The organism is Pseudomonas fluorescens (genome assembly GCF_902497785.1).
Taxonomy (GTDB): Bacteria; Pseudomonadota; Gammaproteobacteria; order Pseudomonadales; family Pseudomonadaceae; genus Aquipseudomonas; species Aquipseudomonas fluorescens_BO.
In genome coordinates, this window is sequence record NZ_CABVHK010000024.1 from 1 (window position 1) to 101,041 (window position 101,041).

The following is a 101,041-nucleotide window of genomic DNA, read 5'->3' on the forward strand; positions in this document are numbered from 1 at the left end:
AACCTGTGGGAGCGGGCTTGCCCGCGAAGCGGCCTATAGGAACACCGCAGAGCTAAAGCCTGGGCAAAAAAAAACGCCAACCCGAAGGCTGGCGTTTTTTATGTGCCGCTTACCGATTACTCAGGTTTGCGACGACCGAAACCCGGACGCTGGCCCGAACCGGCTGGCGCGCCACGGCGCTTGCCCGATGGCTTGTCACCCTCCACCAGCTTGATCCCCGGACGTTTTGGCGCCGGCTTGGCCGGGCGTTTGGTGTCCGAAGGACGATCCGCCACTGGCGTACCGCGACCGGCTGGAGCGCCACGATCGCTGCGACCAGCGCTCGGTGCACCGCGGCCTTCGCCACGCTCGGTGCGACCGTTGGCCGGACGCGGTGTGCGTGGACCACGCTCACCATCGGCACGCGGGGCAACCGGCTTGCGCGACGGACGCTCGCCTTCGAGGTGCGGCTCACGCGCTGGACGCGGGCCGGCGGCCGGAGCGCCTGCCGCTGGACGCAGCGTACGCACGCGCTCGGTCTTGCCGACCGGACGCGACGATTTGCGCTGCATACGCTCAAGCTTGTCTTTGCTCTTGGCGTTCATTTGCGGCATGGCCACCGGCGTCAGGCCCACTTCAGCACTCAGAATGTCGACTTCGTACTGGCTCATTTCGCGCCAGCGGCCCATCGGCAAATCGGAGTTGAGGAACACCGGACCGAAACGCACGCGCTTCAGACGGCTGACAACCAGACCCTGGGATTCCCACAGACGACGGACCTCGCGGTTGCGACCTTCCATCACCACGCAGTGATACCAGTGGTTGAAACCTTCGCCGCCGGGCGCTTGCTTGATGTCGGTGAACTTGGCCGGGCCGTCTTCAAGGACAACGCCGGCTTTCAGACGCTCGATCATCTCGTCATCGACTTCGCCACGCACACGGACTGCGTATTCACGGTCCATTTCGTAGGAAGGGTGCATCAGGCGGTTGGCCAGCTCACCGTCGGTGGTGAACATCAGCAGACCGGTGGTGTTGATGTCCAGACGACCGATGTTGATCCAGCGACCTTCTTTCGGGCGCGGCATCTTGTCGAACACGGTCGGACGGCCTTCAGGGTCGTCACGGGTGCAGATTTCACCGTCGGGTTTGTTGTACATGATCACGCGGCGTACCGACTCGGCGGCTTCTTCGCGCTTGATCACCTTGCCATCGATGGTGATGGCGTCATGCAGGTCGACGCGCAGGCCAAGGGTGGCGTCTTTGCCATTGACCTTGATCCGGCCGTGACTGATCCAGGCTTCTACGTCACGGCGCGAGCCGACGCCGATACGGGCGAGGACTTTCTGCAGTTTTTCACCTGCTGGGCCGATTTCCTGGTCGTCTTTCTGGTCTTTGATACTCATCTGGGCACCTCCCGGTGTGGTCTGTTCAGGCTGCCCTCAATTGAGCGTCCTGAAGCGATGTCAATCTGTGCACTTGGCGAAGGGATCGCCGAAGGGTCGCAAATCATACGCTCATGTCAGTCTTTGCGCATCAGAGACTAGCTGAACATTGGATAACTACTTGTGTTTCCGCCGACCGGTGGCGCCGAGTTTGATCAGGCGCAACGCCGCTTCGGCCAGAACCGTGCGTTTGTCAGCCTTGTCGAGCTTCTTCCAGGACTTGATCTCGCGCTTGCTGCGACCGCAGCCGACGCAGATGTCGTCGGTGAATTTGCAGACACTGATGCAGGGGTCTTTGATTGAGCTCATCAAACTCTCCTGGGTCAAAAGATCGCAGCCTTCGGCAGCTCCTACAGGTCAGCGATCATCTGTAGGAGCTGCCGAAGGCTGCGATCTTTTGGAAAACTTCAGTCGTCGAATTCGCGGCGTTCCGCTTCGATGGCTTCGGCGAGGGCCAGGGCTTCGGCTTCTTCGTCGGTCAGCTCGGGGGCGGGTTTGTGCGGTTCTAAAGCGGCGACGGCGGCCAGGAGTTTTTCGCGAGCTTCGGCGACGCCGAGCACGTCGTCTTCCTGCTCTTGTTCGATTTCGGCTTCGGGCTCTGCCTGAAGTTCAACTTCGATATCGGCCTCGGTCGCCGATGGCTCGACATCGCGCAGGATGTCATCAAAGTCGGTCTTGAGCCCCTCCTCCATGGTGTCCAGCTCCAGCAACAACGTGTGAAAACTGGTTTCTTCCTTGGGCTCTTCCGGCTCGGCACTGGCATCCGCCAGTTCCTGCAAACCGGCCGGCACCGGCGCGTCGTCGAAGTCGAGCACCGGATCGGGCTCCAGCTCGCGCAGGTCGGCCAGTGGCGGCAAGTCGTCGAGGTTTTTCAGGTTGAAGTGATCGAGAAACGCCTTGGTGGTGGCGAACATCGCCGGTTTGCCGGGCACGTCGCGGTAGCCGACGACGCGAATCCACTCGCGCTCCAGCAAAGTTTTGACGATGTTGCTGTTGACCGCCACACCACGCACGTCTTCGATTTCGCCACGCGTGATCGGCTGCCGATAGGCAATCAGCGCAATGGTTTCGAGCATCGCGCGGGAATACCGCTGCGGCCGCTCTTCCCACAAGCGTCCAACCCACGGCGAGAACTTTTCGCGGATTTGCAGGCGATAACCGGAGGCCACTTCTGTCAGCTCAAAGGCACGACCGTCGCAGGACTTGGCCAGAATCGTCAGCGCTTTCTTGAAGACCGGCGGTTCCGGGCGTTCGCCCTCTTCGAAGAGTTCGAACAGGCGTTCAAGCGATTGCGGTTTTCCCGAGGCCAACAGAAAGGCTTCAAGCAATGGCGCCAGCTCGCGGGGTTCAGTCAGGTTCATGATTCAACTCGTTATTCGGCTCGGGCTCGCACGTGGATCGCCGCGAACGGCTCATTCTGCACCAGCTCGACCAAAGATTCCTTGACCAGTTCGAGGATCGCCATAAAGGTCACCACCACGCCCAGGCGTCCTTCTTCGGCCTTGAACAGCTCGACAAACGGGACGAAACCGCCGCCCTTGAGCCGGTCCAGCACATCGCTCATGCGTTCGCGGGTGGACAGCGCCTCGCGGCTGACCTGATGGCTTTCGAACATGTCGCCACGGCGCAAGACCTCGGCCATCGACAGCAGCAATTCTGACAGGCGAACGTCCGGCAACAGCTTGCGTGCCCGGGCTTCCGGGGCGTCGAGCTTGGGCACCACCACATCACGGCCGACGCGACTGAGACCATCGATGCCTTCGGCAGCCGCCTTGAAGCGCTCGTATTCCTGCAAGCGGCGGATCAGTTCGGCGCGCGGATCGTCTTCTTCGTCTTCGATGGTTTCGGCGCGGGGCAGCAGCATCCGCGACTTGATCTCGGCCAGCATTGCGGCCATCACCAGGTACTCGGCGGCCAGTTCCAGGCGCACCGACTGCATCAATTCGACATAACCCATGTACTGGCGGGTAATTTCCGCCACCGGGATGTCGAGGATATTGATGTTCTGTTTGCGGATCAGGTACAGCAAAAGGTCGAGCGGCCCTTCGAAGGCTTCAAGAAATACCTCAAGCGCGTCCGGTGGAATGTACAGGTCCAGCGGCATTTCCAGCACGGCCTGGCCATAGACCATGGCGAACGGCAGCTCTTGCTGGGCGCCGGCCTGACTGTCGACAACGGGTTCCACTGCCGACATCTAGGCCTCGGCCATGAACGGCGTGGGGTCGCCGCACCCGACGCGGATCACTTCCGGCTCACCGTCGGCGAGATTGATCACCGTGGAAGCGTTCAGACCGCCAAAACCGCCATCGATGATCAGATCAACCTGATGCTCAAGCAGCTGGCGCATTTCGTAGGGATCGGTCAGCGGGTCGGTGTCGCCGGGCATGATCAGCGTCACGCTCATCAGCGGCTCGCCCAGCTCTTCCAGCAACGCCAACGCAATCGGATGGCTCGGGACTCGCAGGCCGATGGTGCGTTTTTTCGGGTGCAACAGCAGCCGCGGGACTTCGCGGGTGGCGTTGAGAATGAAGGTGTAAGGCCCTGGCAGGTGCGCCTTGAGCAGGCGGAAGGTGCCGGTGTCGATCTTGGCGAACAGCCCGAGTTGCGAGAGGTCGCTGCAAATCAGCGCGAAGTTGTGCTTTTCATCCAGCTGACGCAATCGGCGCACACGTTCCACGGCGTTCTTGTCACCGATCTGGCAACCAATGGCGTAGGAAGAGTCTGTGGGATAAATCACCACCCCGCCGTTGCGGATGATCTCGACAGCCTGTTTGATCAGGCGCGCTTGCGGGTTTTCCGGATGAATCTGGAAAAATTGACTCACATTCTCTACCTGTTCAGACGGCGGCAATAATTGGGTCATGTTTGAATCGACACCACAGTGGTGGCAGATCCTCCGGAAGCGGGCGATATTCACCGATCTCGGACCAGCCTCCAGGGCCATGAAAATCACTGCCGGCGCTGACCAGCAGACCGAACTCGCGGGCGAGAATGGCCAGGCTGCCCACTTGCTCGGCGGGCTGATAACCATTGACCACTTCGATAGCGTGGCCCCCTGCTTGAATATAGTCAGAAATCAGGCGGCGACGCTTGCTGCGAGTGAAATCGTAATGCCAGGGATGGGCCAGGCTGACCCAGGCCTTGGCCGCGCGCAGGGTTTCGACCGTTTCTTCGAGCGTCGGCCAGTGTTGCTTGACGTCTCCCAGCTTGCCGGCCCCCAGCCATTTGCGGAACGCTTCGGCGCGATCCTTGACGAACCCTTCGCGGACCATCCAGTCGGCGAAGTGCGGACGGGCCGGCGCGTTGCCGCTGTCGCCCAGTTCCTGCTGAATCGCCCGGGCGCCCTCCAGCGCACCCGGCATGCCTTTCAACGCCAGCTTGCGGCTTATTTCTTCGGACCGTAGCCAGCGACCATCGTGCAGTCTGGCGATCGCCTCGACCAACGGTGCCGCTGTAACGTCAAATCCGTAACCCAATACGTGAATGGTCGCACCGCCCCAGGTGCAGGACAATTCGACGCCGTTGACCAGTTGCATCCCCAGTGCCGTGGCCGCCGTGCGGGCCTCGTCGAGGCCTTCGAGGGTGTCGTGATCGGTCAGGGCCAGGACTCGCACGCCTTTCTCGTACGCACGCGCCACCAGGACAGCAGGCGCGAGAGCGCCATCGGAGGCGGTGCTGTGGCAGTGCAAATCAACATTCACGGGGATGTGTAACCTCAAATCAGCTGGCGCTATCGCGCGCCCATATGTTTGTTATTATGCCGCCACATCCTGCTTCTGGCTGCCACTGTGAAACAATTCATCGATTTCATCCCGCTTCTGCTGTTTTTCATCGTGTTCAAGATTGATCCACGGGTCGTTGATATCGCCGGTTTCCCGGTGACGGTCGGCGGTATCTACAGCGCCACCGCGATGCTGATCATCAGCTCCCTGGTGGTCTACGGCACGCTCTTCATCAAGCAGCGCAAGCTGGAAAAAAGCCAGTGGTTGACGCTGGTTGCCTGCCTGGTCTTCGGCAGCCTGACGCTGGCGTTCCACAGCGAAACGTTCCTGAAATGGAAGGCCCCGGTGGTCAACTGGCTGTTTGCGCTGGCGTTCATCGGCAGCCATTTCATCGGTGAGCAATTGCTGATCAAGCGCATCATGGGCCACGCGCTGACCCTGCCGGACCCGGTCTGGACGCGCTTGAACATCGCCTGGATCGGCTTTTTCCTGTTCTGCGGGGCCGCCAACCTGTTCGTTGCGTTCACCTTCCAGAGCTACTGGGTCGACTTCAAAGTCTTCGGCAGCCTGGGCATGACGCTGTTGTTCCTGGTCGCACAGGGCATTTACCTGTCCCGCCACCTGCACGACGCCGATACCACCACGCCAAAAACCGAGGACTGACATGCTTTACGCAATCATTGCCACAGACGTCGCCAACTCCCTGGAAGCCCGCCTGGCCGCACGGCCTGCACACCTCGAGCGCCTGCAAGCGCTCAAGGGCGAAGGTCGCATCGTATTGGCCGGCCCTCATCCGGCGGTCGACAGCAATGATCCGGGCGCTGCGGGTTTCACCGGCAGCCTGATCGTCGCCGAATTCGATTCCCTGAGCGCCGCCCAGGCCTGGGCCGACGCCGATCCGTACATCGCCGCAGGCGTCTACGCCAACGTTTCGGTCAAGCCGTTCAAGCAAGTCCTGCCCTAGTCTGCTATCCCCGCGATGAACCTTCCTGGTTCATCGCGCTCTCAATCGCTCATTATTCTCGTTTGCCTGCCGACAACCTGCCCAATAATCGATTGGAATCAGGAGCTCCGATGCGCAAAGGTCCGTTGTGTCTGATGTTGGTCACGTTGTCGATCATGGCGCCCGCCCACGGTGAAGAAAGCGCGACGCCGCTTTCTCTGAGTGCCGGCAGCCAAATCACCGAGTTGCAGCAACGCTTGAAGACAAGCGAGCAGCAGCGGGAAGAATTGAGCAAACAACTGCAAAATGCCGATGCCGAACGCGAGAGCGCTCAGTTGAGCCGGTTGCGTCAGGAGAACCAGCGCCTGAAGCTGCAACTCAAGGAAGCCCAGGCCAGCAGTCCGCTGCCACGCTTGCTGACAGATCAACAGCAATGGTTCGTGATCGGCGCCGGAGTAGCGCTATTGGCCCTGCTCTGCGGTATCTTCGCCAGTGGTGCAAGTCGAAAACGTCGACAATGGCTAAATTGAGTGAGTCATGAGCGAGCTGTTATTAATTGATGACGATCAGGAGCTGTGTGAGCTGCTGGTCAGTTGGCTGAGCCAGGAAGGTTTTCAGGTTCGCGCCTGCCATGACGGCCAGAGCGCCCGCCGCGCGCTGGCCGAAAACGCTCCGGCGGCCGTGGTGCTGGACGTGATGTTGCCGGACGGCAGCGGTCTGGAACTGCTCAAGCAATTGCGCAACGATCATCCGGAGTTGCCGGTGCTGATGTTGTCGGCGCGTGGCGAGCCACTGGACCGCATCCTCGGCCTGGAACTGGGTGCCGATGACTACCTGGCCAAACCCTGCGACCCACGGGAACTCACCGCCCGCCTGCGTGCGGTGTTGCGCCGCAGTCACCCGCCGGCAGTGTCCAGCCAGCTCGAACTGGGCGACCTGTGTTTCAGCCCGGTGCGCGGCGTAGTCAGTATCGATGAACAGGAATTCACCCTCACCGTGTCCGAAAGCCGCTTGCTCGAAGCTTTGCTCAAGCAGCCTGGCGAACCCCTGGACAAGCAGGAGCTGGCGCAAATCGCCCTCGGTCGCAAGCTGACCCTGTATGACCGCAGCCTGGACATGCATGTCAGCAACCTGCGCAAAAAGATCGGCCCGCACCCCGACGGTCGCCCGCGCATCGTTGCCCTGCGCAGCCGCGGTTATTACTACAGCCTCTGACAGGCTCCTGTGGGAGCGAGCTTGCTCGCGATGGACGTTAACGATTACGCATTTTGTCTGGGAAAACGCGCTGACTGTGGGTTCATCGCGAGCAAGCTCGCTCCTACAGGGAACGTGGTGTTTGTCAGGAAGGTACAAACCCGTCTTTACCGAAGCTTTACGCTCCGCTGACCGCCGCTGACCTTGATCTGCGTAATCTGAACTCATCCGGAACGTACCGGGAACGAGACAAGGAGATTCACCATGCGCAAGACTCTTATCGCTCTGATGTTCGCTGCCGCCCTGCCGACCGTTGCCATGGCCATGCCTGAAGGTGCCGGCCCGATGGACGGCCAGCGCCACGGCGGTCAGATGCACGGCATGCACGGTAAAGGCCCGTACAGCCAACTGGACCTGAGCCGCGAACAGCGCGAGCAGATCCGCAAGATCATGGGCGAGCAGATGCACGAGCGTAAGCAAGTGGTCGACAAGTACCTGGAAAAACTCTCGCCCGCCGACCAGAAAGCCATGAAAGATGAAATGGCCGCCAACCACAAAAAAGCCGAGGCCGATGTACGCGCCTTGCTGAAACCGGATCAACAGAAGCAATTCGACGAGATCCAGAAGAAAAAGGCCGAGCGCCGCGCCGAATGGGCCGAGTTCAAGGCGTGGAAAGCGCAACAACCGCAAAAAGCGCAATAATGCGCTGACCCCGGACCCAGCGGCTAAACCCCGCTGGGTCTGTTTCCATGAGTTCGATGTGGGAGCGAGCCTGTGGCGAGGGGATTTATCCCCGTTCGGCTGCGAAGCAGTCGTAGATCCTGACAACTCGGTTTGGCTGAAGAATGACGGGGGGCCGCTCCGCAGCCCAACGGGGATAAATCCCCTCACCACACAGCCCATTCCCACATTGATCTGTGTTTGATTGAGGATATTCTGTGCGTTCATTGTTCTGGCGTATCCTGGCCAGCTTCTGGCTGGCCATCGCTCTGGTTGCCGGCCTGTCCATTCTGCTCGGGCATATGCTCAATCAGGACGCATGGATCCTCAGCCGCCATCCGGGCCTCAACACCTTGGCCGAACAGTGGACGCAAACCTACGAAGCCCAGGGCGAAGAAGCCGCCCAGGATATTCTCGAACAGCGCAAACGCCAGTATCACATCGACGTTCAGGTGCTCAACGAGAGCGGCGACCCGGTGGTTCGCGGCACCTTCCCACGCCGTGCGGCGGCCTTCGAAGCGCGGCAGAACAACGAAGACCGACGCCTGCCCTGGCGGCGTCTGACAGACGAATACACCAGCGCAAAAACCGGCGACACCTACCTGCTGATCTACCGCATTCCGCACCCGGAACTCGACTCATGGCATCGCGAAAGTCTGCTCTGGCCATTGAGTGCGCTGGGCATTGCGCTGGTGGTGCTGACCCTGTTCAGCCTGTTCGTCACCTTGTCGATTACCCGACCACTGAGCCGCCTGCGCGGTGCTGTGCATGACCTGGGGCAAACCACTTATCAGCAGAACAGTCTGGTGAAACTGGCCAACCGTCGCGATGAGTTCGGTGTGTTGGCCAATGACTTCAACCGGATGGGCGCACGCCTGCAAAGCTTGATTGGCAGTCAGCGCCAACTGCTGCGCGACGTGTCCCACGAACTGCGCTCACCCCTGGCACGGCTGCGGATTGCGCTGGCACTGGCCGAGCGGGCCAATCCCGAGGAACGGGAAAAGCTCTGGCCGCGCCTGACCCGCGAGTGCGATCGGCTCGAAGCACTGATCAGCGAAATCCTCGTGCTCGCGCGCGTCGATGCCGACAACGCCAGCGCTGAAGAGGTTGATCTGAATGCGCTGCTCGGCACGCTGCAAAAGGATGCGCAACTCAGTTCGCCAGAGCAGTCCGTGCACCTCGACACAGAACCGCAACTGAACCTCAAAGGCTGGCCGACCATGATCGAGCGCGCCGTGGACAACTTGCTGCGCAATGCCCAGCGCTTCAACCCGGTGGGGCAATCGATCGAAATGCACGCGGTGCGTCAGGGCGAGCGAATTGTGGTGAGCGTGCGCGACCATGGGCCGGGAGTTGATGCCGAGCATTTGAGTCAGTTGGGTGAGCCGTTTTATCGCGCACCGGGGCAGACGGCGCCGGGGCATGGCCTTGGATTGGCCATTGCCCGCCGAGCGGCGGAGCGCCATGGCGGCAATCTGGTGTTGGCGAATCATCCGCAGGGCGGGTTCGTCGCCAGCCTGGAATTGCCGCTGGTGCCTGGGGCCGTCGTCCAACCTTAAAGGCATTGGTGGTGTTGAAAGATCGCAGCCTCGTTTTACTCGACAGCTCCTACAAGATATCGGTAAGCCTGTAGGAGCTGTCGAGTAAAACGAGGCTGCGATCTGTTGATCTTCAACCTTTACCGGGCCAGGCGCCGACGAATTCGGCGAGGTCGGCTTTCTCCGCCACCCGCGGTTCTTTCTGCGGCGTACCGAGGTAAAGAAACGCGATCACCTCCTCCCCTTCCGCCAACCCCAGCCCTTTGGCCACATGCGCCGAATATGCCAGCTCACCGGTGCGCCACACCGCGCCAATCCCTTGTGCATACGCCGCCAGCAAAATCCCGTGCGCCGCGCAGCCCGCCGCCAGCAGTTGCTCAGACTTCGGATACTTGACGTGATCCTGCAACTTCGCGATCACTACGACCACCAGCGGTGCACGCAGCGGGCCGTTGCGTGCCTTGTCCAGCGCCGCTTCCGAGACTTCGCCGTCCTGCAACTTCGCAGCCTCGGCCAGCAACTCGCCCATCTGCTCACGCGCTGCACCTTCGACTGTCAGGAAGCGCCAAGGCTGCAAATGGCCGTGGTCCGGCGCACGCATGGCGGCGGCAAACAGCACTTCGCGCTGCTCTGCGGTGGGGGCCGGGTCGATCAGTCGTGGAACGGAAACACGGTTGAGCAAAGCGTCGAGAGCCTGCATCGGCCACCTCCTGTAAAAAATGTTTGGCTATTCTAGCTGCAAGTGCCGCAGCGGTGCCGGTTTACATGGCCTGCCCCACGCGTAGAATGGCGCCCTTCCCACTTTCAGCCCGAGCGGACTTCATGGCGTTGCCGACCTTACGGACGATTGGTTTCATCATCGGCCTCTTCCTGATCACGCTGGCTATTGCCATGGTCGTACCCATGGCCACTCTGGTGATTTTCGAGCGCACCGGCGACCTGCCGTCATTTCTCTGGGCGAGCATGATCACCTTCGTTGCGGGCCTGGCGCTGGTGATCCCCGGCCGCCCCGAACACGTGCACCTGCGCCCGCGGGACATGTACCTGCTGACCGTCAGCAGCTGGCTGGTGGTGTGCATTTTCGCGGCGCTGCCGTTCCTGCTCACCCAGCACATCAGCTACACCGACTCGTTCTTCGAAAGCATGTCCGGCATCACCGCCACCGGGGCGACGGTGCTTAACGGCCTGGACAACATGTCCCCCGGTATCCTCATGTGGCGCTCGTTGCTGCACTGGATCGGCGGCATCGGCTTCATCGGCATGGCGGTCGCGATTCTGCCGCTGCTGCGCATTGGTGGCATGCGGCTGTTTCAGACCGAGTCGTCGGACCGCTCCGAAAAAGTCATGCCGCGTTCGCACATGGTGGCGCGCCTGATCGTCGCGGCCTACGTCGGCATCACCATTTTCGGCAGCCTGGCATTTTGGTGGGCCGGGATGAGCCCGTTCGATGCAATCAACCACGCGATGTCGGCGATTTCCACTGGCGGGTTTTCCACCTCGGACCAGTCCCTGGCCAAGTGGACGCAACCGGCAGTGCACTGGGTGGCGATCGTCATCATGATTCTCGGCAGCCTGCCGTTCACCCTCTATGTGGCGACCTTGCGCGGCAACCGTCGCGCGCTGATCAAGGATCAGCAGGTGCAAGGCTTGCTCGGCATGCTGCTGGTGACCTGGCTGGTGCTCGGCACCTGGTACTGGTGGACCACGCAATTGCATTGGCTGGAGGCTTTGCGCCATGTGGCGCTGAACGTAACGTCAGTCGTGACGACCACGGGGTTTGCACTGGGGGACTACAGCCTGTGGGGCAATTTCTCGCTGATGCTGTTCTTTTATCTGGGATTTGTCGGCGGCTGCTCCGGGTCGACGGCGGGCGGGATCAAGATTTTCCGCTTCCAGGTCGCCTATATCCTGCTCAAGGCCAACCTTAATCAGCTGATCCACCCGCGTGCAGTGATCAAGCAGAAGTACAACGGCCACCGCCTCGACGAAGAGATCGTGCGTTCTATCCTGACCTTTTCGTTCTTCTTCGCCATCACCATCTGCGTGATCGCCCTGCTGCTGTCGCTGCTCGGTGTCGACTGGATGACGGCGCTGACCGGCGCGGCCAGCACGGTCTCCGGTGTCGGGCCGGGACTCGGCGAGACGATTGGCCCGGCGGGCAACTTCGCCACCTTGCCGGATGCCGCCAAGTGGATTCTCTCGTTCGGCATGCTGCTCGGCCGACTGGAGATCATCACGGTGTTTGTGCTGTGTATTCCGGCGTTCTGGCGTCACTGACCGGATTCGTCGCTTCGATCAGCCGCGCCCGGTATTCGCCGGGGGTGGCGTCGAACCAGCGGCGGAAAGCGCGGAAGAAGTTGCTCGGATCGGCAAACCCCAGCAGGTAGGCAATTTCCAGCAAGGTCATGCTGGGTTGCGCCAGGTATTGCTCGGCCAATTCGCGCCGGGTGTCATCGAGCAACGTCTGAAAACTCGTACCTTCTTCCTGCAAGCGTCGCTGTAATGTCCGTTGCGACAAATGCAGCGTCTGCGCCACGGTATCGCGCTTGGGCTCGCCTTGGGGCAGTAATCGACACAACACCTGGCGCGCCTTGTGCGTCACGCGACTTTCGGAAAACCGCGCCAGGTACTCCCCGGCAAACCGGTCATGCAGCAGCGCCATGGCTTCATTGGCGGTTGGCAACGGCGCCTCCATGTCGGCGCGCTCAAAAATCAGCGCGTCGTAGGGCGCGTTGAACACCAGCGGCGCATGGAAGGCTTGTTTATAAGGTTCCAGATCCACCGGCTGTTCGCCCTGCACCAGCACCTTGCGCGGTTGCAGCGTGCGCCCGGTCAACCAGCCGCACAGCGCCAGCGCGCAGGCCAGCGAGGCCTCGGCACTTTGTCGGGTGGGCGGCAGGTGGTCGCCGTGAACCGTCAGGATCAGCGCATACCCCTCATCCAGCAGGCGAAAACTCAGGTCGGCACTTTCAGCGATGATCCGCTGATAACGCACCAGCCGCTTGAAACCTTCAGCCAGGGTCTGGCTCGACATCAGCGCGTAGCCGGTCACATGAAACTGCGCGGGCCGCACCACCTTGCCCATGTTCAGGCCGATCGCCGGATTACCGGACAGCTCGACCGCACGCTGCCAAAGTCGCGTCATTGAATCTTGCGGGAAGCGTGCATCCGGATCGTCCAGTGCCGCGTAGTCGAGCCCCAGCTGTTTGAACAGAACCCGGCAATCCAGGCCGTCCATCTCCAGTGCTTTGACAATCCCCATCGCCCAGCTTGCAGAAGTCGTTCGTTCGCTCATGGCGTTTACTTACATGGTGAGCCGCATGTGGCGGCCAATTTCCGAAGGATACTAAAGTGGCGCCCAATGTCACTGGCTGACGCCACTGATCACTCTAGACTCAAATAAGCTACCCGCAGAACAACTTGCAGCCAGAACAATAACCACAGAGATAGCAGTCGTGGAAAACATCAGACGTTTCAATAGCTTCGCTGAGTTTTACCCGTATTACCTCAGTGAACACAGCAACAGCACTTGCCGACGATTGCACTTCATTGGCACGACGCTGGTGATTTTCATTCTGGCCCTGACCATCGGCAAAGGCGCGTGGCTATGGCTGCTGGCCCTTCCGCTGGCCGGTTACACCTTCGCCTGGGTCGGGCATTTCTTCTTTGAAAAGAATCGTCCTGCGACCTTTCAACACCCGTTCTACAGCCTGCTCGGCGACTTCGTCATGTACCGCGACATGATTCTGGGTCGCGTGCCGTTCTAGGCAGCCCGATAAAAAAGAGAGATCAGCCTATGAATGCCAACGCCCGTTTCACCCACATGCAGGACGGCACACAGGAAGACTGGGCGATCATCGCCGCCGATTTCAGTGCCTATGCGCGGCAATTGCCGACACGGATTGTGGCGCACCTGAAACTGCTGGAGGGTGATTTTGGCGGCTTCCCGGTGGATCGCCTGACCCACTCCTTGCAAACCGCCAGCCGTGCCTGGCGCGATGGTCGCGACGAAGAATACGTGGTGTGCGCCTTGCTGCACGACATCGGTGACACCTTGGGTTCCTACAACCACCCGGACATTGCTGCGGCGATCCTCAAGCCGTTTGTCAGCGCCGAGAACTTGTGGATGGTGGAGAAACACGGGATTTTCCAAGGCTATTACTTTTTCCATCACCTGGGCATGGACCGGCATCTGCGGGAGCAATTCAGTGAGCATCCGCAGTATCAGGCGACGATCGAGTTTTGCGCCAAATATGATGCAGCGGCGTTTGATCCGGCTTACGAGACATTACCACTGAGTTTTTTTGAGCCGATGATGGAGCGGTTATTTGCTCATCCAAAAAACTCGATTTACAAGGCGGCGATGGAAGAACATTTGCCCGCCTGACAGCAAAAGATCGCAGCCTTCGGCAGCTCCTACGGGATCGCATTTCCATGTAGGAGTTGCCGAAGGCTGCGATCTTTTGATCTTTCTAAGCAGGCTCTGCGATTTTGATGGCCTTCAACTCCTCCTCCCGCGCCTGCGCATCCGCCAACCGGTACAACTCGATCGAGCCATCCCAGTGCTCGATCAGCGCCGTGCATGACTCCACCCAATCGCCGCAATTGAGATAATCCACCCCGCCGACCTTGCGGATCTCGGCGTGGTGAATGTGCCCGCACACCACCCCGTGCAGCTCACGTTTGACGCATTCGTGGGCGATGGCTTCTTCGAAGTCGCTGATGAAGCTGACCGCGGTTTTTACCTTGTGCTTGAGGTACGCCGACAGCGACCAGTAGCCGTAGCCATACCGGGCGCGCCAATGATTGAGCCAGCGGTTGAGGGTCAGGGTGATTTCGTAGGCCGAGTCGCCGAGAAACGCCAGCCAGCGGTGATAACGCGTGATCACGTCGAACTGGTCGCCGTGGATTACCAGTAAATGGCGGCCATCGGCGGTGACGTGCACGGCTTCATCCACCAACTGGATGTTGCCCAGAATCAGTTTCGAATAGCGGCGCAGGAATTCGTCGTGGTTGCCGGTGACGTAGATCACCTCGGTGCCGCGCTTGCTCATGGTCAACAGGCGCCGGATCACATTGGTGTGCGCCTGCGGCCAGTACATGCCGCCGCGCAGTTTCCAACCGTCAATGATGTCGCCGACCAGATAGATCTTGTCCGCGTGATAACCCTTGAGGAACTGCGACAGGTGCTCGGCCTGGCAATCCCGGGTACCCAAGTGCACATCGGAGATCCACAAGGTGCGCACACGCTGTTTGCGGCTGGGTTTGGCGAGCTCGGCGCTGGTCATGGGCAACCCTCTGCGATTGTTTGCGCCACTGTGCGCCGGTCGGGTTAATCGCCTGTGACAGTGGCAAGTCAGTCCTGTGACAACGCGCTCGATTCACCTCGGTGTAGACTGGCGGCCTTAATCGGGAGACCTGCGATGAGACCGATCCTCACGCTCCGCCACTACACCCAGGACTTGATCGTCCACAGCCACGACCACGCGCAGTTGGTGTTCGGGCTGTCCGGGGCGCTGGATTTCGAGGTGGACGGGCGTGGCAGTCAGGTGGTCCAGCAGAGTTTCGTAGTGGTCCCGTCCGGTTTCCATCATGCCTGTGGCAGCGCGAATGGCAGCCGCTGCCTGGTGCTGGATGTGCCGAGCGATCAATGGGTGGCTCAGTCGCTGGGGGATCACGCCGATGCCAGCCGCCGCTTGCTCGACAGCGCCGGACGCCTGCCGCTGGATGCCGGGCAAAGCCAACTGGTGAACTGGCTGGCGGGCAGTCAGGTCAGCGACCCGCTGATCGCCCAACAAGGCGCTGTGCTGTTACTGGCCAGCCTCAACCACGCTAAACCCGAGGTCGGGGGTGGTCGGCGCTTACCCTATGCCGCGCTGAATTTACACATTGATCAGCATGCGGCGCATCCACTGCAAGTCGCCGACCTGGCGCGCATCGCCGGTCTGTCCAGCGCTCGCTTGCATGCGCGGTTTATCGCCGAATGCGGGCAGACGCCGATGGACTACGTCCGCAGCCGTCGCCTGCACATGGCAGTGACGATGTTGCGCGATTCGGCACTGCCCATTGGCGAGATTGCCAGCCGGGTCGGTTACAGCTCCCAAAGCGCGTTCGCCGCTGCGGTGCTGCGTGAGTTCGATGCCACGCCTGGCCAGTTGCGGCGCGGGGCTGGCAACAAATGACAATAGTCTGGCGACAGACATAACCGGCCTGACACGATTCAATGTAGGAGCTGCCGAAGGCTGCGATCTTTTGATTTTAGAGATTAAAAGATCGCAGCCTTCGGCAGCTCCTACATGGACTGTGTACATCATCGCCCGTTGATCAAGGATTGCAATGACTCCCCGTACCGCGCTTGGCGCCCTGCATATCGGCGCACTGATGTTTGGCCTGACCGGGGTGTTCGGCAAGCTTGCCGCCGCGTCCCCCGCCGTGATCGTCTTCGGTCGTGCTGCCTTTGCGGTGCTCGCCCTGGCCGTGTTTGCGCGGTTCGCCAGCAACACGCGCTGGCAGACACTGCAGGCCGTGGACTGGCGTCGGCTGCTGCTCAGCGGTTTTCTGCTGGCCGGGCACTGGGTGAGTTTTTTCATCGCAGTGAAGGTCGCGGGCGTGGCGATTGCGACCTTGGGGTTTGCCAGTTTCCCGGCGTTTACCGTGATCCTCGAAGGTCTGATTTTCCGCGAGCGGATTCGCGCCAATGAAATCCTGCTGGTGGTGCTGGTGAGTATCGGACTGGTGCTGGTCACCCCGGATTTCGATCTGGCCAGCGGCGCGACCGTCGGCCTGCTGTGGGCGGTGGGCTCCGGTCTGTTGTTTGCGCTGCTGTCCCTGACCAACCGCGCCAGCTCCGCAAGAATTCCTCCGGTCCAGGCGGCGTTGTGCCAGAACGTCGTGGTCGCGCTATGCCTGCTGCCGGTGGCGGCGCCGCAGTTGAGCGAAGTACGTGCCATCGACTGGCTGTGGATCAGCTTGCTCGGGGTGTTCTGCACCGCGGTCGCGCACAGCCTGTTTGTCGCCAGCCTCGCGGTGATCAAGGCACGCACCGCTGCGGTGGTGTTCGCTATGGAGCCGGTCTACGGCATCACCATGGCCTGGCTGCTGTTCAATGAAGACCCGACGTTGCGCATGCTGCTCGGCGGTGCGTTGATCATCGTCGCGATTGTGGTGTCCAGCCGGTCAGCCAGCGGCTCCAGCAAAAAAGCCGTGGCAGCCGAAGCGGCGTCTCACTGAGTGCGGTCGTTGTGGCCGAGGTCGCGATCAGGATCGATCTGATCGCGAACCCTCTGCTTGAGCACCTTGGCCTCCGGAAAACCGCCGTCCGCCTTGCGCTCCCAGAGCTGCACCTCGTCACAGAAAATGTGAAACACGCCACCGGTGCCGGGCACTAGCGATACCTTGCCCAAATCGTCGCCAAAGGTACTGAGCAACTCTTGCGCCAGCCAGGCCGCACGCAACAGCCATTGGCATTGCGTGCAGTAGGTGATGACGACTTCCGGTTTTTGCGGGGTCATGACAGGTGGAACTCCTGAGCCAGGGGGGCGCCACCATGATAAGGCGTCAGCGGATACCGGCCAACAAGGTCCGGGCCGTTTGCTTGAGCGGCTCGTCAGCGTCCTTGAGCAACTCGTTGAGCAACTCGATGGCGCTGTCGAGATCGCCATCATCTATGCAGTTCTGGGCCTGTTCCAGTTTGCCGGCGGTGATCGGCGCCCCAGGGTCTGGACTCAGCGGATCGAGGCTCAGCGGCTCCAGCTCGAATGACTGGCCTGGATCGCTGAATCCGTCGAGAAAATCGTCATCCAGTGACTGAGAATCGGGCTCGGCTATCCATTCCAGCTCGGGCTCGTCGAGCGTCGGTTCGTCGGGCATCTCGAACACATCGGGCAACACGTGCAAGTTGGAGGTAAACACCGGCTCCTCGACCGTCGGCGGTTTTTCCGAGGGTTTGGTGTTTTCAAACGGACTCACCAGATCCCAACTCGAATCCATCGACAGATCATCGAGGTTCAACTGGAACTCGTCGGCCGCCGCCTCTTCGGACTTCAGCGGCGCTGCGATCACCGCCGCCGCAGCCACGGGCACCGAAACCGGCACCGCACTGCTCAATTTCGGATAGCGGGCACGGATGTCCTGCAGTTGCCGGGCATCGAACCCGGCGTCACGCAGGCTGTTTTCCTGCGCGTCATAGGCCGAACCGTCGCCCTGTTTACCGAGGATTTCAAGCAGCTGAACGGCCAGATCCGTGCGTTGCGGATCCTTGGCCAAGGCATCGCGCAACAGCCCCGCCGCTTCGTTGAAGCGTCCGTATGCCAGATAGATGCCCACCCCTTCAAGCACGTCGCCCGAGGGTGTTTCGTCATGATGCTCGGGCGCAGGTTCCAGCGGCGCGGCCTCGGTCTGGTCAAGCACCGGCTCATGCCGCGAAGGCAAAACGGCAGGGTCTTCGAGCAAGGTCTGTACCTGCTGCCGCCGACGGCGAACAAACAGTCCCAGCAACAGTAGCGCCACCAACGCCAGCAACCCGAGGATCAGCGGCCAATCGAACGACTCGGGCTCTTGTGCAGCGACAGCAACCGGGGCTGGGGCTGGGGCCGGCGCTTGCGCTTGCGCTTGCGGCACAGCAGGGGCTGGCTGGGTGACCTCGGCCAATCGGGTTTGCAATTCGGTGATTTGCTTTTTCTGGCCCGCCATCTGTTCGTCCTGGGCCTGAAGTTTCGCGTTCAGCTCATCGACGGTTTTTTGCAATTGCTGGTTTTGCAGAACGCTGGCGGCCAATTGTTCAGTGGCAGGATCAATGACCGGTGCGTCAGCTTGTTCAACTTTGGGCGGGGCCGGTTTTTTCGCCGGGGGCGGCGGCGCGGCGGCGGGCTGCACGCTCGGGAATGGCGAGCTCGCGAGACTGGCGACCGGCTCATCGGCCACCGGCACAATCCCCGGTGACCCAGGCGGATCGATCAGCACGGTGTATTCGCGCAGCAGCCGGCCATTGGGCTGATTGAGCTGCACGAGAAAATTCAGGAAGGGTTCGTTGACGGCCTTGCTGGAGCTCACGCGGATCAGGCTGCGGTTACCCCTCAGGATCGGCGTGAACTTCAGGTCATTGAGAAAGAACACCCGCTCGACGCCGGCACGGCTGAACTCATCCGCTGTCGCCAGGCTGACGGACAGTTCGCCCTCCTCCAGACCGGCTGCATCCACCAGGGCGATATCGGCACGCAGCGGTTGATTCAGCGCCGAATGCAGAGTGATTTCACCCAGGCCCAGCGCGGCCGCCAATGTCGAAAAAGTGCAAGCTCCACCCACCAGGACCAGCCTGGCGCACCACCGCAATACAACGTGCCAACTTTCGAGCATGAGCATCCCTTAGATAACCAATACCAGGCGGTGCGTGTTTGCACATCCGGTACGAACACGATATTGCCTGGTAGTTCTTTATAGTCCGCCCAACGGGTTATCTCAAAAAGCCGCTCCCCCGGTTATGCCTCAAGATTTTTCCAGGTTGGCCAGAATGTGCCCATGCACCCGCATGCAAATCTTCAAGTCCGCCTCGTCAACGCCATCGAACAATTCCTGGCGCAATTGATTGGCAATGGTTTCAATTTGTTCGATCAAGGGGCGGGCCGGAGCACAGAGGGTGATTTTTTTTGCCCGACGGTCTTCCAGCACAGCCTGGCGCTGGACGAGGCCCTGAGTCTCCAGACTGTCGAGCAGTCGCGCCAGGGTCGGCCCTTCGACGCCGACGCTTTGCGCCAGTTCGCGCTGGGTCGGCGCTGATTCGAAACGCGCCAGGTGCAGCAGCACCAGCCAGCGCGCTTGAGACAAACCCAGGCCCGCCAGACGGCGGTCGAGTTCGGCACGCCAGCCGCGAGACATCTGGGCCAGTTGCATGCCAAATCGGTGTTGATCGGTTAACGGCATAAAACACTCATGATTAGACTGAAATAGAGAAAAACTAATTATTAGTCAGCTAAGCATGGCCTCTCGCAGGAGGCAAGGTTTGCTCTGTACTGAATCGTTACATCAATCCAGCCGGTTCAATATTTGCGCATCACATCTCGAATTCGGATTGCAGCGCGGCGCGTACGCAGTACAAAACCCCTTCCGGCACACGCCCGGCGAACAGCGCGGCGATCTCCGCCACCGGCGGCAACTCGCCCTCGCCGTCGAGGAAGGCATCCTGGACTTCACCCATCAAGTCTTCGGGCAAGTCCAGCGCCTGGTCCAGCGACAACTGCTGTTTGCCAATCGCCTCGGCCAGCATCGTGTACACATTCTTTTCCGAGCATTGCAACTGTCCGGCGATTTGCAGCGGCGTCATGCCGGCGCGAGCGAGGGTGATCAGCTCGTGACGTACATCGGCCACCACTTTCGGCGCTTCGACCTGGCCACCGAGCACTTCGAGGAAAGCCTCGCCGTAGCGTTCCAGTTTGCGTGCGCCGACGCCGCTGACCGTGGCCATTTCCGCCAGCGAGGTCGGCTGGCTGCGGAGCATTTCCAGCAATGTCGAGTCGGGGAAGATGACGTAAGGCGGCACACCGTGCTCTTCGGCGAGCTTGCGACGCAGGGCGCGCAGGGCTTCCCATTGTTCGCGCTCCTCGCCACGCACCAGCTGGCTCGCCTGGCTCTTGCTGCTTTTCGCGGTGGTTTGCGGCTTGAGGTCCCGGCGCAGTTCCAGGGTCACTTCGCCCTTGAGCAAGGGCCGGCAGGTGGCACTCAGGCGCAGGCCGCCGTAGCCCTCGAGGTCGATGTCAGCCAGTCCACGAGCAACGAGTTGGCGGTACAGCGAGCGCCACTCGCTCTCACCCATCGACTTGCCGACACCGTAGACCGACAGATGCTGATGGCCGAAGCTGCGGATTTTTTCGTTGTCCTTGCCCAGCAACACATCCACCAGATGGCCAACGCCATAGCGCTGACCCGTGCGGAAGATCGCCGACAGTGCCTGACGGGCCGGTTCGGTGGCGTCCCAGGTCTGCACGCCATCGACACAGTTGTCACAATGGCCGCACGGTTCGGGCATGTCTTCGTCGAAATAAGCCAGCAGGGTTTGACGACGGCAGCGGGTTTCTTCGCAGAGCGAGAGCATGGCGTCGAGCTTGTGCTGTTCCAGACGCTTGTGGCGCTCGTCGCCTTCGGAGTTCTGCAGCATCTGCTTGAGCATCACCACGTCTTGCAGGCCGTAAGCCATCCAGGCATCAGCCGGCAGACCGTCACGGCCACCGCGACCGGTTTCCTGGTAGTAAGCCTCAAGGGATTTCGGCAGGTCGAGGTGAGCGACGAAGCGCACGTTGGGCTTGTCGATACCCATGCCGAACGCCACCGTGGCGACCATGATCAGGCCTTCCTCGTTGAGGAAGCGCTTCTGATGGTGCGCTCGGGTTTCGTTGGGCAGGCCGGCGTGGTACGGCAGCGCCGGGAAGCCTTGCTCGCTGAGAAACACCGCGACCTCGTCGACTTTCTTGCGCGACAGGCAATAGACGATGCCGGCATCGCTGCGCCGCTCGGCGAGGAACGCCAGCAACTGCTTGCGCGGCTGCTCCTTGGGCACGATGCGGTAGAAAATGTTCGGGCGGTCGAAGCTCGAGAGGAAACGCTCGGCGTCCTGCAGGTGCAGGCGATCGACGATTTCTTCCCGGGTGCGCTTGTCGGCGGTGGCGGTCAGGGCAATGCGTGGAACGTTGGGAAACAGCTCCGCCAATTGACCCAGTTGCAGGTATTCGCGGCGGAAGTCGTGGCCCCATTGCGATACGCAGTGCGCTTCGTCGATGGCGAACAGGGCGATTTCAAGGCTTTGCAGGAACGCCAGCATGCGCGGCTGGACCAGGCGTTCGGGCGCGAGATAAAGCATCTTCACTTCGCCGCGCTTGATCCGCGCAGCGAGGTCGCGTTGCTGCTCGGCGCTCAGCGTGGAGTTCAATGCGGCGGCGGCAACGCCTAGTTCTTCAAGGGTCGCGACCTGGTCGTCCATCAGCGCGATCAGCGGCGACACCACGACCGCCAAGCCTTCGCGCAACAGCGCCGGCACCTGGAAGCACAAGGATTTACCGCCACCGGTAGGCATCAGCACCAGGGCGTCGCCGCCACTGGCCACGCGCTCAATGATTGCACCCTGACGGCCACGAAAACTGTCGTAGCCGAAGATGTCCTTGAGGACGCGTTGAGCCTGTTCGAGCATAAAAACTCCAAAAATCACCGAAACATCCCTGCAAGGCTGGTTCAGGATCCGCAAGGCTGCACCGACAAATCGTAAGTGCGCATTGCATGACGCTTCACATTCCAGCCGCGACACCAGCAGGGCATCACAAAACGCGGGAGTATACCCGAGGGCTGTCCGGCAAAGGGCGCCGCTGAGAAGAGACACGCGGCCAAATGCTGATCTCCTGTAGGAGCTGCCGAAGGCTGCGATCTTTTGATCTTGTTTTAAAACGCAACATCAAAAGATCGCAGCCTTCGGCAGCTCCTACGGGAGGAGGTGGTGTATTAGGGTGCAAATATCCCGCGCGGCTGGCCTGAGTGCTCAAGAAGGCCTAGAATTCCCGCATCTGTTTAAATCCCAAGGTAGCTTTTAATGTCCTTCGCTGAGCAACTAACCCGCCTGCAAGTCTTCCTCGACGCCGATGAACTGCATGACGAGGCGCTGGACTACGTGGCCGCCCACGGCTACCTCACTGCGCTGTCGATCTGTTCCGAAAGCGTTCCCGAGCGTGAATGGATCGATGCCCTCTTCGCCGAAGAGCCGCATTACGCCGATGACACCGAGCGTGAAGCGATCGAATCCACCCTGCTCGCCCTCAAGGCGCACATCGCCCGCCAACTGGCGTCCGACGAAGAGTTCGAGTTGCCGTGCGAGCTGGACCTGGGCGAAGATCCGGACGATTCCGACCTGCGCGGCTGGTGCATCGGTTTCATGGAAGGCGTGTTCCTGCGCGAAGCGGCGTGGTTCGAAACTGCCGAAGACGAAGTCAGCGAAATGCTCCTGCCGATCATGGTCGGCTCCGGTCTGTTCGACGAGCAGCCCGAGTTCTCCGACATCGCCGCTGATGCCAACCTGATGGACGACATGATCGTGCAGATCCCGGAAGCCCTGACCGCGCTGTACCTGCTGTGCAACGCGCCAGACGAAAAACCGGCGATTCTCAAGCCACGTCACCACTAAGGTTCTGCCTATGGACAACCCCATAGGCCACCGCTCCCTGATGTTGCGCTACGTGTTGCTGGCCATCGGCTGGCTGAGCGTAGCGTTGGGGGTGATCGGGATTTTCCTGCCGGTGTTGCCCACCACGCCGTTCCTGCTGCTGGCGGCCGCCTGCTTCGCCCGTAGTTCGCCGCGTTTTTATAAATGGCTGGTGAATCATCCTCGGCTGGGGCCGTGGATTCGCGACTACCTCGATGGCAATGGCATCCCGCTCAAGGGCAAGGTCTGCGCCATCGGGCTGATGTGGGTCAGTATTCTGTTGTCCTGCTACCTGGTGCCGCTGCCATGGGCGCGCGGTTTCATGCTCACCAGTGCGGTGTTGGTGACGATCTACATCCTCAGACAGAAAACCCTGCATCGATCCTGAGCGTTCGGTTACGTCGATCCAGACAAAAAAACCCGCCACCCCTTACACAGGGAGGGCGGGTTTTGTCGTTTCAGACGTCAGATCACACGGTATCGACCTTCAACGAATGGTCATTCAACATGCCGTTGATGATCGTCGCCGTGTCCGCCCCGCCGGCAATTACCCCGCCCGCCCCCGGTGTCACGCCGTAATGGCTGGCCAGGTTGACCCCCGCGAGGTCGATGGTCTGGTTCGGCGCCGCGCCGGCCATGCCGCTGACGTCGATGCTGGTGACCAGGGATTCGCCGCTGCCGGTGACTTTGAAGTGCAGGTAGTCATCCAGCGACGCCGCGGTGCCGTTCTCGCCTTGTAGCAGTTGCGACAGGTCGAGTTTGTCGGTGCCCGGGGTGAAGTCGGTGACCACGTCGTGGCCGCTGTTACCTTTGAGCCACTGGAAGGTGTCCGCGCCGGCGCCACCGCTGAGGGTGTTGTTGCCGAGACCGCCGATGAGGAAGTCGTCGCCACCACCGCCGTTGAGCACATCGTTGCCGAGGCCGCCGGTGATGATGTTGCTGTTGTTGTCACCGGTTAGGTTGTCGTTGAAGTCGGAGCCGACCAGGTTTTCTATGGCGGTCAGGGTGTCGGTGCCGGCGCCCTGGGTGTTTTGCCCGCCGAGCAGGCTCAAGTCAACTTTGACCCCGGCAGTGGCGTGGGCGTAGCTCGCCGTGTCGCTGCCCGTGCCGCCGTCGAGCAGGTCGTTGCCCGCACCGCTGAAGAGCAGATCGTTGCCGGCACCGCCGTGCAGTTCGTTGTTGCCGGCACCGGCGGTCAGCACATCATTGCCGTCGCCGGCATTGATCACGTTGTTGCCCGCGCCCGCCACCAACACGTCATCGCCGGCCGTGCCAGTGAGGGTGTGACCGTCCTGATAGCTGATGCCCACCGCCGCGCTGTCGCTGCCGCCATGGTGGTCATTGGCGGTGTAAGTCCCGTGGGCGTCCGGGGTGGTGTTGTGGGCGCCGGAGTAATCCACAGTCAGGGTCAGTTTGTAGGTTTCCGAGCCAGTGCCACCGTTTGCGTAATTGTCCGCAGTATTGATGACGCGGATCTGGTAGGTACCGTCCGCGTTCGCCTTGATGGTCTCGCCGTCAGCAATGCTGACGAAGGCGCCACCATTGAGCGAGTACTGCATGGCGATATTGCCCGCCCCGAGGTTGTGGTCGAGGTTGAGCGTTTCGCCCTGTTTGAGGTTGACGGTGATGCGGTCTTCATCGTTGGCATTCGCGGTGGTGACAGCCCCGAGGTAGCCGGTGATCGCCAGGACTGCGGTCATGGTCGCCGCATTCGCCGCAAAGGCACTGCGCACGTTGGCCAAGGCCTGGTTCGCCGCGGTATTGCCGGTGCCGGCGAAGGTGCTGATCACGCCCGTCCCGGTGAAATCTGCGCCCTTGGCAATCCAGCCAGTGTTGAACGTCGTTGTCGATGGGGTCAGCGGGTCGCCGTTGGCGTCAGTGTCGTTGGCCAACAGCACATCGCCCGGCACAGTGACGCTGCCCGACAGAATGTTGGTGATGACGTGGTCATCGACGGCCACCGGTGCCGAGTTCGGAACGACCTTGACCACCAGCGTGGAGCTGGACAGGTCGCCGTCGTTGTCGCTGACCGTGTAGCCGATGTTTTCGGTGATCACCGTCGAGGTGGCTTTCTGCGAGGTGTAGGTGTATTCGCCGGTATCGAGGTTGACCACCAGGGTGCCTTTGCCGTCGGTGGCAATACTCAAGGTGTTGTTGGCGGTGTTGAACGTGCCGTGGTTGGCGCCGCCGCTGGCATTCAGCGAACCCTGGTTAGTGTTGCCTTTCGGGTCATAGGTGTACGTGGTGCCGTCGACCGTGATGGCCTTGATGAAACCGCCATCGGCGCCGAACGTGCCGCCCTCGCCCAGCAGCGACCCGGTGACCGGCGCGCCGACCACGGTGCCGGTCAGCACCGAGTTCAGCTGATTGAGGTCGGTCACTATCACGGCGCTGGTGTCAGTGCCATGGCCGGTGCCGGTGCTGCCGTCATAAGCCACCGGATCGAGGTTGGCATTTTTGACGCCGCTGCCCAGGCCGATCGCGTAGTTCTTGATGTGATTTTCTTCGAGGAACGCTTTCCAGCCGGCCTCTTCGGTTTTATCGAGATTGCCTACGGTAGGTTTGCCGTCGGAGAAGAAGTAGCCAACGTTCTGCGCACCGGTCAGTTTGCCGTCGGTGTCGAACGCCTTTTGCGCCACCTTTACGGCTGCGTCGTAGTTGGTGTCCCCGTTCGCCGTCAAGCCGGAGATGATCGACTTGGCCGTGGCCACATCGACCCAGACCGAAGTCTTGTCGGTGGCACCGCTGCTAAAGGTGACGATCTGCACTTTGACGTCGCCGAGGTCGTCGTATTTGTCGAGCAAGGCGCTGATCGCCTGTTTGGCCAGGCCCAGTCGCGACAGGCCGTCCACGCCGGAAGGGTCCTTCATGCTGCCGGACACGTCGATCACCAGCAGCAGGTTGGAATCGATCTCCGCCGCGGACACCGAACGCTCGGCGGCGACGGCTTTTGGCACGTCATCGACAATGTTGACCTTGATCGTGCTGATGCTGGAGTTGCCCATGGCATCGGTGGCTTTGTAGGTGAAGTTTTCGCTCAGCGTGTTCGCGCCATTGTTCGCGTTCGGCGTGGTGCTGGCGGGCGAAGTCAGGGTGTAGGTGTAGGTACCGTTGGGGTTGAGCAGGATCTGCCCATAAGCGCCAGTGGCGTTGCCGACCAAGGTGTAAGTCACCGTGCCGACCGCGCCGGTGACCGAACCGACCAACGACCCCGAGGCGGTTTCGCCGGTGTGGCCTGGCTCGCTGCCAATGACCGTGCCGGCAGCCAGGTCCTGGCCATCCTTGCTCAGGTCGAGGGCTTTTTCGTAGACGGTGACGTCGCTGTCGCTGACGGCGGTGATGCAGCTGTTGTGCACGTCGATGGTGATGGTGGTGGTGCTTTCGTCACCGTCCTTGTCGCGCAAGGTGTAGGTGAAGGTGTCAGTCGCACCGGCGCCGCTCACGGCGTTCGGGTTGCTGTGGTACTCGGCATTGCCCTGGGCATCGAGGGTCAGGTAGCCGTAGGTGCCGTTGATCTGGGTGTTGAGGTTGCCATGCACCGGGGTCGACGTGTCGGACCCGGCGCGCACACCGACCACACCGCCGCCTGCGGCCGGGCCATCGGCGCCGGTGACGTCGTTGACCAGCACGTTGCCGCTGATGATCCCGCCTTCGGCAACCGAGGCCAGTTCTGGGTGGGCGGTCGGCACGTCATCGACGATGTTCACCACGATGGTGCTGGTGACGGTGTTGCCCACCGCATCGGTGGCTTGATAGGTGAAGGTTTCGCTCAGGGTATTGGCGCCGTCATTCGCCTGCGGCGTGGTGCCGGCTGGCGAGGTCAGGGTGTAGGTGTAGGTGCCGTTGGGGTTGAGCGAGATCTGCCCGTAGGTTCCGGTGGCGTTGCCGACCAGCGCATAAGTGACCGTGCCGACCGCGCCGGTGACCGAGCCGACCAAGGTGCCGGAAGCGGTTTCGCCGGTGTGGCCCGGTTGGCTGCCGACGACGGTGCCCGGAGCCAGATCCTGGCCATCCTGGGTCAGGTCGAGGGCTTTTTCGAAGACAGTCGCATCGTTGTCGCTGACGGCGGTGATGCAGCTGTTGATCACGTCGATGGTGATGGTGGTGGTGCTTTCATCACCGTCGGCATCGCGCAGGGTGTAGGTGAAGACATCAGTCGCGCCCGGGCCGCTCACCGCGTTCGGGTTGCTGTGGTACTCGGCATTGCCCTGGGCGTCCAGCGTCAGGTAGCCGTAGGTGCCGTTGATCTGGGTGTTGAGGTTGCCATGCACCGGGGTCGACGTGTCGGAGCCAGCGCGCACGCCGACCACACCGCCGCCTGCGGCCGGGCCATCGGCACCGGTCACGTCGTTGACCAGCACGTTGCCGCTGATGATCCCGCCTTCGGCAACCGAGGCCAGTTCTGGGTGGGCGGTCGGCACGTCATCGACGATGTTCACCACGATGGTGCTGGTGACCGTATTGCCCACGGCATCGGTGGCTTGGTAGGTGAAAGTTTCGCTCAGGGTGTTGGCGCCGTCATTCGCCTGCGGCGTGGTGCCGGCCGGCGAAGTCAGGGTATAGGTGTAGGTGCCGTTGGGGTTGAGCGAGATCTGGCCGTAAGCGCCAGTGGCGTTGCCGACCAGCGCATAGGTGACCGTGCCGACCGCGCCAGTGACCGAGCCGACCAGCGTGCCGGAAGCGGTTTCGCCGGTGTGACCCGGTTGGCTGCCGACGACGGTGCCCGGAGCCAGGTCCTGGCCATCCTGAGTGAGGTCGAGGGCTTTTTCGAAGACGGTGGCGTCGTTGTCGCTGACCGCGGTGATGCAACTGTTGATCACGTCGATGGTGATGGTGGTCGTGCTTTCATCACCGTCAGCATCGCGCAAGGTGTAGGTAAAGACGTCAGTCGCGCCCGGGCCGCTCACGGCATTCGGGTTGCTGTGGTACTCGGCATTGCCCTGGGCATCGAGGGTCAGGTAGCCGTAGGTGCCGTTGATCTGGGTGTTGAGGTTGCCATGCACCGGGGTCGACGTGTCGGAGCCAGCGCGCACACCGACCACACCGCCGCCTGCGGCCGGGCCATCGGCACCGGTCACGTCGTTGACCAGCACGTTGCCGCTGATGATCCCGCCTTCGGCAACCGAGGCCAGCTCTGGATGGGCGGTCGGTACGTCATCGACGATGTTCACCACGATGGTGCTGGTGACCGTATTGCCCACCGCATCGGTGGCCTGGTAGGTGAAGGTTTCGCTCAGGGTATTGGCGCCGTCATTCGCCTGCGGCGTGGTCCCGGCTGGTGACGTCAGGGTGTAGGTGTACGTGCCGTTGGGGTTGAGCAGGATCTGGCCGTAAGCGCCGGTGGCGTTGCCGACCAGCGCATAGGTGACCGTGCCGACCGCGCCACTGACCGAGCCGACCAGCGTGCCGGAAGCGGTTTCGCCGGTGTGACCCGGCTGGCTGCCGACGACGGTGCCGGGGGCTAAATCCTGGCCATCCTGAGTCAGGTCGAGGGCTTTTTCGAAGACAGTCGCATCGTTGTCGCTGACGGCGGTGATGCAACTGTTGATCACGTCGATGGTGATGGTGGTGGTGCTTTCGTCACCGTCGGCATCACGCAGGGTGTAGGTGAAGACGTCAGTCGCGCCCGGGCCGCTCACCGCGTTCGGGTTGCTGTGGTACTCGGCATTGCCCTGGGCATCGAGGGTCAGGTAGCCGTAGGTGCCGTTGATCTGGGTGTTGAGGTTGCCATGCACCGGGGTCGACGTATCCGACCCGGCGCGCACACCGACCACACCGCCGCCTGCGGCCGGGCCATCGGCGCCGGTGACGTCGTTGACCAGCACGTTGCCGCTGATGATCCCGCCTTCGGCGACCGAGGCCAGTTCTGGATGGGCCGTCGGCACGTCATCGACGATGTTCACCACGATGGTGCTGGTGACCGTATTGCCCACCGCATCAGTGGCTTGATAGGTGAAGGTTTCGCTCAGGGTATTGGCGCCGTCATTCGCCTGCGGCGTGGTGCCGGCTGGCGAGGTCAGGGTGTAGGTGTAGGTGCCGTTGGGGTTGAGCGAGATCTGCCCGTAGGTTCCGGTGGCGTTGCCGACCAGCGCATAAGTGACCGTGCCGACCGCGCCGGTGACCGAGCCGACCAAGGTGCCGGAAGCGGTTTCGCCGGTGTGGCCCGGTTGGCTGCCGACGACGGTGCCCGGAGCCAGATCCTGGCCATCCTGGGTCAGGTCGAGGGCTTTTTCGAAGACCGTTGCGTCGTTGTCGCTGACCGCGGTGATGCAGCTGTTGATCACGTCGATGGTGATGGTGGTGGTGCTTTCGTCACCGTCGGCATCGCGCAGGGTGTAGGTGAAGACATCAGTCGCGCCCGGGCCGCTGACGGCATTCGGGTAGCTGTGGTACTCGGCATTCCCTTGGGCGTCCAGCGTCAGATAGCCGTAAGTGCCGTTGATCTGGGTGTTGAGGTTGCCATGCACCGGGGTCGACGTATCCGACCCGGCACGCACGCCGACCACACCGCCGCCTGCGGCCGGGCCATCGGCGCCGGTGACGTCGTTGACCAGCACGTTGCCGCTGATGATGCCGCCTTCGGCGACCGAGGCCAGTTCGGGATTGGCGGTGGGCAAGTCATCGACAATATTGACGTTGATCTGCCCGGTCGCGGTGCTGCCATCGACGTCCTTGGCCACCACGTCGAAGTTCTCGGAGATGCTGTTGGCACCGCCGGCATTCGGGTGGTCGCTGTCGGCATTGAGCGTGTAGCTGTAGCTCACCACGCCTGTGGCCGGGTTGTAACCGGTGATGGTGAAGGTCGCGCCGGTGTTGGTCACGGCCGATTGCGGAAAGCCCGCCGCCACGCCAGCGGTGACGACAGCGATGCCACCCACGGTCAGGGTTTGCAAGCCATCCGCCGCGCTGACGGTGAAGGTGCCGGTCTGGGTCAGCGCCGGGGAATCCGGGTCAGTGCCGCCGGTGAGGTTTTTCTCGTAGACGGTCAGTTCACCGCCGGTGACTTCAAGGCCGTTGAGGACGACACCGTCGTCGTTGTTGTGGATCTGCAATACCAGATTGGCGGTGCTGGTGTCGCCATCGGCATCGGTCAGGGTGTAGGTGAAGGTTTCGGTACCGTTGCCGTTCCCCGGCAGGGCTTTGAAATCGGCATCGCTGGTGTTCAGGGTGTAGGTGTACGTGCCGTTGGCGTTCAGTACGAGGGTGCCGTAAGTACCGGTGAACGTACCGCCGACTACCGGGCCGCTGTTGGGTCCGGTGGGAATGCGGTCCGCGCCTTGACTGTCATTGGGCAGAACGCTGCCAGTCAGTGAGGTCAGGGTTTCCGACGCCGTGCTGGCGTTGCTGTCATCGACCGCTTTGGGCGCGTCGTCGGTGATGTTGACGTCCAGCGAACCGGTGGCGGTGTCGCCATTGCTGTCGCCGGCGACCACAGTGAATTGTTCGCTGAGGTTGTTGAGGCCTTCACCCGCCGAATGGGTGTCGTTGCCGTTGAGTGTGTAGCTGTAACTCACCACGCCGGTGGCCGGGTTGTAGCCGGTGACGGTCAGGGTGTTGCCCAACTGGGTGGTAATCGATTGTGGGAAGCCGGCGGCCGCGCCACCGCTGATAACGTTGATCCCGCCGATGCTGAGGCTGCTCAAACCGTCCGGTGCAGAGACCGTGAACGTGCCGGTCTGGGTCAGTGCCGCAGGATTATTCCCCGAGCCGTTTGGCAGGTTGGCTTCATTGACGGTCAGTTCGCCGCCATCCACCGACAGACCGGTGAGGGTCACGGGATTGTTCGGCGTCTCAGGTACGGTCGGTGTGGTCGGCGTTTCTGGACCGGTCGGACCGGTCGGCGCTGCGCCCGCATCGCCGCCGTTATCCGGATCACCGGCCAGCCGCTCCAGAGGAAATTCAGGAATGCCATTGAAGCCGGCAGTGGGGAAACCGACAGTCGGATCAACCCGTCCGGCCGTTTCTTCCAGCAGCACAAAACTGTGGCCGCCACCCAAATCGCCACCGGGGGAGCCAGGATTACCCGGGCCTGCCGCTGTAGCTTCTGCGGTCTGGGTCGGGTCATCGCCGGCCGCGATGGCTTTTTGCAGCTGCTCGACATCGGTCAGTTGCGCCTGAGTCGGCGTCGCCGCGTCGGCGTTGTCCACGTGGGACGCCTGATGCGCGAGCAACTGGCTGTTCATCTGCAGACTGCTACCACGCCCAAGGGTCATTTCCTGGCCATTTTGCAGGTGCACCGCCACCGCGCCATCGGCACCGGTGACCAGTTGATCGCCGGCGAACAGTCTGTCCCCCTCGATCAACGCGCGTCGGGTGCCGTCGCCTGCGACGGCAAACACCTGACCAATGACTGTACTGACGATACCGATGAGCGTTGCCATGTGCATTTCCTCCGCTGCCAACTGCTGTCGGCATCCTGTTGATTGCGAAGAACTGCTCATGGCGCGAGCGGGTGAACGGCGGATCGTCTACCGGGTGGCTTGCCAACTGCAAGCCGATGCCCCGGCGACCTTCACGCCAAACAGTGTCGCTCGCCGGCGAAGGGTTCCGGTTCGGGGCAAAACTCCATGCAATCAATGACATGGAATCCCCGTTGCGTAACAGCCTTGCCTGCCAGCGATTCGTAACAGTTTTGAACCACTCAGTGACAGAAAACCGTCACTAAAAAACTGTTACGCTCCCCTCCCCTGCAGCACTTCTTCGCCCTAAGTCGAAAAATAAATGGAACTTTCTGGAACTCTTCAGAAACTCCGAGAAGCCCTAAATCCAAGGCTTCCGGAGTGAACAATGTGCTGGATTTGGCAGAGCGCATAAGTTTATTTTGGAATAATAATTATGAGAAAACCTTCTAAGCATATTTTGAGAATGTTCTTAGCTCTGATGTTACAACTGTGAAACGGATTTACCTATAAATGCCGTCAAATATTTGGCGACTGATAAGCAACATAAGGATTCAGGGAGATGTACCCATGCGCCAATTGACCCCCCTTTGCAGCGCGATTCTATTGGCCATGGCCTGCACCTCACAGGTTCAAGCCATGTCATTGACGGAGGCGATTCAAAGCACCATTGCCACCCACCCGGAACTCGCATCGCGAGTGGACAGCCGTTTGTCGGCTGATGAAGATGTGAAAGTCGCCAAAGGGGGCTTTTATCCATCGGTTGACTTGAATGCCGCGTACGGGCGCGGGTACAGCGACAACACCAACACCCGGGCCTTCGGCAATCACAACACCGAAATCCTCACCTACACCCAATCGGAACTGCGTCTGCGGCAGATGCTTTTCGACGGTTTCAACACTGCGAACGAAGTCGAGCGCACAAAAGGTGTGGTCAACTCTCGGGCCTATTACGCTCAAGGAACGGCACAAGACCTGGCCCTGCGCACCATCGAGGTCTACCTCGAAGTGCTCAAGCGCCGTGAATTGGTAAACCTGGCCAAGAACAACCTGCAGGCGCACCTGCGGGTCAACGACCAGATTGGCCTGCGCACCCAGCGCGGCATTGGCAGCAACGCCGACGCCGACCAGTCCGTGGCTCGTCGGGCACTGGCGGAGAACAACCTCGATACCGCCGAAGTCGATCTGGCGGATGCCGAAGCGAACTTCCAGGCCGTCACCGGGCGCAACCCCGATGAGCTGGAAACGCTGCCGTCGATTCGCGGTGAATTGCCCGCGACCATTCAAGACGCCCAACAGAGCATGGTCGACAACAACCCGTATCTGAAATCGGCCCAGGCCGACGTGCAATCGGCCGAGAGCCAGTACGAAGTCGCCAAGTCGCCGTTCTACCCGCGTTTCGACGCTGAAGCGGCTGTTGGTGCGAACAACAACGTGGCGGGCGAGGAAGGCCACGACAACGAGTGGCGCGTAGGCATCGTGATGAACTACAACCTGTTCCGCGGTGGCAGTGACAAGGCACGGCTGGCGGGTGATGCGCACCGGATCAATCAGGCGATGGACATCCGCAACAACGCCCTGCGTCAGCTCAACGAGAACATCCGCCTGGCCTGGAACGCCATGGTCAACGCGCGCAAACAAACGCCGACCGCTCGCGAATATGCCGAAACCACCACCCGTGTGCGGGCGGCGTATCAGGACCAGTTCGGCCTCGGCCAACGGACCCTGCTCGACGTGCTCGACAGTGAAAACGAGCTCTACAATGCCAACCGTCGCTACACCGAAGTGCGTTACACCGAGGAATACTCGATGTACCGTGTGCTGGCGAACATGGGCGAGTTGCTGAGCAAACAACGGATCGTGCTGCCTGCCGACGCGATTGCCCAGTCCGAAGTAAAGAACGAAGCCCGTCTGCCTGAACTCAGATGAAGTAACTCCCCGGTAGGAGCTGCCGCAGGCTGCGATCTTTTGATTTTGTTTTTGAAGATCAAGATCAAAAGATCGCAGCCTTCGGCAGCTCCTACGGGGGGGATGTATCAATTGCCACGGTTCAACGGGAGCCCCTAATTTGACCAGCATGGAACCGGGAAACACCGGTGTCGATCCACGGCTCAGTTTCGACGACCCACTTCTGGACGGTCTGTTAATCCTTTGCAAACTCCACGGCGCGACGGTCAGTCGCGCCAGCCTGAGTGCCGGGCTGCCAATGGCACACCAACGCCTGAGCCTGGACCTGCTGCCCCGTGCAGCGGCCCGGGCCAGTTTGCAGGCCCGTCTGTTGCGCCGGGATCTGGCTGACATTTCCCCGCTCAACCTGCCCGTGATGCTGATCCTCGACAACGGCCGCACCGCCGTCCTGCGTCGGTTTGGCGATGACGGCCGCCTGCTGATCCTGCCAAGCGAAGCCGACGGCGGCGAGCAATGGGTCAGCCGCGAAGAACTCCTCGAAAGCTACAGCGGCCAGGCGTTATTCGCCCGGCCGCGCCACGAACTCGAAGACCTGCGCTCGCCGCTGGTGCCGCGAGTGGAGGCGTGGTTTCGCGACACGTTGAAGCTGTCGAAATGGTTGTACAGCGATGCGATCCTCGCGAGTTTCCTGATCAACCTCTTGGGGCTGATGGTGCCGCTGTTCGTCATGCAGACCTACGACCGGGTGGTGCCGAACCAAGCCACTTCAACCTTGTGGGTGCTGTCCATCGGCCTGCTGATCGGTACCGGTTTCGAGCTGGCGCTGCGCGTGGTGCGCGCGCATTTGCTGGACACCGCCGGCAAGAAAACCGACGTCATCCTCTCGGCGACGCTGTTCGAACGCATCACCGGCATGTCGATGAAAGCGCGCCCGGCGACCATCGGCGGTTTTGCCCAAAGCATCCACGACTTCCAGGGCCTGCGCGAATTCCTCACCGCCGTCACCCTGACCAGCCTGATCGACCTGCCTTTCGCCGTGCTGATGCTGGTGGTGATCGGCCTGCTGGGTGGCTGGCTGGTGGTGATTCCGTTGCTGGCGTTTCCGATCACGATCATTTTCGCGATGATCATTCAGGTGCGCCTGCGCGACACCGTGCAAAAAAGCCTGACCTTGGGTGCCGAGCGCCAGGCCCTGCTGATCGAAACCCTCGGCGGCCTGGAAACCCTCAAGGCCTGCAGCGCCGAAAGCGAACGTCAGCACAAATGGGAAAGCACCCACGGCGCCCTCACCCGCCTCGACAGCCATGCGCGCAACCTCTCGGCGCTGGCCACCAACGGCACATTGTTCATCCAGCAGTTCTCCGGCATGGCGACCATTGTCGCCGGGGTCTACAGCATCATCGCCGGCAATCTCAGCGTGGGTGCGCTGGTCGCGACCTACATGCTCGGCAGTCGCGTACTCGCGCCACTGGGACAGATCGCCGGGCTGATCACGCGCTACCAGCAAGCACAATTGACCATGAAAAGCACCGATGCGCTGATGGGTCTGCCCCAGGAACGCGACGCGAAACAGCGGCCGCTGGAACGCACGCAACTGCAAGGCGCCCTCGATGTCAGCGGCGTGACCTTCCACTACAACGGCCAGAATGCGCCGGCGCTGGCCAATATCAGTTTCAGCCTGAAACCGGGTGAGCGAGTTGGCATCATCGGTCGCAGCGGCTCGGGCAAAAGTACCCTCGGGCGCCTGGTGATGGGTTTCTACGAACCGGAAGAAGGCCAGTTGCTGCTCGATGGCCTGGACCTGCGGCAACTGGACGTCGCCGACTTGCGCCAACAGATCGGCTATGTCGCCCATGACCTGCCGTTGCTGGCCGGGAGCCTGCGCGACAACCTGACCCTCGGCGCGCGTTACATCAGCGATGCACGGATGCTGGAAGTGGCCGAGTTGACCGGCGTCACCGAACTCGCGCGTCAGCATCCACAGGGTTTCGACCGCCCCGTCGGCGAACGCGGGCAGTTGCTGTCCGGTGGTCAACGGCAAGCGGTGTTGCTGGCCCGGGCGCTGTTGCTTGACCCACCGATCATGCTGCTCGACGAACCGACCAGCGCCATGGACAACAGCAGCGAAGATGTTTTGCGGCAAAAACTGCACAGTTGGGTCCAGGGTAAAACCCTGCTGTTGGTGACACACCGCACGTCAATGCTGAGCCTGGTGGATCGGCTGGTGGTGCTGGACAACGGGCGGATCGTCGCCGACGGTCCGAAAGAAGCGGTCATTGATGCACTGCGCAAGGGCCGTGTCGGCTCTGCGGCCGTCTAGGAGCCCGCTTATGTCATCTTCACAAGGTTCACGGGGCTACTTCGACAGCTTCAGCAAGAGCGCCGAAAGCGAGTTCATGCCGGAAACCGCCGGCGCGTCATTGCAGGATTCACCGCGCTGGTCGCGCATCACCGTGTGGCTCGCTGCGGCGCTGATAATCAGCGCGGTGGTCTGGGCCAAATTCGCCGTGTTGCAGGAAGTCACGATGGGCGAAGGCAAGGCGATTCCGTCGAGCAAGGTTCAGGTGATTCAGAACCTGGAGGGCGGCATCGTCACCGAGATCTTCGTGCGCGAGGGGCAAATGGTGAACAAGGGCGATACGTTGCTGCGCCTGGACGACACACGCTTTCTGTCGAACAAGGGTGAGAGCGAGGTGGATCGCTATGCGCTGACGGCACAGGTCGAACGCCTGTCCGCCGAGGCTGAAGGACGGCCGTTCAAACTGTCGGCGGAAGTGATCGCCAAGGCACCGCAAGTGGCCGAGGATGAGCGCTCGCTGTACGAACAACGGCAACGCCGACTGGCCAGCGAGCAACGCACGCTGACCGAACAACTTCGGCAAAAAACCCAGGAACTGGCGGAATTCCGCTCGAAACAGGGCCAATACAGCTCAAGCCTGGCGCTGTTGCAGCAAGAGATGAACATGTCCGCGCCGCTGGTCGGCACCGGAGCGGTTTCGCCGGTGGAAATCCTCCGCCTCAAACGCAGTGCGGTGGAGATTCGCGGCTCGCTGAACGCCACGACGCTGGCGATTCCTCGCGCAGAATCGGCGATCAACGAGATCAAAAGCAAGATCGACGAGTCGGAACAAACCTTCCGCTCGGAAGCCGCGAAAGACCTCAACGAAAAACGCACCGACCTGTCGAAAATCACCGCGTCGAGCATCGCCATCGACGACCGCGTAAGCCGCACCACCGTGGTGTCGCCGGTGCACGGGATTATCAAAGTGCTGAAGGTCAACACCATCGGCGGCGTGGTTCAGCCGGGCAGCGACATGGTGGAAATCGTCCCCATCGAAGACAACCTGCTGATCGAAGCCAAGGTGCGCCCACAAGACGTGGCGTTCCTGCACCCGGGGCAGAAAGCGATGGTGAAATTCAGCGCGTATGACTACACGATCTACGGCGGGTTGAGCGCCAAGCTTGAGTTGATCGGTGCGGACACCATTACCGATGACAAGGGCAACAGCTTCTACCTGATCCAGGTCCGGACCGATAAAAACCACCTGGGCGGCGATGTGAAACCGTTGCTGATCATTCCAGGGATGGTGGCGACGGTGGACATTATTACCGGGGAGAAATCGGTACTGGATTATCTGCTGAAGCCGGTGCTCAAAGCGCGGACCGAGGCGATGCGGGAAAGATAAGGTCAAAAGATCGCAGCCTTCGGCAGCTCCTACAGAACGTGATCAATTCCATGTAGGAGCTGCCGAAGGCTGCGATCTTTTCGCTCTTAACCGCCGTGATTCTTTTGGTAGGTATCCGCCCCCATCGCCGCAATCTGACCCTCGATCAACGCCTCGAACGGCTTCAATAACGGCTCAAAACTCAAAGGCGCTTCCAGCACTTGCAACGCCTGCGCAATCGCCTCCACCGTCGACAACGCGCCCGGCCCTGGCGCCTTGCGCAATCGATAGCGCGACACCCCACCCTCCGCCAGCGTCACCCTGGGCAACGCCGCCAGCAGCGGATTGAGGTGCAGCATTTTGCGCGCCTTTCGCCAGGTGCCGTCCGGAACCACCAGCAACAGCGGTTGATCAGTCGCGACGTAAGCCTGCATCGGTTGCGCATCGTCTGCGGGGAACAACAATCGCGCTTGATACCCCGGTTGATTCAACAGTGCCGGCAAATCCTCGAACACCTCGCCCACGATCAACTCGGCATTATTCAAACCCAATGCGGCCAGTCGCGCGGTGTTCAGCGCGTGGTTCACTTCACTAGGGTGTTGCAGCAGCAAAATCCGGGTGCGGCTGTCGAGGCTCGGGATCAATGGGCACAGGCAATGGGTTTGAGGGCGCAGGCAGCGCGGGCACTGGATTCTGGACATTGCTTCTTTTTCCTTAAGCAACCTGATTGAGCTGCGCTTTGAGCAGATCGCGGAAGGTCTGGATCAGCGGTTCGCGGCTGCGGCCCCGGCGCACGATCATCGAGAACGGCGCCTGATAACCGAAAGTCGCCGGCAGCAAAACACGCAAGTCACCCTTGTCAGCCCACGCCTGGGCGTAGTGCTCCGGCAAGTAACCGATGTAGGCACCGGACAACACCAGAATCAGCTGCGCCTCCATACTTTCCACAGTCGCGGCGCTGTGCTTGAACCCATGGCGCGCCAGTTCGGCCTGACTCCAGTAACCGCGACCGACCATGCGCTGCTGCGTGATGACTTGTTCGGGGATGCGCCGTTCGGTGAACAGCGGATGACGGCTACTGCAATATAACCAGTGTTGCTCGCGGTACAGCGGCATGTAGACCAACCCGCTCATGCGCGTGGAAAACGCACCGATGGCCAGGTCGAGGCGGTTGTCCTGCACGCCGAGTTGCAGTTCGTACGGGCTCATCACCGACAGATGCAAATGCACGGCCGGGTGTTCCTGGCTGTAGGCGCCGATCGCTTCGGCGAACGGCAAGGCTGTGTCGCTGACGGTGGAATCGATGACCCCGAGGTTCAGCGTGCCGCGCAGTTCGCCCTTGAGCGCCGCCGCGTATTGCTCGAAGCCTTCGAGCTCGCCGAGCAGACGCAGGGTTTCCTGATGGAACAATTCGCCCTTGCTGGTCAGGCTGAAACCGCCGCGCCCGCGATGGCACAGCACCAGACCGAGGGCCGCTTCGAGCTGGCTCATGTAGGTGCTGATTGCCGACGTCGAGAGGTTGAGCTCTTGCTGGGCGCTGGCGAACCCCTGATGACGCACCACGCTGACGAAGATGCGCAACAGTTTCAGGTCGGGTAAAGCGTTGGCCATGGCGAGGGCTCCAGATACCAGTCGAGTTTCATCTGAATCATTTTTCGGTGAACACCCGTAGGAGCTGCCGAAGGCTGCGATCTTTTGATCCGTTGACGTCTGTCAATTGGCTGACCGCCTGAAATCAAGATCAAAGGATCGCAGCCTTCGGCAGCTCCTACAGGTGATGAAGTCTATCGCTGCCCTTACCATTAGTTTAGAAAAATCTGAACTAAGTATTTGTCCGTAGCGATTCTTCTCCGTCACTACCTTTTGCAGAATCGGCCCTCAGCGGTGCCTGTGTCTCCCTGACCAGCGCAACCGACATAAATAAAATAACGACGATGAGGCCCTACCCGTGGACAAGATTCTTCACCAACCACTGGGCGGCAACGAAATGCCGCGCTTCGGCGGCATCGCCACCATGCTGCGACTTCCCCATGTTCCTACCGCTGCCGGCCTCGACGCTGCCTTTGTCGGCATCCCGCTGGACATCGGCACCTCCCTGCGTCCCGGCACCCGTTTCGGGCCGCGTGAAATCCGCGCCGAATCGGTGATGATCCGCCCGTACAACATGGCAACCGGTGCTGCGCCGTTCGACTCGCTGTCGGTCGCCGACATCGGTGACGTGGCGATCAACACTTTCAACCTGCTCGACGCCGTGCGGATCATCGAAGAGGCTTACGACAATATCCTCGAACACGATGTGATCCCCCTGACTCTCGGCGGCGACCACACCATCACCCTGCCGATTCTGCGTGCCATCCATAAAAAGCACGGCAAGGTCGGCCTGGTGCACATCGACGCTCACGCTGATGTGAACGATCACATGTTCGGCGAGAAAATCGCCCACGGCACCACCTTCCGTCGCGCTGTCGAAGAAGGTCTTCTGGATTGCGACCGCGTGGTGCAAATTGGCCTGCGCGCGCAGGGCTACACCGCTGACGACTTCAACTGGAGCCGTAATCAGGGCTTCCGTGTAGTTCAGGCTGAAGAGTGCTGGCACAAATCCCTGGCCCCGTTGATGGCCGAAGTTCGCGAGAAAGTCGGCGGCGGTCCGGTGTACCTGAGCTTCGATATCGACGGTATCGATCCGGCTTGGGCGCCGGGCACCGGCACCCCGGAAATCGGCGGCCTGACCACCATCCAGGCAATCGAAATCGTCCGTGGCTGTCAGGGCCTCGATCTGGTCGGTTGTGATTTGGTCGAAGTCTCGCCCGCCTACGACACCACCGGCAACACCTCGCTGCTGGGCGCCAACCTGATGTACGAAATGCTCTGCGTACTGCCCGGCGTGGTCCATCGCTGAGGATCGGTCATGAACGAACGTGATCAGGTTTTGCAAGCGGCGGCCGATCTGGTAGCAGCCTTTGCCCGTAATGATCGCGAAGCTTACTTCGGCGCGTTCAGCGCCGATGCCAGCTTCGTGTTCTACACCCTCGAACAGCCTCTGCTGTCGCGCGATGCCTATCAGGCGTTGTGGGACACCTGGCGTTTGGAGGATGGCTTCGAGGTGCTGTCATGCACCTCGAGCAACGCCTTCGTCAGCCTGCAGGGTGACGTGGCGATTTTCATCCATGACGTCGCCACCGAGCTGCGCATGCAAGGGGAGCAACACTTCAGCCAGGAGCGCGAGACGATTGTTTTCAAGAAACAAGCGTCTGGCCAAGAACAACAAGGCCTATGGCTGGCCTGTCACGAACATTTGTCCGCAATGCCGGAAGGGCTGCCACCCCCTTAGCCAAACAGGTGACGCTCACACACGATGAGCGCGCCTTTATGATCGGAGCAGATCATGAATAACAACAACAACGAAAAAAGCCTTAGCAGCATCGAAACCAACGGGGTCGAACAGATCCCGGACAATGAACGCGACGCCCGACCGAGCGACCTGTTTCGCCTGATTTTCGGCGGCGCGAATACCTTTGCCACCGCCGTGCTCGGCAGCTTCCCGGTCCTGTTCGGCCTGTCTTTTCAGGCGGGTGTCTGGGCCATCGTGCTGGGCGTGGTGCTGGGTGCATTGATCCTGGCGCCCATGGGCCTGTTCGGTCCGATCAACGGCACCAACAACGCCGTGTCCTCCGGGGCGCACTTCGGCGTGCACGGGCGCATCGTCGGCTCTTTTCTCTCGCTGTTGACCGCGATTGCGTTCTTCTCGCTCTCCGTCTGGAGCTCGGGTGATGCGCTGGTGGGCGGTGCCAAACGCCTGATCAACTTGCCGGAAACCGACTTGACCCTGGGCCTGGCCTACGGTCTGTTCGCGCTGCTGGTGCTGACCGTGTGCATCTACGGCTTCCGCTTCATGCTGTGGGTCAACCGCATCGCGGTCTGGGCCGCCAGCCTGTTGTTCCTGCTGGGCATTTTCGCCTTCGCCCCCGCGTTCGACAGTCAATACGCCGGCACGGTGGCCATGGGTCAGGTGGGTTTCTGGGCAGCCTTTATCGGTGCCGCGCTGGTCGCCATGAGCAACCCGATTTCCTTCGGGGCATTCCTTGGCGACTGGTCGCGCTACATCCCGCGTGAGACGCCGAAGGGGCGGATCATGCTGTCGGTCATCGCCGCGCAACTCGCCACGTTGATCCCGTTTCTGTTCGGTCTGGCCACCGCCACCATCGTCGCGATCAAGGCGCCGGACTACATCGCGGCCAACAACTACGTCGGCGGTCTGCTGGCCGTTTCGCCGAGCTGGTTCTTTTTGCCGGTGTGCCTGATCGCGGTCATCGGCGGCATGTCCACCGGCACGACCTCGCTGTACGGCACCGGGCTGGACATGTCCAGCGTGTTCCCAAGGGTACTGTCGCGGGTCAAGGCCACATTGCTGATCGGGGTGATGTCGATTGCCTTCATCTTCATCGGGCGCTTCGCGGCCAACCTGGTGCAGAGCGTGTCGACCTTTGCCGTGCTGATCATCACCTGCACCACACCGTGGATGGTGATCATGATCATCGGCCTGTTGGTGCGTCGCGGCTTCTACTGCCCGGATGACCTGCAAGTGTTTACCCGCGGCGAAACCGGTGGACGCTACTGGTTCACCCACGGCTGGAACTGGCGTGGGCTGGGTGCCTGGATCCCGAGTGCCGCGGTGGGTTTGTGCTTCGTCAACCTGCCTGGGCAATTCGTCGGTCCGCTGGGTGACCTGGCGGGCGGCATCGACATCAGTTTGCCGGTGACTCTGGGCCTGGCGTCGGTGGTGTACCTGGCGCTACTGAGTTTGTTCCCGGAATCGGCGGCGGTGTTCGGCCCGAATGATGCACGCAGCAAGGGCACAGAGTCGCTCGCTAAACCGATACTGCGACAAGTCGCCTGATTCAACGTATTACCTGTGGATACCCCATTACCTGTGGGAGCGTGGCTTGCCCGCGAAGAACGATAACGCGGCCTGCCTGACAGACCGCGGCGCCACCTTCGCGGGCAAGCCACGCTCCCACAGGAATCGGGTTCACCACAGGAATTGATTTTCGCCTCACCATAAAAAAGACAATCGGAGACACGCCATCATGGCACTGGATTTATTCGTCGTTCTCATTTACGCCGCTGCGATGCTCGTACTCGGCTACTTCGGCATGCGCAAGGCCAAAACCAACGAAGACTACTTGGTCGCCGGTCGTAACCTCGGCCCCACCCTGTATATGGGCACAATGGCCGCTACCGTTCTGGGCGGCGCGTCCACGGTGGGCACCGTGCGCCTGGGCTACGTTCATGGCATCTCCGGTTTCTGGCTCTGCGCCGCACTGGGTTGCGGGATCGTGGCGTTGAACCTGTTTCTCGCCAAACCGCTGCTGAAACTCAAAGTATTCACAGTTACCCAAGTGCTGGAAAAACGCTACAACCCGATGGCGCGGACCGCCAGTGCCGCTATCATGCTGGCGTACGCACTGATGATCGGCGTGACTTCGATCCTGGCGATCGGCACCGTATTGCAAGTGCTGTTCGACCTGCCGTTCTGGATCTCGATACTGCTCGGCGGTGGTGTCGTAGTTATCTACTCGGCCATTGGCGGCATGTGGTCGCTGACGCTGACCGACATCGTCCAGTTCGGTATCCAGACGGTCGGCCTGATGTTTTTGCTGTTGCCAATCTGCCTGTACCGCGTGGGTGGCTGGGATCAACTGGTCGCGCAATTACCGGCAGCCAGCTTCAATTTCACCAGCATTGGCTGGGACACGATCATCACCTACTTCATGATCTACTTCTTTGGCATCCTGATCGGTCAGGACATCTGGCAGCGGGTGTTCACCGCCAGAAGCGTTAAAGTGGCCCGGTTCGCCGGTACCTCGGCCGGGATCTACTGCATTATCTACGGCCTGGTGTGTGCCCTGATCGGCATGGCCGCGCACGTGTTGATTCCAGATCTGGACAACGTGAACAACGCCTTCGCCGCTATCGTCAAAGTCTCGCTGCCGGACGGCATCCGTGGCCTGGTGATTGCCGCAGCACTGGCCGCCATGATGTCCACCGCCAGCGCAGGCCTGCTCGCCGCGTCCACCACGTTGACTGAAGACCTGCTGCCGAAACTGCGCGGCGGCAAGCAGTCGAGCTTGAGCATTAACCGCCTGTTCACTTTATTGACCGGTATCGTGGTGTTGGGGATCGCATTGGTCGTCAACGACGTGATCAGTGCGTTGACCCTGGCTTACAACCTGCTGGTGGGCGGCATGCTGATCCCGTTGATGGGCGCCATCTTCTGGAAACGCGCAACCACTGCCGGCGCCATCGCCAGCATGGCGCTGGGCTTCGCCACTGCGCTGCTGTTCATGTTCAAGGACGGCATGGATGCCAACACGCCGATCTACTACAGCCTCGGGGTTAGCCTGGTGAGTTTTGTCCTGGTGAGCTTGTTGTCCCGTCGCCCAGCCACCTTGGCGAGCGCAATCTAAGCTTTTGATTACGCCTTGATGCTTTCTTCGACGGGTGTGGCGTCGGTTGCCACACCCGTTTTTTTTCGCCTGGAGAAAACTGGCGGATTGCCCCGCGGCGCATCTGTGTAGCCTGATTGACCAGTGGCGACACTCTCATCGCTGAAGCCTGCTGTACTCAACACTTGGAACAACGACAATAACGCCTTCGAAGAGCGCCCATGAAAAGAGCCGCCGTTCGTGCCGCCGTGCATCGCTACATCAGCCGATTGCTGGAGGCGCAGGACGACTTCGACGATAACGCCCGCCTGGACGCATTAGGGTTGGACAAGCAAGATATCGAAGAGCTGATCTTTCATCTGGAGGATGAGCTGGGGTTGACGGCGTTTACGGCGGAGGAAGACCGAATGCTCAAAAACGCCAGGACGGCGAATGACTTGAGTCGGTTTTTGATCGAAATCGGGCGGCATTGAGACGGGCGGAAATTCGAGGAGTATGCGCACAGCTTTGTGGCGAGGGGATTTATCCCCGTAGGGCTGCGAAGCAGCCCCAAGAACATTCAACCGAGTTATTGCGGACGGACCCGCTGGCATTAACGACTGCTGCGCAGCCGAACGGGGATAAATCCCCTCGCCACAACAGCTCCCTCGCCACAGCAAGCTTCAACACGCTTTTTCTTAGCGCCGGCGCTGCTGGCGTCGACGTTGCTCGTCGTCAGTGCGAATAGGCACAGGTTGCATGGGCGGTTCGATCAGACCGAGTGCAACACCCAGGTCGTGCAGCCAGTTTTGGATTTTCTCTTTCATGGTGCCCCCTTCAGGGTAGTGCCGGGTGGCTGAAATTCTGTAGCCCCTTCGCACTGATAATAGTCCGAAGTCCTACGCAATGCTCGGCAAAATCCGCAATGATCTGTTACTGAATTGATCCAAATTGCTGACCATTAGTTCAGACAATGCCCTGAGCCTGAATCCGCCTGATGATTTGGCCTGTTACGCCTGCCCCAGCACTTTGCGCAAACGACGGCGCACCCACTGCTCAGCGCTGACAAACGTGATGCCGAACAACACCAGCACCGCGCCGATCACGAAGTTCAGGCTGAGGTCTTCGCCCAGCAAAACCACGCCAAACGTCACGCCAAACAACGGCGTCATGAACGAAAACACCGCCAGGTTTGCCGCCAGATACCGGCGCAACAGCCAAAACCACGTCAGGTAACTGAAAAACGACACCACCAACCCCTGAAACAGCACGCTGGCCACTGCAACGCTGGTCAGGCTAACGTGAGTGACCTGGCCGCTGAGGATCGCAATCAGCATCAGGCCGACAAAACCGACAATCAACTGATAGAACAAGGTGAGCGTCACCGGCGCTTCAGACAGCCGCGAAGCGCGCACGACCACGGTGGTCGCCCCCCAGGCTGCGCCAGCCAGCACGCCCAGCGCATCGCCCATCAACATGCGTCGGTCGAGATTGTCCCAGGACACACCCCCGGCAAATGCAATGGCGATCCCGACAAACGCCAGCAAAATCCCCAACCATTGCACGGGTCTTAAACGCTCACTGGGCAATAGCCAATGCACGCCCAGCGCGGTAAAAATCGGTGCCGTGTAAAGGAACACCGACATGTGCGCGGCGGTGGTGAGCTGCAGGCCTTCGGAAATGAAGAAAAACTCCAGACCGAACAGCGCGCCGGCGAGTAGTCCACCGCGCCAGGTATGGCTTACCTGATCCCAGCCGCCCTTCCAGCAGATCAGTAATCCTACAAGCAACGCAGAAATGCCGGACCGAAAGGCTGCTTGCATGACGGGCGCAATGTCTGGCGCCGCCCACTTGATCATCACCTGCTGCACGCCCCAGATCAGGCACAGGCCAATCATCACTTGCAGGGCAAACCCATCGGCGCTACGCCGGGTGGCGCTCACCGGAACACCTCGACAACACAATCCATGGCAGTGACTCATGTAGGAGCGAGCTTGCTCGCGATGAACGTTAACGAAAACACGGGTTTCTGGGTAAATGCATCGAACTCTGGTTCATCGCGAGCAAGCTCGCTCCTACACGGGCGTCATCCTGCGCGCTGCCCAGTAACCGACGGCGCAGGCGATACAGGTCGCGAACGCCCCCCAGGTCATGTCCATCAATGCCAACTGCGCTGACCACCCGTGCAGCGTCGCCCAGTTGCTGAGGTCATAGGTGCCGTAAGCGACCAGCCCCAACAATGCCCCGAGCACTGTCGCACGCTGCCAGGTGGTGGCCGGTAACACCACGAACACCACACATCCGACGACATAAAGCAGGTAAAACACCGTAGCCGGGGCCAGCAGCGGTTGGTCAAGCATCAACGGCCCGAGCAGCGCCCGATAGGTCGGGCCCATCAGTACGCCGAGCCAGAGGCCGTCGAGCACGAGAAACGCGAGCAGTGTCACCACGTAAGCCATCAAAAACTTTTTCATCGCACAGCCCCATGTTATCGACCTACATGGGGCCGGCGCGGGATCAGCTTAGTTCAATGCGATCAGCGTGAATGACGATCTGGCCGTTCTTGTAGAGCGCACCGATGGCCTTCTTGAAGTTGCCCTTGCTGACGCCAAACATGCTGGTAATCAAGGTGGGGTCGCTCTTGTCGCTGACCGGCAGCGTGCCGTTGTTGTCGCGCAACTTGGCGAGGATTTTCGAGTTCAGGCTGGTGGCCGCTTCTTCGCCCACCGGTTGCAGGCTGAGGCTGATTTTGCCGTCTGGGCGAACTTCTTTGATGAAGCCCTTCTCCTCTTTGCCGGCGCGCATGAACTTGAAGATTTCGTTCTTGTGGATCAAGCCCCAGTGCTTGTTGTTGATGATCGCCTTGAAACCCATGTCGGTCGCCTCGGCAACCAGCAGGTCCACTTCCTGGCCAGGGGTGTAGTTGGCCGGGGTCTTGTCGAGGTAACGATCCAGACGCGCCGTCGCCGTGATGCGGCGGGTGTGCTTGTCGAGGTAGACGTGTACCACGACGTATTCGCCAGCGGTCATCTGACGCTTTTCTTCGGAATACGGCAGCAACAGGTCCTTCGGCAACCCCCAATCGAGGAACACGCCGATGCTGTTGACTTCAACGACTTTCAAACTGGCGAATTCACCGACTTGAACTTTCGGCTTTTCGGTAGTTGCGATGAGCTTGTCATCGCTGTCCAGATAAATAAAAACGTTGAGCCAGTCTTCATCTTCGCTGGGAATATCTTTAGGGATATAACGATTAGGCAGAAGGATTTCGCCTTCCGCACCGCCGTCCAGATATAAACCGAAGTTAGTGTGTTTAACCACTTGCAAACTGTTGTAGCGCCCGACTAAAGCCATGTCCAATACCCTCATTGCGTGGGCGGCATTCTACCCGTTTTTGCCGGTCGCGTTCGGCGCCCGGCCCGGTGGCGCGAGAAAATCCTCTGAAGGTCTTAATTTTCCTCGGTTTTACCAGAGACGCCTGGCCACTCGTCAGGCCAACCCGATGGCCTGCGCCGATACAAATCTACCGAAAACACGTTTTTAGCTGGCAATGTTTTTAGTTAAAACAGCAGCTTAGGGGCTCGTTACCAATATAAACTTGCGAATGATTGAGGCTTTGTGATCTGTGATTCAGGGGGATATTTACCAAGCAATTGTCAAGTATTTCCTGTACGATGCGTGGCCAAGTTAATTTTCTACAGGTTAATGGCCGCCATGCGTGTAAAAGCATCCAACAGCAAAGCAAAGCCAGCTCCAGCCGTTGAAACCAGCGAATCGATCAACAACCAGATCGCTGCGTTCCTCAAGTCAGGTGGCGAGATCCAGCAAATTGCCAAAGGCGTCAGCGGCCAGACGTTCGGCCCGTCCAAGCAGATCACGCTCGGCAAGAAGTAAGGGTTTACAAGACCCTCGCGTCAACCGGTTCCTAAGCGCTTTGAGCTTCGAAGCGCTTGGACTGGAACCCTCCCGCAATACCCCGCCAAACCCATCAATATTTCAGAAATCGACGAACGGCCTTCGATGCCGAGCATTCGCCGGTATGCTTGCGCACGTCTAGATCAAGCGTTTCAGCAGTTTTTGTTTCTGCTCCCCGCTGTCATGGAGTGACGCATGCTCAAACCCTCTCTTCTATTGCTCGGCAGCCTGCTGTCATGTTCGCTCGCCAACGCGCAAATCTTCCAGCGTGAATTGGGCGACTTCGACCTCAAACTCGGCACCACCCCCAGCCGCAGCATGGCGCAGGGACTGGTGAAACCCTCGACCACCGGCTCGTTCCATGGCGGACTCGATCTCAGCCATGACAGCGGCTTCTACTTCGGGCAATGGTCACCGAGCATGGGACTGAGTCAGGGCAACACCCTTGAAGTCGATTCCTACATGGGTTTTAAACAGCCTTTCGACCAGACGCTCGGCTACGAAGTCGGCATGATCCATTACAGCTATCCAAAGGTGGACACCCTCGACACCCAGGAACTCTTTGGCGGTCTGACCCTGCTCGGCAGCCGCTTTGGCGCCGCCTTCAGCAACGACCCGGATAAACAGAACAGCACCGTGTTCGCCGACCTTGCCGGCAACCAGCCGTTCGGCATCGGGATCAGCCTGAAATACACCACCCATCAACTCAATAATCCGGTATCGGTCGACGGCGGGTATGTCGGCAGTTTCACCGACTGGTCGTTGAAACTTTCCCGGCCGTTCATGGGCGTCGACCTCGACCTGATCTACAGCGACTCAAGCCTCAGCGGCAGCGATTGCTCGGCCTATTCCGGGCACAACAGCCAATGTGACGGCCTGGTTACCCTCAAGGCGGAGCGCGCATTCTATTGATCGGCTGAACTGCCAGGCTCATCCTGCGTTCACATGAGAACCTACGCTTTCGCAAGGACCCGCCCATGTCGCGCTGGTTAAAGTGTCTCGCCGTCGTCCTCACCCTCAGTCTCGCCCTCGGTGCCTGTAGCCGCGTGGGTCTGGCCTATCGCAACCTCGACGTGATCATTCCCTGGACGCTCAGCGATTACCTGGACATGAACGGCGAGCAGAAAGGCTGGTTCGACGAGCGCCTTAAAGAACATTTGAGCTGGCACTGCACCACGCAACTGCCGGGATACCTCGACTGGCTGGATCGCTTGCAGGTGATGGTCGAGACCAATCAGGTGACCGACGCCGCGCTGCAAACCCGCACCCAGGAAGCCAGACAAGCCATCGCCCAGACCGCTCGGGAAATCACCCCCTCGGCCATTGAGTTACTACGGGGGCTGGATGACCAGCAAGTGGCGGAGATGAATGACGCCTTCGCCAAGGATCAGCGCAAACGGCAGCAGAATTACCTCAAACCGTCTCTCGATCAGCAGATCAAGGAACGCGGCGAGCGCATGGAAAAACGCCTGAATGACTGGCTCGGTCCGCTCAGCCCGACCCAGCAGCAACGTGTCGTCGCCTGGTCAAACGCCTTGGGCGACCAGAACACGCAGTGGATCGCCAACCGCGTACATTGGCAGAAGCAGTTCAGTGCCGCCGTTGCGCAGCGCAAGAGTCCTGAATTCCCACAGCGAATCGAGACACTTCTGGTGAATCGCGAGAGTTTATGGACACCCGAATACCGCAAGGCCTTCGCCAACACGGAAGCGCAGGCGCGAAGCCTGTTTGTGGATCTGATGGCGGAGAGCACCCCGACCCAGCGTGAGCGGTTGCTGAAGAAAATCGAAGGCGTGCGCAAGGATTTCAATGATTTGAAGTGCCTGCAGGCGGCGCAAACTCACTAAAAGATCGCAGCCTTCGGCAGCTCCTACAGGGATCGTTTACTCATGTAGGAGCTGCCGAAGGCTGCGATCTTTTACATCATCAACTATCAGGCGATTTGCGCCTTCGACGCCACCTCATCAAACGTCATTTCATCCAGCGCATCTTCCTGCTCATCCAGCACTTGCCGTGGATGATCATTGCCCGGAATGCTGCTATCGATGAGGCTCAACAGCCTCGATCCACGCATCGTCAGCATGTAATTGGAACCCGTACCACCCTGCTCTTCCGGCCGAGGTTCTATATACCCGCGCTCCAGCAACAACTTTTCGTATTCGCCGGCCACCGCTTTCAAGTGATCCAGGTTTTCGGTCTCTTCACCCTCCGTGGCTTTCTCCGCCGCGTACTGTTCGGCATAGGGCCGCGGCGTGAAGCTGGGCGCTGCGTTTTGCACTTCGTGAAGCAAGCGTTCAATCAAATCCCAGTTATAAGTCGTCATCCTGTTCAACCTCCAAAGCCCGGTGAGTGTGATGGCCTTCATAGGTTGTGACCGACGGCGGCGTCAGCCGTTCAGCGAGGTTTTTTTTCGCCCGGACCGACTGGCGGTATGTCGATCCGGGGCAGCGCTGAACGACTAGGCTGTGTCAGTCACCTCCCAGCATTGCGCAGGAGAAAACCCGATGAACGTTCAGAACCATCCGGTGGTATCGCGAGAAGAATGGCTCGCGGCCCGCAAACAACACCTGTCCCAGGAAAAAGCCTTTACCCGGGAACGGGACAAACTCAGCGCACAACGGCGCGCCCTGCCCTGGGTGAAAATCGACAAGGACTATCATTTCCAGGGGGCACAGGGAGAACTGAAGCTGGCCGACCTGTTCGGTGGCCGCAGTCAGTTGGTGATTTACCACTTCATGTTCGCCGACGGCTGGGATGAAGGCTGCCCCGGCTGCTCATTCCTGTCCGACCACATCGACGGCGCCAACCTGCATCTGGCTCACCATGACATCGCAGTGGTGGCGGTTTCCCACGCACCCTTCGCACATTTCCAGGCGTTCAAGCGCCGGATGGGCTGGAAATTCGATTGGGTGTCGTCTGAAGGCTGTGATTTCAACTACGACTTTGGCGTTTCGGCCCGGGCGGAAGATGTCGCTGCCGGCAAAGCGACGTATAACTACGAAAAATCCGACGGCGCCGAAGAAGAACTCCCCGGCCTCAGCGTGTTTTATCGCAACGATGCTGGCGAGATTTTCCACACTTATTCCACCTATGCCCGTGGCCTGGACATGCTGGTTGGCGCCTACAACTACCTCGACCTGACACCCAAGGGGCGCAATGAAGAGCAAATAATGGAATGGGTGAAGCATCACGACCGGTATGACGATGAGGCGTCTTCGAGCTGCTGCCATGGAAGCTAGATCGCAAAAACCGGGGCGCTCTCTGAACTTTTCGCGCCCGGCAACCCTCAACCGGTTAACCCGCCTTAACCGGAACCGAGGCCCGATCTATGAAAACCCTGCTGAAACTCACCCTCGCCGCAACCTTCGCCTGTGCCCTTCCCGCTTGGGCCTGCACGCCCGAGGAAGCCACCCTTAAACGCGAACAGTTGGCCAAGGAAGTCACCCGGCTGACCGAGCAAAATCCGGCAAAGGCCAAGGAAATCAATGCAGAATTGCAGAAGATGGACATGGAAACAGCGAGCAAGGACGTGCCAGACAAGTGCCAGTTGATCGATCAGCGATTGAAGGAGCTGGGGACGGCGGAGAAAAAAGCCGAAGGTTGAGGGCAAGATCAAAAGATCGCAGCCCTAACCCAGAGCACGGCCCAACGTAGGAGCTGCCGAAGGCTGCGATCTTTTAACGAAAAAAAACCCGGACACTGTCCGGGTTTTTTATTGGCTCGCTACCACTGCTTATTCAGCAGCCGGCGCTTCCGGCTTGCGGCGCTTGAGCGGCGCCATGCCGTCCTTGCTGACCAACGACAGAGCGTCGGTCTTCGGGCGGTTGGCGATCTTGCGTTTGGTCGGGGCCTTGGCGCCGGTTTTCTTCTTGTCGCCCTTGGCGTCGACTTTTTTCTTCTTCACGCCAACGGCTTTGCCCGAGGCCTTGACCTTTTTCGGTCCGCCGTAGGTGCCTTTGACTTCCTTGATGGTGCGGCGCTCGAAGCTCTGCTTGAGGTAGCGCTCGACGCTCGACATCAGGTTCCAGTCGCCGTGGCAGATCAGCGAGATGGCCAGGCCATCGTTGCCGGCGCGGCCGGTGCGACCAATACGGTGCACGTACTCGTCGCCGCTGCGCGGCATGTCGAAGTTGATGACCAGGTCCAGACCATCAACGTCGAGGCCGCGTGCGGCAACGTCGGTGGCGACGAGAATTTTCACGCCGCCCTGCTTCAGACGGTCGATCGCCAACTTGCGGTCTTTCTGGTCCTTGTCGCCGTGCAACACGAACGCCTTGTATTCCTGCGCTACCAGACGGCCATAAATGCGGTCGGCCATGGCCCGGGTGTTGGTGAACACGATGGCCTTCTGATAGGTCTCGTTGGCCAGCAGCCAATTGACGATCTGCTCTTTGTGCTGGTTGTGGTCAGCGGTGATGATCTGCTGACGCGTGGTCGCGTTCAGATCGCTGACGTTGTTCAACTGCAGGTGTTCCGGGTTGTTCAGGACCTTGGCGACCATCTCGCGCAGGCCCGAACCACCGGTCGTGGCGGAGAACAGCATGGTTTGCTGACGGTTGGTGCACTCTTCCACCAGGCGCTGCACGTCTTCGGCAAAGCCCATGTCGAGCATGCGGTCAGCTTCGTCGAGTACCAGTACTTCAACTTCTTTCAAGTCGAGGTTGCCGGCGTTCAGTTGCTCGATCATCCGGCCCGGCGTACCGATCAGGATGTCCGGCACCTTGCGCAGCATGGCGGCTTGGACCTTGAAGTCTTCCCCGCCAGTGATCAGGCCGGATTTGATGAAAGTGAACTGGGCGAAGCGCTCGACTTCCTTGATGGTCTGCTGGGCCAGCTCGCGGGTCGGCAGCAGGATCAGGGTCTTGATGCTGACGCGGATTTTCGCCGGGCCGATCAGTCGATTGAGGATTGGCAAAACGAAAGCAGCGGTTTTGCCGCTACCGGTTTGCGCTGTCACCCGCAGGTCACGCCCTTGGAGCGCCAGCGGAATAGCCGCGGCTTGCACAGGCGTTGGCTCGACAAATTTAAGCTCGGCCACGGCTTTGAGCAGGCGTTCGTGCAGGGCGAATTGGGAAAACACGGGTGCTACCTCGAAGAAATACAAAAAAACAGCTGCATAGGGTAACGGTTTCGAGCGCCGAGGCCGAGTGTCTTTATACAAACGACCGCAAACAGCGGCTTTTTTGTTGCCTTATTTGACTTCAAACGTCATCCAAAGCGGCTTAAATGCTCTAATCGCCCTGACGCGTCCTATAGAAGAAACGGTTTTACCCATGGATATCAAACAGCTCTGGCTCAACGTCCAAGACCTTTGGGGTGCCCTCGATCAGCACCCGCTCCTGCATACCAGTCTCGGCCTGCTTATATTGCTGGTGGTAGCGCTCGCCCTCGGACGAGTGGCGCGCTACCTGATCCTGCACGCAACGAAAATGCTTGGCCGCCAACCGGCGTTGCACTGGATCAACGACTTTCGGCATAACAAGGTGTTTCACCGACTGGCGCAAATGACGCCCTCGCTGGTGATTCAATTCGGTCTGCACCTGGTGCCGGAGCTGAGTAAAACCGCGCTGATTTTCCTCGGCAATGTGGCGCTGGCGTTCACTATTCTGTTTCTCGTCCTGTCGATCAGTGCCCTGCTCAGCGCCTTGCTGGACATCTACGCCCGCACCGAGCACGCCCGCACCCGTTCGATCAAAGGCTACGTGCAACTGGCGAAAATGGTCTTGTACGTGTTTGGCGCGATCATCATTGTCGCGACGCTGATCGATCGTTCCCCGCTGTTGCTGCTGTCCGGTCTGGGCGCCATGTCGGCGGTGATCCTGTTGGTCTACAAGGACACCCTGCTGTCGTTTGTCGCCAGCGTGCAGTTGACCAGCAACGACATGCTGCGGGTCGGCGACTGGATCGAGATGCCGCAAGTAGGCGCCGATGGCGATGTGGTGGACATCACCCTGCATACGGTCAAGGTGCAGAACTTCGACAAGACCATTGTTTCGATTCCGACCTGGCGCCTGATGTCCGAGTCGTTCAAGAACTGGCGCGGCATGCAGCAGTCCGGTGGACGCCGGATCAAGCGCAGCCTGTTCATTGATGCCAGTGGCGTGCGATTCATCCGCGATGACGAAGAGCAGAAACTGTCCCAGGTGCATCTGCTGACCGACTACATCAGCCGCAAACAGGCGGAACTCAAGGCCTGGAACGAAGCTCAGGGCAACGTCGCGGCGATGTCGGCCAACCGCCGGCGAATGACCAACATCGGCACGTTTCGCGCGTATGCGCTGGCCTATTTGAAAAGTCACCCGGAGGTGCAGCCGAACATGACCTGCATGGTCCGGCAGATGCAGACCACGGCGCAGGGCATTCCGCTGGAGATCTACTGCTTCACCCGCACCACGGCGTGGGCGGATTACGAGCGGATTCAGGGGGATATTTTCGATTACCTGCTGGCGGTGTTGCCGGAGTTTGGTTTGAGCCTGTACCAGCAACCGAGTGGTGGGGATTTGCGCGCCGGGCTGCTTCCGGCCATGTTAGGCGCGAGCCACATTTCCGAGCCGGAAAAACACATTATGTAGGAGCTGGCGCAGCCTGCGATCTTTTGATCCTGAAAATCAAAAGATCGCAGGCTGCGCCAGCTCCTACACCGGTTGAGCAACTCGTCTAATACCCAACCGACTAATCCACACCGCCATTAGAATCACCGACCCGCCCAGCAGCAACCGCCCCAGTTCCTCATGCTGATTCCAGATCAACAAATTGATCAGCAATCCCACCGGCACGTGCAAATTGTTCATCACCGCCAGCGTGCCGCCATTCACCAGGCACGCGCCCTTGTTCCACCAGTACAACCCCAACGCGGTCGAGACCAGACCGAGGAACAGCAGCACGCCCCATTGCAGCGGCGCTTCGGGCAGGAAATTCTGTTTGCCGAATAACAGAAACGCCGGCAACGCCACCGCCAGTGCGCCGAGGTAGAAATAGCCGAAACGCCGGTAATGCGGCAGGTCGCTGGGATGGCGCGCCACCAGATGCTTATAAAGCACCTGCCCGGCGGCGTAGGTGAAGTTGGCCAATTGCAGCAGCAGGAAACCCATGAAGAAATCCGGGTTGATCCGGTCGAAGCGGATCACGGCCGCGCCGAGCACTGCCACCAGCGCTGCGACCAGCGCCCATGGATTGAAGCGCCGGTTCAACGCATCTTCGATCAGCGTCACGTGCAACGGCGTGAGGATGGTGAACAACAACACTTCCGGCACCGTCAGCACGCGGAAGCTCAAATATAGACAGACGTAGGTCACGCCGAACTGCAGCGCCCCGATCAGCAGCATGCCGCGCATGAACGCCGGTTCAACCGAGCGCCAGCGCGTCAGCGGAATAAACACCAACCCCGCCAGCAACACCCGCACCAGCACCGCGAAATAGCTGTCGACGTGCCCGGCCAGGTATTCGCCGATCAGACTGAAGGAAAACGCCTGGATCAGCGTGACAAAAAGTAGATAGCCCATGCTCGCCTCGTTTTGAATGGCGGCGAAGATAGCGGGTTTTGCTGTTTATCGCGAACAGTCAGCCAACACCAAATCCATTGTGGGAGCGAGCTTGCTCGCGATGGCGGTGTGTCATTCAACAACGATGTCAACTGACTCTCAGCCATCGCGAGCAAGCTCGCTCCCACAGGGATTTGTGTTCGCGCCTACCAAATCACAGGCAAAAAAAAGCCCGATCTCGCTAAAGCGTTCAATCGGGCTACAGCACTCAGGAGCAACAAGTGCAAAGGGAGGTCGATGCGCGTTACGGCTTGAAGGGGTTGCGCCAGGTCACTTGAACATCAAGGGATTATCTGGCGATTAAAACCTCAAGCCACCTGGGAAAGCCGGGCGTTGGCCTGGTTCAGGCCCTTCTCCTGGAAGTCCCCGCCCAGGTTCATGCCTTCGGCGTGAATGAACGTCACGTCGTGAATTCCGATGAAGCCCATGACCTGGCGCAGGTAGGGTTCCTGATGATCCGCAGTGCTACCGGCGTAGATCCCGCCGCGAGCGGTCAGCACGTAAGCACGCTTGCCGCTGAGCAGACCCTGCGGGCCGGTGTCGGTGTACTTGAAGGTCACACCGGCGCGCAGCACGTGGTCGAGCCAGGCTTTCAGCGTGCTGGGAATCGCGAAGTTGTACATCGGCGCGGCCATGACCAGCACGTCGGCGCCGAGCAATTCGTCGGTCAACAGGTTGGAGCGCTCCAGCGAAGCCTGCTCGATGTCGTTGCGCTCCCCGGCAGGTTTCATCCAGCCGCCCAACAGGTTGATGTCCAGGTGCGGCACCGGATTGACGGCCAGGTCACACACGGTGATCTGGTCATTCGGGTGAGCGGTTTTCCACTGGCTGATGAAGGTCTGGGTCAGTTGACGCGAGACCGAGTCTTGCTGACGGGCGCTGCTTTCGATGATCAGAACGCGGGACATGGGATTTAGGCTCCATCTGAAAAGGCTGTAAGTCGATGGAGTGAAGGTTAAACAGAGTCATATCGATGAAAAAGCGCAAATAACTGCTATAACCCATCAATAATTTCGTTTATAAGCTGAGCATACTGCATGTCGGAGCGAGCCTGTGGTGAGGGGATTTATCCCCGTTCGGCTGCGGAGCAGTCGCAGATCCGGTGAGTACCGTTTATCTGAGGCACCGTACTCGCATGTTTGGGGCCGCTTCGCGACCCAACGGGGCGGTGCGACGTTTCGATAAATCCCCTCACCACAGGCTCGCTCCCACAGGGTTGTCAGTTTATTTCGGGGTGCAGGTCAAGTTGATACGCATCTTGATGATGGTCCGGCTGAACTTCGCGGTGGCATTTTTGTGCTTGCCGGCGGCCACTTCGATGTTGCGGGTGCGCGGCGCTTCCGGACCGTTGTTGAAAACCACCTTGCACATTGCATCGGTGCTGCCGTAGTTGTTCACCTGAATGGAAGCGATGTCGCTATCGGTGTCGTACGCGTTGTAGTCGATGCTCAAGCCGTTGAGCTTTTTCTCGACGTCGATCGGGTAAGCAAAGGCCGTCAAGGGCAGCATCGCCAGCAGCACAACACAGAATTTTTTCATTCGGCAGTCTCCAATTAGGACTGCCAGCTTAGGACAAGAGGAGCTCAACATGAAAGCGCCCCGCGTGACCCTTGATCAATGGCGAACGCTGCAGGCCGTGGTCGACCACGGCGGTTTCGCCCAGGCCGCCGAAGCGCTGCACCGCTCGCAATCGTCGGTCAGCTATACCGTGGCGCGCATGCAGGACCAGTTGGGCGTGCCGCTGCTGCGCATTGACGGCCGCAAAGCCGTGCTCACCGAAGCGGGTGGCGTACTGCTGCGCCGGTCACGGCAACTGGTGAAACAGGCCAGTCAACTCGAAGACCTGGCCCATCACATGGAGCAAGGCTGGGAAGCGGAGGTGCGGCTGGTGGTCGATGCGGCGTACCCGAGTGCCCGCCTCGTCCGCGCCTTGACCGCGTTCATGCCGCAAAGCCGCGGCTGCCGGGTGCGTCTGCGTGAAGAGGTGTTGTCGGGCGTGGAAGAAGTCTTGCTCGAAGGTGTGGCTGATCTGGCGATCACCGGTTTCAGCATTCCCGGCTACCTTGGCGCGGAATTGAGCGACGTCGAGTTTGTCGCCGTCGCCCACCCCGAGCACGCCCTGCACCGGCTGAACCGCGAGCTGAATTTCCAGGACCTGGAAAGCCAGATGCAAGTGGTGATCCGCGACTCCGGCCGCCAGCAACCGCGCGACGTCGGCTGGCTCGGCGCCGAACAGCGCTGGACCGTCGGCAGCCTGGCCACTGCCGCAACCTTTGTCAGCAGCGGCCTGGGGTTTGCCTGGTTGCCCCGGCACATGATCGAACGCGAACTCAAAGAAGGGACGCTCAAGCTGCTACCGTTGGATCAGGGCGGCAGTCGCAACCCCAGCTTCTATCTGTATTCGAACAAGGACAAACCGCTGGGCCCGGCGACGCAAATCCTCATCGAACTGCTGCGCACCTTCGACACCGCGCCGCTCGATGCCCCGTTCGCCGCCCCCGAACAAGCCTGACAAGGAGGAAAATGCATGGCCTATTTCGAGCACGACGGTTGCAACCTGCACTATGAGGAATACGGCCACGGCACGCCGTTGCTGCTGGTCCACGGCCTGGGTTCCAGCACCCTCGACTGGGAAGAACAGATCCCGGCGCTGGCGGCCCGCTACCGGGTGATCGTCCCGGATGTGCGTGGCCACGGCCGCTCGGACAAACCTCGCGAGCGTTACAGCATCGCCGGGTTCAGCGCCGACCTGATCGCGCTGATCGAACACCTGCACCTCGGCCCGACACATTATGTGGGTCTTTCGATGGGCGGCATGATCGGCTTCCAGCTGGCGGTGGACCAACCGCAACTGCTGAAAAGCCTGTGCATCGTCAATAGCGCGCCCGAGGTCAAATTGCGCAGCCGCGACGATTACTGGCAGTGGTTCAAACGCTGGAGCCTGATGCGCGCCCTCAGCCTGGGCACCATCGGCAAAGCCTTGGGCGCCAAACTGTTCCCCAAACCGGAACAGGCCCAATTGCGTCAAAAGATGGCAGAGCGCTGGGCAAAAAACGACAAACATGCTTATCTCGCCAGCTTCGACGCGATCGTTGGCTGGGGGGTTCAGGAACGACTTTCCAGGGTGGCCTGTCCAACCCTCATCATCAGCGCCGACCGTGACTACACACCGGTGACGCTGAAGGAGACTTACGTAAAACTGCTGCCCGATGCGCGGCTGGTAGTGATCGCCGATTCGCGCCACGCCACCCCGCTGGACCAACCCGAACGCTTCAACCAAACCCTGCTCGAGTTTCTCACCGCAGTCGACACCACCCCACTCAGGATCACTGACCCATGCTGAAAAAAATCGCCCTCGTCGCCGGCTCCGTTCTGTTTGCCGCCAACCTGATGGCCGCAACGCCCGCCAAGGCGCCGCACGTTCTGCTGGACACCACCAATGGCCAGATCGAAATCGAGCTGGACCCGGTCAAGGCGCCGATCAGTACCAAGAACTTCCTTGAGTATGTCGACAGCGGCTTTTACAACAACACGATTTTCCACCGGGTGATTCCGGGCTTCATGGTCCAGGGCGGTGGTTTCACAACGCAGATGCAACAAAAAGACACCAAGGCACCGATCAAGAACGAAGCCAGCAACGGCCTGCATAACGTGCGTGGCACGCTGTCGATGGCGCGGACCTCCAACCCCGATTCGGCCACCAGCCAGTTCTTCATCAACGTCGCCGACAACGCGTTCCTCGACCCGGGCCGTGACGCCGGTTACGCGGTATTCGCCAAAGTGGTCAAGGGCATGGACGTCGTCGACATCATCGTCAACTCCCAGACCACCACCAAAAACGGCATGCAGAATGTGCCGATCGACCCGGTGCTGATCAAGTCGGCCAAGCGCATCGACTAAGAACCGCAGGCACAGGGAGTGTTGAGCGGTCGCCGGTCTGCGGCGCCGCTCATATTGTTTAAAGGAGAGCCCGTACGCGGGCGGAGAACTGATGCTTTATCGCCGTTTTGAGAAACTGATCGACATCTTCCGTGACGCCCCGACGGCGGCTCCGCCCGACCGTGTTTTCCCCTTCTATACCTATTACTTGAAGCAGGTCTGGCCGAGTTTCGCCGCCCTGCTGACCGTCGGCCTGTTCGGTGCACTGATCGAAGTCGCGCTGTTCAGTTACCTGAGCCGCATCATCGACCTGGCCCAGGGCACGCCGAACGCCGATTTCTTCAAGGAACACGGCATCGAACTGGCCTGGATGGCCGTGGTGGCGCTGATCCTGCGCCCGGTGTTCGTGGGACTGCATGACCTGCTCGTGCACCAGACCCTGAGCCCGAGCATGACCAGCATGATCCGCTGGCAAAACCACAGCTACGTCCTCAAACAAAGCCTGAGCTTCTTCCAGAACGACTTCGCCGGACGCATTGCCCAACGCATCATGCAGACCGGTAACTCGTTGCGCGATTCGGCCGTGCAAGCGGTGGACGCGCTGTGGCACGTGCTGATCTACGCGCTCAGTGCGCTGGTGCTGTTCGCCGAAGCCGACTGGCGCCTGATGATCCCGCTGCTGACCTGGATTGCCGCCTACATCGGTGCCCTCTACTACTTCGTGCCACGGGTGAAAGAACGCTCCGTCGTGTCCTCGGATGCGCGCTCCAAGCTCATGGGCCGGATCGTCGACGGCTACACCAACATCACCACATTAAAGCTGTTCGCCCACACCAACTTCGAACAGCAGTACGCCAAGGAAGCCATCGAAGAACAGACGGTGAAAGCCCAACTGGCCGGCCGCGTGGTGACCAGCATGGATGTGGTCGTCACCAGCATGAACGGTTTGCTAATTGTCTCTACCACAGGCCTGGCGCTGTGGCTGTGGACCCAGTCGCTGATCAGCGTCGGTGCCATTGCCCTGGCGACCGGCCTGGTAATCCGCATCGTCAACATGTCCGGCTGGATCATGTGGGTGGTCACCGGTATTTTCGAAAACATCGGCATGGTTCAGGACGGTTTGCGCACCATCGCGCAACCGGTCAGCGTCACGGATCGCGAGGAAGCCAAACCGTTGGCCGTGGCCCGTGGCGAAGTACGCTTCGAGCAGGTGGATTTCCATTACGGCAAGAAGAGCGGGATCATCGGCGACCTCAACCTGACGATCAAACCGGGGGAAAAAATCGGCCTGATCGGCCCGTCCGGCGCCGGCAAATCGACCTTGGTCAACCTGCTGCTGCGCCTCTATGACGTGCAGGGCGGGCAGATTCTTATCGATGGCCAGAACATCGCCGACGTCGGCCAGGAAAGCCTGCGCGAGCGTATCGGCATGATTACTCAGGACACGTCGCTGCTGCACCGTTCGATCCGCGACAATTTACTGTATGGCAAACCGGATGCTACCGATGCCCAGCTCTGGGAGGCGGTACACAAGGCCCGAGCCGACGAGTTCATTCCGTTGCTGTCGGACGCTGAAGGCCGTACGGGTTTCGATGCGCACGTGGGTGAACGCGGGGTGAAACTGTCCGGAGGCCAGCGTCAGCGGATCGCCATCGCACGGGTGCTGCTCAAGGACGCGCCGATCCTGATCATGGACGAAGCCACCTCGGCGCTGGACTCGGAAGTCGAAGCCGCGATTCAGGAAAACCTCGAAACCCTGATGCAGGGTAAAACCGTGATCGCCATCGCCCACCGGCTGTCTACCATTGCCCGGATGGACCGGTTGGTGGTGCTGGACAAAGGCAGGGTCGCCGAGACGGGGACACATGCCGAGCTGCTGGCGCATGGCGGGTTGTATGCGCGGTTGTGGCAGCATCAGACTGGCGGGTTTGTGGGGATTGATTGATGCTGTTTGATGCTGTTTGATGCTGTTTGATTGTGTGAATATCCGTTTTTTTTGGTGATGGCTGATATTGGTTCCGCTTTTACAGCGGGTCACTTGGAAAAGCGCCAAGTAACCAAACGCTCTTGCCCCACCACTCGGCACCTCGCCTAGGCTCGGTGTGCCCTCACTCCGGCATTGCTCCGCAGGTCGCCGCGATGGGCCATCCCTGGCCCAGCGCGGCTAAACCGGCATCCTTGCCGGTTTACCCGCTGCGCAATGCCTGCGTTCGGCCAGCGTGGTTTAACGGGGCGCCTAAGGTCAAAATCAACATCAAACCGCGGCGGCCTTCGGGCCGACCGGGGCTTCAAGCGGGCGCGCTTCGCTGATTTTTGCCGTGCATACACTCTCGACTTGCAAAGAGTCCCTGTAGGAGCCGCCCGCAGCAAGCCGGCTCCTACAGGGGGATCGCGCACGACCAAAGAGCCAGGCCGGCTATCAGGCCGCCTCGTGCGCTGTTGATTTGGCTTTCGATCTTCTTGCCCCATCGAGAGGCCGAGCGCAGGTTCTGCGCAGTGGGTAACCCGGCATGGATGCCGGGTTAGCCGCGCTGGGCCAAGGATGGCCCATCGCGGCGGGCCCACGGAGCAGGACCGGAGCGAGGCACCGAACGAAAGGGGCAAGAGCCCTTGGTTACTTGGGGCCGGGCGGCGTTCCGTTTTTCCAAGTGACCCGCTGTAAGAGCGGAACCAATAGCAGCCGTTACCGCAACAACGGATATGTACCCACTCTCAGCCCCGGAAGAGCCGCTGGAAATCCCCAAAAACCCTGCTGTACTCAGCCAAGGTTCCGGACCCGAGCCTGTCGTAAATCTGCAGGATGCATAACTCGATTCAGTCTCGATAGAAAACCCATCAAGGACGCTCTCATGTCTCTGTTCAAACGTTCAGTCACTGAGTTGTTAGGTACGTTCTGGCTGGTGTTGGGGGGTTGCGGCAGTGCGGTTCTAGCCGCGTCTTCTCCGCTGGGAATCGGCGTGCTCGGTGTGGCCATCGCATTCGGTCTCACCGTGCTGACCATGGCTTTTGCTATCGGGCATATCTCCGGTTGCCATCTCAACCCCGCCGTTTCAGTCGGCTTGTTCGTCGGTGGCCGGTTCCCGGCGAAAGAACTGCCCGCCTACATCATCGCTCAGGTCATTGGCGCAGTGATCGCCGCCGCACTGATCTACTACATCGCCAGCGGCAAGGAAGGTTTTGATCTCTCCGCCGGCCTGGCCTCCAACGGCTACGGCGAACATTCCCCCGGTAAGTACTCGATGGCCGCAGGCTTTGTCTGCGAACTGGTGATGACGGCCATGTTTGTGCTGATCATCCTCGGTGCCACCGACAAACGCGCGCCCGCCGGGCTGGCTCCGATTGCCATCGGCCTGGCCCTGACGCTGATCCACCTGATCTCGATTCCCATCACTAACACCTCAGTCAACCCGGCCCGCAGCACCGGGCCGGCGCTGATAGTCGGTGGCTGGGCCATCGCGCAGTTGTGGATGTTCTGGGTCGCTCCAATACTCGGCGCGGTGATCGGTGGCGTGACCTACCGATGGCTGGGCAAGGAAGGCACCTGACCCCACGGACGAGGATCAGTCTTGCCGATAAGGCAAGGCGGTCCTCGCTTCTTCGGCGTAGGCCATGACACCCAGGCGCTCCTGTTGCAGGAAATCTTTGACGGCAGCTTTCAGGCCGGGATGGCGCAGGTAATGCCAGGAATGGGTGATCACCGGCTCAAATCCGCGAATCAGTTTGTGCTCACCCTGAGCACCGGCATCGAAACGCTGAAAGCCGTTGGCAATCGCATAGTCCATGCCCTGATAGAAACACGTCTCGAAGTGCAGACGGTCGAACTCCGCCAGACAGCCCCAGTAACGGCCGTAAAAACTGTCACCGCCCACGAGACTGAAAGCCATGGCCACCGGCCGTGAGCCTTGTTTGGCCAACACCACGCGAATCGATTCCGGCATGCGCTCGGCCAACAGGCTGAAAAAATCCCGCGTCAGGTACGGCCGTTGCCGACGCACGGCGTAGGTGTTGGCGTAGCAGGCGTAAACGAAATCCCACTGCGCCTGATCCAGTTGCCTGCCTTCGAGCCATTCAAACTCGAAACCCTGCCCCGCCACCTGCTCGCGCTCTTTGCGCATCTGCTTGCGTTTGCGCGAACTGAGCGCATCGAGGAAGTCCTGAAAATCCCGATACCCGCGATTTTGCCAGTGGTACTGACAGCCAATGCGCTGCAACCAGCCCGGCTGTTGCGCCAGCGCCGCGTCGGTAGACGGGTCGGTGAAATTGATATGGGCGCTGGAGAGGTCTTCGACTTCAAGGTAGCCCGGCAAACTCTTGAGCAACTCAAACCCGTCCTCGACCGAGGCCGCCAGCAAACGCGGCCCACTGACCGGGCTGAACGGCACGGCGGTCAACAGTTTCGGGTAGTAGTCGATGCCGGCACGCTCACAGGCATCCGCCCAGGCGTGATCGAACACGTACTCGCCATAGGAGTGCCATTTGCGGTAACTCGGCAACGCGGCAATCAACCGATCACCTTCCATATGCAATAGATGTTCAGGCTGCCACCCGGAATGCGCGCTGACGCTGCCACTGTCTTCCAATGAACTGAGGAAGGCATGGCGTAGAAACGGCTGAGTGTCCGGCACCAGGGCATCCCAGGTGTGCGGCGCTAGCTCGGACAGTTTTTCCAGACGTTGCAACGGCATCAACTTCTCTCCACATCGCGGCGTAAAGCCCTGCGAGTATCGCTGATCGCCGCCCGTTCCACACCCCGAATTCCGCCGACAGACCCCTCGAATGAAAGTTCACCGACGTTACACATCGTCATCTAGCCGCCATCACTTTGCCACTGCTTTGTCATAAACCATCGCGATACTGGCGCCAGTTTTTAGAGCGTCGGGTTCTAACCCGGTCAATGTTTTCCGTCCGTCAACGGTCGGTATTTGCCCCGGATGGCTCAGTCATCCCCTCTCATCTTCGGAGATTGATATGCGTCTTGCTTCCACGAAAACTGCGGCGGCCCTGTGTGGCGGTCTGCTGCTGGCCATGAGTGTTCCGGCCAGCGCCGCAGTCGACGCCAAACTGCTCGACATGCTCAAGGCAAACGGCTCGATTACCAACGCGCAATACGGCGAACTGCAAGCCGAACTGGCCCGGGATCAGAAAGATCAGCAAATCGCTCGTCAGGCTCAGCAAGAGACCAACGAACAAATCGCAGCAACCGCTAAGAAAACCAATGAACTGAGCACCTTCGATCAGAAACTGGCGTGGGCCGCCAAGACCCAGTTCAAGGGTGACGTGCGTTTCCGTCAGGAGACCATCAAGAACGACGGCGTCTCCAACAACCGCGATTCGGATCGCCAGCGCGTGCGTGCCCGACTGGGTGCCTACACCGAGATCAACCCGCAAGTCGACACCGGCATTCGTATCGCCACCGGCAACAACGACGATGCTCGTTCCACCAACCAGAGTCTGGACAACTACTTCGACAAGAAGACCATCTGGCTCGACCAGGGTTACGTCGACTACCACCCGACCGCCATCAAGAACCTGCACATCGTTGGCGGCAAGATGCCGCAGCAATGGGTGAGCATGGGCGACATCATCTGGGATAGCGACATCAGCCCGGAAGGTCTGTCCCTGTCGTACAAGTACCCGCTGGGCTCCACCGCCGAGCTGTTCGGTAGCGCCGGCCACTACACCCTCAAGGACAACGTTGACGGCGACGGTGTGCAGTTCAAGCACGACTTGCGTCTGTACGCTGGCCAGTTGGGCGCGCGCTTCTCCATCACCGACAACCTGAAACTGACGTTGGGTGGCAGCGTCTACGGCTACGACAACGACGACGACATCACCGCCGGCGGCACCAGCATCCCGTCCGTACTGGCGACCAACGGCAACACCCCGAACGAGCAGTTCAAATTGTACGAAGGCTTTGGCTCGCTCGACATCGGCGGCCTGGCAGTGCCGCTGTCGCTGTACGGTCAGATCGTCAACAACGACGATGCCAGCAACGACCAGGACATGGGTTGGCTGGCCGGCGTCAAGACCAAGTTCTACGGTTTCGGCGTGGACTACAACTACCGCGACGTACAGCGTAATGCCGTGGTCGGTGCGTTCACCGACTCCGACTTCGCCAACGGCTTCACCGGTTCGCGCGGCAGCAAGTTGAAAGTTAACTACGAGCTGGACAAGAACTTCGCCGTCGGCGCGACGTACTTCATGGCTAAGTCGGACTACACCAACGCCACGTTGCGCGACTCGAAAATCAACACCCTGCAACTGGATGCCGAAGCCAAGTTCTGATTGCGTTCCATCACTCGGGCAAGGAAGCCTGAGCTGATTTCTACAAACTCGCGTTGCTGTATCGGTCCCCATCATCCGTCCGATACAGCAGCGCGAGTTTTTTTGTTCACGCAAAAAAGATCGCAGCCTGCGGCAGCTCCTACAAGTGGATTGCGTATCCCTGTAGGAGCTGCCGCAGGCTGCGATCTTTTAAAACAAACTCAGCGCTTGCGCAAAATCACGCTACCAATCGAATACCCCGCGCCAAACGAGCTGAGCACTGCCAGCGAACCGGCCGCCAGATCATCCTGATTCTTGTGAAACGCAATCACCGAACCGGCGGAGCTGGTGTTGGCGTAGGTGTCGAGAATCACCGGGGCTTCTTCCTCGGTGGCTTCGCGACCCAGCAGTTTCTTCACGATCAGGTGGTTCATGCTCAGGTTGGCCTGGTGCAACCAGAAGCGCTTCACGTCGCCGACGTTGAGCTGGTTCTCTGCCAGATGCGCACCAATCAGCTCGGCCACCATCGGGCAGACTTCCTTGAACACCTTGCGGCCTTCCTGCACGAACAGTTTGTCCTTGGCGCCGATGCCCTCTTCCGCCGCGCGGTTGAGGAAGCCGAAGTTGTTGCGGATGTTGTTGGAGAACTTGGTCAGCAGTTTGGTGCTGACCACATCGAACTGGTACTTGGAGATGGCCAGGTCTGCGCGTTCGATGATCACTGCAGTGGCGGCGTCGCCGAAGATGAAGTGGCTGTCGCGGTCACGGAAATTCAGGTGACCGGTGCAGACTTCCGGGTTGACCATCAGGATCGCCCGGGCCTGGCCCAATTGCACGCTGTTGGCAGCGGCCTGGATACCGAAAGTCGCCGAAGAACAGGCCACGTTCATGTCGAAACCGAAACCCTGGATGCCCAGCGCTTCCTGAACTTCAACGGCAATGGCCGGGTAGGCACGTTGCAGGTTGGAGCAGGCGACGATCACGCCGTCGATGTCGGCGGCAGTTTTGCCGGCGCGCTGCAAGGCTTGTTCGGCGGCGCCGATAGCCATCTGACACAGGACCGACCATTCGTCGTTCGAACGCTCCGGCAAGCGCGGCGCCATGCGGTGCGGGTCGAGAATGCCGTCCTTGTCCATCACAAAGCGGCTTTTGATACCGGAGGCTTTTTCGATAAACGCGGCGCTGGACTCGGTCAAGGCCTCGACTTCGCCACGGGCGATGGCGTCGGCGTTGTCGGCGTTGAACAGCGCGACGTAAGCGTTGAAAGACTGCACCAGCTCTTCGTTGGAAATGCTGTTGGCCGGGGTGTACAGGCCGGTGCCGCTGATGACGACGTTATGCATGGTCGTTTCTCTAATCTGTTCAGGCAGAAAGCGTTGGCACCGACGTACCAACACACAAAGGGTCCGTTTCCGTCAGAGGAAGCACACCTGGCATCGCTTTATTCCGAACCGCCCGAACCTTGAAGGGCTCAAAACCGCGGGGCCGGCGTTTATAGGCGCGAAGTTTGCCATAAACGTTGGGGTTTGGCGCCTTTTGCCTTCACCTGTAGGAGCTGCCGAAGGCTGCGATCTTTTGATCTTTGTTTGTCGCGACACCTGAAGATCAAAAGATCGCAGCCTTCGGCAGCTCCTACAGGGAATTGAGGTGTTTTCAGGGTTCGACCTGGCTCCATTGCTTGCTCAAGCGCTTGTCGGAGATTGGCACTTTGGTCCCCAGTTGCTGGGCGAACAGCGAAACCCGGTATTCCTCCAGCCACCAGCGGTACAACTCCAGCTGCGGATCGCGCTTGCCTTCCTGGGCGTGTTTGCTGGCGCGGGCCTGGTATTGAGCCCAGAGACCGGACAATTCGCCGCTCCACACTCGATCCTTTTGCACCTGAGCGCCGAGTTTTTCGAAGCGCTGCTCGATGGCTTTCAGGTAACGCGGCAGCTCCTTGAGCCACTGCATCGGCGTTTCCCGGACAAAACCCGGGTACACCAGATGACTGAGCTGCTGCTTGATGTCGTTCAGGGCCACGGCTTGCGCCAGGTCGATCTTGCCCTTGAAGCGTTTTTGCAGGCCGTGCCAGAGCTTGAGAATCTCCAGGGTCAGCTTCGCCAGACGCTCGGCGTGCTCGGTCCAGCCACCGCGTTTACGCTCGGCCAGCGCCGCCAGCCCGGCACCGTCTCGCGGCAAAGGGTCTTCGCCATCGAGGATGCAGCTGTCGAGACTGGCCAGCAGAATGTCTTCCACCAGGCTGTCGATCCGCCCCATGTCGCGGTACATCAGGCCCAGCTCGGTGAGCCCCGGCAACTTGCCGCGCAGGAACTTCGCCGGTTCCGCCAGTTGCTGCATCAACAAACGCTGTAACGCCCGGCGATGCTGGAACTCAGCTTCGGCCGGCGTCGAGAATCGCCCTTCCTTGACCGTGCCCGCCTCTTCGACCAGCGCCGGATACACCGTCATCGACAGCCCGGCGATCTTCTGCTGAGTCTTTTCCGCCACCGCTGCGAAGACCTTCGCTTCGACCGGCTGCTGACTTTTCGCCGTTTGCGGCACCGCCAATGCCGCCTGACTCGCCTGCGCGAATCGCGCAGTCAGTTGCGCCAGATCACGCCCCTCGCCGAGGAATTTGCCCTGGCCATCGACGATTTCCAGGTTCATCCGCAAGTGACTTTCCACCTGCTGCGCCGCTTCGGCCCAGGCCTCATCGCTGACCCGCGCACCGGTCATGCGCAGCAATTCGCGGCCCAAGGCCTGAGGCAACGAGCCCTCGGCGAAGGTCATGCGTTGCAACGCGGCTTTGACGAAGTCCGGCACCGGCACGAAATTTTTGCGCAGGGCTTTAGGTAAATTGCGCACCAGCGCGATGCACTTGGCCTCGATCACGCCGGGCACCAGCCATTCCAGGCGTTCCGGCGGCAGCATCGGCAATAGCGGCGCCGGCACCCGCAAGGTCACGCCGTCGCGTGGGTGGTTGGGTTCGAAGTGGTAACTCAATGACAGTTCCAGATCACCGATGTGCAAGGTGTCCGGGTAATGCAATGCGGTGACTTCACTGGCCTCGCGGGCCAGCACGTCTTCTTCGCGCATGATCAGTAATTGCGGATCTTTCTGGCTGTTGACCCGATACCAGCTGTCGAAGGTCGCGGTCTGGTGAATTTCCGCCGGCAATCGCGCGTCGTAGAAGGCGAACAGGGTTTCTTCGTCGGCCAGAATGTCACGGCGGCGGGCCTTGGCTTCCAGTTCGTCGAGTTGTTCCAGCAACTGTGCGTTGGCGGTCAGGCACTTGGCTCTGGATTGAATCTCGCCGCGCACCAAGCCTTCGCGAATGAAAAACTCACGGGACACCACCGGATCAATAGGCCCGTAATGCACCGGCCGGCGACCGACCACGATTAGCCCGAACAGGGTGATCTGTTCGAACGCCACAACCTGTCCGCGCTTCTTCTCCCAATGCGGTTCGAAGTGGTTTTTCTTGATCAGGTGCCCGGCCAGCGGCTCGATCCAGTCGGCGTCGATCTTGGCCACCATGCGCGCATACAGCTTGGTGGTTTCCACCAGCTCGGCGGTCATCAGCCATTGCGGACGCTTCTTGCCGAGGCCCGATGACGGGTGAATCCAGAACCGCCGCTGACGGGCGCCGAGGTAATCGCCGTCCTCGGTTTTCTGGCCGATCTGGCTGAGCAATCCGGACAGCACCGCTTTGTGCAGCTTCGGGTAATCCGCCGGCTCTTTATTGAGGCTCAATTGCATGTCGCGGCAGATCAGGCTGAGCTGACGGTGCGAATCGCGCCACTCGCGCAGGCGCAGGTAATTGAGGAAATTCTTGCGGCACCAGTTGCGCAGCGGGCTCGCGGTCAACGCCTGGCGCTGCTCTTCAAAACCACGCCACAGATTGACCAGCCCGGCGAAGTCCGAGTCTACGTCCTTCCATTGTGCGTGGGCCTGATCCGCCGCTTGCTGGCGCTCTGGCGGACGTTCGCGCGGGTCCTGGATCGACATGGCGCTGGCAACGATCAGCACTTCCTGCAAGCTGCCGAGTTTCGCCGCTTCCAGCAGCATGCGGCCCATGCGCGGGTCCACCGGCAAACGCGCCAGGTTACGACCCAGCGGCGTCAGCTGGCTGTTGCGGTCCACTGCCGAGAGTTCTTGCAGCAAGTTGAAACCGTCGCTGATGGCTTTGCCATCCGGCGGCTCGATAAACGGGAAATCGGTGATCTCGCCGAGACGCAGATGGAGCATCTGCAGGATCACGGCGGCAAGGTTGGTCCGCAGGATTTCCGGGTCGGTAAATTCCGGGCGACCGAGGAAATCTTCTTCGCTGAACAACCGCACGCAAATGCCCGGCTCGACCCGTCCGCAGCGGCCTTTACGCTGATTGGCGCTGGCCTGGGAAATCGCTTCGATCGGCAGGCGCTGAACCTTGGCGCGATAGCTGTAACGGCTGATGCGCGCAGTGCCGCTGTCGATCACGTAACGAATGCCCGGCACGGTCAGCGAAGTTTCGGCAACGTTGGTCGCCAGCACCACGCGACGGCCTGGGTGCGACTGGAAAATCCGCTGCTGTTCCGCCGGCGATAACCGCGCGTACAACGGCAGGATTTCGGTGTGCTTGAGCTGGGCCTTGCGCAGCATGTCGGCGGCGTCGCGAATCTCCCGCTCGCCGGGCAGAAACACCAGCACATCGCCGGGGCTCTTGCGCTCGCTGCGTTCGAACGCGGCGATTTCATCGAGGGTGGCGAGGATCGCCTGATCCACGGTCAAGTCATCCTCGACGCGGTTGCCCTCCTCGTCCTGCTCCAGGGTCAGTGGCCGATACCAGGTTTCCACCGGGAAGGTGCGGCCGGAGACTTCGACAATCGGTGCGTCATCGAAATGTTTGGAGAAGCGCTCAAGATCGATGGTCGCCGAGGTGATGATAACTTTCAGGTCCGGACGACGGGGCAGCAGGGTCTTCAGGTAGCCGAGCAGAAAGTCGATGTTCAGACTGCGCTCGTGGGCTTCGTCGACGATGATGGTGTCGTAGCGTTCGAGGTAGCGGTCGTTCTGGGTTTCAGCCAGCAGGATGCCGTCGGTCATCAGTTTGATCAGGGTGTTGGAATCGCTCTGATCCTCGAAGCGCACCTGATAGCCGACCAGCGAACCCAGGGGCGTCGCCAGTTCTTCGGCGACCCGGCTGGCGACACTGCGCGCCGCGATTCGACGCGGCTGGGTGTGGCCGATCAGGCCATGCTGGCCGCGACCGATTTCCAGGCAGATCTTCGGCAACTGGGTGGTTTTACCCGAACCGGTTTCGCCGGCAATGATCAGCACCTGATGCTTGAGCAGCGCCGCTTTGATTTCGTCGCGCTTGGCGGCGATCGGCAAACTGTCGTCGTAACGAATCACGGGCAGGCTGGCTCGCCGCGCCAGCACCTGATCGCAGGACGCCTGCAGGCGCGTCACCCACTGGGCCAGCTTGGCCTCGTCGGGTTTCTTGCGCAGCTCCAGCAACTGCCGCCGCAGCCGGTGGCGGTCGGCGAGCATGGCGTGATCGAGGTTATTCAGCAGTTTGTCGATTGAAGGCGATTCGTCAGTCATCAGGTAAGCAATAAGTCGTCTAGTGGCGCAGGGGGCGGATTGTCGCAGATTTGCGCATGCGGCGACGAATGCAACCTGCTTTTGTGGCGAGGGGATTTATCCCCGTTGGACCGCGAAGCGGTCCCAAAACCCACCGCGAATTGTCAGACAGACCGAATCGAATGGTTGGGCGACTGCTGCGCAGCCGAACGGGGATGAATCCCCTCGCCACAGTAAATCACATCCCCAAAGGGGGTCAGCCGGTGGGTTATTCGTTATCGAGGCCTTTACGCCGATACGGGAACACGTCAATGACCTTGCCGGCGCGAATCGCCTCTTGCAGGCTTTTCCAGTAATCGGCGTTGTACAGCTCGCCATGCAACTCATCAAACAACCTGCGCTGGCCCGAATCGGCAAACAGGAACGGCGGGAACTCCTCCGGGAACACATCCAGCGGCCCAATCGAATACCACGGCTCCGACGCCATCTCGTCTTCCGGCGTACGCGGTTGCGGGATGTGGCGGAAGTTGGCCTCGGTCAGGAAGCAGATCTCGTCGTAGTCATAAAACACCACGCGACCGTGGCGGGTGACGCCGAAGTTTTTCAGCAGCATATCGCCGGGAAAGATATTCGCCGCCGCCAGTTGCTTGATCGCCAGGCCGTAATCTTCCAGCGCTTCACGCACCTGCGCCTCGTTGGCGTTTTCCAGGTACAGGTTCAACGGGGTCATGCGCCGCTCGGTCCAGCAGTGGCGGATCAGCACGGTGTCGCCTTCCACCGACACCGTGGAAGGCGCGACGTCCAGTAGCTCTGCCAGGCACTCCGGGTCGAACTTGCTCAGCGGGAAACGGAAGTCGGCAAACTCCTGGGTATCAGCCATGCGCCCGACGCGGTCGACGCTTTTGACCAGGCGATACTTCTCGATCACCGTCGCGCGGTTGACGTTTTTCGACGGCGAGAAACGGTCCTTGATTATTTTGAAGACCGTGTTGAACCCCGGCAGGGTGAACACACTCATCACCATGCCGCGCACGCCCGGCGCCATGATGAACTGGTCGTCGGTGTTGGCCAGGTGATTGATCAGCGCCCGGTAGAACTCGGACTTGCCGTGTTTGTAGAAGCCGATCGAGGTGTACAGCTCGGCGATGTGCTTGCCCGGCAGGATGCGTTTGAGGAAACCGATGAATTCCGCTGGCACCGGCACGTCCACCATGAAATACGAACGGGTGAACGAGAAGATAATCGAGACATCGGCTTCGTCGGTGATCAACGCATCGATCTGGATGCCGCGCCCTTCAAGGTGCAGCAGCGGAATCGCCAGTGGCCATTGCTCATCTTTGGTATAGATGCGCCCAACCAGGTAGGCGCCCTTGTTGCGATAGAGCACCGAGGAGAACAGCTCGACGCTCAACTCCGGGTCCTTGCACACCCAGTCCGGCAGGTTCTCGCGCAGTTGCGCTTCGAGTCGATGCAGATCGCCGGCCAGGTCGGCGTAGTCCTCGCTGAAGCGGTAGTCGGCAAAAATGCTCGCGAGCATGCCGGACAACTGCCCCTGAGGTTTGTAAGTGCGGGTTTGTGCGGCGCGGGCCCGGCGCAGGCTCGGCCGGGTGGTGTGGATGAACATGCAGCCGTCGCTGATCAGGTCATGGCTGAACAGCCCGCAGAAGATCGAGTTGTACCAGGTCTCGGACAATTCATCGTCGAAGCGCAGGTCGATCAGCGTGATGTACGCGCTCTTGACCAGCGGCCAGCAACTGACGTCCAGCGTGTCGGCATCAAACGCGATGCGCAGCCGTTCTACCGTTTCGCTGACTTTCTCTTCGTAAAGATTGATCCGCGCCGCCGAGGCGACTTGCGTCTCCTGCCACTGCGCCTGCTCGAAACGGGCCCGGGCGCCGTCGGTGATCTGGCGAAAATGCTCGCGGTAATCGTCAAAGCCATCGAGGATCATTCGGGCGATGTCGGCGGCTGGCCATTGCTGCGGCATGGTGAGACCTCTGCGGGAATTCGGGAGCCCTGAGCTTAGCCATTGAAGCGGGTGCAGGAGAAGTGGAATTTTCGGGCAATGAGATTGCCGGCGGCCCAACAAAAAAGGAAAAAGGAGTAGTGAATTTCAGAATAGCCCTACAGCCGACAATTGAACTAACCGCTAGCGTTCGCTTTTCAAAGAAAGTACGAACGCTTTCATGCCGTGTACGTGTGCCCAATGCCGCCCCCGCCCGACCCTGGACGAGCTACGTCGCCAGGAAGCAGACATTCTTCGCTATGAACACGCTCAGGCTCGCGATGAAGCCCGCCGCAATGCAACACCGCAACAGCCACTCGCCCAATCGGAAATCCGCGGCTGCGTTTTCGCAAAATCCTGCGGGTTGCCAGAAGGTGTGATCAACCACAGCAGCCCAAGCGGATTCATTCCCGTGGAATTGCTGACGCAATATGGCGTCTTTGGCGTGCTCGGCAGCGACTCGGCCAGCGCATCGCTGGCATGGTTTGGTGGCTCCATCAGCGCCACGGCCCTGAACGCACGCCTGGGTGGGACGCTGACTGCCGAGCCAGCGAATCTGGATATTCTCGCGCTTGTGCTCGTGTCCGACCTGACCTCAACCGACTGCGCGCTGTACACCCTCGATCAATACACAACGCTCACAACCGCCAAGACCCGCGTCCGACTCCAGGTCGAGCGACTCGCGGACGACTCGGTTCGCGGTTATGGCTTTTACACCGGCAAAAACAAGGAGTGGGAAAACGTACCCGTCATCGCGGCGACCGCAGAGGGCGAGCAATTTGTCGTTGAATTGGGGCAAGGCGTCAAATTGACCTGGACACCCGCCGCAGCGACGCCAATGCCGAAGGTGAAAGACGCGCCGCCATTGCCTCCAGTATGGGTGTACCCGCCGACGGAAATGGCTGGAAAAATCCTCGGTAAACCGGTCTTTCCGCCGGAGTACCAGGACATGGTGGTTTGGTTTCCGAACACCGAAATCCCGCCGTTCTATATATCCTTTTGCATTGCACAGTCGTGCCCTCATCCGGACATGATGGAAGAGTTGGCGGATTACATTGCAGGGGAGATGAACAAAAATATAGGTGATCCCGCTGTTTTGGAGATGAGGAAGCTGATTGATTATGATCACGACTCGGCGGCGAAAGAATTTGCGCGACTACCATGGCCTGCGCGTATGAACGGACCACCTGACTTTGCCAGCATCGCAAAAGCGAAGAAAGTTGCAGCGGCAGCGATATGGACCCGGAAAGTTGGCCAGGATCAAGAATGGGATCACAAGCCAAAACTCCGTCAGCTGTTTCCCGGAGTGCGTCATAAGCAGGGGAAGTACGATTACTACTACGACATTTGGTCGAACGTCCACTACGGTTACGTCGGGATAATCGGTGGACTTTCAGAAAGTGTGCTGCTGGATGGTGCTGGGGCTGAACAGATTGCCTCGGACACCGTGAGAAAAGTAGAGGAATTAAAAAGTAAACCGAAAACGGATAGGACACTTCCCGGCCCTCATCCTTCGGCTAGCCCATGGACCGCATTGCGATCATGGGACGATGTCGCTGATCGGGTATCGATCAGCATCGGAGTGAAGCTCGCCAACCAGTTTCCAGACGGAGGGATTACACCAAGACTAGTGATGGATGAAGTGTTGGCAGTTGCGCCAAACGAGTGGGGAGAAGGTATCAGTGTCCACGTCTGCGATTAAAGGCAAAAAACGATATGGGTGGTGGTTATCGATTCCATTACTGCCTCTGTTAGGGATTGCCATTTGGCACAGCGCACTACCCACTGTAACGGTTCACTACCCTAAAGAAGGTCGGGAAGAGCTACGGTACGTCTGGAATGTCAAAGACCGGATTTATAGGGGACGCATGCCACCCGGGAGTTCCGTAAGTGACAACGGATTTATATTTCCCAATAGCCAATTTTTCATGGAGTTTTCCTGGCAAAGCCAGCGAGGCCGTTGGCATTGCATCAGCGTCACGCCCAAGTGGCCCGAAACCCACATATACCTTGACGAAAATGGCGATATTGAAACCCAAGACGAGTCGGATAATGATCGGTTGAAACAATGCGAGTGGGATTTAGCGAAGCCATAGTCAGCCTTCCCATACCAACGACCAAAATTGCGCCGAAACATTAGGCTAGTAATTTCAATGCCCAGTTAGCGGTTGCCATAGACAAGCCCCTCGGCAACACTCTCGACCCCATCAAGGAAGGAGAGCACCGTGAGCCCTGTCGATACCGTTCGTTTACTGTCGTTGGCGGCCATCTGGGGTGCGAGTTTTCTGTTCATGCGGATCATCGCCCCGGTGATTGGCACTGTACCCACGGCGTTTTTCCGGGTATCGATTGCAGCGGTCGGGTTGTTGGTGATCCTCGGTCTGATGCGGGTCAGCTGGGACTTCAAAGGCAAACTCAAGACCGTGATGCTGCTCGGGGTGATCAACTCGGGGATTCCGGCGACTTTATATTCGGTGGCAGCGCAGGTGCTGCCGGCCGGTTACTCGGCGATTTTCAACGCCACCACGCCGTTGATGGGCGTGTTGATCGGCGGTCTGTTTTTCAGTGAACGACTCACTGCGGCCAAGCTCGGGGGGGTGTTCCTGGGGCTGTTCGGCGTCGGTATCCTGACCCGGGCCGGGCCGGTGGCTTTCGATATGCAATTGCTGATGGGTGCCCTCGCCTGCCTGCTCGCCACCACCTGCTACGGTTTTGCCGGGTTTCTCGCCCGTCGCTGGCTCGATCAGGCCGGTGGTCTCGACAGCCAGCTTTCAGCGCTCGGCAGCATGCTCGGAGCGACGTTGTTTTTGCTGCCGCTGTTCGGTTACAGCGTGATCACCCAGCCTCCCGCGAGCTGGGGTGGCTGGAGCGTGTGGCTGTCGCTGTTGGGACTGGGCCTGGGGTGTACGGCGTTTGCGTACATTATTTACTTTCGCTTGCTGAGCTCGATCGGGCCGTTGAAATCGATGACAACGACGTTCCTGATTCCGCCGTTCGGGGTGCTGTGGGGGGCGCTGTTGCTGGATGAGCCGCTGTCGATGGCGCACATTTATGGCGGGGTGTTGATTGCGGCGGCGTTGTGGTTGGTGTTGAAGCCGGCGGTGGCTGGCAGATAGTTTTGCTGTGTTGCTGATGACGCCTTCGCGAGCAAGCTCGCTCCCACAGGGATTGCGCTGAACCTGTGGGAGCGAGCTTGCTCGCGATGGCGATTGCTCATACGCTAAACGGCCGACTGGCTCACCTCCCCATCCACCAACCGCCGAATCCCCAGCGGATTAGCGTTCTGCAACGCTTCGGGCAGCAATTCATCGGGATAATTCTGGAAGCACACCGGCCGCAGGAATCGATCGATCGCCAGCGTCCCGACTGAGGTTGCCCGGGCATCCGACGTCGCCGGATACGGCCCGCCATGCACCATCGCCTCGCAGACTTCGACCCCGGTCGGATAGCCATTGAGCAAAACCCGCCCGACTTTTTCCTGCAGCAATTCGGCCAGCCAGCGGTACTCCAATAGCTCCCCGGCCTCACCTATCAACGTCGCCGTCAGTTGCCCGCGCAAGCCATTCAGAGCCGCCGAAAGCTGCGCCTGATCATCGACTTCAATGACGATGGTGGTCGGGCCGAACACTTCTTCCTGTAGCAATTCATCGCCCTTGAGCAACAGGCTGACATCAGCCTTGAACACCTGCGGCTGCGCCTGAACACCCTGCTGCGATCTGCCCGCCAGATGCGTCAGGCCGGGGTGCTCGTGCAACTCGCCGAGGCCTTTGCTGTAGCTGACCAGTGCGCCGGCGTTGAGCATGGTTTGCGCCGGCTGTTCGTGCATATTGGCGCAGAACTGCCGCAAAAAATCGCTGAACTGCGGCGAGCGCAACCCGATGACCAACCCCGGGTTGGTGCAGAATTGACCGCAGCCCAGCGTCACCGAACCGGCCAGTTGCGCAGCGATCTGCTCGCCACGCACCGCCAGCGCCTCGGGCAACAGGAACACCGGGTTGATGCTCGACATCTCGGCAAACACCGGGATCGGTTGCGGCCGGGTCGCGGCCATCTGGCTCAGGGCATTGCCGCCCTTGAGCGAACCGGTGAAGCCCACGGCCTGGATCGCCGGGTGCTTGACCAGCCATTCACCAACGCCACCGCCATAAATCATGTTGAACACACCGGCCGGCATGCCCGTGCGTTCGGCGGCGCGCAGGATCGCGTCCGCCACCCACTCGGCCGTAGCCATGTGCCCACTGTGCGCCTTGAACACCACCGGGCAACCGGCGGCCAGTGCCGATGCGGTATCGCCGCCCGCCGTCGAAAACGCGAGCGGAAAGTTGCTCGCACCGAACACCGCCACCGGGCCGATGGCGATGCGGAACTGGCGCAGATCCGGACGCGGCAATGGCTGGCGATCCGGCAGTGCCCGATCAATCCGCGCCCCATAAAAATCGCCGCGCCGCAGGACCTTGGCGAACAGGCGCATCTGGCCACTGGTGCGGCCGCGCTCACCCTGAATCCGCGCGGTTGGCAATGCCGTTTCGCGGCAGACAGTGGCGACGAACTCATCCCCCAGCGCGTCGATTTCATCGGCGATGGCGTCGAGGAATGCCGCACGTTTTTCCGCGCTCAGGTTGCGATAGATCGGGAACGCCGCGGCCGCGGCTGTGGCGGCCGCATCCACTTCCTCGTCGGTTGCCTGGAAGAACGTTCCGGGTAACGGCTCACCGGTGGTCGCGTCGAGGCTTTGCAGTTGCACAGTGCCATTGGCGCTGCGGCGACCGCCGATGTAATTGTGTCCAGGTTGCGTGGTCATCAGGAATTCCTTGACCGGCAGACTGCGCCGGTGATTGAAGGCTTAAAGCGCACGAATCTGGCCGATGGCCAACGGCTGGGCGCCTTCGCCGATACCGTTTTCCAGCGGCGCGCCGAACGCATCGAGGCTGATCTGGAAGCGATCCCCCGGCCGGGTTTTCACGCCGTCGGCAAACGACAGCGTGGCGGTGCCGAAGTAATGCACGTGGACATCGCCGGGGCGCAAAAACTGCGCGTACTTGAAGTGATGGAATTCGAGGTTGGCGAGGCTGTGGCACATGTTGTCTTCGCCGCTGAGAAACTCTTTTTCCCAGAGGGTTTCGCCGTTGCGGACGATGCGGCTGGTGCCGGCCAGATGTTTGGGCAATTCACCCACCCGCAGCTCCGGCCCGTAGGCGCAGAAGCGCAGTTTCGAGTGGGCTAGGTACAGGTAATTGCGCCGCTCCATCACATGGTCGGAGAACTCGTTGCCCAGCGCATAACCGAGGCGATACGGCAGGCCGTCGTCGCCGATCACATAGAGACCGGTCAGCTCCGGTTCTTCGCCGGCATCCTCGGCAAACGGCGGCAGCGGAAAGTCTGCGCCGGGGCGCACGACGATGCTGCCGTCGCCCTTGTAGAACCACTCCGGCTGCGCGCCTACCTGTCCGGCCGCCGGTTTGCCTCCCTCCAGGCCCCACTTGAAAATGCGCATGGTGTCGGTCATGCCGGCTTCAACCGCGCCGTCCTGCTGGTGCATCTTGTCCCGGGCCGACGCACTGCCCAGATGGGTCAGGCCGGTGCCGCTGATCAGGCAGTGCGCCGGGTCTTCGTGGTCCAGCGGCGGCAGGACGTTGCCCTGCTGCAATAGCTCAGCGTAATCCGGACCCGGTTCGGTGCCGCGCTGGGCGACTTCTTCTTGCAGGCTGCGTTTCGCACGGATCGCCGCGAGTGCCAGTTCACGGGTGCTGCGGGTGCCTTTGAGCACCTGGACCTGTGAGCCTTCGACGACGCCGACCTGGCGTTCACCGGCAGTGTTTTCAAATTGAATCAGGCGCATGACGGCCTCCGGAAAGTCAGGGATTGAGGGTCACTCGATGATGTTGAAGTCGCTCAAGTACTCATCGGAAATTTCCAGTCCCAGACCCGGCTTGTCGTCGTCCAGCTGGATGTAGCCGTTGACCGGTTGCGGCTCGCCCTTGAACACGTAGTAGAACAGTTCGTTGCCGACTTCAACGTCGAACACCGGGAAGAACTCGGCCATCGGCGAGGCGGTGGTGGACATGGTCAGGTGATAGTTATGCATTTGCCCGGCGTGGGGGATGACCGGCACCGACCAGGCTTCGGCCATGGCGTTGATTTTGCGCGCGGCTGTGATGCCGCCGACACGGTTGGTGTCGTACTGGATCACGTCGATGGCGCGGCGTTCCAGCAGGTCCTTGAAGCCGTAGGACGTGAACTCGTGCTCGCCGCCGGAGATCGGCATGATCCCCATTTTCTTCAGCTCGATGTAGCCTTCGATGTCGTCGGCGATCACCGGTTCTTCAAGCCAGCGCGGTTCGAACTCGGCAAGTTTGGGCAACATGCGGCGCGCGTATTCCAGGGTCCAGCCCATGTAGCACTCGAGCATGATGTCGATGTCCGGGCCGGCCAGTTCACGCAGGGCGCGCACTTGTTCGATGTTCTTGCGCATGCCTGCCGGGCCGTCCTTCGGGCCGTAGCCGAAGCGCATTTTCAGCGCGGTGAAACCCTGGTTCAGATAGCCCTGGGCTTCTTCGAGGAACAGGTCGAGGTTGTCGTTGGCGTAGAGCTTAGAGGCGTAGGTCCAGATCTTTTCCTTGGTGCGCCCGCCAAGCAATTTGAACACCGGTTTGTTGACGGCTTTGCCCATGATGTCCCAGATCGCGATGTCGATCGCCGAGATCGCCGCCATGCCGATGCCTTTGCGGCCCCAGGCGTGGCTCTGGCGGTACATTTTCTGCCAGATGTATTCGTTGTCGAACGGGTCTTCGCCAATGGCGATCGGCGCGAGGTAGGTGTCGATGATTTCCTTGGCCACCCGTGGCGCGAGGGCGCAGTTACCGATGCCGACAAGGCCGGTATCGGTCTCGACTTCCACCACCAGCCAGCCGTGGAAACGGAACGAGCCCATGGCGTCGCCGCGTTCGAACAGGATGTCGCTGGCGTTGGTGCAGAAGTGCGCTTGCGGCGGAACGACTTTGCCTTTCCACTCGAAAACGCGGGTACGGATTGCTTTGATTTTCATGGGTACGAATTCCTTGCGCTGCCGGCTTTTTGTAGTTGTTTGAGTCGTGTGCGCAGAGCCCCTCGGACGCGGGTGACTGGCATTCGATGGAGCGACTTTAGCCAGCGCCCGGGGGTGGCGGATAATCACTTATGCACATCCATCGATAACCTGGGGTGATCGCTATGACGAGTTCTCAGGTAGATCGGGTTATCAGCCGCCAAACAAAAAAGATCGCAGCCTTCGGCAGCTCCTACAGGTGAATGCGATCCCTGTAGGAGCTGCCGAAGGCTGCGATCTTTTGATCTCCCGCGTTCCGTAGGAGCTGCCGAAGGCTGCGATCTTTTGATCTCCTGCGTTCCGTAGGAGCTGCCGAAGGCTGCGATCTTTTGATCTCCTGCGTTTAGTAGCTGTTAGTACCCATCCGGCAGGCGATTTCGAAGGCCTGGCGGATTGCGCCGGGGTTCGCCTTGCCCTGGCCGGCGATATCAAACGCGGTGCCGTGGGCCGGCGTGGTGATCGGGATCGGCAGGCCGCCCTGCACCGTCACGCCACGGGAGAAACCCATCAACTTGATCGCGATCTGCCCCTGGTCGTGATACATCGTCACCACGGCGTCAAACGCGCTGGCATCGCCTTGCACCTTGAGAAAAATCGTGTCGCCGGGATACGGCCCTTCCGCCGCAATCCCCAACGCCTGCGCCGAGCGTACCGCCGGACCAATGATGTCCAGCTCTTCGCGACCGAACGAGCCGTTGTCGCCGTTGTGCGGGTTCAAGCCGCACACGCCGATGCGCGGTTTTTCCAGTCCGTTGCGTTTGAGGGCGGTGTCGATCAACTGGATCGCTTCCACCACCCGCGCTTGTGTGAGCATGCCCGGCACCTCGGCCAGCGCCACGTGTGAGGTCACTCGCGAGGTCCAGAGGTTGTCGAGCACGTTGAACTCGCAGAACGGCCCGTGGAAATCCAGCAGTTCGGCAAACCAGTGCAGCTCATCGTTGTGGGCCATGCCGGCCATGTGCAGCGAGGTCTTGTTCAACGGCCCGAACAAGATGGCATCGGTGGTACCGGACTCGGTCAGGCGCAGGGCTTTTTCCAGGGTGTCGAGGCTGTAGCGACCGCCGATGACACTGGCTTCACTGCGCGGAAACTCACCGAGGGTGTCGCCGCGAAAGTCATAGAACAGCGGCGTGTCATCGACAAACGACAGCTGCTCCAGCGACTCGACACGCCGGTACGGAAACTCGACGCCGGCGATGCGCATGCCGCGCTGCATTTCCGCCTCGTCCGCAATCAGGATCACGTTGGCCTGACTGCGCACCGCGGGCTCCGCGAGCAGGCGTGCGATCAGTTCCGGGCCAATGCCCGCCGGGTCACCCAGGACCATGGCGATGGTTGTCTTGTTCATGCTTTACTCCTCAAGGGTTCGGGCCATGTACGGTCAATGGCGCAAGGCTCGCAGCGGTAAACCCGCTGCGCGTTGCTGTAGAACAGTTGCTCCTGATCCGCTGTGGGCAGGTCAGCAACAATGGATTTGAAACCGCTGTAGATGTCGTCGAACGAGCCGCACAGGCTGTCCACCGGAAAGTTGCTGGCAAACATCACCCGCGCCGCGCCGAACATGGCGATCACTTCGCGCACGATCCAGGCGTTGTCCTTGGCGCGCCATGCTCGACCTGCAAGGCCAAGACCGGAAATTTTCACCTGCACGTTCGGCCACTCCGCCAGTCGCGCCATTGCCCGACGCCAACCGGCCAGGCCTTCGGCGCTGCGGTCATTAGGCAACCCGGCGTGGTTCAGGATCAGCGTGGTGCCGGGAAAATCCCGGGCCAGACGCTCGGCTTCGTGCAGGTTCCACCAAGGGGTCTGCAAATCGAAATGCAGCCCCAAGCCTTGCAGCGCGGCGTAACTGCGGCGCCACTGCTCGTCGCTCATCAGGCTGCGCACATGCCCGACTTGCGCCGGCGACGTCGGCCCGCCGGGTTTGTGGCGAACGCTGCGCACACACTTGAAACTGGCTTGCTCGGCGAGCACTGCAATGGCGTCCGGGTGATCGAGCCAGGCTTGCGCGACGATCGCATTGGGCACCCCGTAGCGGGCGGCGAGTTGCTCGATGAAGCGGGTCTCGCCGATCGGGTCCTGCGGGTCCCATTCGGTCTCGATGTACACGGTTTTCACGACTTTGTGCGCACCGGCATCGGCGAAGTAATCGTCGGGGTAATAGCGCCGTTTGATCGCGCTGTAATCGCCGTAGCGAAACGCAATGTTGGCCTCGGGCGCGAGCCACGGATGGTGATTGATCGTCGGGTCCCAGAAGTGGTGATGGGCGTCGATGATCGGGCCGTCATACGTTTTAGTCATGCCGCACCTCGTCGAGGCTGATGAACAACGTAGCGAACACGAAGACCGCCGAGCACGCGGCGAAGAAGCCCAGCACCGGGGCAAAACCACCGGACACTTGCAGGATCACACCGACCAGAATCGGCACTGCAATCCCGCCGGTGCTGCCGGCCATGTTCATCACGCCGCCGATCAGCCCGACCCGAGCAGGCGCCGCCAAGAGCGCAGGAAAGCTCCAATAGAGGCTGCCCCACATCAGGAAAAACGCGGTCATGGCCAACAACGCCACGGCCGCAAAAGGGTTGCTCAAGGTGGGCAGCAGCAGGAACGCGCCGAGGGCCACCAGCCCGGAAAAAGCCAGCAGGCTCTTGACCGCGACACCGCGACTGACGCCTTTGCGGATCAGCCCGTCGCAGAGGAAACCGCCGGTCAACGACCCCAGCGCACCGCAGACGAAAATCACGAAAGTCGCGGCGCCAATACCCTTGATATCGAAGCCACGCGCCTGCGCCAGGTAACTCGGGCCCCAGGTCAGCAGCCCGAAATACACCATCGCCCAACTGGCGCGGCCAATCAGCAAACCGCTCAGGGAACGCGGCGCAATGCCCAGCCCTTTGACCGGCACACGGGCCGCTTCGGCGGCAGGGGTGGCGCGGCCGGCATTAATCTTTTCCAGCTCCCCGGCGTTCACTTGCGGGTGGCTGGCCGGGTCGTCGCGCAGATAACGCCGTGCCAGCCACGCCAGCACCAGCGTCGCAATGCCGGCGATCACAAAGGCCAGGCGCCACGAATCAAGCGATGCGATCAGATAAGCAATGATCAACCCGCCGAGCGCCACGCCCAACGGGCTGCCACTGTCCATCAACACTGCGCCGCGACTGCGTTCGCTGGGTGCCAGCCACAGTGAGATCAGCTTGCCGCCGGACGGGAATAAAGGCGCCTCTGCCGCACCGAGGGCGACCCGGGCAAACAACAATGACAAGCCGCCCGTCGCGAAAGCTGCCAGCACCTGGAAGGTGCCCCACAACCCGGTGGACCAACTGATCACCCGGTGCGGCCCGAAGCGGTCGATCATCCAGCCGCCGGGAATCTGCAGCAATGCGTAGGCCCAGAAAAAGCTGCTGAGGATCAGCCCTTGCATGCTCGGCGACAGGGAAAATTCATGGGCGATGGTCGGCATCGCAATGGACAGCGACACCCGGTCGATCAGGTTGACCATGGTCAGCGCGAAGATGATCGCGAAGATCCGCCAGCGCACGCTGCTGGCTTTGGTGGTGCCGGTCAGCGGTGTGGCCGCTGCCGTTGGCTGAACATCTGCGGCGGGCAGATGCAGGGAAGCACTGGGACGAGCCATGGTGCGTACCTCGGTTTATTATTTTTGTGGGTGCAGCAATGCCGCGTTTTTACGGTGTTGATGGGCACTATCGAAGGCCCAGTGATAACCGTCTAATCAAAACTTGAAATAAGGCGATAGCCTCGGGTTATGGCACACCCTGCTTTCAGGACGCTTTCACTGTTCCACCAACGCCTCGTCTTTCGCCGCGAACGGCTCTAGCGCAAAGCTTTTGCAGATCCACTGATTTTCATCCGGCGCCTGCTATAACCCCAGGCTATCGGTGTATGTATTGTTTTGACTAGACGCGGCGGCGGAGGCTTCCCACACTCAGGCCAGGCTTGCAGCTTTACCGCTCCGACAAGTCACTCATAACAACTACAAAAACGAGGCCCTTCCATGCGAAATGCATTCGTCCGTCGCACTTCCCGTCTGTTTCTTGGTTGCTCGCTGGTCGCCGCCGGCGCCCTTCCTGCTCTCGCCAGCGCCGCCTGGCAGCCGGACAAGAACGTCGAAATCGTCGTCGCTGGCGGCCCCGGTGGCGGCACCGACCAACTCGGCCGTTTGATCCAGTCGATCATCACCACCCACAAGTTCCTCGACGTCAATACCATCGTCCTCAACAAGGGTGGCGGCAACGGCGCCGAAGCATTCCTCGACCTGAAGATGAACAAGGGCGATCCGGAAAAACTGGTGATCGGCACCAACAACATCTACCTGCTGCCGCTGGTGTCGAAGCTTGGTTACCAATGGCAGGAACTGACCCCTGTCGCCGCCGTGGCCGAGGACGACTTCATTCTCTGGAGCTACAAGGACGCGCCGTGGAAGGACGCCAAAGGTTTCTATGAAGCGGCCAAGGCCGATCCGTCGAAGTTGCGCATGGGCGGCAGCCAGTCCAAGGATGTCGATCAGACCCTGACCCTGCTGCTGAACCAGACCAACAACAGCAAACTGGTGTACATCCCGTTCAAGAGCGGCAGCGAAGCCGCGACCCAACTGGCCGGCAAACACATCGCCGCCAACGTCAACAACCCCAGCGAAAGCATCAGCCAATGGCGCGGCGATCAGGTCGAACCGCTGTGCGTCTTCAGTAAAGAGCGCATGAGCTATACCGAGAAGGTCGCTGGCGACAAATCCTGGGCCGATGTGCCGACCTGCCACGAACAGGGTCTGGGCATCGATCAGTACCGCTTCCCGCGTACCGTGTTCATGCCCGGCGAAGTCACCGCCGAACAGCGCGCGTTCTATGTCGAGCTGATGCGCAAAGTCACCGAGACCCCGGAGTTCAAGGCGTACGTCAAGCAGAACGCGCTGGTGCCGACCTTCCTCGAAGGCGAGCCGCTGACCGCCTACATCGAGAAAGACACCGCCCGCGTCACCCCGGTGTTCAAAGAAGCCGGCTGGCTGAAAAACTGAGTTGCCGACGGCCGTCCGCGTGCGCACGGCCGTCACCTCTGGAGGTGCTTTCATGTCCCATTCTTCGGATTCACCGGCGCTGGTCGGTACCCGCTGGATCGAACTCGGCCTGGCTGTCTTCACCGCGCTGATCGGCGTGGTGGTGATGTTCGGCAGTGTCGAACAAGGTATCGGCTGGGGCGATTCCGGCCCCGAGCCGGGTTACTTCCCCTTTTACATCGGCCTGATGCTCAGCGCCGCGAGCGTGGCCAACGGCGTGTTGACCGTGGTGCGCTGGCACGCGTTGAGTATTGCCTTCGTCAGTCGCAGCGCGTTCAGGCAAGTGCTGTCGGTGTTTATCCCGATTGCGCTGTTTGTCGGCGCCATGCCGTTCACCGGCATCTACGTGGCGTCGGCCTGCTTCATCGCCTGGTTCATGTGGCGTGACAGGGTGCGCGACAAACCTTACAGCAAGTGGATGATTGCCACCGTCGCCCTCGGTGCGGTGCTCGCCAGCTACCTGATTTTTGCGCTGTGGTTCAAGGTCCCGCTGGATGACGGCCCGTTGGGCGACTGGATAACTCTGGCCGGGAGAAGCTTCAAATGAGCGAATTCGATTCCCTGCTGCAAGGCATGAACCTGATCCTGACCCCGGGCCACATCGGCCTGATGGTGATCGGCGTGCTGCTGGGCATTCTGGTCGGCGTACTGCCCGGCCTCGGCGCCCCCAACGGCGTGGCGTTGCTGCTGCCGCTGACGTTCACCATGTCGCCAGTGTCGGCGATCATTCTGCTGTCGTGCATGTATTGGGGCGCGCTGTTCGGCGGCTCGATCACCTCGATTCTGTTCAACATTCCTGGTGAGCCGTCATCGGTGGCGACCACCTTCGACGGCTACCCGATGGCCCGCGAAGGCCGCGCCGCCGAAGCGTTGACCGCGGCGTTCAGTTCGGCATTGATCGGCGCGCTGGCCGGGGTGTTGCTACTGACCTTTCTGTCGACAAAAATTGCCGCGTTTGCCATGTCATTCAGCTCGCCGGAATTCTTCGCGGTGTACCTGTTGGCGTTCTGCACCTTCATCGGCATGAGCAAGAACCCGCCGCTGAAAACCGTGGTGGCGATGATGATCGGTTTTGCCATGGCGGCGGTCGGCATGGACACCGTGTCCGGCAACCTGCGCCTGACCTTCGATCAGCCGACGCTGATGACCGGGATCAGTTTCGAGGTGGCGGTGATCGGCCTGTTCGGCATCGGCGAAATCCTCTGCACGGTCGAGGAAGGCCTGGTGTTTCGCGGTGAACATGCGCGCATTACGCCGATGGTGATTCTGCGCACCTGGGCCAAGTTGCCGCGTTACTGGTGGACGATTCTGCGCAGCACGCTGGTCGGTTGCTGGATGGGCATCACGCCGGGCGGGCCGACTGCGGCGTCGTTCATGAGCTACAGCCTGGCGCGGCGCTTCTCGAAGAATCGCGAGAACTTCGGCAAGGGTGAACTCGAAGGCGTGATCGCCCCGGAAACCGCCGACCACGCGGCCGGCACCAGTGCCCTGCTGCCGATGCTGACCCTGGGCATTCCCGGTTCGGCGACCGCTGCGGTGATGCTCGGTGGCTTGATGATCTGGGGCCTGCACCCCGGCCCGACGCTGTTCGTCGAGCAACATGATTTTGTCTGGGGCCTGATCGCGAGCATGTACCTGGGCAACGTGGTGAGCCTGATCGTGGTGTTGGCCACCGTGCCGCTGTTCGCCTCGATCCTGCGCATTCCGTTCTCGATCATTGCGCCGATCATCATCATGGTCTGCGCCATCGGTGCCTACTCGGTGCACAACTCGTTCTTCGACGTCGTGCTGATGCTGAGCTTTGGTGCGCTGGGTTATTTGTTCAAGAAGCTCGGTTACCCGATTGCGCCGCTGGTGTTGGCGGCGGTGTTGGGCGACAAGGCTGAAGACGCGTTCCGTCAATCGATGCTGTTCTCTGACGGCCACTTGGGGATTTTCTGGTCCAACCCATTGGTCGGGTGCCTGACCACCGCGGCGCTGCTGATGCTGTTCTGGCCGCTGATTTCCAAGGCACTGGGCGCCCTGCTCGGCTTGCGTAAACCCCACGTCGCCAAGCCCAAATCGGTGCTGTGACACAGCAATGCTGGCAACGCCTGACATTTGTTGTCAGGCTTGCCGCAGTCTTTTTCGCGAGCGCGGCCCATGACCCGAATTCCAGAAGCCAACGTAATCCACAGCCGACTGCGTCTGCGCCAACTGCGGCTGATGCTGGCATTGCAAGAGTTCGGCTCCCTGCGCCGCGCCGCCGACCACATCGGCATGACCCAACCGGCTGCGACCAAGATGCTCCACGAAGCCGAGGATTTGCTCGGCGTCGAGCTCTTCGAACGCTTGCCTCGGGGCATGCGCTCCACCCCGTTCGGGGAAACCGTCATTTACTACGCGCGCATGGTGTTTGCCGAACTGAGCGGCATGCGCGAAGAACTGGTGGCACTCGAATCCGGCAATTTGGGGCGGGTCGCGGTCGGCGCCATTCCGGCACTGGCCTCGGGTTTGCTGACGCGCACCATCGCGACCTTGAAGCAAAGCCATCCACGGTTGTCGATGAGCATCCAGGTGGATACCAGCGACGTGCTGGTGCAGGCCTTGCTGCAGGATCAACTGGATATCGTGCTGGGCCGGATTCCGGTAGGCGCACGGGCGGAAGAGTTGCTGTTCGACAGCCTCGGTGAAGAAGCCTTGTGCGTAATTGCCGGTGCGCAGAATCCGTTGGCGAAGGAGAAAAACCTGAGCTGGGCCGAGTTGCAGAACATGACCTGGGTGCTGCAACAACAGCCGAGCCCGATGCGCGCGATCATCAATCAGGTGTTTCACAATGCGCGGGTCGACATTCCCAGCAGCATCGTCGAAACCACCTCGATCATGACCTTGCTGTCGTTGATCCAGCAGACCGACATGCTGGGCGTCACGCCGGTGTCGGTGGTCGAAGATTATCCGGGCCGCGATTTGCTGGCGGTGTTGCCGATCAAGTTTGAAGCGCGACTGCCGCCCTATGGGTTGATTACCCGGCGACACAGGATTCAGTCGTCGGCGATGCAGGCGTTCATGAATTCAGTGCGGGCGGAGCATGCGTTGACCAAGTAAAGCAGGGCCGTTGTTTCGGTAACGGCCGCCATTGGTCCCGCTTTTCACGGCCGGGAACGGCAACAATTGTAGGAGCGAGCTTGCTCGCGAAAAACCTCCGGACAACGCGATCATTCAGACAGCACGCGATATCGTTGTCGTCCATCGCGAGCAATCGAGCGTCGACCGGCTGCTCCTACAGGGGGCCGCGTAAGGCTGAACCAGCAGTTCGGCTGGTCCGCCCGCTTTTAAGCAACCAACCAATACCCCAACAACGTCAACACCACCACCGCCAGCACTGGCCGCAACACGCGGTAGGCCCTGGGGTTACGCCGCTTCCACTGTCTGACCACGCCACTGACCTGGTCGCTGGAACGCTTGCTCCAGGCGTAAGCCTTGTTGATCCCGCCCACCCGCTCGTCGTTCAGGTTCTGCGGTGCCGTGGCGCGACCGAGGCAGGCGCTGATCCAGCGGTTGATGCGAGTCATCAGGCGATTGCTCAACGGGCGTTCAACGTCGCAAAACAGAATCACCCGGGTCTCTCCGGTTTCATTCTTGACCCAGTGAACATAGGTCTCATCGAACATCACATCTTCGCCATCGCGCCAGGCATAAATCTGGCCATCGACGAAAATGCGGCAATCGTCAGAGTTGGGCGTGGACAGCCCCAGGTGATACCGCAACGAACCGGCGAACGGGTCACGGTGCGGGTTGAGATGACTGCCGCCCGGCAGCAACGCAAACATGGCGCCTTTGATACTGGGAATGCTGCTGACCAGTGCGACGGTTTTCGGGCACAGGGCCTGAGCCGATGGCAGAGGTTTGTCGTACCACTTCAGATAAAAACGCTTCCAGCCTTTTTTGAAAAACGAGCCGAAACCTGCGTCGTTATTCCCTTCGGCAGCGCGGATATAACCCTCGTCGAACAGGTGCATGGCTTCGTCGCGAATGACTTCCCAGTTGTCCCTCAGCACATCCAGTTCAGGAAATTTTCTGCGGTCCAGATACGGCCTGGACGGCACGCTGGAAAACACATACATCAACGCGTTATAGGGTGCGAACAATGCTGAATGATTGACGAACTGCCGCAAAACCGGCAAACGCGCCTTGCCGCGCAAATGCACATAGAGGGTACTGCCGAAGAACAGCAGCAACAGCGATGCCTTTGCGGCAAAGGAAAAGGTCATCAACAACTCCTTGATAAGAAACAACTCTGCACAACGCCATGTACCCGACGTTGCAGGCGAGCATGATAAACACTGCCCGCCGCGGGAAATACCCGCCTCACTCAACATTCAGTGTTGAGGAAAATGTAATAAAGCCCTTCTTATCACAGGTCACCTGAACGGGGGCTGACGTGAATCAGCCCCGACAACTAGTTGCAGATCGAATCAAAAGATCGTCCGAACGCGGCCCGAGCCTCCGGCAGCTCCTACTGCTGATTTTCCTGCTCGGTAAACAAGTCACTGAAAAGCATGCTCGACAGGTACCGTTCCCCGGAGTCCGGCAGAATGACCACGATGGTCTTGCCCTGCATTTCCGGGGTTTCCGCCAGGCGCACGGCCACCGCCATCGCAGCGCCGCAGGAAATGCCGCACAAAATGCCTTCTTCCTGCATCAAGCGCAGTGCCATGGCCTTGGACTCGTCGTCGGTGACCAGCTCCACCCGGTCGACGATCGACAGGTCGAGGTTTTTCGGGACAAATCCGGCTCCGATGCCCTGGATCTTGTGCGGGCTGGGTTTGATCTCTTCACCGGCCAGCGCTTGAGTGATCACCGGAGACACTACCGGCTCGACCGCCACCGAGATAATCGGTTTGCCCTGGGTATTCTTGATATACCGCGAGACCCCGGTAATGGTGCCGCCCGTTCCGACGCCTGCCACCAGCACATCAACCGCGCCGTCGGTGTCGTTCCAGATTTCCGGTCCAGTGGTTTTTTCGTGGATGGCCGGGTTGGCCGGGTTTTCGAACTGCGCCGGCATGAAGTAAGTGGACGGGTCGCTGGCGACGATTTCAGCGGCTTTTTCAATGGCGCCTTTCATCCCCTTCGCAGGCTCGGTCAACACCAGTTCGGCGCCCAGCGCCTTCAGCACTTTGCGACGTTCGATGCTCATGGACGCGGGCATGGTCAGCATCAACTTGTAACCGCGCGCTGCGGCGACGAAGGCCAGGCCAATGCCGGTATTGCCGGAAGTGGGTTCAACGATCGTCATGCCGGGCTTGAGTTTGCCGGTGCTTTCGGCGTCCCAGATCATGTTTGCGCCGATTCGACACTTGACCGAATACCCGGGGTTGCGCCCCTCGATCTTGGCGAGGATGGTCACGCCACGCGGCGCAATCCGGTTGATCTGCACCAGCGGCGTATTACCGATGGAATGAGCGTTGTCAGCAAAAATACGACTCATGGCTGGGTCCTTATGCAGCGTTGAATTAGCCCTTCACGGTATGCCTGTTGCCCGTGGTCGTCCAGTCAGGTCGAACGTCCGCTGACCACCGTAGTCAATGGTCTTACATCGCTGGAGATTTGCCATCATGAAACGTCGATACAGCTGGCCCTTGTGGATCCTCGCCGGTCTCGTTGTGCTATTGATTGCCTTGCATATCGCCCTGCCCTACCTGGTGCGTGACTATCTGAACGACAAGCTCGCCGACATGGGCGACTACCGTGGCCAGATCACCGACGTGGACCTGGCCTGGTGGCGCGGCGCCTACAAAATCAACGGGCTGAAAATCGTCAAGGTCGACGGCAAGGTCCCCGTGCCGTTCGTCAACGCGCCGCTGATCGACCTGTCCGTCAGTTGGCACTCGCTGTGGTCCGATCACGCCGTGGTCGCCAAGGTGCAGTTCTTCAACCCAGAGGTGAACTTCGTCGACGGCGGCGCCAACAAGAAAAATTCGCAGACCGGTCAAGGCACCGACTGGCGTGCACAATTGAGCAAACTGGCGCCGATCACCCTCGACGAAGTGCGAATTTACGACGGCAAAATCACGTTTCGGAATTTCAATTCAAAGCCTCCCGTGAACATGAACGCCACCGAGGTCAATGCGAGCATTTACAACCTGACCAACGTCGTCGACAAAGAAGGCAAGCGCGACGCGCGCTTTGAAGGCAAAGCACTGCTGCTGGGACACGCGCCCCTGGAAACCACGGCGACGTTTGATCCGTTAAGTAACTTTGAAGAGTTCGAATTCCGCCTGCGAGCCAAAAACATCGAACTCAAACGCATGAATGACTTTGCTTCGGCTTATGGCAAATTCGATTTCAACGCGGGCCATGGTGATGTGGTGATTGAAGCGCAAGCCAAAAAGGCCAAATTGACCGGCTACATCAAACCGCTGCTTAAAGACGTCGATGTATTCGACTGGCAACAGGATGTGGAAAACAAGGATAAAGGGATTTTTCGCTCCATTTGGGAAGCCATTGTCGGGGGCTCCGAAACCGTGCTGAAAAACCAGGGCAAAAACCAGTTTGCGACGCGAGTGGCACTGAGCGGCAATGTGCATCGACAGGACATCAACGCGTTCGAGGCGTTTTTGCAGATTTTGCGTAACGGTTTCATTCAGGCATTCAATGCCCGATACGAGCGGTCGAAGCCTGAGGCCGGCTAAGGTTTGCGCGTCACGGTGTAACGGCCGGTTTCTTCGGCCGCTCTCGCCGTGCCTGATTGCTGCTGCAAGGAGTCCCAGCCCAGGCAGGCCAGCGCCAGCGAACGCGGCACGGTTTCGCGGCCACTGCTGTAGCGGGTGATGCTGCGGGCGCTAACGCCTAACGCCTCGGCCGCCTGATTGAGCGGCAACCCGGTGCGGGCACGCCAGTCGATAAAGATCCGGGTATTCTCGTCCGCGGCGTTTTGCGCGAGCGCATCCAGATACAAGGTGTCTGCGCCAATCTGGATATCCAGCTCAGGCCACTCGACGCTCCAGCCATCATCGCCCAGGGTTGCACCTTGGAAGGCGCCACGCTCGAGCAATGGCTGCAATCCCGGGTAAGCCTGCAAGTCACCGCTCAAATCGAGGGTCAGTTGCTGACCGTCGATAAACGTCAGCGCCAGCCGGTAATCCTGTAATGCCTGCACGGCAGACAGCCGTGGTCGTTTCATGGGTAGCATCGTTTCCACTCCTCCAGCAATTGCGCTTGATGGGCCCTGACCCATTGCTGCGCTTCCCTGATTATCAACGGCGGCGCTCTCCCGACCATCACCTCGACAGTTTCCAGGCTGAGCATTACATCCAGCCCGCCACCGGTCAGGTGAACATGGGGCGGCGGATGATCCTTCTCTCGCAGTTGAATGCGGTACGTATCGCGAAATCGGTATTTAGTAGACATGCCCCGCAAGCTATAGCCAAAATGGCGATAGCTCAATACTGGCCAGCCGCCGAGACTGAGTCAAGATGTGACGCTCTATTCAGAGACTGAATAAGCCGTCTGCGTTCACAGTCGACAGGGCATCGCGTTATAGTCGGGTACTACAATTATTGCGCCCCGCCCTGCCCGTCAGGACGGCGTTACCGTTCGAGGATTAGCAGATGAAGTTCGAAGGCACCCAGGCCTACGTCGCCACCGATGACCTGAAGCTGGCGGTCAACGCCGCCATCACCCTGGAGCGTCCGCTGCTGGTCAAGGGCGAGCCGGGCACTGGCAAGACCATGCTCGCCGAGCAACTGGCCGAGTCCTTCGGCGCCAAGCTGATCACCTGGCACATCAAGTCCACGACCAAGGCCCACCAAGGCCTTTACGAGTACGACGCCGTCAGCCGGCTGCGCGATTCGCAGCTGGGCACGGAAAAGGTCCACGACGTGCGCAACTACCTGAAAAAGGGCAAGCTCTGGGAGGCATTCGAGTCTGATGAGCGAGTGATTCTGCTGATCGACGAGATCGACAAGGCCGACATCGAGTTCCCCAACGACCTGCTGCAAGAACTCGACAAGATGGAGTTCTACGTCTACGAAATCGACGAGACCATCAAGGCCAAAAAGCGCCCGATCATCATCATTACCTCCAACAACGAAAAAGAGCTGCCTGACGCGTTCCTGCGCCGCTGCTTCTTCCATTACATCGCCTTCCCGGATCGCGTGACATTGCAGAAGATCGTCGACGTGCATTACCCGGACATCAAGAAGGATTTGGTCAGCGAAGCGCTGGACGTGTTCTTCGACGTGCGCAAGGTGCCAGGCTTGAAGAAGAAGCCCTCGACTTCCGAACTGGTGGACTGGCTGAAACTGCTGATGGCCGACAACATTGGCGAAGCGGTGCTGCGCGAACGCGATCCAACCAAGGCGATTCCACCGCTGGCCGGTGCGTTGGTCAAGAACGAGCAGGACGTGCAACTGCTTGAGCGCCTGGCGTTCATGAGCCGTCGCGGCACTCGCTAAGCTCTGCTTTTTTTAACAAAAGCGGGGGCTAACGCCATGCTGCTCAATCTGTTCAATGAAATGCGCGCAGCCAAGGTTCCGGTCTCGGTGCGCGAATTGCTGGACCTGATCAACGCGCTGAAACAGCGCGTGACCTTCGCCGACATGGACGAGTTCTATTACCTGTCCCGGGCGATCCTGGTGAAGGACGAAAAGCATTTCGACAAGTTCGACCGGGCGTTCGGGGCCTACTTCAACGGCCTGGAAAAGCTCGACGACCATCTTCAGGCGTTGATTCCTGAAGACTGGTTGCGCAAGGAATTCGAGCGCTCGCTGACCGACGAAGAGCGCGCGGCGATCCAGTCTCTCGGTGGCCTCGACAAACTGATTGAAGAGTTCAAGAAACGCCTCGAAGAACAAAAGGAACGCCACGCCGGCGGCAACAAGTGGATCGGCACCGGTGGCACCAGCCCGTTCGGTTCCGGTGGCTTCAACCCGGAAGGGATACGGGTCGGCGATGCCGGCAAGCGCCAGGGCAAGGCGGTCAAGGTCTGGGACCAGCGCGAGTACAAGAACCTCGACGATTCGGTGGAACTGGGCACGCGCAACATCAAGGTCGCCTTGCGTCGCCTGCGTAAATTCGCCCGTCAGGGTGCGGCTGAAGAACTGGACATCGACGGCACCATCGACCACACCGCTAAAGATGCCGGTCTGCTGAACATTCAGATGCGGCCGGAGCGGCGCAACACCGTCAAGCTGTTGCTGCTGTTCGACATCGGCGGCTCGATGGATGCGCACGTGAAAATCTGCGAGGAGCTGTTCTCGGCCTGCAAGACCGAGTTCAAGCATCTGGAGTATTTCTACTTCCACAACTTCATTTATGAATCGGTGTGGAAGAACAACATGCGCCGCACCTCTGAGCGCACGTCGACCCAGGACCTGCTGCACAAGTACGGTGCCGACTACAAAGTGATATTCATTGGCGACGCGGCAATGGCGCCTTACGAAATCACCCAGGCCGGCGGCAGCGTCGAGCATTGGAACGAAGAAGCCGGTTATGTGTGGATGCAGCGGTTCAAGGAAAAGTACAAGAAGCTGATCTGGATTAACCCGTACCCGAAAGACACGTGGAGCTACACGTCGTCGACCAACATTGTGCGGGATTTGATTGATGATCAGATGTACCCGCTGACGTTGCGGGGGCTTGAGGAAGGGATGCGGTTTCTTTCCAAGTAATCCCGGGTGACTTGTCGATCGCTTTCGCGAGCAAGCTCGCTCCCACAGTTGATCTTCGGCGAACACATAATTTGTGTACAACTGAATTCCACGGTGGGAGCGAGCCTGCTCGCGAAGCTTCTAACGGTCCGAAAACCTGCGCAAATACTCGATGTGTTGCCGATGCGCCACGTCCTGCACCACCGGCCGCAACCTCACCTTCGCCCCCGGCAAACACTGCGCCAGCCGCGCCAGCGCTAACGGCGTCAACGCCCCCAAGCGCGGATAACCACCAATCGTCTGCCGGTCATTGAGCAACACAATCGGCTGCCCGTCCGGTGGCACTTGAAGCGCGCCGAGCGGGATACCTTCGGAAATCATCGGTTTGCCTTGGTATTCAAGCGCCGTCCCCAGCAGGCGGATACCCATGCGATCGGCCCGGCTGTCGAGGGTCCAGACGCTGTTGAATGCATCGAACAGACTCTGCCCGCTGAACTCACCGATCTGCGCGCCGATCACCAGGTCCAGTGGTGAATCGAGCTTGAAATCCGGCACCTGCTCAAAGGGCAACTCGCGCGTCAGCAGCGGCGCATCAGTGGCGTAACTCAAGGTTGCGCCTTCGACCAATGCGCGGCCCATACCGTCCAGCCCGCCCAACTCTTCACGCAGCACCGTCGCACTGCTGCCCAAGACTTTCGGCGCATCAAACCCGCCCGGTGCCGCGAGGTAAGCCCGCGCCCCCAGCAGTGGTTGAGTGAATCGCAAGCGCTGACCTTTGCGCAGCTTGAAACTGCGCCACGGCGCGAGCGCCTGACCGTCCAGTTGCGCGCCCAGATCTGCCCCGGCCAGCGCCAGCAAGCAATCATCCTCAGCGAGCACGCTAAATCCGCCCAAGGTGATTTCGACCACGGGCGCATCCAGCTCGTTGCCCAGCAAACTGTTCGCCCACGACATCGATCGCCAATCCAGCGCCCCGCCCTGAGTCACGCCCAGATGCCGCACGCCAAAACGCCCGGCATCCTGCAACAGGCACAACGGTGTACTCGCTTCAATCGATAGACGGCTCATGCCTGCGCCTCCAGTGGCGTGTCGTCACCGCCCAGGTTGATGAACTCGGCGTGGCTGACCGCTTCGAAGCGCACGGTGTCGCCCGGTTGCATCAGGCTGTAGCCGTCGCGTTCGCGGTCGAACAGCCGGGCGGGGGTGCGCCCGATCAGGTTCCAGCCGCCGGGGGACACTACGGGGTAAGCAGCGGTCTGCCGCTCGGCGATGCCCACGCTACCGGCCGCGACTTTTTTGCGTGGCGTATTCAGACGCGGCGCCGCCAGCACTTCTTCCACCAGCCCCATAAAGGCAAAACCCGGCGCGAAGCCCAAGGCGAACACCTGATACTCGCGCCCGCTGTGGCGACGGATCACCTCGTCCACCGTCAGTCCGCTGCGTTGTGACAACAAGCTCAACTCCGGGCCGACGCTCAGGTCATACCAGACCGGCAGCACATGACACTGACCGCCGGTGCGGGTGTTGGGCGACAGATCGATCAAGGCGCTGGAGATCAACTCCCGCGCCTGAGCCGGACTCAAGGCAGTCAGCTCGTAATGCACCATCAACGTCGTATACGACGGCACCAGATCAATCAAATGAGCACCGAACGCCGCACGCAGGTTTTCACTGGCAGCGAGCATCCACGGCATGTTGGCTTCGGCAATGTCATCGAACAGACGCACCATCAGGCAATCCAGCGCGACCACCTCTATGCGCAGTTTCATGGTGCGCTCTGCTGATCGAGGGCTTCGCGAATCCGGCGCACGGCCGCCACCGAACTGGCGTTGTCGCCGTGTACGCACAGGGTGTTGGCCTGCAAGTGCAAGGCGCTGCCGTCGCTGGCGGTGAGGGGGTCGCCACGGGCAATGGTCAGTGCCTGTTCAATGATTGTTTGCGGATCGTGATGCACCGCGCCCGGCAGTTGTCGCGAAACCAGTCTGCCGGCGCTGTCGTAGGCGCGATCGGCGAAAGCTTCGAACCACAGCGTCACGCCGTATTCGTCGCCCAATTGCTGCGCAGCGCTGTTGTCGCGAGTGGCCATCAGCATCAGCGGCAAGGTCCGGTCATAAGACGCGACGGCTTGCAGGACGGCGCGTAATTGCGCGGGGTTGGCCATCATGTCGTTGTACATCGCGCCGTGGGGTTTGACGTAACTGACGCGTCCGCCCTGAGCCCGGCACAGGCCGTCGAGGGCGCCGATCTGGTAATGCAGGATGTCTTGAAGTTCCTGGGCGGTATACGCCATGGAACGCCGGCCGAAACCGACCAGATCCTGATAGGCCGGATGCGCGCCGATCTGCACGCCGTTGCCCAGGGCCAGGCTGACGGTCTTGCGCATGATGCTCGGGTCGCCGGCGTGGAAGCCGCAGGCGATGTTGGCGCAATCGATGAAGGGCATGACTTCCGCGTCCAGACCCATGGTCCACTGACCGAAACTCTCGCCGATGTCGCAATTCAATAGCAGGCGGCTCACGGTGAACACTCCTGTAGGTTTTATTCTTTTCAGATGTCGGCAGATTACTGCGCATCCAGTTGCTTGCCACGGGTTTCCGGCAAACTCAGTGCCGCGAGTATCACAACCCCGTAGGAAATTGCCGCAAACGCCCCGATGCCCACGCTTAACGGCACCTTCTGACTGAGCAAGCCGATCAGCAGCGGAAACAACGCCGCCAGCGCCCGGCCGATGTTGTAACAAAAGCCCTGGCCGGAACCGCGGATCCGCGTCGGAAACAGCTCGGTCAAAAACGCGCCCATGCCGCTGAAAATCCCCGAAGCGAAGAAGCCCAAAGGAAAGCCCAGCCACAGCATCACGCCATTGCTGACCGGCAATTGGGTGTAGAGCAGCACGATGGTGAATGAGCCGACGGCGAACAGAATGAAATTTTTCTTACGGCCAAGGATGTCAGTCAAATAGGCGCTGATCACGTACCCGACGTAGGAACCGACGATCACCATCGCCAGATAACCGCCCGTGCCGAGTACGCTCAAGCCGCGTTCGTTCTTCAGAAAGGTCGGCAGCCAGGAGGTGATTGCGTAGTAACCGCCGAGTGCGCCGGTGGTCAGCACCGAAGCGCGGATCGTGGTGAAGAGGATGCCGGGGGCAAAAATCTCATAGAATTTCGCCGGGTTGCTCGGTTCCTGTCGGGCTTTGGCTTCGCGATAAATCTCCGGGTCCTTGACCAGGCGCCGGACGAAAATCACGAAAATAGCCGGCACGATGCCGAGGATGAACAGCGCGCGCCAGGCATCTTCGGGAGGCAATACCGAGAACAGCAGCGCATACAAAATCGCCGTCAGCCCCCATCCCAGCGCCCAACCCGATTGCACCATGCCCACCGCTTTGCCGCGGTCCTTGGCACGAATCACTTCGCCCATCAACACCGCGCCGGCGGTCCACTCACCGCCGAAGCCGAAACCCATCAAGGTGCGGCTGATCAGCAGTTGTTCATAGTTTTGTGCGAAGCCACAGAGGAAGGTGAAGAAGGCAAACCACAGCACCGTCAGTTGCAGGGTGCGTACGCGCCCGATGCGGTCGGAGAGAATCCCCGCCACCCAGCCGCCGATGGCCGAGGCGATCAGTGTGCTGGTGTGAATCAACCCTGCTTCGCCGGTGGTGATGCCCCACATCGCAATCAGGGTCGGCACCACGAAGCTGAGCATCTGGGTGTCCATGCCGTCCAGGCCGTAGCCGATCTTGCAGCTCCAGAACGTTCGGCGCTCCTGCTGATTGATGTTGCGGTACCAGTCGAAAGGTCCCGGCCGAGCGGTGGCTTTCGGGGTGAAGGGGGTGTCGGGCGCACTCATGGCAAAAGTCTCCGCGCAAATTTTATTGGTATTGTTCTGAGCCCCGACGACGCCTATCGTGGGAACCGGATGGCCTGATTTTTGGGCGCCCGGCCCTGCTGCGTCCAACTAATAAAACCCCGGCCTAGGCATAAGAAAAAGTTGATTCCATGAACCTGAAGTTTCTCGAGACCTTTGTCTGGGTCGCCCGACTCAAGAGTTTCCGCCTGACCGCAGACAAGCTCTTCACCACCCAGGCGTCGATTTCCAGTCGCATCGCCGTGCTTGAAGGCGAGCTCGGAGTGAAGCTGTTTTTGCGTGACTCGCGCGGCGTGAGCCTGACGCCCGAAGGCTTGAAAGTGCTCGAATACGCCGAGCAAATGATGGACACCATGCAGGCGCTCAAGCAGTCGATCGAGACGCGTTCGAGCAAGGTCGGACGGGTGCGGATCGGTGTGATGGACACGGTGATTCACACGTGGTTGAGCCCGTTGGTGGCGCAAATGATGGACCACTATCCTTTAGTTGAAATCGAGCTGGTGGCCGATACTGCGCTGAACCTCTGCGATCAGCTGCAAAAAGGCTTCCTCGATCTGATCCTGCAAACCGACCTGCTGCGCCAGGAAAGCGTGCGCAGCCTGGAGCTGGCGAGTCATCCAATGGGCTGGATCGTCGCCAGCAACTCGATCTACAACCGCGAGTACGCCGGCATTACCGACCTGGCGCGGGAACGCATCATTACTTACTCGAAAAACTCCCATCCCCATCAAGACATTCTTGCGCTGATGCAGGCCAACGGCGTCCTGACGCCAAGGCTCAACTGCGTGAATTCGGTGTCGGCGATTACCCGGCTGCTGCGCGACGGCTTCGGCATCGGCGCGTTGCCGCCGGTACTGGTGGCCGAGGAGCTGGCGCGGGGGGAATTGACCTTGCTGGCCATCGACCAACGGCCACCGGACTTGCAAGTGGTGGTGTCGTGGCGCATCGGGGTGGAATGGGTCGAGGAGATTGTGGCGTTGTGTCAGCAGGTGCTGGAGGGGTATGCGCGCAAGGTGGGTGAAAACTACATCACCCTGGCTGATTGATCACATCCTGTGGAGAGGGGATTTATCCCCGTTGGGCAGCGAAGCGGCCCCAAAAAATGGGACTGCTCCGCAGTCCAACGGGGATAAATCCCCTCGCCACAAGTAACACGCCAATCGTTAGAGCCCGCGCACGTCGCGGTCTTCAATCGGCCGGCTCTGGCGCAGGCGTTTGCCGCCCAGCACCACCCAGTCGATCAGCCGGAACAGGCATTCGATCCCGAAGGACAGCAACAACGCGCCGCTCATGCCCCAGATCATCGCTTGCGGGGTCAGCAGGATCTGGTAGCTGTAGCCGTTCCAGGTTTCCTTGCGAATATCCGGGTCGGCAGCCAGCACCACTTGCAGGAAACGGATGTACCACGGGCCTTGCATCGCCTGGTGTTGCTTATCGAGCGCGAGCTGACGGGTGAGCAGGTTACTCAGGCTGTCGGCATCGCTGCGAAAAATCGGGTCTTCGCTGGCGCGGTAATGGGCGACCAAGGCCTGCATGTCACCCTTGAAGAACTGATTGGCCGTGCCTTGAAACCCGCTCAAACCGGTCTGCGCCTCAATCAGATGCGCTTCGATGCGCTGGGCGTAATCGTTGATAAACCCCGGCACCTGGACACCGATCAACAGGCCCGCCGCGAATAACACCAGCCGTAGATAACTGAGCAACATGGGGCGCAATCCTTATTCGGTCTTGCCCTGGCTGACGCATTCACCGCGTCGCCAGAGGCTCCATTGGCCCGGTTCGTAGCGGGTCCAGGTTTCGTTTTCGGTCAGGGGTTCGGTGGCGATCACGGTGACCACGTCGTTGGGCGTGGTTTCCGCCTGGAAATCGACGATCACATCGACATCCTTCAAGCGCGCCGGGCCAAACGGGGCACGGCGGGTAATCTGCGCCAGTTTGGTGGAGCAATAGCAGAACAGCCAGTCGCCGTCGCTGAGCAGGCAATTGAACACGCCTTTGCTGCGGTATTCGGCGCAGGCTGCGACCAGGTCCGGCAACAATGCTTCGATGTCGACCGGCTCGGGAAACGCTGCGCGCACGCGGTTGAGCAAATCGCAAAAGGCCGCTTCGCTGTCGGTGTCGCCGACCGGGCGGTAAAAACTCTTGATCGGTTCAAACTCCGCCAACTGGCCGTTATGCGCGAAGCACCAGTTGCGACCCCACAGTTCGCGCACAAACGGATGGGTGTTGGACAGGCAGACCTTGCCGACGTTGGCCTGGCGGATGTGGCCGATCACCACTTCGCTCTTGATCGGATAGCGCTGCACCAGGTTCGCGACTTCCGACTCGCAGCTGGCCGCCGGGTCCTGGAACAGGCGCAGGCCACGGCCTTCATAGAATGCGATGCCCCAACCGTCACGGTGCGGGCCGGTGCGGCCGCCGCGTTGCATCAGCCCGGTGAAGCTGAACACGATATCGGTCGGGACATTGGCGCTCATGCCCAATAACTCACACATGCTCGGATTCTCTGAAAGGCAGGGGCAAGGTTACAAACGCGGTTCGACCCGCATGCGCTGGGGATTGCTCGGGACTGGCGGGCGACCGTAGCGATCATCGCCGGCACCGCCGAAAGGATGATCCTCTTCAGGCTCGTCGGCCCGGACCGCAGCCTTGGCGGCGGCGGTGCGCTCCTTGCGGGCGTTGGAGGCGCGTTCGAGCGGGAAACGAATCGCCACGAACACCAGGTAGATACCGAAGGCGATCATGCCGTACATCAACAGATCGGAAACCGCCCGCCAGGCGTTGTTGCCGACTTTGAACGCCAGGTCCAAAGCGGTAATGGCGATAGCCGGGGCGACTTTTTCCTTCACCGGATCAATGATGGTCGGGCTGAACAGCAACACCGCCACCAGCAGTCGCAGCGGCTCGCGCAGCCAGCGCCACATCCAGCGGGTCATGCGCATCCACACCAACAGGCAGCCCAAAGCGGCAAAGGCGTAAAGGCCCCAAGCGATCAGATAGTCGTTCTCGGTCATGGTGTCCATGGCAAGGCAGGCAAAGAGGCGCTTATAGTAACGACTTTTCGCACAGCAGGCTTGCACCAATGGCTGTTGGGCAGACACCGAACCTGTGGGAGCGAGCTTGGTCTGGGCGG

The 101,041-nt window shown here is 60.3% G+C and carries 88 protein-coding genes and 1 pseudogene; 43 read left to right on the plus strand and 46 right to left on the minus strand.

What is annotated here, in order from left to right; translation table 11 throughout:
• Positions 1-116: 116 nt before the first annotated feature.
• The 6 genes from rluB to F8N62_RS28035 form a co-directional block, all read right to left on the minus strand.
• Positions 117-1,382 (minus strand): 23S rRNA pseudouridine(2605) synthase RluB, encoded by a 1,266-nt coding sequence (gene rluB, locus F8N62_RS28010; protein WP_150712204.1) that lies wholly within the window; start codon positions 1,380-1,382, stop codon positions 117-119.
• Between the two features lie 156 nt (positions 1,383-1,538).
• Positions 1,539-1,730 (minus strand): DUF1289 domain-containing protein, encoded by a 192-nt coding sequence (locus F8N62_RS28015; RefSeq protein ID WP_150712205.1) that lies wholly within the window; start codon positions 1,728-1,730, stop codon positions 1,539-1,541.
• 98 nt (positions 1,731-1,828) lie between these two features.
• Positions 1,829-2,782 carry an SMC-Scp complex subunit ScpB gene (scpB, locus tag F8N62_RS28020; protein ID WP_150713721.1) on the minus strand — a complete coding sequence of 318 codons (954 nt, stop codon included), beginning with the start codon at positions 2,780-2,782 and terminating at the stop codon, positions 1,829-1,831.
• Between the two features lie 11 nt (positions 2,783-2,793).
• Positions 2,794-3,615 carry a segregation and condensation protein A gene (locus F8N62_RS28025; protein WP_150713722.1) on the minus strand — a complete coding sequence of 274 codons (822 nt, stop codon included), beginning with the start codon at positions 3,613-3,615 and terminating at the stop codon, positions 2,794-2,796.
• Entirely contained in the window at positions 3,616-4,245 is a 630-nt protein-coding gene (locus F8N62_RS28030) for an L-threonylcarbamoyladenylate synthase (RefSeq protein WP_150713723.1), read from the minus strand.
• A 13-nt stretch (positions 4,246-4,258) separates the two neighbouring features.
• The gene (locus tag F8N62_RS28035) at positions 4,259-5,122 is read right to left on the minus strand and encodes a PHP domain-containing protein (RefSeq protein ID WP_150713724.1); all 864 of its coding nucleotides are present in this window, start codon (positions 5,120-5,122) and stop codon (positions 4,259-4,261) included.
• 87 nt (positions 5,123-5,209) lie between these two features.
• Here F8N62_RS28035 and F8N62_RS28040 point away from each other — a divergent pair, with 87 nt between their 5' ends.
• From F8N62_RS28040 to F8N62_RS28065, 6 genes are all read left to right on the plus strand, one after another.
• Entirely contained in the window at positions 5,210-5,806 is a 597-nt protein-coding gene (locus tag F8N62_RS28040; RefSeq protein ID WP_150713725.1) for a septation protein A, read from the plus strand.
• Position 5,807: 1 nt separating this feature from the next.
• Entirely contained in the window at positions 5,808-6,107 is a 300-nt protein-coding gene (locus tag F8N62_RS28045) for a YciI family protein (protein WP_047532085.1), read from the plus strand.
• Between the two features lie 110 nt (positions 6,108-6,217).
• A complete protein-coding gene (locus F8N62_RS28050) occupies positions 6,218-6,616 on the plus strand; it encodes a translation initiation factor 2 (RefSeq protein WP_150713726.1) in 399 nt (132 codons plus the stop codon).
• A gap of 7 nt (positions 6,617-6,623) precedes the next feature.
• Entirely contained in the window at positions 6,624-7,301 is a 678-nt protein-coding gene (locus tag F8N62_RS28055) for a response regulator transcription factor (RefSeq protein ID WP_150713727.1), read from the plus strand.
• 243 nt (positions 7,302-7,544) lie between these two features.
• Positions 7,545-7,982, plus strand: coding sequence for a Spy/CpxP family protein refolding chaperone (locus tag F8N62_RS28060; protein ID WP_150713728.1), 438 nt, complete (start codon positions 7,545-7,547; stop codon positions 7,980-7,982).
• A gap of 236 nt (positions 7,983-8,218) precedes the next feature.
• The gene (locus F8N62_RS28065; RefSeq protein WP_150713729.1) at positions 8,219-9,559 is read left to right on the plus strand and encodes a sensor histidine kinase; all 1,341 of its coding nucleotides are present in this window, start codon (positions 8,219-8,221) and stop codon (positions 9,557-9,559) included.
• 112 nt (positions 9,560-9,671) lie between these two features.
• Here the strand turns inward: F8N62_RS28065 and F8N62_RS28070 are convergent, their stop codons facing one another.
• Positions 9,672-10,238 carry an NAD(P)H nitroreductase gene (locus F8N62_RS28070; RefSeq protein WP_150713730.1) on the minus strand — a complete coding sequence of 189 codons (567 nt, stop codon included), beginning with the start codon at positions 10,236-10,238 and terminating at the stop codon, positions 9,672-9,674.
• Positions 10,239-10,360: 122 nt separating this feature from the next.
• Between F8N62_RS28070 and F8N62_RS28075 the strand changes: the two genes are divergently transcribed.
• On the plus strand, positions 10,361-11,815 hold the full coding sequence (locus F8N62_RS28075) for a TrkH family potassium uptake protein (RefSeq protein ID WP_150713731.1): 1,455 nt from the start codon (positions 10,361-10,363) through the stop codon (positions 11,813-11,815).
• Here the strand turns inward: F8N62_RS28075 and F8N62_RS28080 are convergent.
• Positions 11,772-12,833: an AraC family transcriptional regulator gene (locus F8N62_RS28080; protein ID WP_150713732.1), complete on the minus strand. Its 1,062-nt coding sequence runs from the start codon at positions 12,831-12,833 to the stop codon at positions 11,772-11,774. The genes F8N62_RS28075 and F8N62_RS28080 overlap by 44 nt on opposite strands.
• A 160-nt stretch (positions 12,834-12,993) precedes the next feature.
• Here F8N62_RS28080 and F8N62_RS28085 point away from each other — a divergent pair, with 160 nt between their 5' ends.
• Both F8N62_RS28085 and F8N62_RS28090 read left to right on the plus strand, forming a co-directional pair.
• Entirely contained in the window at positions 12,994-13,305 is a 312-nt protein-coding gene (locus F8N62_RS28085) for a DUF962 domain-containing protein (protein WP_150713733.1), read from the plus strand.
• Positions 13,306-13,334: 29 nt separating this feature from the next.
• Positions 13,335-13,925, plus strand: a complete 591-nt coding sequence (locus tag F8N62_RS28090) for an HD domain-containing protein (protein ID WP_150713734.1) — start codon at positions 13,335-13,337, stop codon at positions 13,923-13,925.
• A gap of 85 nt (positions 13,926-14,010) precedes the next feature.
• On the opposite strand, the gene F8N62_RS28095 is transcribed toward F8N62_RS28090, so the two are convergent.
• Positions 14,011-14,826 (minus strand): UDP-2,3-diacylglucosamine diphosphatase, encoded by an 816-nt coding sequence (locus tag F8N62_RS28095; RefSeq protein WP_150713735.1) that lies wholly within the window; start codon positions 14,824-14,826, stop codon positions 14,011-14,013.
• A gap of 135 nt (positions 14,827-14,961) precedes the next feature.
• Between F8N62_RS28095 and F8N62_RS28100 the strand changes: the two genes are divergently transcribed.
• Complete coding sequence (locus F8N62_RS28100) at positions 14,962-15,720, plus strand: helix-turn-helix transcriptional regulator (protein ID WP_150713736.1); 759 nt, start codon at positions 14,962-14,964, stop codon at positions 15,718-15,720.
• 154 nt (positions 15,721-15,874) lie between these two features.
• Positions 15,875-16,768 (plus strand): DMT family transporter, encoded by an 894-nt coding sequence (locus tag F8N62_RS28105; RefSeq protein ID WP_150713737.1) that lies wholly within the window; start codon positions 15,875-15,877, stop codon positions 16,766-16,768.
• Here F8N62_RS28105 and F8N62_RS28110 read toward each other — a convergent pair.
• The 4 genes from F8N62_RS28110 to recQ all read right to left on the minus strand — a co-directional run bounded on the left by F8N62_RS28110 (position 16,762) and on the right by recQ (position 21,713).
• Entirely contained in the window at positions 16,762-17,049 is a 288-nt protein-coding gene (locus F8N62_RS28110; protein ID WP_150713738.1) for a SelT/SelW/SelH family protein, read from the minus strand. The genes F8N62_RS28105 and F8N62_RS28110 overlap by 7 nt on opposite strands.
• A 46-nt stretch (positions 17,050-17,095) precedes the next feature.
• On the minus strand, positions 17,096-18,892 hold the full coding sequence (locus tag F8N62_RS28115; protein ID WP_150713739.1) for a FimV/HubP family polar landmark protein: 1,797 nt from the start codon (positions 18,890-18,892) through the stop codon (positions 17,096-17,098).
• A gap of 129 nt (positions 18,893-19,021) precedes the next feature.
• Positions 19,022-19,456 (minus strand): MarR family transcriptional regulator, encoded by a 435-nt coding sequence (locus F8N62_RS28120; protein WP_150713740.1) that lies wholly within the window; start codon positions 19,454-19,456, stop codon positions 19,022-19,024.
• A gap of 130 nt (positions 19,457-19,586) precedes the next feature.
• Positions 19,587-21,713, minus strand: a complete 2,127-nt coding sequence (recQ, locus tag F8N62_RS28125; protein ID WP_150713741.1) for a DNA helicase RecQ — start codon at positions 21,711-21,713, stop codon at positions 19,587-19,589.
• 393 nt (positions 21,714-22,106) lie between these two features.
• Between recQ and F8N62_RS28130 the strand changes: the two genes are divergently transcribed.
• Both F8N62_RS28130 and F8N62_RS28135 read left to right on the plus strand, forming a co-directional pair.
• Entirely contained in the window at positions 22,107-22,694 is a 588-nt protein-coding gene (locus F8N62_RS28130) for a YecA family protein (protein ID WP_150713742.1), read from the plus strand.
• A gap of 10 nt (positions 22,695-22,704) precedes the next feature.
• Complete coding sequence (locus F8N62_RS28135) at positions 22,705-23,100, plus strand: YbaN family protein (protein WP_150713743.1); 396 nt, start codon at positions 22,705-22,707, stop codon at positions 23,098-23,100.
• Between the two features lie 82 nt (positions 23,101-23,182).
• Here the strand turns inward: F8N62_RS28135 and F8N62_RS28140 are convergent, their stop codons facing one another.
• Positions 23,183-31,093: a retention module-containing protein gene (locus F8N62_RS28140; protein ID WP_150713744.1), complete on the minus strand. Its 7,911-nt coding sequence runs from the start codon at positions 31,091-31,093 to the stop codon at positions 23,183-23,185.
• Between the two features lie 588 nt (positions 31,094-31,681).
• On the opposite strand from F8N62_RS28140, the gene F8N62_RS28145 reads away from it, so the two are divergent.
• From F8N62_RS28145 to F8N62_RS28160, 3 genes are all read left to right on the plus strand, one after another.
• Positions 31,682-33,040 carry a TolC family outer membrane protein gene (locus F8N62_RS28145; protein WP_150713745.1) on the plus strand — a complete coding sequence of 453 codons (1,359 nt, stop codon included), beginning with the start codon at positions 31,682-31,684 and terminating at the stop codon, positions 33,038-33,040.
• 139 nt (positions 33,041-33,179) lie between these two features.
• Positions 33,180-35,339, plus strand: a complete 2,160-nt coding sequence (locus tag F8N62_RS28155; RefSeq protein WP_150713746.1) for a type I secretion system permease/ATPase — start codon at positions 33,180-33,182, stop codon at positions 35,337-35,339.
• A 10-nt stretch (positions 35,340-35,349) separates the two neighbouring features.
• On the plus strand, positions 35,350-36,705 hold the full coding sequence (locus F8N62_RS28160) for an HlyD family type I secretion periplasmic adaptor subunit (RefSeq protein WP_150713747.1): 1,356 nt from the start codon (positions 35,350-35,352) through the stop codon (positions 36,703-36,705).
• Positions 36,706-36,791: 86 nt separating this feature from the next.
• Here F8N62_RS28160 and F8N62_RS28165 read toward each other — a convergent pair whose 3' ends face one another.
• Both F8N62_RS28165 and F8N62_RS28170 read right to left on the minus strand, forming a co-directional pair.
• A complete protein-coding gene (locus F8N62_RS28165; protein ID WP_150713748.1) occupies positions 36,792-37,385 on the minus strand; it encodes a tRNA-uridine aminocarboxypropyltransferase in 594 nt (197 codons plus the stop codon).
• A gap of 13 nt (positions 37,386-37,398) precedes the next feature.
• Positions 37,399-38,295, minus strand: coding sequence for a LysR family transcriptional regulator (locus tag F8N62_RS28170; protein ID WP_150713749.1), 897 nt, complete (start codon positions 38,293-38,295; stop codon positions 37,399-37,401).
• Between the two features lie 337 nt (positions 38,296-38,632).
• Here F8N62_RS28170 and speB point away from each other — a divergent pair, with 337 nt between their 5' ends.
• The 5 genes from speB (at position 38,633) to F8N62_RS28200 (ending at position 43,603) form a co-directional block, all read left to right on the plus strand.
• A complete protein-coding gene (speB, locus tag F8N62_RS28175) occupies positions 38,633-39,583 on the plus strand; it encodes an agmatinase (protein ID WP_150713750.1) in 951 nt (316 codons plus the stop codon).
• A 9-nt stretch (positions 39,584-39,592) separates the two neighbouring features.
• On the plus strand, positions 39,593-40,015 hold the full coding sequence (locus F8N62_RS28180) for a YybH family protein (RefSeq protein ID WP_150713751.1): 423 nt from the start codon (positions 39,593-39,595) through the stop codon (positions 40,013-40,015).
• A 54-nt stretch (positions 40,016-40,069) separates the two neighbouring features.
• On the plus strand, positions 40,070-41,581 hold the full coding sequence (locus F8N62_RS28185; protein ID WP_150713752.1) for a purine-cytosine permease family protein: 1,512 nt from the start codon (positions 40,070-40,072) through the stop codon (positions 41,579-41,581).
• Between the two features lie 190 nt (positions 41,582-41,771).
• Positions 41,772-43,151 carry a sodium:solute symporter gene (locus tag F8N62_RS28195; protein WP_150713754.1) on the plus strand — a complete coding sequence of 460 codons (1,380 nt, stop codon included), beginning with the start codon at positions 41,772-41,774 and terminating at the stop codon, positions 43,149-43,151.
• 200 nt (positions 43,152-43,351) lie between these two features.
• Entirely contained in the window at positions 43,352-43,603 is a 252-nt protein-coding gene (locus F8N62_RS28200) for an acyl carrier protein (RefSeq protein ID WP_150713755.1), read from the plus strand.
• Positions 43,604-43,807: 204 nt separating this feature from the next.
• On the opposite strand, the gene F8N62_RS32090 is transcribed toward F8N62_RS28200, so the two are convergent.
• The 4 genes from F8N62_RS32090 to F8N62_RS28215 form a co-directional block, all read right to left on the minus strand.
• Positions 43,808-43,936 (minus strand): PA1414 family protein, encoded by a 129-nt coding sequence (locus F8N62_RS32090; RefSeq protein ID WP_257737111.1) that lies wholly within the window; start codon positions 43,934-43,936, stop codon positions 43,808-43,810.
• A gap of 183 nt (positions 43,937-44,119) precedes the next feature.
• Positions 44,120-45,052: a DMT family transporter gene (locus F8N62_RS28205; protein WP_150713756.1), complete on the minus strand. Its 933-nt coding sequence runs from the start codon at positions 45,050-45,052 to the stop codon at positions 44,120-44,122.
• A gap of 132 nt (positions 45,053-45,184) precedes the next feature.
• A complete protein-coding gene (locus tag F8N62_RS28210; protein WP_150713757.1) occupies positions 45,185-45,583 on the minus strand; it encodes a DUF2177 family protein in 399 nt (132 codons plus the stop codon).
• A gap of 43 nt (positions 45,584-45,626) precedes the next feature.
• Positions 45,627-46,463 carry a S1 RNA-binding domain-containing protein gene (locus F8N62_RS28215; RefSeq protein ID WP_150713758.1) on the minus strand — a complete coding sequence of 279 codons (837 nt, stop codon included), beginning with the start codon at positions 46,461-46,463 and terminating at the stop codon, positions 45,627-45,629.
• A 351-nt stretch (positions 46,464-46,814) separates the two neighbouring features.
• On the opposite strand from F8N62_RS28215, the gene F8N62_RS28220 reads away from it, so the two are divergent.
• From F8N62_RS28220 to F8N62_RS28230, 3 genes are all read left to right on the plus strand, one after another.
• The gene (locus F8N62_RS28220; protein ID WP_017337097.1) at positions 46,815-47,003 is read left to right on the plus strand and encodes a hypothetical protein; all 189 of its coding nucleotides are present in this window, start codon (positions 46,815-46,817) and stop codon (positions 47,001-47,003) included.
• A 216-nt stretch (positions 47,004-47,219) separates the two neighbouring features.
• A complete protein-coding gene (locus F8N62_RS28225; protein ID WP_150713759.1) occupies positions 47,220-47,936 on the plus strand; it encodes a TorF family putative porin in 717 nt (238 codons plus the stop codon).
• Between the two features lie 65 nt (positions 47,937-48,001).
• Entirely contained in the window at positions 48,002-48,871 is an 870-nt protein-coding gene (locus tag F8N62_RS28230) for a DUF6279 family lipoprotein (protein WP_150713760.1), read from the plus strand.
• A gap of 86 nt (positions 48,872-48,957) precedes the next feature.
• On the opposite strand, the gene F8N62_RS28235 is transcribed toward F8N62_RS28230, so the two are convergent.
• On the minus strand, positions 48,958-49,347 hold the full coding sequence (locus tag F8N62_RS28235) for a transcriptional regulator (RefSeq protein WP_150713761.1): 390 nt from the start codon (positions 49,345-49,347) through the stop codon (positions 48,958-48,960).
• A 181-nt stretch (positions 49,348-49,528) separates the two neighbouring features.
• Here F8N62_RS28235 and F8N62_RS28240 point away from each other — a divergent pair, with 181 nt between their 5' ends.
• Both F8N62_RS28240 and F8N62_RS28245 read left to right on the plus strand, forming a co-directional pair.
• Entirely contained in the window at positions 49,529-50,263 is a 735-nt protein-coding gene (locus F8N62_RS28240; RefSeq protein WP_150713762.1) for a DUF899 domain-containing protein, read from the plus strand.
• Positions 50,264-50,352: 89 nt separating this feature from the next.
• Positions 50,353-50,628, plus strand: a complete 276-nt coding sequence (locus F8N62_RS28245; RefSeq protein WP_150713763.1) for a hypothetical protein — start codon at positions 50,353-50,355, stop codon at positions 50,626-50,628.
• A gap of 129 nt (positions 50,629-50,757) precedes the next feature.
• Here the strand turns inward: F8N62_RS28245 and F8N62_RS28250 are convergent, their stop codons facing one another.
• Positions 50,758-52,104, minus strand: a complete 1,347-nt coding sequence (locus F8N62_RS28250) for a DEAD/DEAH box helicase (RefSeq protein WP_150713764.1) — start codon at positions 52,102-52,104, stop codon at positions 50,758-50,760.
• Positions 52,105-52,297: 193 nt separating this feature from the next.
• Between F8N62_RS28250 and F8N62_RS28255 the strand changes: the two genes are divergently transcribed.
• The gene (locus tag F8N62_RS28255) at positions 52,298-53,596 is read left to right on the plus strand and encodes a mechanosensitive ion channel family protein (RefSeq protein WP_150713765.1); all 1,299 of its coding nucleotides are present in this window, start codon (positions 52,298-52,300) and stop codon (positions 53,594-53,596) included.
• 63 nt (positions 53,597-53,659) lie between these two features.
• Here the strand turns inward: F8N62_RS28255 and F8N62_RS28260 are convergent, their stop codons facing one another.
• The 3 genes from F8N62_RS28260 to F8N62_RS28275 all read right to left on the minus strand — a co-directional run bounded on the left by F8N62_RS28260 (position 53,660) and on the right by F8N62_RS28275 (position 56,104).
• A complete protein-coding gene (locus tag F8N62_RS28260; protein ID WP_150713766.1) occupies positions 53,660-54,526 on the minus strand; it encodes a carboxylate/amino acid/amine transporter in 867 nt (288 codons plus the stop codon).
• 347 nt (positions 54,527-54,873) lie between these two features.
• Positions 54,874-55,473, minus strand: a complete 600-nt coding sequence (locus F8N62_RS28270; protein ID WP_150713767.1) for an FMN-dependent NADH-azoreductase — start codon at positions 55,471-55,473, stop codon at positions 54,874-54,876.
• A 316-nt stretch (positions 55,474-55,789) separates the two neighbouring features.
• Positions 55,790-56,104 (minus strand): 3-phosphoglycerate kinase, encoded by a 315-nt coding sequence (locus F8N62_RS28275; protein ID WP_150713768.1) that lies wholly within the window; start codon positions 56,102-56,104, stop codon positions 55,790-55,792.
• Positions 56,105-56,153: 49 nt separating this feature from the next.
• Between F8N62_RS28275 and F8N62_RS28280 the strand changes: the two genes are divergently transcribed.
• From F8N62_RS28280 to aqpZ, 5 genes and pseudogenes are all read left to right on the plus strand, one after another.
• Positions 56,154-57,077 (plus strand): LysR family transcriptional regulator, encoded by a 924-nt coding sequence (locus F8N62_RS28280; protein WP_150713769.1) that lies wholly within the window; start codon positions 56,154-56,156, stop codon positions 57,075-57,077.
• A 15-nt stretch (positions 57,078-57,092) separates the two neighbouring features.
• Positions 57,093-57,898: pseudogene (locus tag F8N62_RS28285) on the plus strand (alpha/beta fold hydrolase).
• A 3-nt stretch (positions 57,899-57,901) separates the two neighbouring features.
• On the plus strand, positions 57,902-58,465 hold the full coding sequence (locus tag F8N62_RS28290; protein WP_150713771.1) for a peptidylprolyl isomerase: 564 nt from the start codon (positions 57,902-57,904) through the stop codon (positions 58,463-58,465).
• Between the two features lie 91 nt (positions 58,466-58,556).
• Positions 58,557-60,389 carry an ABC transporter ATP-binding protein gene (locus F8N62_RS28295; RefSeq protein ID WP_150713772.1) on the plus strand — a complete coding sequence of 611 codons (1,833 nt, stop codon included), beginning with the start codon at positions 58,557-58,559 and terminating at the stop codon, positions 60,387-60,389.
• A gap of 904 nt (positions 60,390-61,293) precedes the next feature.
• The gene (gene aqpZ / locus F8N62_RS28305; RefSeq protein WP_150713773.1) at positions 61,294-61,989 is read left to right on the plus strand and encodes an aquaporin Z; all 696 of its coding nucleotides are present in this window, start codon (positions 61,294-61,296) and stop codon (positions 61,987-61,989) included.
• 15 nt (positions 61,990-62,004) lie between these two features.
• On the opposite strand, the gene F8N62_RS28310 is transcribed toward aqpZ, so the two are convergent.
• Complete coding sequence (locus F8N62_RS28310) at positions 62,005-63,129, minus strand: GNAT family N-acetyltransferase (protein ID WP_150713774.1); 1,125 nt, start codon at positions 63,127-63,129, stop codon at positions 62,005-62,007.
• A 283-nt stretch (positions 63,130-63,412) separates the two neighbouring features.
• On the opposite strand from F8N62_RS28310, the gene F8N62_RS28315 reads away from it, so the two are divergent.
• A complete protein-coding gene (locus F8N62_RS28315; protein WP_150713775.1) occupies positions 63,413-64,729 on the plus strand; it encodes a putative porin in 1,317 nt (438 codons plus the stop codon).
• 200 nt (positions 64,730-64,929) lie between these two features.
• Here F8N62_RS28315 and F8N62_RS28320 read toward each other — a convergent pair whose 3' ends face one another.
• From F8N62_RS28320 to aceK, 3 genes are all read right to left on the minus strand, one after another.
• Positions 64,930-66,051, minus strand: coding sequence for a beta-ketoacyl-ACP synthase III (locus tag F8N62_RS28320; protein ID WP_150713776.1), 1,122 nt, complete (start codon positions 66,049-66,051; stop codon positions 64,930-64,932).
• 310 nt (positions 66,052-66,361) lie between these two features.
• The gene (gene hrpA / locus F8N62_RS28325) at positions 66,362-70,273 is read right to left on the minus strand and encodes an ATP-dependent RNA helicase HrpA (protein ID WP_150713777.1); all 3,912 of its coding nucleotides are present in this window, start codon (positions 70,271-70,273) and stop codon (positions 66,362-66,364) included.
• Positions 70,274-70,520: 247 nt separating this feature from the next.
• Positions 70,521-72,239, minus strand: coding sequence for a bifunctional isocitrate dehydrogenase kinase/phosphatase (gene aceK / locus F8N62_RS28330; RefSeq protein WP_150713778.1), 1,719 nt, complete (start codon positions 72,237-72,239; stop codon positions 70,521-70,523).
• 430 nt (positions 72,240-72,669) lie between these two features.
• On the opposite strand from aceK, the gene F8N62_RS32005 reads away from it, so the two are divergent.
• Both F8N62_RS32005 and F8N62_RS28345 read left to right on the plus strand, forming a co-directional pair.
• Entirely contained in the window at positions 72,670-73,959 is a 1,290-nt protein-coding gene (locus tag F8N62_RS32005; protein ID WP_224791428.1) for a polymorphic toxin type 44 domain-containing protein, read from the plus strand.
• A gap of 523 nt (positions 73,960-74,482) precedes the next feature.
• Positions 74,483-75,373 (plus strand): DMT family transporter, encoded by an 891-nt coding sequence (locus F8N62_RS28345; protein WP_150713780.1) that lies wholly within the window; start codon positions 74,483-74,485, stop codon positions 75,371-75,373.
• Positions 75,374-75,477: 104 nt separating this feature from the next.
• Here F8N62_RS28345 and F8N62_RS28350 read toward each other — a convergent pair whose 3' ends face one another.
• The 6 genes from F8N62_RS28350 to F8N62_RS28375 all read right to left on the minus strand — a co-directional run bounded on the left by F8N62_RS28350 (position 75,478) and on the right by F8N62_RS28375 (position 82,975).
• Positions 75,478-77,058 (minus strand): aldehyde dehydrogenase (NADP(+)), encoded by a 1,581-nt coding sequence (locus F8N62_RS28350; RefSeq protein ID WP_150713781.1) that lies wholly within the window; start codon positions 77,056-77,058, stop codon positions 75,478-75,480.
• Positions 77,059-77,100: 42 nt separating this feature from the next.
• Complete coding sequence (araD1, locus tag F8N62_RS28355; protein WP_150713782.1) at positions 77,101-78,096, minus strand: AraD1 family protein; 996 nt, start codon at positions 78,094-78,096, stop codon at positions 77,101-77,103.
• A gap of 30 nt (positions 78,097-78,126) precedes the next feature.
• Positions 78,127-79,302, minus strand: a complete 1,176-nt coding sequence (locus F8N62_RS28360) for an L-rhamnonate dehydratase (RefSeq protein ID WP_064679200.1) — start codon at positions 79,300-79,302, stop codon at positions 78,127-78,129.
• Between the two features lie 382 nt (positions 79,303-79,684).
• Positions 79,685-80,689, minus strand: a complete 1,005-nt coding sequence (locus F8N62_RS28365) for a 4-hydroxythreonine-4-phosphate dehydrogenase PdxA (protein WP_150713783.1) — start codon at positions 80,687-80,689, stop codon at positions 79,685-79,687.
• Positions 80,686-81,642 (minus strand): amidohydrolase family protein, encoded by a 957-nt coding sequence (locus tag F8N62_RS28370; protein ID WP_150713784.1) that lies wholly within the window; start codon positions 81,640-81,642, stop codon positions 80,686-80,688. The genes F8N62_RS28365 and F8N62_RS28370 overlap by 4 nt, the downstream gene beginning before the upstream one ends.
• Complete coding sequence (locus F8N62_RS28375; RefSeq protein ID WP_150713785.1) at positions 81,635-82,975, minus strand: MFS transporter; 1,341 nt, start codon at positions 82,973-82,975, stop codon at positions 81,635-81,637. Before F8N62_RS28375 ends, F8N62_RS28370 begins: the two co-directional genes overlap by 8 nt.
• 378 nt (positions 82,976-83,353) lie before the next feature.
• Between F8N62_RS28375 and F8N62_RS28380 the strand changes: the two genes are divergently transcribed.
• The 4 genes from F8N62_RS28380 (at position 83,354) to F8N62_RS28395 (ending at position 87,493) form a co-directional block, all read left to right on the plus strand.
• Complete coding sequence (locus F8N62_RS28380) at positions 83,354-84,370, plus strand: Bug family tripartite tricarboxylate transporter substrate binding protein (RefSeq protein ID WP_150713786.1); 1,017 nt, start codon at positions 83,354-83,356, stop codon at positions 84,368-84,370.
• A 52-nt stretch (positions 84,371-84,422) separates the two neighbouring features.
• Positions 84,423-84,956 carry a tripartite tricarboxylate transporter TctB family protein gene (locus F8N62_RS28385; RefSeq protein ID WP_150713787.1) on the plus strand — a complete coding sequence of 178 codons (534 nt, stop codon included), beginning with the start codon at positions 84,423-84,425 and terminating at the stop codon, positions 84,954-84,956.
• The gene (locus tag F8N62_RS28390) at positions 84,953-86,482 is read left to right on the plus strand and encodes a tripartite tricarboxylate transporter permease (protein ID WP_150713788.1); all 1,530 of its coding nucleotides are present in this window, start codon (positions 84,953-84,955) and stop codon (positions 86,480-86,482) included. Before F8N62_RS28385 ends, F8N62_RS28390 begins: the two co-directional genes overlap by 4 nt.
• Before the next feature lie 69 nt (positions 86,483-86,551).
• A complete protein-coding gene (locus tag F8N62_RS28395) occupies positions 86,552-87,493 on the plus strand; it encodes a LysR family transcriptional regulator (RefSeq protein WP_150713789.1) in 942 nt (313 codons plus the stop codon).
• A gap of 227 nt (positions 87,494-87,720) precedes the next feature.
• Here the strand turns inward: F8N62_RS28395 and F8N62_RS28405 are convergent, their stop codons facing one another.
• Positions 87,721-88,659 (minus strand): aspartyl/asparaginyl beta-hydroxylase domain-containing protein, encoded by a 939-nt coding sequence (locus F8N62_RS28405; RefSeq protein ID WP_150713791.1) that lies wholly within the window; start codon positions 88,657-88,659, stop codon positions 87,721-87,723.
• 245 nt (positions 88,660-88,904) lie between these two features.
• Entirely contained in the window at positions 88,905-89,879 is a 975-nt protein-coding gene (gene cysK, locus F8N62_RS28410) for a cysteine synthase A (RefSeq protein ID WP_150713792.1), read from the minus strand.
• A gap of 127 nt (positions 89,880-90,006) precedes the next feature.
• Here cysK and F8N62_RS28415 point away from each other — a divergent pair, with 127 nt between their 5' ends.
• Positions 90,007-91,083: a DUF748 domain-containing protein gene (locus F8N62_RS28415; RefSeq protein ID WP_150713793.1), complete on the plus strand. Its 1,077-nt coding sequence runs from the start codon at positions 90,007-90,009 to the stop codon at positions 91,081-91,083.
• Here the strand turns inward: F8N62_RS28415 and F8N62_RS28420 are convergent.
• Together F8N62_RS28420 and F8N62_RS28425 are read right to left on the minus strand one after the other, a co-directional pair.
• Positions 91,080-91,583 carry a DUF2442 domain-containing protein gene (locus F8N62_RS28420; protein ID WP_150713794.1) on the minus strand — a complete coding sequence of 168 codons (504 nt, stop codon included), beginning with the start codon at positions 91,581-91,583 and terminating at the stop codon, positions 91,080-91,082. The genes F8N62_RS28415 and F8N62_RS28420 overlap by 4 nt on opposite strands.
• Complete coding sequence (locus F8N62_RS28425; RefSeq protein WP_150713795.1) at positions 91,571-91,801, minus strand: DUF4160 domain-containing protein; 231 nt, start codon at positions 91,799-91,801, stop codon at positions 91,571-91,573. The genes F8N62_RS28420 and F8N62_RS28425 overlap by 13 nt, the downstream gene beginning before the upstream one ends.
• A gap of 200 nt (positions 91,802-92,001) precedes the next feature.
• Here F8N62_RS28425 and F8N62_RS28430 point away from each other — a divergent pair, with 200 nt between their 5' ends.
• Both F8N62_RS28430 and F8N62_RS28435 read left to right on the plus strand, forming a co-directional pair.
• Positions 92,002-92,847, plus strand: coding sequence for an AAA family ATPase (locus tag F8N62_RS28430; RefSeq protein WP_150713796.1), 846 nt, complete (start codon positions 92,002-92,004; stop codon positions 92,845-92,847).
• A 36-nt stretch (positions 92,848-92,883) separates the two neighbouring features.
• A complete protein-coding gene (locus F8N62_RS28435) occupies positions 92,884-94,062 on the plus strand; it encodes a vWA domain-containing protein (RefSeq protein ID WP_150713797.1) in 1,179 nt (392 codons plus the stop codon).
• A 120-nt stretch (positions 94,063-94,182) separates the two neighbouring features.
• On the opposite strand, the gene F8N62_RS28440 is transcribed toward F8N62_RS28435, so the two are convergent.
• Genes F8N62_RS28440 through F8N62_RS28455 form a run of 4 tightly spaced genes read right to left on the minus strand, consistent with a single transcriptional unit; the run spans position 94,183 to position 97,890 of the window.
• Entirely contained in the window at positions 94,183-95,109 is a 927-nt protein-coding gene (locus F8N62_RS28440; protein WP_150713798.1) for a biotin-dependent carboxyltransferase family protein, read from the minus strand.
• The gene (locus F8N62_RS28445; RefSeq protein ID WP_150713799.1) at positions 95,106-95,810 is read right to left on the minus strand and encodes a 5-oxoprolinase subunit B family protein; all 705 of its coding nucleotides are present in this window, start codon (positions 95,808-95,810) and stop codon (positions 95,106-95,108) included. The genes F8N62_RS28440 and F8N62_RS28445 overlap by 4 nt, the downstream gene beginning before the upstream one ends.
• Positions 95,807-96,559, minus strand: coding sequence for a 5-oxoprolinase subunit PxpA (locus F8N62_RS28450; RefSeq protein ID WP_150713800.1), 753 nt, complete (start codon positions 96,557-96,559; stop codon positions 95,807-95,809). Before F8N62_RS28450 ends, F8N62_RS28445 begins: the two co-directional genes overlap by 4 nt.
• Positions 96,560-96,603: 44 nt before the next feature.
• On the minus strand, positions 96,604-97,890 hold the full coding sequence (locus F8N62_RS28455) for an MFS transporter (RefSeq protein WP_150713801.1): 1,287 nt from the start codon (positions 97,888-97,890) through the stop codon (positions 96,604-96,606).
• Between the two features lie 149 nt (positions 97,891-98,039).
• Between F8N62_RS28455 and F8N62_RS28460 the strand changes: the two genes are divergently transcribed.
• Positions 98,040-98,954 (plus strand): LysR family transcriptional regulator, encoded by a 915-nt coding sequence (locus F8N62_RS28460; RefSeq protein WP_150713802.1) that lies wholly within the window; start codon positions 98,040-98,042, stop codon positions 98,952-98,954.
• A 117-nt stretch (positions 98,955-99,071) separates the two neighbouring features.
• Here the strand turns inward: F8N62_RS28460 and F8N62_RS28465 are convergent, their stop codons facing one another.
• From F8N62_RS28465 to F8N62_RS28475, 3 genes are read right to left on the minus strand one after another with little or no spacing between them, the layout of a single operon-like run.
• A complete protein-coding gene (locus tag F8N62_RS28465; RefSeq protein WP_150713803.1) occupies positions 99,072-99,614 on the minus strand; it encodes a DUF2937 family protein in 543 nt (180 codons plus the stop codon).
• 12 nt (positions 99,615-99,626) lie between these two features.
• Positions 99,627-100,403, minus strand: coding sequence for a class II glutamine amidotransferase (locus tag F8N62_RS28470; RefSeq protein ID WP_150713804.1), 777 nt, complete (start codon positions 100,401-100,403; stop codon positions 99,627-99,629).
• Positions 100,404-100,433: 30 nt separating this feature from the next.
• A complete protein-coding gene (locus F8N62_RS28475) occupies positions 100,434-100,931 on the minus strand; it encodes an MFS transporter (RefSeq protein ID WP_150713805.1) in 498 nt (165 codons plus the stop codon).
• Between the last annotated feature and the right edge of the window lie 110 nt (positions 100,932-101,041).

Coding starts and splice junctions, on each gene's coding strand:
- rluB (WP_150712204.1), bottom strand. CDS start 1,382: ATGAGTATCAAAGACCAGAAAGACGACCAGGAAATCGGCCCAGCAGGT.
- F8N62_RS28015 (WP_150712205.1), bottom strand. CDS start 1,730: ATGAGCTCAATCAAAGACCCCTGCATCAGTGTCTGCAAATTCACCGAC.
- scpB (WP_150713721.1), bottom strand. CDS start 2,782: ATGAACCTGACTGAACCCCGCGAGCTGGCGCCATTGCTTGAAGCCTTT.
- F8N62_RS28025 (WP_150713722.1), bottom strand. CDS start 3,615: ATGTCGGCAGTGGAACCCGTTGTCGACAGTCAGGCCGGCGCCCAGCAA.
- F8N62_RS28045 (WP_047532085.1), top strand. CDS start 5,808: ATGCTTTACGCAATCATTGCCACAGACGTCGCCAACTCCCTGGAAGCC.
- F8N62_RS28050 (WP_150713726.1), top strand. CDS start 6,218: ATGCGCAAAGGTCCGTTGTGTCTGATGTTGGTCACGTTGTCGATCATG.
- F8N62_RS28055 (WP_150713727.1), top strand. CDS start 6,624: ATGAGCGAGCTGTTATTAATTGATGACGATCAGGAGCTGTGTGAGCTG.
- F8N62_RS28060 (WP_150713728.1), top strand. CDS start 7,545: ATGCGCAAGACTCTTATCGCTCTGATGTTCGCTGCCGCCCTGCCGACC.
- F8N62_RS28070 (WP_150713730.1), bottom strand. CDS start 10,238: ATGCAGGCTCTCGACGCTTTGCTCAACCGTGTTTCCGTTCCACGACTG.
- F8N62_RS28075 (WP_150713731.1), top strand. CDS start 10,361: ATGGCGTTGCCGACCTTACGGACGATTGGTTTCATCATCGGCCTCTTC.
- F8N62_RS28080 (WP_150713732.1), bottom strand. CDS start 12,833: ATGAGCGAACGAACGACTTCTGCAAGCTGGGCGATGGGGATTGTCAAA.
- F8N62_RS28090 (WP_150713734.1), top strand. CDS start 13,335: ATGAATGCCAACGCCCGTTTCACCCACATGCAGGACGGCACACAGGAA.
- F8N62_RS28095 (WP_150713735.1), bottom strand. CDS start 14,826: ATGACCAGCGCCGAGCTCGCCAAACCCAGCCGCAAACAGCGTGTGCGC.
- F8N62_RS28100 (WP_150713736.1), top strand. CDS start 14,962: ATGAGACCGATCCTCACGCTCCGCCACTACACCCAGGACTTGATCGTC.
- F8N62_RS28105 (WP_150713737.1), top strand. CDS start 15,875: ATGACTCCCCGTACCGCGCTTGGCGCCCTGCATATCGGCGCACTGATG.
- F8N62_RS28110 (WP_150713738.1), bottom strand. CDS start 17,049: ATGACCCCGCAAAAACCGGAAGTCGTCATCACCTACTGCACGCAATGC.
- F8N62_RS28115 (WP_150713739.1), bottom strand. CDS start 18,892: ATGCTCGAAAGTTGGCACGTTGTATTGCGGTGGTGCGCCAGGCTGGTC.
- F8N62_RS28120 (WP_150713740.1), bottom strand. CDS start 19,456: ATGCCGTTAACCGATCAACACCGATTTGGCATGCAACTGGCCCAGATG.
- recQ (WP_150713741.1), bottom strand. CDS start 21,713: ATGCTCGAACAGGCTCAACGCGTCCTCAAGGACATCTTCGGCTACGAC.
- F8N62_RS28130 (WP_150713742.1), top strand. CDS start 22,107: ATGTCCTTCGCTGAGCAACTAACCCGCCTGCAAGTCTTCCTCGACGCC.
- F8N62_RS28135 (WP_150713743.1), top strand. CDS start 22,705: ATGGACAACCCCATAGGCCACCGCTCCCTGATGTTGCGCTACGTGTTG.
- F8N62_RS28140 (WP_150713744.1), bottom strand. CDS start 31,093: ATGGCAACGCTCATCGGTATCGTCAGTACAGTCATTGGTCAGGTGTTT.
- F8N62_RS28145 (WP_150713745.1), top strand. CDS start 31,682: ATGCGCCAATTGACCCCCCTTTGCAGCGCGATTCTATTGGCCATGGCC.
- F8N62_RS28160 (WP_150713747.1), top strand. CDS start 35,350: ATGTCATCTTCACAAGGTTCACGGGGCTACTTCGACAGCTTCAGCAAG.
- F8N62_RS28165 (WP_150713748.1), bottom strand. CDS start 37,385: ATGTCCAGAATCCAGTGCCCGCGCTGCCTGCGCCCTCAAACCCATTGC.
- F8N62_RS28170 (WP_150713749.1), bottom strand. CDS start 38,295: ATGGCCAACGCTTTACCCGACCTGAAACTGTTGCGCATCTTCGTCAGC.
- F8N62_RS28180 (WP_150713751.1), top strand. CDS start 39,593: ATGAACGAACGTGATCAGGTTTTGCAAGCGGCGGCCGATCTGGTAGCA.
- F8N62_RS28185 (WP_150713752.1), top strand. CDS start 40,070: ATGAATAACAACAACAACGAAAAAAGCCTTAGCAGCATCGAAACCAAC.
- F8N62_RS28195 (WP_150713754.1), top strand. CDS start 41,772: ATGGCACTGGATTTATTCGTCGTTCTCATTTACGCCGCTGCGATGCTC.
- F8N62_RS28200 (WP_150713755.1), top strand. CDS start 43,352: ATGAAAAGAGCCGCCGTTCGTGCCGCCGTGCATCGCTACATCAGCCGA.
- F8N62_RS32090 (WP_257737111.1), bottom strand. CDS start 43,936: ATGAAAGAGAAAATCCAAAACTGGCTGCACGACCTGGGTGTTGCACTC.
- F8N62_RS28210 (WP_150713757.1), bottom strand. CDS start 45,583: ATGAAAAAGTTTTTGATGGCTTACGTGGTGACACTGCTCGCGTTTCTC.
- F8N62_RS28215 (WP_150713758.1), bottom strand. CDS start 46,463: ATGGCTTTAGTCGGGCGCTACAACAGTTTGCAAGTGGTTAAACACACT.
- F8N62_RS28220 (WP_017337097.1), top strand. CDS start 46,815: ATGGCCGCCATGCGTGTAAAAGCATCCAACAGCAAAGCAAAGCCAGCT.
- F8N62_RS28225 (WP_150713759.1), top strand. CDS start 47,220: ATGCTCAAACCCTCTCTTCTATTGCTCGGCAGCCTGCTGTCATGTTCG.
- F8N62_RS28230 (WP_150713760.1), top strand. CDS start 48,002: ATGTCGCGCTGGTTAAAGTGTCTCGCCGTCGTCCTCACCCTCAGTCTC.
- F8N62_RS28235 (WP_150713761.1), bottom strand. CDS start 49,347: ATGACGACTTATAACTGGGATTTGATTGAACGCTTGCTTCACGAAGTG.
- F8N62_RS28240 (WP_150713762.1), top strand. CDS start 49,529: ATGAACGTTCAGAACCATCCGGTGGTATCGCGAGAAGAATGGCTCGCG.
- F8N62_RS28245 (WP_150713763.1), top strand. CDS start 50,353: ATGAAAACCCTGCTGAAACTCACCCTCGCCGCAACCTTCGCCTGTGCC.
- F8N62_RS28255 (WP_150713765.1), top strand. CDS start 52,298: ATGGATATCAAACAGCTCTGGCTCAACGTCCAAGACCTTTGGGGTGCC.
- F8N62_RS28260 (WP_150713766.1), bottom strand. CDS start 54,526: ATGGGCTATCTACTTTTTGTCACGCTGATCCAGGCGTTTTCCTTCAGT.
- F8N62_RS28270 (WP_150713767.1), bottom strand. CDS start 55,473: ATGTCCCGCGTTCTGATCATCGAAAGCAGCGCCCGTCAGCAAGACTCG.
- F8N62_RS28275 (WP_150713768.1), bottom strand. CDS start 56,104: ATGAAAAAATTCTGTGTTGTGCTGCTGGCGATGCTGCCCTTGACGGCC.
- F8N62_RS28280 (WP_150713769.1), top strand. CDS start 56,154: ATGAAAGCGCCCCGCGTGACCCTTGATCAATGGCGAACGCTGCAGGCC.
- F8N62_RS28290 (WP_150713771.1), top strand. CDS start 57,902: ATGCTGAAAAAAATCGCCCTCGTCGCCGGCTCCGTTCTGTTTGCCGCC.
- F8N62_RS28295 (WP_150713772.1), top strand. CDS start 58,557: ATGCTTTATCGCCGTTTTGAGAAACTGATCGACATCTTCCGTGACGCC.
- aqpZ (WP_150713773.1), top strand. CDS start 61,294: ATGTCTCTGTTCAAACGTTCAGTCACTGAGTTGTTAGGTACGTTCTGG.
- F8N62_RS28310 (WP_150713774.1), bottom strand. CDS start 63,129: ATGCCGTTGCAACGTCTGGAAAAACTGTCCGAGCTAGCGCCGCACACC.
- F8N62_RS28315 (WP_150713775.1), top strand. CDS start 63,413: ATGCGTCTTGCTTCCACGAAAACTGCGGCGGCCCTGTGTGGCGGTCTG.
- F8N62_RS28320 (WP_150713776.1), bottom strand. CDS start 66,051: ATGCATAACGTCGTCATCAGCGGCACCGGCCTGTACACCCCGGCCAAC.
- hrpA (WP_150713777.1), bottom strand. CDS start 70,273: ATGACTGACGAATCGCCTTCAATCGACAAACTGCTGAATAACCTCGAT.
- aceK (WP_150713778.1), bottom strand. CDS start 72,239: ATGCCGCAGCAATGGCCAGCCGCCGACATCGCCCGAATGATCCTCGAT.
- F8N62_RS28350 (WP_150713781.1), bottom strand. CDS start 77,058: ATGACCACGCAACCTGGACACAATTACATCGGCGGTCGCCGCAGCGCC.
- araD1 (WP_150713782.1), bottom strand. CDS start 78,096: ATGCGCCTGATTCAATTTGAAAACACTGCCGGTGAACGCCAGGTCGGC.
- F8N62_RS28360 (WP_064679200.1), bottom strand. CDS start 79,302: ATGAAAATCAAAGCAATCCGTACCCGCGTTTTCGAGTGGAAAGGCAAA.
- F8N62_RS28365 (WP_150713783.1), bottom strand. CDS start 80,689: ATGAACAAGACAACCATCGCCATGGTCCTGGGTGACCCGGCGGGCATT.
- F8N62_RS28370 (WP_150713784.1), bottom strand. CDS start 81,642: ATGACTAAAACGTATGACGGCCCGATCATCGACGCCCATCACCACTTC.
- F8N62_RS28375 (WP_150713785.1), bottom strand. CDS start 82,975: ATGGCTCGTCCCAGTGCTTCCCTGCATCTGCCCGCCGCAGATGTTCAG.
- F8N62_RS28380 (WP_150713786.1), top strand. CDS start 83,354: ATGCGAAATGCATTCGTCCGTCGCACTTCCCGTCTGTTTCTTGGTTGC.
- F8N62_RS28385 (WP_150713787.1), top strand. CDS start 84,423: ATGTCCCATTCTTCGGATTCACCGGCGCTGGTCGGTACCCGCTGGATC.
- F8N62_RS28390 (WP_150713788.1), top strand. CDS start 84,953: ATGAGCGAATTCGATTCCCTGCTGCAAGGCATGAACCTGATCCTGACC.
- F8N62_RS28395 (WP_150713789.1), top strand. CDS start 86,552: ATGACCCGAATTCCAGAAGCCAACGTAATCCACAGCCGACTGCGTCTG.
- F8N62_RS28405 (WP_150713791.1), bottom strand. CDS start 88,659: ATGACCTTTTCCTTTGCCGCAAAGGCATCGCTGTTGCTGCTGTTCTTC.
- cysK (WP_150713792.1), bottom strand. CDS start 89,879: ATGAGTCGTATTTTTGCTGACAACGCTCATTCCATCGGTAATACGCCG.
- F8N62_RS28415 (WP_150713793.1), top strand. CDS start 90,007: ATGAAACGTCGATACAGCTGGCCCTTGTGGATCCTCGCCGGTCTCGTT.
- F8N62_RS28420 (WP_150713794.1), bottom strand. CDS start 91,583: ATGCTACCCATGAAACGACCACGGCTGTCTGCCGTGCAGGCATTACAG.
- F8N62_RS28425 (WP_150713795.1), bottom strand. CDS start 91,801: ATGTCTACTAAATACCGATTTCGCGATACGTACCGCATTCAACTGCGA.
- F8N62_RS28430 (WP_150713796.1), top strand. CDS start 92,002: ATGAAGTTCGAAGGCACCCAGGCCTACGTCGCCACCGATGACCTGAAG.
- F8N62_RS28435 (WP_150713797.1), top strand. CDS start 92,884: ATGCTGCTCAATCTGTTCAATGAAATGCGCGCAGCCAAGGTTCCGGTC.
- F8N62_RS28440 (WP_150713798.1), bottom strand. CDS start 95,109: ATGAGCCGTCTATCGATTGAAGCGAGTACACCGTTGTGCCTGTTGCAG.
- F8N62_RS28445 (WP_150713799.1), bottom strand. CDS start 95,810: ATGAAACTGCGCATAGAGGTGGTCGCGCTGGATTGCCTGATGGTGCGT.
- F8N62_RS28455 (WP_150713801.1), bottom strand. CDS start 97,890: ATGAGTGCGCCCGACACCCCCTTCACCCCGAAAGCCACCGCTCGGCCG.
- F8N62_RS28460 (WP_150713802.1), top strand. CDS start 98,040: ATGAACCTGAAGTTTCTCGAGACCTTTGTCTGGGTCGCCCGACTCAAG.
- F8N62_RS28465 (WP_150713803.1), bottom strand. CDS start 99,614: ATGTTGCTCAGTTATCTACGGCTGGTGTTATTCGCGGCGGGCCTGTTG.
- F8N62_RS28470 (WP_150713804.1), bottom strand. CDS start 100,403: ATGTGTGAGTTATTGGGCATGAGCGCCAATGTCCCGACCGATATCGTG.
- F8N62_RS28475 (WP_150713805.1), bottom strand. CDS start 100,931: ATGGACACCATGACCGAGAACGACTATCTGATCGCTTGGGGCCTTTAC.